The organism is Cupriavidus sp. WGlv3 (genome assembly GCF_023952475.1).
Classification (GTDB): Bacteria; Pseudomonadota; Gammaproteobacteria; order Burkholderiales; family Burkholderiaceae; genus Cupriavidus; species Cupriavidus phytorum.
Genome location: NZ_JALHRX010000011.1, coordinates 55537 through 169446 on the forward strand (window position 1 = coordinate 55537; position 113910 = coordinate 169446).

Sequence of the window (113910 nt, forward strand, 5' to 3'; positions counted from 1 at the left end):
CGTGCGCGAGCCGGTGAAGCCCACCGCCTTGATGCGCGGATCGCACACCAGCCCCTGGCCGATTTCCAGGCCGGCGTCGAACAGCAGCGAGAACGTGCCTGCGGGCAGGTCCATGCCGGCCACGGCCTGCTGGACGGCGCGGCCGACCAGCTCCGAGGTGCCGGGATGCGCCGGATGCGCCTTGACGATGACGGGGCAACCGGCGGCCAGCGCCGATGCGGTATCGCCGCCCGCCACCGAGAATGCCAGCGGAAAATTGCTGGCGCCGAACACCGCCACCGGGCCCAGCGGGATATGGCGCAGGCGCAGGTCCGGGCGCGGCAGCGGCTTGCGTTCGGGCTGGGCCGGGTCCACGCGCAGTTCAAGGAAATCGCCCCGGCGCAGCATGTTCGCGAACAGCCGCAGCTGGCCCACGGTGCGGCCGCGCTCGCCTTCGATGCGGGCGCGCGGCAGGCCGGATTCGGCCACGCAGCGGTCGACCAGCGCATCGCCGAGCGCGAGGATGTTGGCCGCGATGGCTTCAAGGAAATCGGCGCGGCGCTCGGGGGCGGTCTCGCGATAGGTATCGAACGCCTGCCAGGCGAGGGCGCAGGCGTGGTCGAGCTGCTGGGGCGTGGCGCCGCCGAAGGCGGGGTCCAGTTGAGTGCCGGTGGCGGCGTCGATGGCGTGGAGGGTGCCGTGGGTGCCGCGGGGGGATTCGCGGCCGATCAGGAGGTTGCCGGTGAGGGTCATGATGGGGTTTGGGAAGGCGTTGGCAGGCGTGCGTTCAGAACGGGAAGGGGGGCTGGCGTGCGCCGTGACTTCATGGCGGCGCCGGCATCGCAGAAATCCTCACCGCCCCCACCGCAACACCATCGGATCCAGCCGCCGCGCGATCCGCAGCAGCCCTTCGCGCGTGGCCGGGTGCATCGGCTGCAGCGGGTGGCGTACCGCGTCCGACGCGATCACGCCGCCTGCCTGCATCAGCACCTTGCTGGTGGCCAGCCAGCCCTGGCGGTTTTCGTAGTTGATCAGCGGCAGCCATTGCTGGTAGCGCTGCGCGGCCAGTTCCGCGTCGCCGGCCTGCCAGGCATCGAGGATCTGGCGGATGCCGTCGGGAAAGCCCGCGCCGGTCATGGCGCCGGTGGCGCCCGCTTCCAGGTCGGCCATCAGCGTGATGGCCTCTTCGCCATCCCACGGGCCGACGATGGCGTCGCCGCCCAGTTCGATCAGCTCGCGCAGCTTGGCCGCGGCCTGCGGCACCTCGATCTTGAAGTACGACACATTGCCGATCTCGCGCGCCATGCGCGCGAGGAACGGCGCGCTCAGCGTAGTGCCGCTGACCGGCGCGTCCTGGATCATGATGGGGATGTCGATCGCGTCCGAGACCGTGGCGAAGAATTCATAGATGCTGCGCTCGGGCATGCGGATGGTGGCGCCGTGATAGGGCGGCATCACCATCACCATGGCCGCGCCAGCGTCCTGCGCCGCGCGGCTGCGCTCGGCGCACAGGCGCGAACTGAAATGCGTGGTGGTAACGATCACCGGCACGCGGCCGTCGACGTGTTCGAGCACGGTCTTCATCAGCACGTTGCGCTCGTCGTCGCTCAGCACGAACTGCTCGGAGAAATTGGCCAGGATGCACAGGCCGTGCGAGCCGGCATCGATCATGAAGTCGATGCAGCGGCGCTGGCCGTCCAGGTCGAGACCGCCGTGCGCGTCGAAGATCGTGGGCGCCACCGGGAATACGCCGCGGTAGACGGTAGGGGTTGGGCTGCGGGTCATGGTCTCGCTCCGGCTGTCGATCAATGGTCGGGCCAATATACGAGCCGTCCGGCGGGCTGTATATTGAAACCTTTCCATCTGGTGATCGCTTTTGCGACTCACCGCCATATCATGAAATCCACCCTCGAGACCGTCATGGGCCGCCTGCGCGTGAAGCAACTGCAACTGCTGATCGCGCTGGACGAACACGCATCGCTGCACCAGGCGGCCGCGGCCATGGCGATGACCCAGTCCGCGGCGAGCAAGTCGCTGCAGGAGCTGGAAAGCATGCTGGAGGCGCCGTTGTTCGAGCGCTCGCGGCGCGGCATGCGCCCCAACGCCTTTGGCCACTGCGTGATCCGGCATGCGCGCCAGCTGGTGGCGGACCTGGGCGCGATGTGCGACGAGGTGGCCGGCATCCGCGCCGGCAGCGGCGGCCGTGTCGCCGTCGGCACCATCATGGGCGCGGTGCCCGAGGTGCTGGTGCCGGCGCTGGCGCAGTTGCGCCAGGCGCACCCCGACTTGGCGCTGGAAGTGATCGAGGACACCAGCCGCCGCCTGCTGGAACTGCTCGATGACGGCCACCTGGACCTGGTGATCGGCCGCTCGCTGGTCAGCGACGAGCCAGCCCGCTACCACTACCACCCGCTTGGCGACGAGCAGGTGGCGGTGGTGGTGGGACGTTCGCATCCGGCGCCGCGCGCGGCCGCGATGGGGTTTGCCGACCTCGCGGGATATCGCTGGATCACGTATGCCGGCCATATGCCGATGCATGCGCTGCTGCAGCGCGAACTGGACCTGGCCGGCATGAGCTTCCCGGCCAATGCGGTGTCGACCTCGTCGGCGTTCGTCACGGTGTCGATGCTGCAGGGCGATCCCCGGCTGGTATCGCTGCTGCCGGCGGGCGTGGCCGCCATGTTCGAGCGCCAGAAAATGCTGCGCATCCTGCCGGTGCGGCTGCAGTCGCGCCAGCAGACCTTCGGCATCGTCACGCGGCGCGGCGGCGGCCTGTCGGCGGCGGCGCGGCAACTGGTCGCTATCCTGAAAGCGGGACAGGCCACGTCCTCCGGGGCCGGCGCCAAGGTATAACGTCAGGTGATCGCCAGTTCAAAAAACGTCAGTAGTGGCGAATCGCTGATGCTCCTATAGTCTGGCCATCCGCGCCGCAGAGCCGGACAGCAAACGACGGAGACAGCAATGAAGACATGGATCGCCGGCACACTCGCCGGCCTCGCCACGGTGGCCGCTGTGGCCGCGACAGCAGGTGCGGCATGGGCCCAGGACACGCGGCCGGTGCGGCTGATGGTGGGCGCCGCCCCGGGCGGCGGCACCGACGTGATGGCGCGTATCGTCTCCGACAAGCTTGCCGCGCAGCTGAAGCAGCCGGTGGTGGTCGACAACCGCCCCGGCGCATCCAACACCATTGCCGCGGACATTACCGCCAAGGCGCCGGCGGACGGCAATACGCTGCTGATGGGCGTGGTCACCTCGCAGGCGATCGCGCCACACCTGCTCAAGCTGCAGTTCGATCCGCTCAAGGACCTGGCGCCGGTGGCGCTGGTGTCGACGGTGCCCAATGTGCTGGTGGTCAACAGCCAGGTGACGGCGCGCGACGTCAAGGCTCTGGTGGCGCAGATCCAGGCCAATCCGGACAAGTTCCGCTACAGCTCGTCGGGGGTCGGCAGCACCCAGCACCTGGCCGGCGCGGCCTTTGCGCGCCAGATCAAGGGCAAGCTGCTGCATGTGCCGTACAAGAGCAGCAGCAGCGCGCTGGTGGACCTGATGGGCGGGCAGGTCGATATGAGCTTCGAGACCATGCCCTCGGTCATCGGCCATATCAAGGCCGGCAAGCTGCGCGCGCTGGCCGTGACCGCCGACCAGCGCTCGGCCCTGCTGCCCAACGTGCCCACGCTGGCCGAAGCCGGCGTGCCCGGCATCCAGATGAGCGCGTGGTACGGTGTCTATGCCCCGGCCGGCACGCCGCCGGCGACGCTGCAGAAGCTGGGCGGCGCGCTCGCCACGGTGATCAAGGACCCCGACACGGTACGCCGGCTGGCCGACGTGGGCGCGGTGCCCGGTGCGCTGACCGCGGCGCAGTTCGATGCGTTCTCGCGCGCCGAATACGTGCGCTACGGCAAGCTGATCGCCGAACTGGGCGTCAAGCTCGACCAATAACCTCTACGGAAGCCTCATGCATCCCCGTCCAAGAATCGCCATGGTGCTGGGCGACCCCGCCGGCATCGGTCCCGAACTGATCGCCCGGCTGCTGGCCGATGCCGGCACCGCCGCGCAGGCCGAGATCCTGCTGATCGCCGACCGCGCCGAATGGCGCCACGGCATGCAGGTCGCCGGAGTCGAGCTGGCCCTGGCCGAGACCGATGTGCCCGCCTTCGCCACCGACGGCCAGCCGCGCCTGTACCACTGGCAGCTGCCCGACAGCGCGGCCTATGCGCGCGGCGTGGCCAGCGCCGAAGGCGGGCGCTACAGCCTGGGCACGCTGAAGCTGGCACTGGAGCTGGCGCAGGCCGGACAGGCCGATGCGATCCTGTTCGGACCGCTCAACAAGAGTTCGTTGCACGCCGCCGGCATGGCCCACAGCGACGAGCTGCACTGGTTCGCCGAACAGCTCGGCTACCACGGCGATTTCTGCGAGTTCAACGTGCTGGACGGGCTGTGGACCTCGCGCGTGACCTCGCACGTCGCGCTCAAGGACGTGCCGGCGCTGATCACGCCGGAGCGCGTGGGCGGTGCGATCGACCTGATCGACCAGGCGCTGCGCCGCGCCGGCATGGCCAGCCCGCGCATCGCGGTATGCGGCCTGAACCCGCACAACGGCGACAACGGCGCCTTCGGCCGCGAAGAGATCGACGTGATCGCCCCCGCCGTCGCCGCGGCGTGCGAGCGCGGCGTCGATGCGCAGGGCCCGTTCCCGGCCGACACCATCTTCCTGAAGGTGCAGGGCGGTCCGTCGCAGCGGCAGTTCGACGCCATCGTCACCATGTACCACGACCAGGGCCAGATCGGCATCAAGCTGATGGGCTTCTCGCGCGGCGTGACGGTGCAGGGCGGGCTGCCGGTGCCGATCACCACGCCCGCGCACGGCACCGCGTTCGACATCACGCAGCAGGGCCGCGCCGATCCCGGCGCCACGCTGCAGGCGTTCCAGATCGCCTGCCGCATGGGTGCGCAACGGCGCGCCGCCGCCCAAGCCTAGGCCGCCCGTCTCTCCCTAACCGAATCCGGCAGGACCGCCCCCGGCGCGGCCGGGGCGCGTTCGCGCCAACGCATTGCCATCAGGAGCTGAATATGAAGATCACCAACGTCCGCGCCCGCGTCTTTGAATGGAAGGGCAAGACCGTGCCGCCGCAGGCGCACTTCTGCACCAACGCCACCGACATCCTGTACGAGCGCGGCGATGCCATGGGCTCGTTCCGCTTCCACGGCTGGATGGTGGTCGAGATCGAGACCGATACCGGCCTGGTCGGCATCGGCAACTGCGCGCTGGCGCCGCGCGTGGCCAAGCAGATCGTCGACCAGTACCTGGCCCCGGTGGTGCTCGGCCAGGACCCGTTCGACAACGAATACCTGTGGCAGAAGATGTATCGCCGCACCCACGCCTGGGGCCGCAAGGGCATCGGCATGGCGGCGATCTCGGCGGTGGATATCGCGCTGTGGGACCTGATGGGCAAGGCGGTCGGCAAGCCGGTGTTCAAGCTGCTGGGCGGGCGCACCAAGGAAAAGATCTGGTGCTACGCCTCCAAGCTCTACAACAACGACGACCGCGATGCCTTCCTGGCCGAAGCGCAAAGCTACCTCGACCAGGGCTTTACCGCGATGAAGATGCGCTTCGGCTACGGTCCCAAGGACGGCCCCGCCGGCATGCAGAAGAACCTCGAGCAGGTGCGGCTGCTGCGCGAGCTGGTCGGCGACGGCGTCGACATCATGCTGGAGTGCTACATGGGCTGGACGCTCGAATACGCGCGCCGCATGCTGCCGCGCCTGGCCGAGTTCAATCCGCGCTGGCTCGAAGAGCCCGTGATCGCCGACGATATCGAGGGCTATGTCGAACTGAAGAAGGCCAGTCCGTTCCCGATCTCCGGCGGCGAGCACGAGTTCACCTCGTACGGCTTCAAGGACCTGCTGGAGCGCCGCGCGGTCGACGTGATCCAGTACGACACCAACCGCGTCGGCGGCATCACTGCGGCGCAGAAGATCAATGCCATGGCCGAGGCCTGGTCGGTGCCGGTGATCCCGCACGCCGGACAGATGCACAACTACCACCTGACCATGGCCTCGACCGCATCGCCGATGGCCGAGTACTTCCCGGTGCATGACGTCGAGGTCGGCAACGAGCTGTTCTACTACATCTTCAAGGGCGACCCGGCGCCGGACAATGGTTACCTGCAGCTCGACGACAACCTGCCGGGGCTGGGGCTGGAACTGAACGAGGCGTACTTCAGCCAGTTCAACATCATCGGCTGAAGGCCGGCTGACCTGGCCCGGCGCACTACAATCAAGAAGCGCAATGCCCTTGTCCTGGAGTTCGCCATGGCCAGATCCCGCCGTCTGCTGGCCGCCCGCGCGGCACCCATGGGCCTGATGTGTGCCATCGGTGCCCTCAGCGCCTTCGCCGCGCCGCCTGCCGGAACGCTGACAGTTTCCTTTACCCATCCCGAAACCTACACCGATGCCGCCTACCGCAGCGCGTACGGCAGTGACCGCGAGCGCGCGCAGGTGATGAACGATATCCGCCGCCACTTCGACGAACTGGCGGCGCGTTACCTGCCAGCGGGCTACGCGCTGAACATCGAGGTGCTGGATGTCGATCTCGCGGGACATTTCGAGCCATGGCGCGTGCGCGGCTATGACGTCCGCATCGTGCGCGATGTCACCTGGCCGCGCATGACCCTGCGCTATGCACTGCGCGGCAGCGACGGTGCCGTGATCGGCAGCGGCGAGCAGCGCATCTCCGACCAGAGCTTCAACATGGGCGTGAACGTCTACAGCCAGAGCGACAGGCTGCGCTATGAAAAGGCGATGATGGACCGCTGGTTCGACGAGTCCGTGCGGCGCCGGATCGCCACGCGCCAGACCGGACAGGGATGAGCCGGCGCTGGCATGACCGGTCCGGACACCACGCGCCGGATCAGGGCCGCCGCTTCTTCCACTCGTAGTCGGGCGGCGGATCGGCCGCGCCGGCGCGGCCGACCGAGTCGGGGTTTTCCGAGCACAGCGTGACAAAGCTGACCGCCTCGCCCGCGTGCTGGCGCTGGCGCAGCGCTTCGGTAAAGCGCAGCGCTTCGCGCATCGCGTCGCTGGGGAACGACTGCGCATGCGGCGTCAGGCCGGTGCCGAGGGCTTCGGACCAGTAGACCATGTACATAAGGCTTCCTTTTGCTTGCGCGGGTGGTGACCGGGTTGCTGCAACCTTCGTTCCTGCTGCCGCGGCGGCGCGCAAGGGAAGGCCGGGTGTGCCGGGGACCACGATTGCAAACCCTTCCTCCGCCTTTTGCAAGCTTTGGCATGGCGCGGGCACAATGGGCGCTTGCCGCATGCGCCTGGACCGCTGTGCCTTTCCCGTCTCGTCCCATGCCCGAACTTGCGCTGATACCCGCCACCGCCGCCGATGCCGACCGGCTCGCCGCCATGCACGCCGCCAGCTGGCAGCACACCTATCCCGGCATGCTGCCGGAGGCCTACCTGCGCGAGCAGGCCTACCCCGAACGCCTGGCCGCCTGGCGCGCGCGCATGCACGACGGCGCCGATGGCCCGGCCGAGGTCACGCTGGCGCTGGTCGACGGCGAGGCCGCCGGCTTTGCCTGCCTGTTGCCGCAGGCCGACCCGCGCTTCGGCATCTATCTGGACAACCTGCATGTCCTGCCTGCTTTCCATGGCCAGGGGCTGGGCAAGCGGCTGCTGGCGCATTGCGCGCAACGTGTCATGCAGGGTTGGCCAGGGCACCCGCTGTTCCTCTATGTACTCGAGGCCAATACGCAGGCGTGCGAGTTCTACCAGCGGCTGGGCGGCGAGGCCTCTGAGCCGTTCGAGGACGATTTCCATGGGCCCGACCTGCGCGTGATGGTGCGGCGCGTGACGTGGTCCGACGTCGCGGCGCTGGCCAGGCGGCTGGCGTAGGGCTGCATGGCGGCGCGGCAGGCGTTGCCATGCCCGGCGCCACTGCCCTACCATCGCCGGCATGCCAACCGGAGACCACCTGCCATGACGCCATCGATCGTCCGCCTGCCGCAGTCCGCCCGCTCGCATCTGGCGCGCGCCGTTGCTGCCGGCAGCCTCGCGGTATTGACGGGCTGCGTCGGCATGCCGGCCGTGCCGCCTGCCGCCGGCAACCCCGCCGGCCCCCCGGCTGCCGCGCCGCACTGGCAACGCGTGCATCTTGGCGCTGGCGCCGGCTATGACTTCCCGGTCTATGCCAGCCACCGGCTCGATGGCGACCTGTCGCGCATTCGCGAAGTCGTGCTGGTCCAGCATGGCCTGCAGCGCAACGGCGACGACTACTATGCCGCCGGCGCGGCACTGCTGAAGGCCAGCGGCCGCAACCCGGACGAGGTGCTGCTGGTAGCGCCGAATTTTCCCGGTACGCCCGACCGGAACAAGGGCTTTACCGGCATGCCGCACTGGTCGGTGCAGGGCTGGCTCAGCGGCGAGGACGCGCTCGAGGGTCCGGCTCGCGTCAGCTCATTGCAGGTGCTGGACGACCTGCTCGCGCTCTTCACCGACAAAGCGCGGCTGCCGCAGGTGCGCAAGGTGACGGTGGCCGGCCATTCCGGCGGCGGGCAGATCGTGCACCGCTACGCGGTGCTGAACCGTGTCGACGAACGCATCCGCGCGAGCGGCATCGACCTGCGCTACGTCGTGGCCAATCCGTCTTCGTATCTTTATTTCACGCCGGTGCGGCCGGCTGGCGCCGATGGCAAGTCGTTCGCACTGTATGACCCGGCGCGCTGCCCGGACTACGACAAGTACCGCTACGGCATCCAGGACATGGTGCCGTATGCCAAAGGCGCCGACGGCATGGCGCTGTTCCGTCGCTATGCCGGCCGCCAGGTGACCTATCTGGCCGGCACCGAGGACAACGATCCCAACCATCGCGTGCTCGACAAATCCTGCGGCGCCGAGGCCGAGGGCCCGACGCGGCTGCAGCGTGCGCGCGGCTACCTGCGCTACGAGCGCTACCTCGCCGGCCCGGGTTTGGTAATCCGCCACCAGGCTTATGAAGTGGTGGGCGTGGGGCACGACCAGGCCCGCATGTTCGGTTCGCAATGCGGGGCACAGGCCGTGTTTGGCATGCCGGAGGCGGCCAATGCTGGCGGCGCGGCCTGCCGCGCGCCGCAGCTCTAAGGCGCGCGCGCCGGGTACGGTCATGGCAAGAAAAAACCCGCGAAGCTCGCGGGTTCAAGTCCCTGCCCGCAGGATCGGGCTTGGAGGAGACAACCACAGGGAAAACGGTGGCGCGGGATCAGCGCAGGTTGTATTTGACGACCTGTTCCTCGACGCCGACAAAACGCACCAGCTGGCGCAGGCCGCTGGGATATTCCTTGATATGGTGCCCGTCAGGCGTATCGGGCAGGCGGTAATAAACTGGCGCCTTGTCGTGCACTGGCGCCAGCAGGCCGAGCGGACGCGCGTCGGCCTCCCAGGGCACGTCGCGGTCTTCGGCAAGCAAGATTCTCGTCATGGACACACTCCAAAGTTGCTGCATGGTGCGGCCGGGGGCGGATCGTTTTTGCTCGCACAGCTTCAATGTATGGAATGTATGGCACACCGGCCGGAAATGCCATTCAGCATTTTTTAATTCTGTCTGGTGGGAAATTTCTTAACTGACAAAATCGACGAATATGCCGTTTGCCGTCATGTTGCACGGCGCCCCGTCAGGTACCGACCCGGCATTGCGCTACCATAGCGCCAGTTTTTGAAAGTGCGGTGACCGGCGCGCCTGCCGGCACGCTGTGCTGCCTGAACCCACTCCGATAACCCCCGCGCCCAGCAGACGCATGTCGACCCAGCACGCCTTGTTGATCTCCCTGATCGAAAAGCCTTCGTCCGGCTACGACCTGGCGCGGCGCTTCGACCGCTCCATCGGTTATTTCTGGCATGCCACGCACCAGCAGATCTATCGCGAACTGGGCCGCATGGCGGACAGCGGCTGGATCGCCGCCGATGAAAGCGACGCGGCCGAAGGCGAGGGCAACGCCGACCGGCGCAACCGCAAGAAGGTCTACCGGGTGTTGGCCGCGGGCCATGAAGAACTGGCGCGCTGGGTGCTGGCCCCGGGCGCGGGGCTGGACCAGCGCGAGGAGATCCTGGTCAAGCTGCGCGCCGATGCGGTGATCGGCCCGCTTGGCCTGGGCGACGAGATGCGGCGGCTGATCGCGCTGCACCGCGCCCGCCTCGAGACTTACCTGGCGATCGAGCGGCGCGATTTCTCGGCGCCGGACATGGATCGCGCGCAACAACTGCGGTATGCGCTGCTGCAGCGCGGGATCCGCTTCGAGACCGACTGGGTGGCCTGGGGCGAGGCGCTGCTGCCGCTGCTGTAGCGGCAGCGGGGCCCCCGACCCCGCGCGCTCAGGCCAGGTCGACGGCGCGCGCGCCGGCCGGGCTGGCTTCGCCAAGTCCCAGGCGGCGGCGCGCCAGCGCGTACTCCTCGGCAAAGCGGCGCACCAGTTCGGCCGCCGGCACCACGCGCTTGATCGCGCCGACGCCCTGGCCGGCGCCCCAGATGTCCTTCCACGCCTTCACGCTGGTCGAGCCGAAATTCATCTTCGACGGGTCCGACTCCGGCAGCGCGCTCGGGTCCAGCCCGGCGCGCTCGATGCTGCCGCGCAGGTAGTTGCCGTGCACGCCCGTGAACAGGTTGGAATAGACGATGTCGTTGGCGGTGCTGTCGACGATCATCTGCTTGTAGCCGTCCTGCGCATTGGCCTCCTGCGTGGCGATAAAGGCCGAGCCGATATAGGCCAGGTCGGCGCCGGCGGCCTGCGCGGCCAGGATGGCGTCGCCGCTGGAGATCGCGCCGGACAGCAGCAGCGGGCCGTCGAACCATTCGCGGATCTCGTGCAGCAGCGCGAACGGCGACAGCGTGCCGGCATGGCCGCCGGCACCGGCCGCCACCGCCACCAGGCCATCCGCGCCTTTTTCGATGGCCTTGCGCGCGAAGGCATTGTTGATGACGTCATGCAGCACGATGCCGCCGTACGAGTGGACCGCGTCGTTGACTTCCTTGCGCGCGCCCAGCGAGGTGATCACGATCGGCACCTTGTAGCGCACGCACAGTTCCAGGTCATGCTCGAGCCGGTCGTTGGACTTGTGCACGATCTGGTTGACCGCGAACGGCGCCGACGGGCGCTCGGGGTGCTTCGCGTCGTGTTCCGCCAGTTCGGTGGTGATGCGGTCCAGCCATTCTTCCAGCTTGGGCGCGGGGCGCGCGTTCAGCGCCGGGAACGAGCCGACCACGCCGGCCTTGCACTGGGCGATGACCAGGTCGGGGTTGGAGATGATGAACAGCGGCGAGCAGACCACCGGCAGCGAAAGCCGGTTCTGCAGCTGGGCGGGAAGGGCCATGGGGAAGTCTCCTGGGTAATTCCGATAGATTCGGTGAAGCGTTACGGTGGCGCCGCGGGCCGGCGCGCGTCAGGCGGCGCCGGTTAGCACGTGTTTCTGGCTTGCCAGGCGCGCGGCCATGGCGGCGGCCAGCGCCTCCAGGCCGGAGCGCGGGCGCACCATGACCTCGAATTCGGCAATGCGGCCGGCGTCGTCGAAGCGGATCATGTCGATGCCCTTGAGCGCCTTGCCGTCCACGCTGGCGCTGAACTCCAGCACCACGCTGTGGCCGTCGTCGCTGATGAAGCTGCGGTGGTAGCGGAAGTCCTGGAACACCTGGTTCACCGTGGTCAGCACCAGCGTGATGGCGGCGCGGCCGGGATACGGCGTGTGCGCCACCGGCGAGCGGAACACCACGTCGTCGGCGACGATGGCATCGAGCCCGGCCATCGAATGGGTGGCGATCATCTGGTGCCAGGCGTCGAGCGAAGCCTGGGCGGCGGGAAGCAGGGCAGTGGTCACGGGAGGTCTCCTGGCGTGGCGCTGTAGGTTTGCTGCGATCTCTTTCCGGATTTATGCAACCAGTTGCATAGTGGATCGAAAGGTAGCACGCCGCGTGGCCCGCTGCAAGCTCGGCGCGTGGACCGCGGCGCGCAGTGACGCGTTGTCTACAATAGTCGGAATCGTCCGCCGGCCGCCGGCCTGATGCGGCAGAGCAGGAGAGTCCGTGACCACCAAGCCCAGCGCCGCCCAGCTCGAGCAGGCGGCCTTGTTCGATGCCGACCTGGCCGCCTGGCGCGACCACCCCGAACGCGCGTTCGACGGCTGGCTGGCGCAGCACGGTTTTCGCCACGGCACCAGCGTGGTCTACCGCGCCATGTGGGGCAAGCTGCTGCGCTGGTCGGCCGAACGCGGGCTGCCGCCGCTGAGCTGGTCCGCCGCGCAGATCGGCGAATTCCTGGATGCGCAGCAGCTGCACAAGTCGCACCGCTACCGTTATGCGCGGCTGATCGAACGTGTGTTCCATCACCTGTCCCGCTTGCGCGAGGGCATGCACAACCCCGGCAGCCAGGCGGTGCGCGCCCATCTGGCCGAGGGCGAGAACGACCCCACCGCCTTCCTGCTGCCCGGCGAGCGCGACCTGCTGGTGGCGCGCATTCTCGGCCCGGCCGGCGCGCCCGCTGGCGACACCGGTGCCGCGGCGTCGCCCACGCAATGGAAGCGCGCCCGCGACGCGGCGCTGCTGGCCGTGCTGCTAGGCGGCGGCCTGAAGGTGGCGGAGGCGCGCGCGCTGCGCACCGACGTGATCGCCGACATGTTCGCCGACAGCAGGCCCGGGCGGATGGCGCTGCGCATGGTGCGCCCGGACAACGGCCGCGCCTACACGGTGCCGCTGTTCCCGCTGGCGCATGCGCCGCTGCGCGCCTGGCTGGCGCTGCGCGAGGCCTCCGGCACGCTCGGCAGCCTGGTGTTTCCGGCCATGCCGACGGGGCGGCCGATGCATGCGGCGTCGGTCTACCGGCGCGTGGAAATCCTGCTGGACGAAGCCGGGGTGCTTGCGGGGCGCAGCGAGCGCGCGTCGCCGCAGACCTTGCGCAATACCTGCGCGGCCATGCATTTCGAGGCCGGCACGGCGCCGGCCGAGGTGGCCCAGTGCCTGGGCATGCGCGACCTGGAATCAGGCTGGCGGCTGCGGGCGGCGTACGAGGCCTGGCAGGCGCGGGCCGGGCTGGTGGCGCCGGCCTCCGCGGATTCTGACTGAAGCCGCGACCGGGGCGGCGGGCAGGGCGCCATGGCGCATCATGGATAATAGGTACCTTCCCGTGCCGGACGGGGCAGTCAGGTTATTTATCGTGCACACGGCGCGCCGGCTGCCCTCCGCAAAACGCTGAACCGAATCGATCGACGCCAATACCCATGCCTGAAACCTTGTTGCTGACCGGTGCCACCGGCTATATCGCCTCGCATACCTGGGTCGCCTTGCTCAACGCCGGCTACCGCGTAATCGGCCTGGATAATCTGTGCAACAGCAGCCCGGCCGTGATCGACCGGCTCACTACCATTACCGGCCAGGCCCCGCATTTCGTGCAGGGCGACGTGCGCGACCGCGCGCTGCTGGACCGGCTCTTTGCCGAGCACCGCATCAGCGCCGTGATTCATTTTGCCGCGCTCAAGGCGGTGGGCGAATCGGTCAGCCAGCCGCTGGCCTATTACAGCAACAACCTCGATGGCCTGCTGACGGTGTGTGCCGCCATGGGCGCGGCCGGGGTGAAACAACTGGTGTTCAGTTCCTCGGCCACGGTTTATGGCAATCCGCACACCGTGCCGATCCTGGAGGATTTCCCGCTGTCGGCAACCAACCCCTATGGCCAGACCAAGCTGATGGGCGAGCAAATCCTGCGCGACCTGGAAAAATCCGATCCGGCCTGGCGCATTGCCTACCTGCGCTATTTCAATCCGGTCGGCGCGCATGAAAGCGGCCTGATCGGCGAAGATCCGCGCGGCATTCCCAACAACCTGATGCCTTATGTGGCGCAGGTCGCGGGCGGGCGCCGCGACCAGCTGATGGTATTCGGCGGCGATTACCCCACCGTGGACGGCACCGGGGTGCGCGACTATATCCATGTCTGCGACCTCGCCGACGGCCATTTGGCGGCGCTCAATTATCTGCGCCGGCAGGGCCGCGGTATGACCGTGAACCTGGGCACCGGCCGTGGCTACAGCGTGCTGGAGGTGGTGCAGGCTTATCAGCGCGCCAGCGGCAAGCCGGTGCCGTACCAGATCGTGGACCGCCGCCCCGGCGATATTGCGGCCTGCTATGCCGACCCGGCGCTGGCCCATGAACTGCTGGGCTGGCGCGCCCAGCATGACCTGGACCGCATGTGCCAGGACTCGTGGCGCTGGCAGTCGATGAACCCGCACGGCTTCGACGCCTGACCCTGACCAGGTTTTCGGCCACGAAAACAAAAACGCCACGGAAGTCTCCGTGGCGTTTTGCCGTCTGCCGGATCGCGTGTTTCAGCGGATCAGGAAGTCCTCGACCGATTTGCCCTGGGCCAGGGCCTGGGTCAGCCAGCCCGGGCGCTTGCCGCGGCCGGTCCAGGTATTGCCGGCGTTGTCGCGATAACGCACCGGCACTTTGCGGTTGGCCGCCTTCTTGCCGGCCGGGGCCTTCGCGCCAAAACCCAGGTCTTCCGCGGTCAGGCCATATTGCTCGATTTTCTCGCGAATATCCGCGATCACGGCGGATTGTTCACGCGCCTTGATTTCCTCGGCTTGCTTCTGCAGTTCGCTGATTTTCTGAACGATTTCCTGATACGTCGCCATTGCGTCCTCGGTTTCCGGTGATTGAATTGCGCTGGGTGCGCTGGTGGGCGGGGAAAATGCTGAAAACAATTATAACGGGCCGGATGCCGGCTGCAAATCCTGGTGGCGTAATCCCGGACGGTTTTTGCGAAAATTCTTGCTGCTGATAATTGTGTGAACTTTCAGTGGCAGGGCGAGTCGCCGCGGATTTTTCCGCATCCCGGCGGTACTGCGATGGTGGACGGCACTGCTGAAATCCCCGCGGTATTCGCTTGCGGACCGGTCTGTCGTGGTGTGTGCGGATACCGCCCATGACATTAATCACGTCGGCATTTACGGACAGGCCCGCCCCGTTTCAGGTCATACCGGCCAGCCCAACCGCCTACGTGGCTGATATCCGACATGGCGTTTATCGCCGATTCACCATAACCGTGCGCGCCGGGCGGCGACTCAAGGATGATGGGGGCGCGCCGTTATCCGGGCAGGGCGGATCAATGCGGTAACGATCCTGCCGGACCGGGGCAAGGGGTGTGTCCCGCGGATTGCCTGAGTCTTATTTCATCATGTCCTTCCACAACAATATTCAGATCAAGACCCTGCTACGGGGCGCCATGGGAATCCTGTCGCTGCTGCTGTTGCTGGTCGGCGGCGCCGGCCTGTACGGCATCTCGCAGAGCAATGACGCGCTCAAGGATACCTATGCCAACCAGCTTGGCTCGACCATCGCGCTCAGCGATGCGATGCTGGCCACCACGCGCATGCGCCTGGCGCTGGACCGCAACGTGATGCAGGGCGAGCAGGACGATCCCAAGGTCAACGTGGATCGCTCGCGCGTGTTCGTGGAAGCGTCGGACGCGGCCTGGAAGCGCTATATGAGCCTGCCGCAGAATGCCGAGGAACAGGCCCTGGCGGCGGAACTGGGCAAGCAGCGCCAGGCGTTCATGGAGCAGGGCGTGCTGCCGCTGCAGGCGGCGTCGCTGGCGGGCAACCAGGAAGAGGCGGTGCGGCTGGCGAAGAAGGTGCTGCCCGACCTGCAGCGCAGCATGTCAAGCGCGCATGAAAAGCTGCAGAAGTTCCAGATGGCGGCGGGCGAGGCCAATTTCGGCGCGGCGCAGGCAAGTTTTGCCCGCATCCGCATGCTGTCGATCGTGATGATCGGGCTGGGCCTGGCGCTTGCCGCGCTGTGCGCGGTGACGCTGAACCGCGCCATCGTCGCGCCGGTGCAAGAGGCGCTGACGGTGTTCGAGCGCATCGCCCGCGGCGACCTGACCGCGCGCATCACCAGCATCTCTAGGAACGAGATCGGGCGCATGATGCAGGCGCTGGCCGCGATGCAGTCGAGCCTGTCGGGCATCGTCGCCGAGGTGCGCAGCGGCGCGGATTCGATGGCGTCGGCCACGCAGCAGATTTCCACCGGCAACCTGGACCTGTCGCAGCGCACCGAGGAACAGGCCTCGTCGCTGGAGGAGACCGCCGCGAGCATGGAAGAGCTGACCACGGTGGTGCGGCAGAACGCCGACAATGCGCGCCAGGCCGGCGTGCTGGCGGGCGAGGCCTCGCAGATCGCGCTCAAGGGCGGCGAGGTGGTGGGCCGCGTGGTCGACACCATGAACGAGATCAACGGCGCCTCGCGCAAGGTGGTGGAAATCATCAGCGTGATCGAGGGCATCGCCTTCCAGACCAATATCCTGGCGCTCAATGCCGCGGTGGAAGCCGCCCGCGCCGGCGAGCAGGGGCGCGGCTTTGCGGTGGTGGCGGGCGAGGTGCGCAGCCTGGCGCAGCGCTCGGCCTCGGCCGCCAAGGAGATCGAGGCGCTGATCAGCGAGTCGGGCCAGCGCGTGGAGAGCGGCACCCGGCTGGTGGCCGAAGCCGGCCAGACCATGGGCGAGATCGTGCAGGCCGTGCGCCGGGTCACGGACATCATGAACGAGATCGGCGCGGCATCGCAGGAGCAGACCAGCGGCATCGAGCAGGTCAGCCAGGCCGTGACCCAGATGGACCAGGTGACGCAGCAGAACGCCGCGCTGGTCGAAGAGGCCGCGGCGGCAGCGGGCGCGCTGGAAGAGCAGGCGCAGAAGCTGAAGAACGTGGTCTCGGTGTTCACGGTCAATACCGCAGCGGCACCGGCCATCGCGGCCCATGTCGGCGGAAGCGCCGCAGCAAAGACGTCGGCAAAGGCGGTGGCATCCCCTACGCCGGCGACCCCCGCCGTCGCCAGTGCCAGCCTGGCTACGCGCACCACGACGGTGCGTAAGGTGCCGGTTGCCGCGACGGTGCGGCCCGCGGCCAAGCCGGCGAGCACTCCGGCAGTCGGCCCCGCAGCGCGCCCCGCGGCGCGGCCGGCCATCGCCGCGGCCGGCGGCGATGATGACTGGAGCGCGTTCTGACCCCCTGCGTTGGAGTCATTGCCTTGTTCACACGGCGACTGCAAGATGACATGATGCGGGGTTTGCCCCGCGTCCTGACCGTCTTCGCGCATCTTCATCATCATCGCGCAGCCTAATGATTGCCCTGAGTTCCGTCCTGTTGCTGCTGGCCGCCCTGCTGGGTGTAGCCGCCGCCCTCGGCGTTCGCGCCGGGCGCGCGGACCAGCCGGCCGGCAGCCGGTCGCTGCGCGTGCTGACGTGGTCGGCGGCGCTGCTGTCGCAATTGAGCATCGGCATGCCCGTGCTGGTGGTGGGCCTGTCGGGCAGCGTGCCGGCCGTCAACGACACCGCGCAGCTGGCGGCCAGCTTCGCCGCCGCGGCGGCGGCCACCACGGCGGCCAAGCTGCTGGTGCAGTGGCTGCGCCAAGGCGCGCGCCTGTGGCGCGGCGCGGCGCTGATGGCGGTGGTGGCCGGGGCCGGGCTGGTCGCGGCCGCCGGCACGCACCTGGGCCGCTCGTGCGGCGCCGGCACCGTGACCGCGCGCGAGTGCATCGACGCCGCCGGCCTGCCGCACCCGGCCTGGCTGGCGGGCGGGCTGACCGCGCTGTGCGCGCTGCTGTTTGCCGTGCATCGGGCCCAGTCGCGCGGCTGGCTGCCGGCGCTGGCGCGCGCCGACGCCACGCTGGCCGACGAACTTGCCGATGACCTGCCGGTGCTGCATCGCGGCGCCGAGCCGCGGCTGGCGCGGCGTGGCGCGCGCGTCCCCGGGCGTCCGGGCCGGCTGACCGTGCGTGCCGCCGCGCGCGGCCAGGACACGGTGGGCGAATACAGCGTGGCGACGGTGATGCCGGACCGCGTGGCCTTTGGCCGCTGGCTGGACCAGGCCATCAGCCAGGCCCGGCTGGCCGAGACCGGCTGCGCCGTGCTGCTGATCCATATCGCCGATTACCGCGAAGTCGACGAAGTATTCGAAGTGCGCGCCGACGACATCCTGGCCCAGGACGCCGGCGCGCTGGCGCAGGCAGTGCTGGAGCCGCACGACTTCCTGGCGCGGCTGGCGCGCGACGAGTTTGCCGTGGGCGTGCCGGAGCTGGTCCACCATGGCCGCGCGCAGGAACTGGGCTCGCGCATGCTGGGCTCGCTGGCCGAGTTCATCGCCGCGCGCGGGCTGCAGATGCAGATCGGCGTCAATATCGGCATCGCCATCTATCCGCGTGACGCGCAGACTTCCGAAGCGTTGATGCAGGCCGCCCGCGTCAGCCTGGCCGAAGCCCGCCAGAGCGGCTCGAACCAGGTGCGCCTGTTCAACAGCGCCGCCGGCGAACGCGCGCGCCGCACCCGCGTGATCCGGCGCGACCTGTGGGTGGCGATCCAGGACGATGCGCTGTCGCTGCAGTTCCAGCCCAAGTACGACGCGCGCCGCCGCAGCGTGGTCGGCGCCGAGGCGCTGTGCCGCTGGCGCCATCCCGCGCTGGGCCAGGTCAGCCCGGCCGAGTTCATCGCCGTGGCCGAGCAGTCGGGCCAGATCGACAAGCTCGACGACTGGGTCCTGACCAGCGTGTGCCGCCAGGTGCGCCAGTGGCGCGACGCCGGCGTGCCGACCGTGCCGGTGGCGATCAATGTCTCGGGGCTGCGCTTTGCCAGCCGCAACTTCCCGCAATACCTGCTGGAACAGATCCACCAGCACGACATCCCGCCATCGGCGATCACGCTGGAAATCACCGAGACCGCGGCGATGAAGGACATCGGCAAGTCGCTGGAAACGCTGGCCGAGCTGCAGTCGCTCGGCATCCAGGTGGCGCTGGACGATTTCGGCAGCGGCTATTCCAGCCTGGGCTATCTCAAGCGGCTGCGCGTGGGCACGCTCAAGATCGACCGCACGCTGATCGGCGGGCTCGATACCGATGCGCAGGGCCGCGCCATCGTCGGCTCGATGGTGGCGCTGGCGCACGAACTGCGCATGAAGGTGGTGGCCGAAGGCGTGGAGTCGGCCTCGCAGCTGGAGATCCTGAACCAGATGGGTTGCGACGAGGTGCAGGGCTACCTGCTGTCGCTGCCGCTGGACGCCGCCGGCTTCAGCGAGGCCCTGCGCGCGCGGTCCCCGGCCTGACGTCGCCTGACACCTAAAGCCTGGCCGCCACGCCGCCGATAACTGGTCTGGCAGGCTGGCCCGCGTCGGCGCCAGCCCTGCGCCGGCTCGTCCGTCGCCGCCGCGTTGCCCGTGCCATCGATGTTCCTGGCGGACCCACCCGTTCCTGCACCTCCGGAGGCGCCCATGTCATTGCCCAGCATCCTCGTCGTCGACGATTCTCCCTCGCTCCGCCGCATGATCGGCGCCTGCCTGCGCGCCGGAGGGTTCGACGTGGCCGAGGCCGCTGACGGCGACCAGGCGCATGCGTTGGCGCTCGCGGGCAGCTTCGGCATGCTGGTCACCGACCAGGTCATGCCCGGCATGGACGGCCTCACGCTGATCCGCAGCCTGCGCGCCACGCCGCGCTACGCCCGCCTGCCGATCCTGATGCTGACCACCGAGCAGGACGGCAGCATCCGCGAACAGGCCCGCGCCGCGGGCGCATCGGGCTTCCTGCCCAAGCCGTTCGACCCCGACGGGCTGATGCAGGCCGTGGCCGCGCTGCTGGACGCGGCATCCCCTACCTCGGAAGGGTAAGGAAAGCGGCGGCGTCGCCCTTCAGTCACCCCGGATCCTGCCGTAAACACTGGTGGGCGAAGTCACGCCCCGGCGCAGCCAGCGGCCCTGGCCGTTGCGGCGCCAGACACCAGCATGAGCCAAATTGGGGGGCTAGACGATGCAGCACATCGACAAGGCAGACGGCGCGGGCGAGGAGTTCCTGGCCTTTACCCTGGGCCGCGAGGAATACGGCGTCGATATCCTGAAGGTGCAGGAGATCCGCGGCTACGAGTCGGTCACCCAGATCGCGAATGCGCCCGACTACATCAAGGGCGTGATCAACCTGCGCGGCATCATCGTGCCGATCATCGACCTGCGCATCAAGTTCCGCCAGCCCAACGTCAGCTACGACCAGTACACGGTCGTGATCATCGTCGACCTCAACGAACGCACCACCGGCATCGTGGTGGACGGCGTCTCCGACGTGCTGACGCTGAGCGCCGCGCAGATCAAGCCCACGCCGCACTTCTCCGGCGAACTGGCGACCGACTATATCCGCGGCCTGGGCTCGGTCGAGCAGCGCATGCTGATCCTGGTCGATATCGAGAAGCTGCTCAATACCGAAGAACTGGCCGCGCTGGAAGCGGTGTCCTGATCCTGCAGTAGCGCCCCCCGCCGTCCGGCACGCGCCATCCGCGCGCCGGACCGAACCCGCCCGCGATGCGCACCGCATGGACCCATGCGGCGCGCCCCAGGCAAGCAGTACAGACTTAGATGCGAAACAACCAACCCGTTACGCAGCGCGAGTACCCGCTGTCTCCGTCCGACTACCTGATCTCGCGCACCGACCTCAAGGGCCGTATCACCTTTGCCAACCGCACCTTTATCGAGGCCAGCGGCTTTACGGCGGAAGAACTGCTGGGCGCGCCGCATAACCTGGTGCGCCATCCCGACATGCCGCCCGAGGCGTTCGCCGACCTGTGGCAGGACCTGCAGGCCGGGCGCACATGGATGGGCGTGGTCAAGAACCGCCGCAAGAACGGCGACTTCTACTGGGTCAATGCGACCGTGACGCCGACGCGCGTCGACGGCCGCGTGGTTGGCTACACCTCGGTGCGCTCGATGGCGACGCGCGAGCAGGTGCAGGCCGCGGGCGCCGCCTATGCGCGCTTTCGCGCCGGGCGTGCCGACGGGCTGGCGATCCGCCACGGCGCGGTGGTGCGCACCGGCCTGCGCGGCCTGGTGCAGGGGCTGCTGCGGCTGAACCTGAAGCGCCGCATCCTGTGGGCCCAGGCCGGCGGGCTGGTGTGGTTCCTGGCCGCGCTCGTCGCGCTGGAAGCGCTGGGCGGCACCGCCGTGGCCAGCTTGCGCCCGTGGCTGTGGGGCGGCTTTGCGCTGGCGCTGGCGTCGTCCTTCGCCGCCGGCACCATGCTGCTGGCGCGCGTGAACCGGCCGGTGCGCGACATGCTGGACTTCGCGCTGCGCATGGGCGCGGGCGACCTGACCACGCGCTTCGAGCACCGCAGCGCCGACGAGATCGGCGCGCTGGCGCAGGCGATGCAGACCATGCAGCGCAGCCTGCTGTCGGTGGTGCATGAGATCCAGGAAGGCATGGCCAGCATCTCGACCGCGACGCGCCAGGTGGCCGCGGGCAACAACGACCTGTCGCAGCGCACCGAGCAGCAGGCGGCGTCGCTGGAGCAGACCGCGTCGAGCATGGAAGAGTTGACCAGCACGGTGCGTCAGAACGCCGACAACGCGCGCCAGGCCAGCGGGCTGGCGGCCAATGCCTCCGACACGGCGCTGCGCGGCGGCGAGGTGGTGGGCCGGGTGGTGCAGACCATGGACGAGATCAACGATGCCTCGAAGAAGATCGTCGACATCATCGGCGTGATCGAAGGCATTGCGTTCCAGACCAACATCCTGGCGCTGAACGCGGCGGTGGAAGCGGCGCGCGCAGGCGAACAGGGCCGCGGCTTCGCGGTGGTGGCGGGCGAGGTGCGCAGCCTGGCGCAGCGCAGCGCCAACGCGGCCAAGGAGATCAAGGGACTGATCGGCGATACCGTGGCGCGCGTCGACAACGGCTCGGCACTGGTCGGCCAGGCCGGCCAGACCATGGAAGAGATCGTGCAGGCGGTGAAGTCGGTCACCGACATCATGGCCGAGATCAGCGCGGCGTCGGCCGAGCAGAGCTCGGGCATCGAGCAGGTGAACCAGGCGGTGGCGCAGATGGACGAGGGCACGCAGCAGAACGCGGCGCTGGTCGAGGAAGCGGCCGCCGCGGCGGGCGCGCTGGAAGAGCAGGCGCTGCGGCTGCGCGATGCGGTGGCGACGTTCCGCGTCAGCATGCAGGCGGAGGTGCGGCCGCAGCGCCAGCCCGCTTCGGCGCGCGGCGATGCGGTGCTGGCCCGGGCCCAGGCCACGGCACCCGCACGATAGGGATCGAAGTGAAGGCAGGCGCGGCATGCCGCGCCGCCAGCGTACACAGGGCGCGGCAATCCGTGCCCGAGGCTTCAGTTACAAGGGGGAGTTGCTATGCATTGGTTCAATCAATTGCGCGTCACGACCAGGCTGGTTGCCGGATTCCTGGTGGTCGCCGTGATCGGCGCCGTGATGGGGCTGCTGGGTGTCATCAACATGGGCCGCATGGCCGACTGGACCGGCAAGATCTACAACGACGACCTGCGCGCGCTGAAGGCGGTGCAGGACGCCAACATCAACCTGGTCTACGCCAGCCGCTCGCAGATCGCGCTGCTGTCGGCATCGACCATGGGCGAGCGCTCGGTCGAGAAGGAGCAGATCGCCAAATCGCTGGCCGCGATGGATGAGCGCATCCGCCAGGTGACCGGCGCCTTCGAGAAGCCGGAGGGCAAGGCGCTGGTCAAGCAGTACCAGGACCTGTCGCCGGCGTTCCGCGCGCGCATGGAAAAGTATGTCGAGCTGGTCAGCAAGCAGCCGCTCGATACCTCGCAGTTCGAAAGCCAGGTGTTCTCCGAAAGCGCCGACCTGCTCAAGGACAGCCACGCGCTGGAAGCGGTGATGCTGCAGATGGTCAAGCGCCGCGACGACCGCGCCCGCAACAACATGGAAGAAGCACGCAGCGTCTACGACGAAACGCGCGTGTGGATGCTGGGCCTGGTGCTGGGCGGCCTGGCGCTGTCAGTGCTGCTGGGCGTGCTGCTGGCGCGCGCGCTGTCGCGCCAGCTGGGCGGCGAGCCGGCGTATGCCGCGGCCATCGCCGCGCGCATTGCCGAGGGCGATTTCTCGCAGCCGGTGACCACGCGCGCCGGTGACAAGAGCAGCCTGGTGTTCGCGATGCAGCAGATGCAGCAGCAGCTGTCGCGCATGGTGCGGGATTTCAAGGCCTCGGCCGAATCGATCGGCAGCGCCTCGCGCGAGATTGCCGCGGGCAACAACGACCTGTCGCAGCGCACCGAGCAGCAGGCGGCGTCGCTGGAGCAGACCGCATCGAGCATGGAAGAGCTGACCAGCACGGTGCGCCAGAACGCCGACAACGCGCGCCAGGCCAGCGGGCTGGCGGCCAATGCCTCCGACACGGCGCTGCGCGGCGGCGAGGTGGTGGGCCGGGTGGTGCAGACCATGGACGAGATCAACGATGCGTCGAAGAAGATCGTCGACATCATCGGCGTGATCGAAGGCATTGCGTTCCAGACCAACATCCTGGCGCTGAACGCCGCGGTGGAAGCCGCGCGCGCGGGCGAACAGGGGCGCGGTTTCGCGGTGGTGGCGGGCGAGGTGCGCAGCCTGGCGCAGCGCAGCGCCAACGCGGCCAAGGAAATCAAGGGCCTGATCGGCGATACGGTCGAGCGCGTCGACAACGGCTCGGCGCTGGTCGGCCAGGCCGGCAAGACCATGGATGAGATCGTGCAGGCGGTCAAGCGCGTGACCGACATCATGGGCGAGATCAGCGCGGCATCGGCCGAGCAGAGTTCGGGCATCGAGCAGGTGAACCAGGCGGTGGCGCAGATGGACGAGGTGACGCAGCAGAACGCGGCGCTGGTCGAGGAAGCCGCCGCCGCCGCCGGTGCGCTCGAAGAGCAGGCCGGCCACCTGCAATCCGCGGTGTCGACCTTCCGCCTGGCCGCGCAGGACGAGCGTGCGGAACGCTTCGAGGTGTTGCCGGCCGCCGCCGCGGTGCCCGCCAAGACTCAACGCGCGGGGGCGGTGCGTGCCATCGCCGCAAGCAAGCGTGCGGCCAAGCTGCCCATGGCCAAGGCGGAAGCCGCCAGCGCCGATGAAGCCCCGCACGACGCGGCCGAGCCGACGGCAGCCAAGGCGGCGCCGCGCGCTGCGGCGATGACGCCGCGGCCCGCGCTCGCCGCGGCCGACAATGGCGACTGGAGCGCGTTCTGAGTGTTGCCATGACGACCGATATCACCCTGGCCTTGCCGCAAGAAGACGCGGCCAGGCTGCGCAAGGAATTCGACCAGTTCATCGGGGTCTCGACCGGGCTCGACCGCGAGTTCCTGCCGCCAGAGTTCCATGACTTCCTGCGCGCGCGGCTGCTGCAGCATGACGGCCCGCTGACCGAGCGCGCGGTCTCGCGGCTGCTGTCCGGGGGTGAATACGGCTGGGCGCGCCGCGTGTTCGACAAGCAGTTGCCCAATGCGCTTGCGGCGCTGATGCGCGATGCCCAGCGCTTCGGCTTCGGCCTGGCGGTGCAGCCGGGTTGGAGCGGCGAGCAGCGCCTCGCGCATGCGCGCGAATGGGCGGCGCAGGTGCTGGCCGAGTGCGGCGCCGATAGCGCCTATACCGAAGCGCTGGCGACCCAGGTGGCGGCATCGGCCGAAGACCTGCGCGCGCTGGAAGAGCGCATGCGCACGCCCGCCTGGCGCCTGGCCGAAAGCCTGCGCCAGCGCGCCTATGACCTGATGTACGCACTGCAGACCGAAGACAACGAAGCCGCCGGCCGCGCGCGCGTGGGCGAGTTGCGCGGCATGCTGGGGCTGGCGCTGGAGTATGGATCGATCCAGCCCGACGAGGCCGCGCGCGTGCTGGAACAGGTGGAGCGCGTGCGCCCCGCATTGTTTCGCGTAGCGCCCGACGATGTGTTCGCACGGCTCGCGAACTGGCTGCGCCGATTGTTCGGACATTGACGCTGGCACTGCCGCGTCGCGCCGATTCGCGCCGGAGATTTTGGACAGTATTACGCACACCGTGCGCGGCGATACACTCCGCGCGGCCGTCGTCAATAGAGGAATCCAGCAGGCTACCAACGTCGTGCCCGCGCGTTTGATGCAGAGGGCTTTTGCTCGTGCCGTCTTGAGCCAAATCAAAAGTCAAACGTGTGACTTGTTACAAACTGTGCGGCGCCAATGTCTTTTTCATGCGACATTTGGTTCCCCCCCGCGTAAGTAGGGATTGGCATTGCGGGGCGATTGCCGATATAAACGTAACGGTCTTGCTTACACTCTGTAACACTTGTAACGGAGTTGATTACAGTTGGACTTGGGCGTAGTTCCTTAGTCGTACGTTGTACCCGCCCAGCCGCAAACAAACGATCTGGTCGCCGGGCCCGCCAGGGCAACGGTAAGCGCCGGACAAGCGGCCACGGTGGGTTTTTGGTAGCGGGGATAAATTGGAAAGCAGTGAAGTTCTCCAGGAGATCAGGGAGGTTAACCTCGCCTATCTGCTGCTCGCGCAACGCCTTGTGCGCGAAAACCAGGTCGAAGCCATGTTCAGGCTCGGGGTCAGCAAGGAAATCGCCGATATCCTTGCCAAGCTGACCTCAGCGCAACTCGTCAAGCTGGCGGCATCCAACATGGTGCTGTGCAGGTTCCGCTTCGACGACCATGCGCTTCTGTCCACTCTCACCCACACGGCCAAGAGCCATGACATGCAGCAGATCCACGCCGCGATCCTGCTCGCACGTCAGCCTGTGGAGTCGCTCAATTGACCGCGCTCCTGCAGGCCGAGCCAAACCGGAGTTACACGGCCACCTCCGTTCCCAGCCGCAAGAGCGTGCTCCAGGACGCCAACCAGACCCAGCTCGCGATCGAGCTGATCGGCCTGGGCGCGCGCCTGCAGGTGCTTGAAGCCGAGACCACGCTGTCGCGTGACCGGCTGATCCGCCTGTACAAGGAGCTGCGCGGTGTCTCGCCCCCCAAGGGCATGCTGCCGTTCTCGACGGACTGGTTCACCACCTGGCTGCCGAATATCCATTCGTCTCTGTTCTTCTCCGCCTACCAGTTCATGGTGCAGGAAGGCGAGACCGTGGGCATTCGCGCAGTGGTGGCTGCCTACCGCCTGTACCTCGAGCATGTTTCGCTGCTCGGCGGTGAAATTGTCTTAAGTTTCACGCGGGCCTGGACGTTAGTACGGTTCTTCGAGAGCAACATGCTGCAGCTGTCCCGGTGCACGTGTTGCGGCGGACAGTTTGTCACGCACGCGTATGAGCCGCACGCGAACTTCGTGTGCAGCCTGTGCCGTCCGCCGTCGCGCGCAGGGAAAGTGAAGAAGCTCTCGAAAGACGCCGCCGCCGTGCAGACCAACGCCTGATCCTGGTCAAGGTCCGCCGGCTGGCAAGCTTGCTGCGCTGGCGGACGGATTCTCTCCGTGCGCCCGTGCATCGGGCCAATGAGCGTGGCTGACGCGCGTTTTTAGACGGGGATCCGATCGTGCTAGTAGTTCTTGGCTATGTCGTCGTGGTGGCGTCGGTGCTTGGCGGTTATGCCATGACCGGCGGCCATATGGGCGCGCTGTATCAACCTGCGGAAGTGGTGATCATCGCGGGCGCCGCCATCGGCGCCTTCATCGCCACCAATACCGGCAAGGCCATCAAGGCCACCGCGCGCGCGCTGCCGGGCCTGTTCAAGAGTTCCAAGTACAAGAAAGAGCTGTACCTGGACGTCATGTCGCTGCTGTACGTGCTGCTGTCCAAGGCACGGCGCGAGGGCATCCTGTTCCTGGAAAAGGAAATCGCCGATCCCGCTGCCAGCAGCGTGTTCAGCCAGTACCCGCGCATCCTGTCGGATCCGGTGGTGATGGAATTCCTCACCGACTACCTGCGCATGATGGTCAACGGCAACATGAACGCGTTCGAGATCGAAGCCCTGATGGACCACGAGATCGAGACCTTCCGCCATGAAGCCGAGATCCCCGCCCATGCGCTGTCGCGCGTCGGCGATGGCCTGCCCGCGTTCGGCATCGTCGCCGCGGTGATGGGCGTGGTGCACGCGCTGGGTTCGGCCGACCTGCCGCCGGCCGAACTGGGCGCGCTGATCGCGCACGCCATGGTCGGCACCTTCCTCGGCATCCTGCTGGCCTACGGCTTTATCTCGCCGCTGGCCGCGCGCATCGAGCTGCAGGTGTCCGAGAACGTCAAGGTCTACGAGTGCATCAAGGTGGTGCTGCTGGCCTCCCTGAACGGCTACGCGCCGCTGGTGGCGGTGGAATTCGGCCGCAAGGTGCTGTACTCCACGGTGCGTCCGTCGTTCCTGGAGCTCGACGACCACGTGCGTGAAGTGAAGAGCCTGAACTAAGGCAGCCGGCAACGCACGCAGCAAGGGGCACCACATGAGCAGCGCACACGATATGCGTCCGATCATCGTCCGCCGGGCGAAGTCGCACGCCAGGCCGCACGGCAACCACAGCTGGAAGATTGCCTACGCCGACTTCATGACGGCGATGATGGCGCTGTTCCTGGTGCTGTGGCTGCTGTCCAGCGCCAACAAGAAGACGCTGGAAGGCATTGCCGAATACTTCCGCATGCCGCTCAAGGTCGCCATCGTCGGCGGCGAGAAGAGCAGCCAGTCGCCCAGCGTGATTCCCGGCGGCGGCATGGACGTGATGCGCAAGGACGGCGAGATCATGCGCGCGCACGACAACGACCCCAGCGACGAACAGCGCCGCAACGAACAGCAGGAAGCGCAGCGCCTGCGCGCGCTCAAGCAGCGCCTGGAACAGATCATCGAGAACAATCCGGTGCTGCGCCAGTTCCGCCCGCAGCTGCTGCTGGACATCACCAGCGAAGGCCTGCGCATCCAGATCCTGGACACGCAGAACCGCCCCATGTTCCGCACCGGCAGCGCCATGGTCGAAAGCTATATGCGCACCATCCTGCGCGAGATTGGCCCGGTGCTGAACGAGCTGCCCAACAAGGTCAGCCTGTCCGGCCATACCGACGCCGCCAACTATTCCAACGGCGAGCGCACCTACAGCAACTGGGAGTTGTCCGGCGACCGCGCCAACGCCTCGCGCCGCGAACTGATTGCGGGCGGCATGCAGGAGGGCAAGGTGCTGCGCGTGCTGGGCCTGGCCGCGACCATGCCGCTGGACAAGCAAGACCTGCTCGCGCCGATCAACCGCCGCATCAGCATCGTGGTGCTGAACCAGAAGGCGCAGGCGCGCTTCGAGGCCGAGAACGCCAGCGCCGCCGAGGTCACGGTGGCGGCGCAGGCCGGCAAGGCCGCGCAGGAGATGCAGGCGGGGCTGGCGGCGGCGTCGGCCCCTGCTGCGGCATCAGCCGCGCCGGCATCGGGCAGCAAACCATGACGCAGGGCCACTGCCGCAGCGTGCCCCGCGCCGTAACCAAGTGACTCAGGACGCCATGTCTGTCGATATCGATATCACTCAGTTTTACCAGACCTTCTTCGAGGAAGCGGAAGAGCTGCTCGTTGAAATGGAGCAGCTGCTGCTCGGCCTGGACATCGAGGCGCCCGATGCCGAGCACCTGAACGCGATCTTCCGCGCCGCGCATTCGATCAAGGGCGGCGCCGCCACCTTCGGCTTCGCCGCGCTGACCGAGACCACCCATATCTTCGAGAACCTGCTGGACCGCACGCGCCGGCAGGAACTGGCGTTGACCAGGACCATCATCGACACCTTTCTGGAAACCAAGGACGTGTTGCAAGACCAGCTCAACGCCTACCGCAACGGCACCGAACCCGATCCGGAAACGCTGGCGCGCATCTGCGCCGTGCTGCAGCAGCTGGCGCAGGAAGCCGGCGGCCATGAACCCGCCCCGGCTCCCGCCGCGGCGCCCGCACCTGTCGCGGCCGCAGCGCCAGCAGCCGCACCCGCCGGCGGCGGCCTGAAGATCCGCCTGATCAAGGTCTCGGCCTCCGACCAGGCGCTGCTGCGCGAAGAACTCGCCAACCTGGGCGAGATCACCGGCCAGCAGGAAACCAATGGCGAACTGGTGGTGTGGCTCAACACCCAATGCAGCGCCGACGACATCATCGCGGTGTGCTGCTTCGTGATCGACATGGACCAGATCGTGATCGAGGCGGCCGATGCGCCGGTGGCGGCGCCGGCTCAGGCCGAAGCTGCTGCTCCGGCGCCAGCGCCAGTGGTTGCCGCGCCCGTGCCGGTCCCGGCTGCGCCCGCCGCGCGTGAAAAAGCCAAGGCCGCACCGGCGCCCGCGCCTTCGCACGGCGAAGGCTCGATCCGCGTGCCCACCGAGAAGGTCGACCAGATCATCAACCTGGTGGGCGAGCTGGTGATCACGCAGTCGATGCTGGCGCAGACCGCCTCGTCGCTGGACCCGGTGCTGTTCGACCGCCTGTTCTCCGGCATGGGCCAGCTCGAGCGCAACGCGCGCGACCTGCAGGAAGCGGTGATGTCGATCCGCATGATGCCGATGGACTATGTGTTCTCGCGCTTCCCCCGGCTGGTGCGCGACCTGGCCAGCAAGCTCGGCAAGCAGATCGACCTGGTCACGTTCGGCAAGGCCACCGAGCTCGACAAGAGCCTGATCGAACGCATCATCGATCCGCTGACGCACCTGGTGCGCAACAGCCTGGACCACGGCATCGAAACCCCCGACAAGCGCGTGGCCGCTGGCAAGGACCCGACTGGCCAGCTGATCCTGTCCGCGCAGCACCATGGCGGCAATATCGTCATCGAAGTCAGCGACGACGGCGGCGGCCTGAACCGCGAGCGCATCCTGGCCAAGGCCATCCAGAACGGCCTGCCGGTGTCCGAGACCATCACCGATGAAGAAGTCTGGCAGCTGATCTTCGCGCCGGGCTTCTCCACCGCCGAGGTCATCACCGATGTGTCTGGCCGCGGCGTCGGCATGGACGTGGTCAAGCGCAACATCCAGGAGATGGGCGGGCACGTGCAGATCAGCTCGCGCCCGGGCCTGGGCACCACCATCCGCATCGTGCTGCCGCTGACGCTGGCGATCCTGGACGGCATGTCGGTCAAGGTGGGCGAGGAAACCTTCATCCTGCCGCTGAACTGCGTGATGGAGTCGCTGCAGCCCAAGGCCGAGGACGTGCATACCGCCGCCAACTCGGACCGCGTCATGCACGTGCGCGGCGAATACCTGCCGCTGCTGGAAATGCACCGCGTGTTCAACGTCGCCGACGCGCTGCAGGAACCGACGCAGGGCATCGCCGTGATCCTGCAGGCCGAAGGCAAGCGCTTCGCGCTGCTGGTGGACCAGCTGATCGGCCAGCACCAGGTGGTGCTGAAGAACCTGGAAACCAACTACCGCAAGGTGCCGTGCATTTCGGCGGCGACCATCCTTGGCGACGGCAGCGTGGCGCTGATCGTCGATGTCGGCGCGCTGCAGCGCACCGGCGTGCGCCGGCAGGAACCGGCGCTGCAGCAGTAATCGATCACAGGAGAACAAGAGATCATGGCCGGCATCGGACACATCGATACCCCCGGAAGCGACGCTTCGGGCCAGGAGTTCCTGGTCTTCACGCTGGGGTCGGAGGAATACGGCATCGACATCCTCAAGGTGCAGGAGATCCGCAGCTACGAGACCGTCACGCGCATCTCCAGCGCGCCCGACTTCATCAAGGGCGTGACCAACCTGCGCGGCGTGATCGTGCCCATCGTCGACCTGCGCCTGAAGTTCCGCCTCGGCAACGTGCGCTACGACCACCAGACCGTGGTCATCATCCTCAACGTGGCCGGCCGCGTGGTCGGCATCGTGGTCGATGGCGTGTCGGACGTTCTGACGCTGACCGGCGACGCGATCAAGCCCGCGCCGGAGTTCGGCGTGTCGATCTCGACCGAGCACCTGACCGGCCTGGGCACCATCGACGGACGCATGCTGGTGCTGATCGACATCGAGAAGCTGATGACCAGCCCCGAGATGGCGCTGGTCGAAGCCGATTACGCCTGACCCCGCATTACCGAAGCAACCGCCCATGACGCCGTTCCGCAACGCCGCCCCCGCGCACACCGGCCTGGTCGCCGCGCCGGCCGCCCTGCTGCGGCGCGACGACGCGCGCGACTTCCTGCTGACCGAGCGCGACTTCGAGCAGATCCGCACGCTGATCCACCGGCGCGCCGGCATCTCGCTGGGCAGCCACAAGCGCGAGATGGTCTACAGCCGGCTCGCGCGCCGGCTGCGCACGCTGCAGCTGACCGACTTTGCCTCGTACCTGGCACTGCTGGAAGCGGACGACCGCTCGCCGGAGTGGGAGTTCTTCACCAACGCCCTGACCACCAACCTGACCTCGTTCTTCCGCGAGGCGCACCACTTCCCGCTGCTGGCGGAGCATGCCAAGCAGATTGGCCGGCCGTACAGCGTCTGGTGCTCGGCCGCATCCACCGGCGAAGAACCGTACTCGATCGCCATCACCCTGGCCGAGGCACTGGGCGATCGCGCCGGCACCGTGCTGGCCACCGACATCGACACCCAGGTACTGGCCAAGGCCCGCAGCGGCGTCTATTCGGCCGAGCAGGTGGCGCGGCTGTCGCCGGAACGGCTCAAGCGCTTCTTCCTGAAGGGCACCGGCCCGCGCACCGGATCGGTCAAGGTCAAGCCGGAACTGGCCGCCACCATCGCGTTCGAGCCGCTGAACCTGCTCGCGCCCGACTGGGGCATTCGCGAGCAGTTCGATGCCATCTTCTGCCGCAACGTGATGATCTACTTCGACAAGCCGACCCAGGGCCGCATCCTGGAGCGCTTCGTGCCGCTGCTCAAGCCGCACGGGCTGCTGTTCGCCGGCCATTCGGAGAACTTCTCCTACGTCACGCGCGCGTTCCAGCTGCGCGGGCAGACCGTCTATGAACTGGCACCGGGCGCGCTGTCCGCGGCCGGTCGGGGCAGGCCGTAATGCGCACGCCCCACCTGCCCGAGGCGCTGGCCACGCGCACCTACTTCGACCGCGAGTTCGGCAAGCAGGCCATCAAGCTGCTGCCCAACGAGTACTACGTGACCCGCGACGACGTGGTGCTGACCACCGTGCTGGGCTCTTGCGTGGCCGCCTGCATCCGCGACGAGGTCGCCGGCGTCGGCGGCATGAACCACTTCATGCTGCCGGACGACGACGGCAGCGCCGACCGCATGCTGTCGGCATCGATGCGCTACGGCAGCTACGCGCTGGAAGTGCTGATCAACGAACTGCTCAAGATGGGCGCGCGCCGCGAGCGGTTGGAGGCCAAGGTCTTCGGCGGCGGCGCGGTGCTGGCCAACATGACCACGCTGAATATCGGCGACCGCAACGCAGACTTCGTGCTGCGCTATCTGAAAGCGGAAGAGGTGCGCGTGGCGGCGCAGGACCTGCGCGGCCCGCATGCGCGCCGCGTCAGCTATTTCCCGATCGGCGGGCTGGCGCTGGTGCGCCGCCTGACGCGGCAGGACGACCAGGTTTCGGTGGCGCGCGACGAACGCGCGCTGGCGCGGGCCATTGCCACCTCGGCGCGCGAACCGTCGCGCTCGCCGGAACTGTTTGCGCGGCAGACGTACTCGCGCCAGCTTCCCTGAACCCCTACAAGCACGACCAATCATGACTGCCGCCAAGATCAAGGTGCTGTGCGTGGATGACTCCGCGCTGATCCGCAGCCTGATGACGGAGATCATCAACAGCCAGCCCGACATGGAAGTGGTCGGCACCGCGCCCGACCCGCTGGTCGCGCGCGACCTGATCAAGCGCCTGAACCCCGACGTGCTGACGCTCGACGTCGAAATGCCGCGCATGGACGGCCTCGACTTTCTGGAGCGGCTGATGCGGCTGCGGCCGATGCCGGTGCTGATGGTGTCGTCGCTGACCGAGCGCGGCTCCGAAATCACCATGCGCGCGCTGGAGCTGGGCGCGGTGGACTTCGTCACCAAGCCCAAGCTGGGCATCCGCGACGGGCTGCTCGAATACACCGACACCATTGCCGACAAGCTGCGCGCCGCATCGCGCGCGCGGGTACGTGCAGCCGCGCAACCGGCCACGCCCTCCGCCAGCGGACCCGCACCGGTGCCGATGCTGCGCAGCCCGCTGCTGTCGACCGAAAAGCTGATCATCCTGGGCGCCTCCACCGGCGGCACCGAGGCCATCAAGGAATTCCTGATGCCGCTGCCGCCCGACAGCCCCGCAGTGATGATCGTGCAGCATATGCCGGCCGGCTTCACGCGCTCGTTCGCGCAGCGGCTGGACGGCCTGTGCCGCATCACCGTGAAGGAAGCCGAGCACGGCGAGCGCGTGCTGCCGGGCCATGCCTATATCGCGCCCGGCGACTCGCACCTGCTGCTGGCGCGCAGCGGCGCCAACTACGTCGCGCACCTGTCGCAGGAGGCGCCGGTCAACCGCCATCGCCCGTCCGTGGACGTGCTGTTCGATTCGGCCGCGCAGCACGGCGGCAAGAACGTGATCGGCGTGATCCTGACCGGCATGGGCCGCGACGGCGCGCGCGGCATGCTGCGCATGCGCGACGCCGGCGCCTACAACCTGGCGCAGGACGAGCAAACCTGCATCGTGTTTGGCATGCCGAAGGAGGCGATCGCCGCCGGCGGCGTGCATGAAGTCGTGCCCTTGCCGGCGATGACCCAGCGCGTCATGGCGCGCCTGGCCACCTACGGCACGCGCGCGCAACGGGTCTAAGCGAGCCGGCAAGCCGAAACAACAAAGCCGGACCCACCAGCCATCACTGCATTTACTGGAGTCTTTAAAGTGGACAAGAACATCAAGATCCTGGTCGTGGACGATTTCCCGACCATGCGCCGGATCATCCGCAACCTGCTCAAGGAGCTGGGTTTCGTCAACGTCGAGGAAGCCGAGGACGGCGCCGCCGGCCTGGAAAAAGCCAAGGACGGCAGCTTCCAGTTCGTGATCTCGGACTGGAACATGCCCAACATGGACGGCCTGTCGATGCTGCAGGCCATCCGCGCCGACGCCAACATCGGCAAGATCCCGGTGCTGATGGTCACCGCCGAGGCCAAGAAGGAAAACATCATCGCCGCGGCCCAGGCCGGCGCCAACGGCTACGTGGTCAAGCCGTTCACGGCCGCCACGCTGGACGAGAAGATCACCAAGATCTTCGAAAAGCTCGGCGGCTGAGGCGGAGGCGCGTTTGTCATGACCCCCACCCTGAGCAACGATTCCGCCGAACAACTGATCCTGCGCATCGGCAACCTGACGCGCATGCTGCGCGACAACATGCGCGAGCTCGGCCTGGACAAGGAAATCGAGCGCGCCGCGCAAGCCATCCCCGACGCGCGCGACCGCCTGAACTACATCGCCGCGATGACCGAGCAGGCCGCCGAACGCACGCTCAACGCGGTCGAACTGGCGCAGCCGATCCAGTCTGACATCGAACAGCAGGCCGAAACGCTGGACAAGCGCTGGGCCGCCTGGTTTGAAAAGCCGGTGGAACTGGCCGACGCCCGCTCGCTGGTACTGGACACCCGCGCCTTCCTGTCCGAGGTGCCCGGCCAGGCCCGCGCCACCAACAGCCACCTGCTCGACATCATGATGGCGCAGGACTTCCAGGACCTGACCGGCCAGGTCATCAAGAAGATGATGGACATGATCCGCGCGCTGGAGCAGGAACTGCTGCAGGTGCTGATCGACAACGTGCCGTCAGAGCGGCGGGTGGAAGTGCAGGCGCCGTCGACGCTGATGAATGGGCCGCAGGTGAATCCGGAAGGGAAGCCGGATGTGGTGTCGGACCAGGCGCAGGTGGATGATTTGTTGGCTAGTTTGGGGTTTTGAGGTTTGAATAGCCTGTGGCATTTCGCGGTGCCGCGTGTTTTTCTCCCCTCTCCCGCTTGCGGGAGAGGGGCGGGGGAGAGGGCCGGGGCTAGCAATAGCGAAAGCCTTCACTTCGTCGATGCTCCGGCCCTCACCCCAACCCTCTCCCGCAAGCGGGAGAGGGAGCACCCAATCGGCATTTGAAAAGCCTGCGGCATCTCGCGGTGCCGCGTGTCTTCTCCCCTCTCCCGCCTGCGGGAGAGGGGCCGGGGGTGAGGGCCAGCGTATCCACGAAGTCAACCACTGAACTGCGCGCCCCCTTCATCCCGGCAATCCGGCGATGAACGCTTTTTAAGAGTTTGCCCATACTCGCGCTTGCTGCCTCTCTTCATACTGGGTTCGTCGCTGCGTCGTGGCGATCGGGTTTAGCAGCCTGAGTGAGATTTTCAGCCGACCGCCTTCTGGCGGTATCCTTACATCCGCCGTGTTCTCGCACGCCTCTTCCATGGGCGGGCCATGGCGGGGGAGCCCTCGGGCTCGCCGGCTCCTTCTCACCGGTCTGCTAACCCTGCCTTGCGCCCGCCCACCCCGATTAGCAGCGGGGTAGCGGGACTGAACCTGTATGAGGAGGTAGTTCCATGTATCAGTCTTTGCTCGCCCATTCGGGGCGATTGGTTATCCCCCGCGCCTTCACGCTGCATCAGCGCCCGCAGACCTCGCATGCGGAGGTGCGTCATGTATAGCCATAGTCATCACGGTATTACGGCGGAACACAATGGTGTCGATATGCTCGTCACCGCCCACAGCCCGGGGGAGAATCCGTTGAGTCTTGCGGTGCAGCGGGCGGCGCAGCTTCATGGGCTATTGCTTATGGCTAGTGAGCACGGGGCTGTAAGTTTGGAGGCGGTGGATTTGGAACAAGGGGTCTGGGAGAGCTTGCTTTCCCTAGCCGCCACGCTGGCGCATGAGACGCAGGTGTTGAGTGAGTTGGCTGTGGTGGAGGGGCAGGGGTTGGAGGTTGCCTGACGCTACGCGAGGCGCGCAGTCGTGAAGTTGGCTGCCGCCTCGTCTTGGAAGCGCTGGTTCACCTTGGAAGCGGCGCTGAAGGTCGCAAAAAGACCCTAAGCGGCCGTGGACTGCGCGGAAAGCGGACGTTTGACATCGGTTAGCCTTCACTGCCCCACTTCCTGGAAAGAACTCCGCCCTCATATTTTCCGGAGATCGCCTGAAACGCCTCTTCCTCCTCTTTTGCGGGCTCCATTTCACCCTGAACCTTCCACGAGTAGAGGAGGCCCATGAACAACGTTCGAATCTCCTCCGAATCCGCAAGCAGTTCATTCAGTTGTCGATCTATCACTAGAAGGCCTTCCCCCGTTTTTAGGGTCCAGCCGTCTGGCTTCGAAATGTCGTGGATAAAGACGTTACGCCTCAGCAGGAAACGCCTAAGAAGTTCGTCGACTTGACCGTGCAAATTCGCGCGCTTCCGAAGCTCCGTCAAGAACGCGCCCAATGGACGATCCATGTCTTTCGAAGCGAGACGCTCAGTTAGCGATATGAAGAGATCGCTTTCGCGAGGTACAGCAATTTGCATCACGCGCTTTATTACTCGCTCAGTTGACTGCACGTTGAGCAAAACGTAGCCGATCTTTGCAAGGACCTTTGTAACGAGCTTGGCGTTCATAGTGATGCCTAACGCTAGAGTTGACCGCTATGCGGTGGCATTGTGCCGCGAGGTATACTCCGCCCGCGCGAGACGCGACATGAGGGCACCGCTTATCCATGTCGAACGTGTTAGATCGCATTCTCATCACGCCTCCCCTTGCGGATTTCCTACGTTGATGTTGTTCCCGGTGGGTGAGTTATTAAACTTGATATGAAGATCGCCAACTTCTGATGAGGCGCCACACCGCCTAACGTTCGACATGGGTGGGAGCTTCTGGCTTGTCATAAGCTAACCGCTGAATGTAGAGGTTACGCGTTGCCTTCAGCATTTGGACCAATTCCAAGTATCTTGGCCTACGGCCGACGTTCGGCTTGAGTGCCCGAGGTAAAGGCCTTCCATGACTTCACCACTGACGATGCGAAGTTCAAATACTCCGAAATAGGCGCTCTTATCTCTGACGTCGTACCACTCACCCATCAAATAGTTGTTCTTGATCTTTCCAAAGAGCCGGTACTGACGCCCCTTTGCGGCGAACTCAGCGTAGCAATACCTACCAAATTGCTTAATGATGGTGTGGCCGTGGCGATCCGTTTCGCCCTGAAAGTTTGGGCTGCCAGCGGAACCCCATGTCTGTTCCCACATGCCAGAAAGGTCGTGTGGTTGATCCCGAAAAATACCTCGCACTGGGATCCAAGAAAACCAATTCACTAGGTAGTGCGAGATGCTAAAGTCAAGAATTGTTTTGATAATCAGAACTGCAGCAGGCGCGGCGAGGCCGGTTGCGATAACGTTGAGATCGAGGTTCATTCTTTTGTGCGAAGGCGCGGTTTTTTGTGGCGCCTACTTGTTATGAATAGGAAAAAACCAGATTAACATGGCTTGCGGTAGTTTGATAAAAGGCTCACAAACTCAGGGCGGGCTGCGCGAGTGATAGGTTTCAGCTCTTTCACTGTCCAAGACAACAAATTTAACAGGATCGGCAAACCACGCGGGGCTTAGGAAGTGCCAATGTTGCTTAACTTCCAATATATAAACTCGAGCCGTGCCAAACTCTTTCGACCGAGGGAGGGCTGGCAGTGATCGTCGCTCCCTACGCCTACCATTCGTGCCTCTCCAGTTCCGTTTCGACTTCATCTCCAAGCGCCACGTCGCAGAGGAACAACGGAGTGGAGGAAACAACAAAACGATGGAGACAATCTCTGCGCGCCATAGCAGTGTGCAACCACGTTTTGGGTCGTTTGTCCACTAGACCTTCGTTGGTGTCATCGCAAAAGTCGACCGAGCATGTTTCATCTTAAACAGCGGTATAAAATTTTTTTGGCAGATTGTGGTCAACAATGATTGGTTCTCTTTCGATATATGCGATCCGAGATAGACCGCGGTTGGTTTTGGCATTCTCCACGTTTGTTCGTTCTCTAAAGTGCCATTGGCGAAAATCAATCTCCATTCCCTCTCATAGGCCCAGTCAACGGATTTGATCAGTGCGGCAAGATTCAAGTAGAGGTTGTTGAAGCCTGGCATGTCGACGCGACTAATGTTTTCCGTTGCCTCAAATGGCGTATCCTTGTAGATCACCGGATACATGAAGCGCGAGGTAAATTCAGCCGGATTTACGGCAGAAATGTCATATTCAATGCAAAATCCAGTGTGGTATTTTGCGTAGTGCGCCCACATCAACGTAGAATCATTTCGCTCGGAGAAAGAGCACACCTTAAAGCCACCCTTCATGGCTTCTGCTGTGCGATCGAGATTCTTCTGCATAACACTGTCAAACGCTGCGAGTACAGATTTCTTTGCATCATTAATCACCGCCGTGTTCGGCTCAGCGCTAAACACTACATCTAACAGCACCTCATAGGGCGAGTGTGACGAATCTGCGATTCTCCTTTCAAACTCTTCGATTATTGCGCTCGGCAACTTATTTCGAAGTGGCTGGGGGAGTGTCCTAATTAGGCAATCCGTTAGCGACATATGATCTACGAAATGACTGCAATCATATGGATCGTTGAATGTTCGAGGGTCTGCGAGCCAAATGGTGTTGCTTTTTAAGTTGTTAATAGAATGTTCGTTCACCTCTCGATATTTGTACAGATTTTTCGGAAGGTTCTGAAGTTTTAGGAGAAATGCGGCTTCTATTCTCATCTGATTGGCGTCCAGTGGGAATAGCCATTTAACAAAGTTTTCTTTCCAGTTCATATTTATCTTTTTTGTTATGTTTGCTGCCATTGGCGAGCCTAAACGAGATATTCTCCCTTCGTCTTGAGGTTAAATACTCCTTAGAGTGTGTAACGGTAATCGCTATATCGGTTCGAATTTGTCGTAAACTCATCCCTCGGAAGAAGGGAGGGTCTAGTGGTAGTCAGTTCGGTGGGGCTTAAACGATGGGCTACAAGGTTCTCGAGCTGCTTGCGAGAGAGGAAAGCGAACCCACCGACTGCATTGGTGGCAACAACGCTTTGGTCATCCAATGCTTCAACCGGAATGGCCGCAGCTGATATCTGATCCTCCTGACTTCTCAGAAGCTGGCCGGGCTCCGATCACCATCCCTTGGGTACGAAGTTCTCGTCCAGCCCCTCCGGTCTCCGGATCGACCCGAGCGGCACAGGCGATTAAATCTTAGTGGTGGCACGCAGACAGCACAGATCTGATAGAGGCTACCACCAAATGGTGGGGTAAGCCCTAGGTTATCAACCACATAAGCAACGGTTCCGATATGATGTCACATTTGGATACACTTGTATGAGTGGGTCGCTGGGATAGGAGAATCAATGGATTGGGGCCAAGTCGGAAAATGGTTGACTGGGATAATCGCAGCAGCGCTTGCCGGTGGAATCGTCTTCAAAATCGTTGTTAACCGTCGCACATCGCATCGATCATCGACTCGTATAGTCTCACAGAAAAATAATACTGCGGGAGGTGACATCGTTGCTGGTGATAGTGTAAAAAAGCACAATAAATAGAGCAGATGTTTACTTCTCAGTCGGGGAACACCGCTGGGGGCGACGTTGTTGGTGGCAACCAGAATAAAACGGTCAATAATTTTTACGTCCCACCATCGCCGCTTACGCGGTTGTATGAGCGTTTCAGAATTTCCAGCGAAGAGCAGCCATACGTCGCTCAAATTTCAGAGCAGTTGAAACACTATTGCTCCCTGGATACTGACGGCGATATTCGCCAGCTTGATGAAAAGCTGACGGCTGCAAAACGCGAAGACCTAATCAAGAAGGCTGAGCGACTAAAGCAGTCCGCCACAATGCTCATCATGAGATGGCAAACGTCTGGTGTCGCGCAGGATATTCTCACGTTCATCCTCGGGCACATTTATTCGGCGTTTCTTTTGCATGTTACTCCTGCCATTGAGGCTGAAGCTACAAGGCAGGAAGTTGATGCGCTGATTAACGAAAAGGTCATCAGGCCTACAGCAGAAATGCTGGGGGACAATGATTTGATGTTGACATCTGCAGACCTTCTTGCGCTTCTGTTTTATTTAGGTGGAAACTGTCATGTGAGGTGGGACAAATGCTGATCTACCATCCCGCCTATGATGCATATCACTGTGTGTTTCGTGCGCTACTGATCACCGACTCCGTGCGGGTTTTGGAGGTGGCGAAGTTGCGGATTCTGGATTTCTTCTTGTGCTTCCCCGCAGAGTTGAGACGGATCAGGCTTCCAAAAGAACATTCGCATGCACGCAATATGGCCCAGGGTCTCAGGAACCAATATCATGGCCCAGTCAGCATGAAGCAAACGTTTCGTGATATGGAACATATTCAGCTAGCCGCGTTTCGCACACTCGCGGCATCGAGATTGGTCGACACGGCCGAGTTGTCATCAGGCCTGGTGAGACGAACATCCACAGCCATGCCGCAAGACGTGGCTCAGCGGCTCGCGGAGGCAATGGCGAACAATGAACAGGTTGTTTCATATCTAACGAAGAAACTGGCAGAAGTGCCGCTACTCGGAATCGATGGTTTGAAGCATCGCACTGGCCTTATGGAACATCGCTATGACATTGCTTAAACCTACGATTGCACTACGCCGCCTGTCCGTGTTTAAGGACAATCGCGTTATCTTCGACGCTCCTTTTCACTATGGTGTCAACATTATTCGTGGACACAATAGTTCGGGTAAGACCACAGTTCTCGATTTCATCGCATACACGCTTGGTGCTGAGAATATTCCTTGGAAACAGGAGGCGCTGCTGTGTGATTGGTCTGTGGCGGAGATCCTACTGAATGGAAAGCCCGTTACTCTTCGACGGTTCGTCGACGAGCGACCATTGAATCCACTCTACATTTTTTGGGGGGAGTACGATTCAGCCATGCGAGCAGGACCCGCCGAATGGGAGGTGTTTGGCTTTCGTCGTAGTGAATCGAAGCTGAGCTTTACTCAAGCCCTGTTGACAGCTCTCGATTTACCCGAAGCACAGGGCGACGGGGCCTCCAACCTCACCATGCATCAGTTGCTGCGGGTTCTTTATGCAGATCAGCCATCGCTGCATAGCCCAATTTTCAGAACTGACGCCTTCGACAGTGCGCTAACTAGGGAAACCGTTGGTGGCTATTTGAGCGGCGTGTTCGACGACAAACTTTATACGGCGCAGCTCGAAAAACGTTCACAGGAGAAGGATTTGCAGCGGCTGGATGCTGAGTTAAAGAGCATCTATACCGTTTTAGCGAAGTCTCATCAGAATGCGAACTTTGAGATCATCGGGCAAGAGATCATGAATCTGGAGCGCGAGAAAGAGCGAGCAGTGGTCGAGCTCACCAGACTTCGTCACGAACGTACGGTAAGTAAGGATGAGAAGAAGGCGAACAGCGATGCCGCCTTGCGGGGACAACTTGACGCCGCCAAGAAAACAGTGTTCGAGGCTCAAGATCAAGTCACCCGGAACGAAGTTGACATAGCCGACTCAGCAAAGTTTGTTGAGGAGCTTCAGCTTCGTCTACGTGCCTTAGACGAATCCACGACAACAAGGAATTATTTTGGAAGCTTGGCATTTGCGTTCTGTCCGTGCTGCCTAGCAGAGGTCAAGCAAAGGGAAGGCGAAAGAAATGCATGCGCCCTTTGTAAAACGGACATCGAATCGTCTGCCGCGGATTCTCAAGTACTGCGAATGAAAAATGAGCTGCGTATCCAACTAAACGAGTCGCGGTCGCTGATCGCCGAGAAGGAGGAGGAGCTGACCCAGCTTAAAGTGAAGCTGCCGATGTTGAGGCAGGAGCTTAAAGAGCTTGAGCGCAAATATGAACGCACAGCTCAAACATGGTCGTCCGAAATTGAGCTGGCGATGGAGGCGATAGCGCGCAAGATTGGCGCGATGGAGCAGGAGATTAAAGGATTGTATGAAAGCCAGAGACTCGCTGAAACGATTCGCCTTCTGCAGCAGCAGCGCGATTCGGTAAAAGATCGTATTACCGAACTCGAAACGAGAATTGAATCGTTGCTGTACACGCAAGAAGGCAGAAAAATTCAGGTGCAGTCGGAAGTTGCGACTACCTTAGGCCGCTTGCTGCGCGAGGATTTAGTTCGTCAACGGGAATTCCAACGAGCTGAGAATGTTCAGTTCAGCTTCACTGACAACAGTGTCTCAGTAGAGGGTGCGACGCAGTTTTCCGAAAGTTCTACGGTAGTCCTTCGCCATTTATTTCATCTAGCTTTGCTCAGTGCCTCGACTAGAATTCCGGCGATGCGGCTGCCGAGATTCCTCATGCTCGATGGGATCGAAGATGGCGGGATGGAATTGGAGCGCTCCTATCGGTTGCAAGAGATCATCGTGACAGAATGCAGCAAGTTCACATGTGACTATCAACTGATTTTTGCCACCTCGCAGATCGCCCCTCAGTTAGAAGACGACAAATTCGTGGTCGCACGTCAGTTCTCGAAAGACAGCAGATCTCTCGCGATTCATTAGTGTAGCCAACGAGAGGCGGACTTTGGTCTGCCTTAAGGACACAGCAAAAATTGAACAAGCTCGGTAGACGCCTGTTTGAGAAAATCGACTGTTCCGACCATCGCATCTGCTGTGATGGTCCATCAATCCAACCTAGGTTCCATCCTTAGACTTTGCCCGTATCGGTCGAGACATAGGCGCCGTGCTTCAACGGCGCCCAGAGCAAACAAATTCGAGAGCGATGGCAAACTCGTCGTATTTGACTGCAGCCATATCATGCTCCCAGGGATTGCGAGTTGAACGATCCCAGAAGAAATATGCGGCGACGGCCGGCATTGGTCTTGTCATAACGTCAACGCATCACATTAGCTCTTACCGCGGTCCGACAGCGTGAAAGAAGGGTATCGCGAGCAATCGCGATCCATAAAAGCAAAACGCCAGCCCATCCGGACTGGCGTTCTCCTTGAGGCAACTACCAGAATCAGAACTGATTCATGGTGTTGTCCTTACCCGCCGCCTTCAGCGCCGCTTCGCCGCTGAAATACTCCTTGTGGTCGTCGCCGATATCCGAGCCCGACATATTCTGGTGCTTCACACAGGCGATGCCCTGACGAATTTCCTTCCGCTGCACCCCAGCCACATAACCCAGCATCCCCTGGTCACCAAAGTATTCCTTAGCCAGGTTGTCCGTCGACAGCGCAGCAGTGTGGTACGTCGGCAGCGTAATCAGGTGATGGAAGATCCCAGCTTCACGCGAAGCATCAGCCTGGAACGTACGAATCTTCTCGTCGGCCAGCTTGGCCAGTTCGCTATCGTCGTATTCCACGCTCATCAGCTGGGCGCGGTCGTAGGCGGAAACGTCCTTGCCCTCGGCCTTCATCGCGTCATACGCTTGCTGGCGGAAGTTCAGGGTCCAGTTGAACGACGGGCTGTTGTTGTACACCAGCTTGGCATTCGGGATGACCTTGCGGATCTCGCTGACCATGCCGCCGATCTGCGCGATATGCGGCTTTTCGGTTTCGATCCACAGCAGGTCGGCGCCGTTTTGCAGCGCGGTCACGCAATCCAGCACGCAGCGTGCTTCGCCCGTGCCGGCGCGGAACTGGAACAGGTTGCTGGGCAGGCGCTTGGGACGCAGCAGCTTGCCGTCGCGCTTGATGATGACGTCGCCATTGCCCAGCTGGTCGGCCGACAGTTCTTCGCAATCCAGGAACGAGTTGTACTGGTCGCCCAGGTCGCCCGGCTGGCGGGTCACGGCGATCTGCTTGGTCAGGCCGGCGCCCAGCGAGTCGGTGCGGGCGACGATGATGCCGTCGTCGACGCCCAGTTCCAGGAAGGCGTAGCGGATGGCGCGGATCTTGGCCAGGAAGTCTTCGTGCGGCACGGTGACCTTGCCGTCCTGGTGGCCGCATTGCTTCTCGTCGGAGACCTGGTTTTCGATCTGGATGCAGCAGGCGCCGGCTTCGATGAATTGCTTGGCCAGCAGGTAGGTCGCTTCGGCGTTGCCGAAACCGGCGTCGATGTCGGCGATGATAGGCACCACGTGGGTGACGTGGTTGTCGATCTTCTGCTGGATCGCGGCCTTTTCGGCGCCGGTGGCGGCGTCGAGCTGGCGGAACAGGCCGCCCAGTTCACGGGCGTCGGCCTGGCGCAGGAAGGTGTACAGCTCGCGGATCAGCGCGCTGACCGAGGTCTTCTCGTGCATCGACTGGTCCGGCAGCGGGCCGAACTCGGAGCGCAGCGCGGCGACCATCCAGCCGGACAGGTACAGGTAGCGGCGCTCGGTGCTGTTGAAGTGCTTCTTGATGGAAATCATCTTCTGCTGGCCGATAAAGCCGTGCCAGCAGCCCAGCGACTGGGTGTACTTGGACGGGTCCGCGTCATAGGCGGCCATGTCGGCGCGCATGATCTTGGCGGTGTACTTGGCGATGTCCAGGCCCGTCTTGAACTTGTTCTGCGCGCGCATGCGGGCAGCGTACTCGGGGTTGATGGCATTCCAGGCGCTGCCCTGGGTTTCTTTCAAAGCAGCCACTGCCTTGATGTCGTCTTGATACTGGGCCATGTCAGTTTCCTAAGATAAGGCGCGTTTGAGAAAAATCGTTTGGCGTGCCGACCGTGGGTCGAAGCAAACAGCGTGAACTCATTGTAGGGGGATCCGGCTCCGTTGCGGCTATGTCTTATATAAGACATAAGACTTTGTTTTTCCTTTGTTTTCAATGAGATAAGTGTGCTTTTTCACAATACGGAACGTTTTTTCGCAAAACGAAAGCGGGCGCGGCGCAGCGCAACATCAAAATCCCACGATGTGAAACGCGCTTTCAGTGAGCGGGCAAAGGCGGGTTCAGCGCACCGCAAGCCGGCGGCTTCGTCACTTCTCCGCTAAAGCCTCCTGACCCGTCCGCCGTTAACCCTGACAGTCCCTCATTTCCTAAACAGCACCCAATTCCCCCGCCTTTTCGCGCGAATGGGAATCCCACCCCGCTTCGATAATCCCCGCTGACGAATAGCGGCCTGCCGCTTCGCACGGAGCGTGGATGTCCGAAGAAAGCGATCTCGAGAAAACCGAACCCGCCTCACCCCGGCGCCTGGAAAAGGCGCGCGAGGAGGGGCAGGTGGTGCGTTCGCGCGAGCTGGCCACGTTCGTGATGCTGATTGCCGGCGTGACCGGCCTGTGGACGCTGGGCGGCCACCTCGGCCGCAGCCTGAACCAGGTGATGCAGGGCGCGTTGCGCTTTGAGCCGGCCACGGCGTTCGATCCGTCGCGCATGCTGTCGCGCTTTGCGCTGATGGTGTGGGACAGCCTGCTGGCCTTCCTGCCGTTGCTGCTGCTGTTCGGCGTGGCCGCGCTGTCCGCGCCGCTGCTGCTGGGCGGCTGGGTGTTCTCGGCCAAGTCGTTCGCGCCGCAGTTGTCGCGGCTGTCGCCGATTGCGGGGCTGGGGCGGATGTTCTCCGCGCATTCACTGGTGGAGCTGCTCAAGGCCGTGGCCAAGTCGCTGTTGGTGGGCGCGGTCGGCGCCTGGGTGCTGTGGCGCCGCTTGCCCGAGGCCATCGCGCTGATGAATGCGCCGGTGCAGGAGGCGCTGCTGCACATGGTGGACCTGGTGATGTACTGCTGCCTGGTGGTGTCGCTGTCGCTGCTGGTGGTGGCGGCCATCGACGTGCCGTGGCAGTACTGGGAGTTCTTCAAGAAGCTGCGCATGACCAAGGAAGAGGTCAAGCAGGAATTCAAGGAGAGCGAGGGCGACCCCCATATCAAGAACCGCATCCGCCAGCAGCAGCGCGCCATGGCGCGCCGCCGCATGATGACGGAGGTGCCCAAGGCCGATGTGGTGGTGACCAACCCCACCCACTTTGCGGTGGCGCTGCGCTATGAGGAAGGGCGCATGGGCGCGCCGCGCGTGGTGGCCAAGGGCACGGGCGACGTGGCCGCGCGCATCCGCGCGCTGGCGGCGGAGCACCGCGTGCCGCTGATGTCGGCGCCGCCGCTGGCGCGCGCGCTGCATCGTCATGTGGAACTGGGCCAGGAAATCCCGGCCGGCCTCTATACCGCCGTGGCCGAAGTGCTGGCCTGGGTCTATCAACTGAAGCACTGGCACTACTCGCAGGGCCCGCAGCCGCAGGCGCCGGCGGAGCTGCACGTGCCCGATGAACTCGCCGTACCGGAAATGCGCGAATGAATGCTCTGAGCAACCTGTTCAACCTGCCCGGCCTGCGCTCCGCCGGCCAGCTCAAGGCCATGACGGGGCCGCTGCTGATCATCATGATCCTGGGGATGATGATCCTGCCGCTGCCGGCCCTTGTGCTGGACCTGCTGTTCACCTTCAATATCGCGCTGGCGATCATGGTGCTGCTGGTCAGCATGTACACGCAGAAGCCGCTGGATTTCGCGGCGTTCCCGGCGGTGCTGCTGTTCACCACGCTGCTGCGGCTGTCGCTGAACGTGGCGTCCACGCGCATAGTGCTGCTGGAAGGCCATACCGGCCCGGACGCGGCCGGCAAGGTGGTGGAGGCCTTCGGCCACTTCCTGGTGGGCGGCAACTTTGCCGTGGGTATCGTGGTGTTCGCCATCCTGGTGGTGATCAACTTCATGGTGATCACCAAGGGCGCGGGGCGGATTGCGGAGGTCGGCGCGCGCTTCATGCTGGATTCGATGCCGGGCAAGCAGATGTCGATCGACGCCGACCTGAACGCCGGCCTGATCGACGAAGCTGCCGCCAAGAAGCGCCGCGCCGAGGTGGCGCAGGAATCCGACTTCTATGGCGCCATGGACGGTGCCAGCAAGTTCGTGCGCGGCGATGCGGTGGCGGGGCTGTTGATCATGTTTATCAACGTGGCCGCGGGCATGGTGGTGGGCATGGTCCAGCACGACCTGGACTTCGGCACCGCCGTGCACAACTACACGCTGCTGACCATCGGCGATGGCCTGGTGGCGCAGATTCCGGCGCTGGTGATCTCCACCGCGGCCGGCGTGATCGTGTCGCGCGTGTCGAACGAGCAGGACGTCGGCGAGCAGCTCACCGGCCAGCTCTTCGCCAACCCGCGCGTGCTGTACCTGACCGCGGGCATCATCGGCCTGATGGGCATCATCCCGGGCATGCCGCACTTTGCCTTCCTGCTGCTGGCGGGCGCGCTGGTGTGGATGGGCCGCTACGTCGCGCGCCGCGCGGCCACGCAGGCGCAGACCAAACAGCGCGAAGAGCGCACCCCGGCGGTGGCGCAGGAATCGACCGAAGCCAGCTGGGACGACGTCACGCTGGTGGACCCGCTCGGCATGGAGGTGGGCTACCGCCTGATCACGCTGGTGGACCGCGCGCAGGACGGCGAGCTGCTGGGCCGCATCAAGAGCATCCGCAAGAAGGTGGCGCAGGAGATCGGCTTCCTGGTGCCGGTGGTGCATATCCGCGACAACCTGGAACTGAAGCCCAACGCCTACCGCATCACGCTCAAGGGCGTGGAGATCGGCCGCGGCGAGGCCATGCCGGGCCAGTGGATGGCGATCAACCCGGGCCAGGTCAGCGGCACGCTGCCCGGCGCGGCCACGCGCGATCCCGCCTTCGGCCTGCCGGCGGTGTGGATCGACGCCGGCATCAAGGAACAGGCGCAGGCGTACGGCTACACCGTGGTCGATGCCAGCACCGTGGTGGCCACGCACCTGAACCACCTGATCCACATGCACGCGGCCGAACTGCTGGGCCGCCAGGAAGTGCAGGCGCTGCTGGATCGCATCGCCAAGGATTCGCCCAAGCTGACCGAAGACCTGGTGCCGAAGACGATTTCGCTCACGGCGCTGCAGAAGATCCTGCAGAACCTGCTGGACGAAGGCGTGCCGATCCGCGACATGCGCACCATCCTCGATGTGGTGGCCGAGCACGCGCCCAAGATCAGCGACCCCAACGAGCTGACCGCGATGGTCCGCGTGGCGCTGGGCCGCGCCATCACGCAGCAGCTGTTCCCGAACAATGCCGACCTGCAGGTGATCGGCCTCGACGCCGGCCTGGAGCGCGTGCTGTCGCAGGCGCTGACCAACGGCGGCGGCATCGAGCCGGGCCTGGCCGACGCGCTGCTGCAGCAGACCCAGGGCGCGGTCACGCGCCAGGAGCAGCTGGGCATGGATCCGGTGCTGCTGGTGCCGTCGCAGCTGCGTCCGCTGATGGCGCGCTTCCTGCGCCGGACCATGCCGCAGCTGCGGGTGCTGTCGCACGCCGAGGTGCCGGACAACCGCAATATCCGCATCACCGCCATGATCGGCGCGTGAGGAGTCAACGATGAGCGTAGCCAAGTTTGTCGCGGCCAACGGCCGCGAAGCCATGCGCCAGGTGCGCGAAGCCATGGGCCCTGACGCCGTGGTGCTGTCGAACCGCACCGTCGAGGGCGGGGTCGAGATCGTTGCCATGCGCGATACCGATCTGGGCAGCGTGTCGGCCGGCGCGCAGGTGTATGTGCCGCCCGCACCGGCGCAGGTACCGGCACCTGAGCCCGCCGCCATCGGCGACCTGCGCGGCGAGCTGCAATCGATGCGCGCGATGCTGGAGCGGCAGCTGGCCGGCATCGGCGCGGCGCCCGGTGTGGCCCCGAGCGCGGCGGCCCACGGCGTGGCCGCGAGCGACCCGCTGCGCGAATCGCTGTTCGAATGGATGGTCGGCGCGGGCTTCTCCGGGCAACTGGCGCGTACGCTGCTGGCGCGGCTGCCGCTGGGCTACGACCGGCCCGCGGCCATGGGCTGGATTCGCGGCGAGCTGGCCAGCAAGCTGCCGGTGCTGGCCGACGAGGACCACCTGTTCGCGCAGGGCGGCGTGCTGGCGCTGGTGGGCCCCACCGGCGTAGGCAAGACCACCACCACGGCAAAGCTGGCAGCGCGCTACGTGCTGCGCCACGGCGCCGACAAGCTGGCGCTGCTGACCACCGACAGCTTCCGCATCGGCGCCCATGAGCAGCTGCGCATCTATGGCGACATCCTCGGCGTGCCGGTGCATGCCGTGAAAGACGCCGCCGACCTGCGCTTCGCGCTGGCGGCGATGAAAGACAAGCACCTGGTCATCATCGACACCGTCGGCATGAGCCAGCGCGACCGCAGCCTGTCGGAACAGATCGCGATGCTGGCCGGCGTGCCCGCGCCGGTGCAGCGCGTGCTGCTGCTCAACGGCGCCAGCCACGGCGATACCCTCAATGAAGTGGTGCACGCCTACCGCCATGACGCCGCGCCGGATGGCGGCGGCATCGACGGCTGCATCATCAGCAAGCTGGATGAAGCCACGCATCTGGGATCGGTGCTGGACGTGGTGATCCGCCACCGGCTGCCGGTGTTCTATGCCTCCACCGGGCAGCGCGTGCCCGAGCACCTGGAGTTGGCCAACAGCACCGCGCTGGTCGAGCGCGCCTTCCTGACGCCGCGCCGCGGTTCGGTGTTTGCCGACGCCGATGCAGCGCGCCGTGCCGCCGCTGGCGCGTGGGACGAGACCACCGCGCGCGGTGGCGCCACCGACGTGCTGCGCTCGCTGACCGATAGCGCCGACGCGCTCGGCCAGTGCGTGGCCGAACTCAACGGCGCGGGGCTGGGCTTCGACCTGGCCCGCTCGCTGTGGCAGCAGCGCGGCGCCGGCGCGCCGGCCCTGCGCGCGATGTCGCAGCAGGTGCGCGAAGCGGTGTGCCGTGACGTGACGCGCCAGTGCGACCAGTACGTGCTTGCGGTCGCCGCCACGCTGCAGGTGGCCGTGCCGGGGCGCCGCTCGCCCCAGCCGATCCAGCACACGCTGTGGCTGGCCGACCGCAACGGCATGCCACTGGCCGCCGCCGTCACGCCCACGGGCCGTGCCGGCCAGCCGCTAGGCGAAGCCGAAGCCGATGCCGCCAACCTGCGCGCCGCGATGAGCGCCGCGCGCAAGGTCGTCAACCTGGCAGAGGCGCTGCCGTCTGCCGCCACGCTGGCGCGCTGGCAGCTGGCCGGCGAGCGCTGGGTGTCCAGCGCGCGCAAGACCGCGCGCGTGGTCAGCGCCGGCACCGCGTGGAAGCTGGATGCGCTGGCGGATACGCTGACCTTCCATGCCGTCGGCGAAGACACCGTGCGCGAGCGCGATGCCGTGCGCTGGCTGGCGACTGCCGACGTGCGCGTGCCGGACAGCCCGGTGCGCGGCAAGGGCACGCCCGAAGGCGGCATCGACGCCTGCCTGGTGGTGGCCCGCCTGGCCGACCGCGCCACCGGCGAGCTGCTCGATACGCGCTATCTGCTGTGCGATCCGGCGCTGGCGCAGGATGCCGCGCAGGTGACGCGCTGGGCCTTGTGGACCGATGCGGCCGAGGCGGGCCTGCGCACGCTGCGCCACGCCATCGACCATTTCGCGCAGGACGCACGGGATGCGCACGATGCCGCCGCCGTGGCTGCGCTGCAGCTGGGCTTGTCGGTGCTGCGCCTGGAACACGCGCCCACCGCGGCCGCGCCCGCGTTCCTGGCGCGCCTGGCCGGCCGTGCGGTGCGCCCGGGCGTGCCGGTGCCGGGCACCGTGCTCAATGAAGGCATGGGCCGCATGCTGGCGTTGCTCGACGTGCTGGAAAACTATCCGGGCCGCGGCAACGCCGCGCCCGCTGCCGCCGCGGAGGCCCTGCAGTGAGCGCCCTCGCCATGGACCAGGCCGCGAGCCTGCGCCGCATGCTGGCGCCGCGCACCACGCGCCGCATCGCCGTGCTCGCCAGCGAACGCGGCGCGGGTGCCACGACCGTCGCGCTGGGTTTGTCGCATGCGCTGGCGCTGCAGGGCGAGCGCGTGCTGCTGGTCGACGAAGACACCAACGCCCGTGCCACGCGCTGGTCCGGCGCCAGGCCGGCGGGCACGCTGGCTGACGTCCACGCGGGCCGGCTGTCGCTGGAGGCCGCGGCGGGCGTGAGCCCGCAAGGCGTGCTGTCGGTGCTGCCGGCGGGCCGGCCGGTGCCGGGCGCTGCCTTGCCGCCGGCCGCGACGAACGATTTCCGCAGCGTGCTGGTCGATGCCGGCCTCGACGCCGACGGCGCGCTGTCACCGCTGGCGGGCGATGCGCATAACGTGCTGGTGGTGATGCGCCCGGAGCTGGCGTCGATCACCGCCGCCTACGCCTGCATCAAGCGGCTGCACCACCTGTATGCGTGGCGCCAGTTCCACCTGATCGTCAACCTGGCGGCCAGCGAAGCCACGGTGCAGGCCATCCTGCGCAACCTGGCGCGCACCGCCAGCCAGTACCTCGGCGTCGAAGTGCTGTGCGCGGGCTGGCTGCCGGCGGATCCGCTGGTGGCGCGCGCCGCGCAGCTGGGCCGCTGCGTGGTCGATGCCTTCCCGGCCGCGCCGGCCACCGCGGCCCTGCGCCGCAGCGCCGGCGGTATCGGCGCCTGGCCGTTGCGCGCGGATGCCGCCGCGCCAGCAGCCGCGCCCGCCATGGCCTGAGCCTGCCAGCCATGCCACCAGAAACCACCACACCCTGAGCCAGCCGGCACGCAACAGCGTGCCGGTCCAGCCATCCAGCAGTCACGAGAATTGCACCATGTACACGATCCAGGGAAAGCTCGAACAGGCCGATGTGGTCAAGGCGCACGCCCAGCTGGTGCGCCGCATCGCGCTGCAGCTTGCCGCGCGGCTGCCCGCCAGCGTGCAGATCGACGACCTGATCCAGGCCGGCATGATCGGCCTGCTCGACGCCGCCAAGCGCTATGAAGACACCCACGGCGCGCGCTTCGAGACCTACGCCAGCCAGCGCATCCGCGGCGCCATGCTCGACGAGGTGCGCGCCAACGACTGGCAATCGCGCAGCCTGCGCCAGTTCACCCGCCGCATCGAACGCACCCAGCGCAACCTGGAACAGAAGCTCGGCCGCACGCCGATCGACTCCGAAGTGGCCGAGGCCATGGAAATGCCGCTGGACGAATACCAGCTGCTGCTCAACGAGGTCTATGGCTGCCAGTTGCTGCACTATGAAGACTTCGAGCGTTCCGGCGAAGAAGACTTCCTCGACCGCCACCTCGGCGGCAGCGACGACGGCAACCCGCTGACCGTGCTGATGGAAAGCGGCATGCGCCAGGCACTGGTCCGCGCCATCGAGCGCCTGCCCGAGCGCGAAAAGCTGGTGCTGTCGCTGTGCTACGACCAGGAACTGAACCTGCGCGAAATCGGCGCGGTGCTCGACGTGACCGAATCGCGCGTATGCCAGATCCGCGGCCAGGCCATCAACCGGCTGCGCAGCCAGTTGCGCGGCTTGCTGTGATGCCAGCCAAGGCGCGCGCCGCGCGTGGCGCTTGCTGGCTGCTGGCTGCCGTATCGGCATGCGCATGGGCCGCCTTCGATGCCGGCACCCGCCACGCATGGACCGGCTCGGTCAACGGCCCGGCCCTGCACGGCCGCGGCCAGCGCGCGGTATCGCCGCCGATCTTGCCCACCGGCGTATTGCCGCAATCGGAAGGGGTCATTACCTCCGTGCGCTGGCGCTACAGCTTCGCCAAGACGCCGCCGGCGGAACTGCAGGCCTATCTTTGCAATGCGCAACGCTGCGTGCTGCTGACGCAGGCCGAGGGCAAGACCGATGCGTTCTTCGGCGACGATGCCACCAAGGGTTTTGTGTTTGCGTTCCGGGTGCCGGGGCAGGGGAGCCTGGTGCCGGTGTTGCAGGGGCGGAGTAATGAGGTGGTGGTGGGGTTTCGGTAGGACCTTGCTGCTTTGGGCCCAGGCAATACCCATCGAGCTTCCCAATTCCCGCTTGTGTACTCCCTCTCCCGCTTGCGGGAGAGGGGAGCAAACAGAGCGCCCGTGGAAAGCCTCCGGGTCAGGCTTGCTGACCTGCGAGCACGCAGGCGCGAATCAGGACCGGCTCCAGGGCCGTTCGCAACGCTGCAACGGTGTCTGGCAGCGTTTCCCATGTGAGCGAGTTCTTCTTCAGAAACGCTTGCCACAGCGCCTGCCGCGACGGATCCGTGGAGAATTCTCCGGTCAGTCCAAGCGGCAGCGCACCGGGAACCGGCATGCCGCGTCTGGTGAAAGTCGCTGCCACCGCGCGTGCGAGGATCTCTGCATCGAGTGTCTCGCGACCCAGCAGGATGGCCAGGTCGAAATAGTCCTTTAGCCTGCTGTTCGCCATGCCAAGCAATGCAATGGCATGCAGTTTTTCGGAAACGACCGTGTAGACCGGATACGTGCGTAGCCGCGGCGCCGGCAGATCGTCGAGCAGGACCGGATAGGCCGCGTCGACCGGCCCCGGTGTGATGGCATCACCGAACCCGATATCGACTTGCACCCGGCATCGTGCCCGCGCCAGTTCCCCGGTAAGCAAGACGCGCGCGCCGGCGTAGCCCGCATCCTTGCGAATTTCCTCCGTGGTCACCGATGCCGGATCGAAGGTCATGCCATCGTCGGCGCTGACAGTCGCGATGTCCCGGAACGTTTTGGCGATCGATGCCAGATCGCTCGCTCCGAAACCAAGGAAGTCGGCATCGCGGGTAGCGCGATGCGGCATGTCGTACCAGAGCGTGAACAGCAAGGCGCCCTTGAGCACAAAGCGCTCGCCATGCGGCGACTGGCTTAGCCGATAGAGCATGCGTTCCAGCGCATAACGCACCAGCACCTGGTTGAAATCCGCCCTTTGCGCTTTGGCGATGTTCAGCAATCGCGCGCGCACCGATTCGGCAAGGTCGCTGATCATTCGACAGCCTCAAGGTACGGGCGCATGACGTTGGCGACACGGCAAATCTTGGCATAGCGCCAGAGGTCGTCCGCCGATGCCTTCTGCTGTGCCCGCGCATCCCTGAGGGCTTCCAGTGCCACGTCGAGGCCTACCTTGTTGCGGTGCTTGAAGCAATCTGCCACCGTTCGGGCAGCGCTATAGACCCGCAGTGGGATCCCGCCGTGTTCGACCACGTCGATGCCTGCCGAGAAGACATCGTCGGCAACCTGGATCATCTTGATCGGTGGAAAATCGATTCTTGGCGCATGGCTGCCTCGCGGCATCGCAATCCAGACTTCGCGCGGAAGTTGCGTGGTCAGGCCATGGAACTGGAGCGCTGTCAGCAGGCAGAAGACAGCTTGCGGCACCCGGGTGGCAATGGCGGCAAGCCCCTCGTGCTCCGAGCGTGGATCATTCGACAGCCGGTAGATGCCCCGATCGATTCTTTCGAGCAGCCCGGCGCCGACCATGCGGCTTAGGATGACCCGCGGGACTTCGATGTTGTCGAGATCGGCGGGGCGCAGCATGCCTTTCCTGGAGGCCAGGTCAAGGACGCGTTGGGTTTGGCGGTTGTGCGGCATGACGGCCACAGTATGTTCCGTTTTTTCGTTGGTTTCAAGCAAGTGACGAAAAAATGGAACATTTTGTGACCGCAGGCGAACCCCTGCGGATGTGAGACGTGCTTACCCGGCCGCCAGACTAACCCCACCCACGCCCGCCGCCGCCTTCCCATCCTTCCCATACAACCCCGCATCCCCGCCACTATGCTGGCGCAGCGCCTGGATGGCCTCGCGGGTGAAGTCGAGATGGGCGTCAACCACCGCCCCGTTGAGCGCATTGGTGTCACGCGCGGTGCGGGCGGCGAAGATCAGTCCGCGCCAGGCATCGGCCACCGCCGGTTCGACCTGGCGCCCCAGCAGTTGCCCTTCCGGGCCCGCGCGCAGGCCCAGCGCGCCCATCTGGGCTTCGCGGGCCTTGAGTTGGCGGGACAAAGCCTGGCCCAGTTCGACCTTGCGCGTCAGCAGTCCGCTCAGGGACTGGAAGTCGCCCCGCTTGAGGGCGTCGCGCTCTTCGGCGAGGAGTTGGCCGAAGGCCTGGATGCCTTCGGTTTCGCGCTGCAGGGACTGGATCAGGCTCTGGCTCATGATGGCTATTTGGCGTCGGCCTGGCCGAGCTCGCGCAGGGTGGCGAGCAGGCCATCGGCAATCTTGCCCGGGTCGATGCGGATCCGGCCTTCGGCGATGGCCTGGCGGATTTCTTCGACCTTGGCGGTATCGATATCGTCGTCAGTCGGCTGGGCCAGGCGGGCGCTGATGTCGCGCACCTGGGCGGCCAGCGGGCTGACGCTCAGGCCGGCGGACGGCGCGGCCGCATCGGCGGCGGCGGCCGGGGCGGCCTGGGGCCGGGCGGCGTCGCCAGCGGCGGCGTCGGCCGGACGGGACGAGGTGGAGTGGTTGATCTTCACGGGGCGATCCTTGCTGGTTTCCTATGGCATTACGGACGCGCCGGCGAATTCTTTAGGGCGCCTGGCCCGGATTCGCTGCGCGGCGGCTGCGGCGGCATTTTCGCACGCCGCCCGCCCCGGAAACCCAGTCATTCCAGCCACGGTTACAGCACTTGCCGCGATGTCATTGCAGCACCACGGTGTCGCCGCTGCGGACCAGGCCATTGACCACCTGGCCGCTGCGCAGGCGCACCTGCACGGTGTTGCCGGTGGCCGCGTCGGCCAGCACCTTGCCTTCGCTGGTGATCTGGAAGGCCTCACCCTCGACCGCCACGGTGACGGTCTGGCCCTGGCGCACGGCGATGGCCTTGCGCAGCAGGTCGGTGCGCAGCGGCGAGCCAGCGGCGATGCGGTTGGCGGTGACGGCGCCTGCAAGCTGGGCCGGGTCGGTGATCACCGCGCGCGGCAGCGCGCCCAGGTCGCCCTGGCGGATTTCGACATCGGCCTGGCCGACCGGCTCGCCCGCGCCCAGCGCGCGCGCGGCCACGTAATAGTCGGTCAGCACCGAGACGCGCGCCTGCATGTAGCGCACCCAGGGCCGCTCGCCGCCGCAGCGCACGCCTACCGAAACGCGTCCCCACGGCGAGGCGCCGGCGGGCAGGAACGGATCGGGCGCGATGCATTCGGGCGCGCGCCCGCCTGACGGCGGTGCCACCTGCACGCTGACCTTGCCCGGCAGGCCGGCGGTTTGCTGCTGCAGGAAGCGCTCGACGGCGACCCGCGCGGGGTCTTCGGTGAAGGGGCTGGCAGCGGCGTGCGCGGCCGGCGCCTGCATGGCCACCGGCGTGACCTGCGCCGGCGCGGCGCCGGCAGCGCCAGGCAGGCAAGCGCCCAGCAGGCAGGCGCCAAGAGCGGCTTGCGCCAGGCGGCGGGCGTTGCGGCAAAGGGGTTTCATCTGGACTTCCCGGCAAGGACGGCGCGCGGCCCCGTGACTGACTGCGCGCGCCGTATACATCTGTCATCGGGGCCCATTGTAGGCAGCGCCCCGCGCGCGGGCGGGCCGAAATGCGCGGATTTCCCGTCCTTATTCATCCGATTGGCGTGACAGCTCCCCGCCTAAGATGCCAACCCTGAAGAAGCCACGTGCGCTCCGATTGCGGGAGCGCTTGCCCAGCAGGGAGATGCAGATGATTGACAGACTTGATGCGGCGCTACGTTTCCAGCAGGAAGCGCTGAGCCTGCGCAACCAGCGGCAGTCGGTGATTGCCTCGAACATCGCGCACGCGGACACGCCCGGCTACAAGGCGCGCGACTTTGATTTCTCCAGCACTCTGGCGCAGACCGTCGAGCGCGGCCACCGCAACGAGGGCATGTCGCTGTCGACCACCTCGGTGCGCCACCTGCCCGCGCAGGCGCCGGGCCGCGAGGAATTCGACCTGGCCTACCGCATCCCGCTGCAGTCCAGTGTGGATGGCAATACCGTGGAAATGGACACCGAACGCGTGGCCTTCGCAGACAACGCCGTGCACTTCGAGTCTGGCCTGACGGTGATGAATTCCAAGATCAAGACCATGCTGGCGGCAATCCAGCAGTAACGCAGGAGCGAACCCATGCCGGCAATGAACATCTTCGACGTCGCGGGCTCGGCCATGGCCGCGCAGTCGCAGCGCATGAACGTGACCGCGTCCAACCTGGCCAACGCCGACAGCGTGGTCAGCCCCGACGGGCAGGCCTACCGCGCCAAGCAGGTGGTGTTCGGCATGGCGCCCACGCCGGGACAGACCGATATCGGCGGCGTGCAGGTGCAGGGCGTGAGCGAGGATCCGTCGCCCCCGCGCATGGTGCACAACCCCACGCATCCGATGGCCAATGCGCAGGGCTATGTGGTGATGCCCAACGTCAACCCGGTGGAGGAGATGGTCAACATGATCTCGGCCTCGCGTTCCTACCAGGCCAACGTGGAAGTGCTCAACACCGCCAAGAACATGATGCTGAAGACGCTGACGATCGGCCAGTAAAACGCCCCGGCCCATCACGGCAACGGCTCCATCCGCATCTCGCACACAATCAACTGACATGACCACCACCCCACCGGTAGGCAGCAACACGCAAGGCATCAACGACGCACTCAAGAGCGGCAGCGCCAGCGCGTCCGAGCTGCAGAACAACTTCCTGACCATGCTCGTCACGCAGATGAACAACCAGGATCCGCTCAACCCGATGGACAACGCGCAGCTGACGTCGCAGCTGGCGCAGATCAGCACGGTCAGCGGCATGCAGACCATGAACGCGACGCTGTCGCAGTTGCTTGGGCAGGTCAGCGCCAGCCGCGCGATGGATTCGGCCGCGCTGATCGGCCGTACCGTGATGGTGCCGGGCAAGCAGGTATCGGTGGAAGGCGGCGTGCCGGGCAAGATCGGCGTGGACCTGCCGTCGACCGCGGACGCGGTCACCGTCGACGTGCTCGACAAGGACGGCAACGTGGTGCGCACCATCGACATGAAGGGCCAGACCGCGGGCGTGCACAACATCGCGTGGGACGGCAAGAACAACGCCGGCGTGGCGGTGGCCGACGGCGACTACACCTTCAAGGTGACCGCCACCGCCAACGGCACCTCGGTGCAGCCGGTGGCGCTGGTGTACGGCAAGGTCGAGAGCATCAGCGGCGACGCCAGCGGCGTGCTGGTGGACCTGGGCGACGGCCAGACCGCCAACGTCGACGACGTGCGCCGGATTCTCTGATACGCAGGTGCCGGCAGCGCGCGGGCGCCGGCCGGCTTCAATGACAGCCTAGTGGGCCAATCAAAAAGGAAGCAATCATGGGTTTCGGTCAAGGGGTAAGCGGCCTGAACGCCGCCGCGTCCAACCTGGACGTGATCGGCAACAACATCGCCAACGCCAACACGGTTGGCTACAAGCAATCGGCCGCGCAGTTCGCCGACGTCTACGCGGGCACCAAGATCGGCCTGGGCGTGCGCGTGAACTCGGTGGTGCAGTCGTTCAACCAGGGCAATATCGAGGCCTCGGGCCGGTCCCTGGACGTGGCCATCACCAACGGCAACGGCTTCTTCCGCATGACCAGCCCGGAAGGCGCGGTCTACTACTCGCGCAACGGCCAGTTCCAGCGCCAGGAAGACGGCCGCATCACCAATATGCAGGGCTTGCAGGTGACGGGCTATCCGGCCGGCGTGGCCGGCGGCGCGGGCGTGCAGCCGCAGCCGCTGGTGATCAGCAATGCGCAGATGGAGCCGCGCGCCACCAGCAGCATCACCGCCAAGTTCCAGCTCGATTCGCGCGCCACCGTGCCGGCGCAGGCGTTTGCCAGCGCGCCCGGCGTGCCGCCGACCAGCAACATGTTCAACTACAGCACGGCGATCAACGTCTATGACTCGCTGGGCAACAAGCAGCAGCTGATGGCGTACTTCGCCAAGTCGGGCGCTGCGCCCACCGTGCCGGGCGGCACCGACTGGCAGATGTACGTCACCGACGTCAACGGCAACACCGTGGGCGGCGCTCCGGTCACGCTGTCGTTCGACAACGCCGGCGCGCTGCAGGCGCCGGGCGCGGGCGCGGTCACGCTGACCCAGCCGGCGGCCAATGGCGCCCAGGCCATGGCCATGCGCCTGGACCTGACCGGCACCACCCAGTTCGGCGCCGACAACGACGTCAAGCAGCTAAGCCAGAACGGCTATACCTCGGGCAGCCTGCTGGGCTTCTCGGTCAACGGCGACGGCACCATCACCGGCAACTATTCCAACGAGCAGACCAAGCCGCTGGGCCAGATCGTGATGGCCGCGTTCGGCAACGTCGAAGGCCTGAAGCCCGAGGGCGACAACGTGTGGTCCGCCACCGGCGCGTCCGGCCAGCCGCTGCTCGGCGTGGCCGGCGGCAGCCTGGGCACGCTGCGCTCGAACGCGGTGGAAGCCTCCAACGTGGACCTGTCCGGCCAGCTGGTCAACCTGATCGTGGCCCAGCGCAACTACCAGGCCAACGCGCAGACCATCAAGGCGCAGGACACGGTCATGCAGACCCTGGTGAACCTGTGATCGCCACGCTGAGCTGAGCCGCCGCCATGGACCGCATGATCTACACCGCCCTGTCGGGCGCCAAGCAGATACTCGACCAGCAAGCCGCGGTATCGAACAACCTTGCCAACGTCTCGACGCCGGCGTTCCGCGCCCAGGTCAACCTGTACCGCGCGGTGCCGGTGGTCGGGGCGGAGGCCGGCACGCGCGCCTTCACGCTGGCGTCCACGCCGGGCGCCGACATGCGCGCCGGGCCGCTGACCTACACCGGCCGCGCGCTCGACGTGGCGCTGCAGGGCAACGGCTGGCTGGTGGTGCAGGCGCCGGACGGCAGCGAGGCCTATACCCGCGCCGGCGCGCTGCAGGTGGCGCAGGACGGCCAGGTGCAGACCCTCTCCGGCCTGCCGGTGATGGGCGACGGCGGTCCGCTGGCGGTGCCGCCGGGCTCGCAGGTGACGATCGGCACCGACGGCACCATCACCGCGCGCGGCCCCGGCGAAGCCTCGGCCGGGCTGGCGCAGGTGGGCCGGCTGCGCGTGGTCAATCCGCCCAACGACGCCATCGCCCGCGGCGATGACGGCCTGTTCCGCCTGCGCCCCGGCGCGCAGCCGCTCGAGGCCGATCCCACCGTGCGCGTAATTTCTGGCGCGCTCGAAGGCAGCAACGTCAACCCGACCGAAGCCATGGTCGAGATGATCGCCAATGCGCGCCGCTTCGAGATGCAGATGAAGATGATCCAGGGCGCCGACGGCAACGAGCAGCGCGCCAACCAGCTGCTCTCGACCAACTGAACTGATTACTGACTGGCACGGTGTACCGCGCAAGTCCCCAGCACTCAAGCAAGGACCCACATGATCCGCTCTCTCTGGATTGCCAAGACCGGCCTCGATGCGCAGCAGACGCAGATGGACGTGATCTCGAACAACCTGGCCAACGTGTCGACCAACGGCTTCAAGCGCGGCCGCGCGGTGTTCGAGGAACTGATGTACCAGACCATCCGCCAGCCCGGTGCGCTGTCGTCGGACCAGACCACGCTGCCCTCGGGCATGCAGCTGGGCACCGGCGTGCGCCCGGTGGCGACCGAGCGCATCCACACCCAGGGCAATCCGCAGCAGACCGGCAATGCCAAGGACGTGGCCATCCTGGGCCAGGGCTTCTTCCAGGTGGCGCTGCCCGACGGCACCACCGCCTATACCCGCGACGGCTCGTTCCAGGTGGACCAGAACGGCCAGCTGGTGACCTCCAGCGGCTTCGTGATCCAGCCCGCCATCACCATCCCGGCCAACACGCTGTCGATGACCGTCGGCCGCGACGGCACGGTGTCGGTGACGCAGCCGGGCTCCAGCGCCAACGTGCAGGTGGGGCAGTTGCAGCTCGCCACCTTCATGAACCCGGCCGGCCTGGAAAGCATGGGCGAGAACCTGTACGTGCAGACCGACGCCTCGGGCGCGCCCAACACCACCGTGCCGGGCCTGAACGGCGCTGGGGTGGTGCAGCAGAACTATGTCGAGGCGTCCAACGTCAACGTGGTCGAGGAACTGGTCAGCATGATCCAGACGCAGCGTGCGTACGAGATCAACAGCAAGGCGGTGCAGGCCTCCGACCAGATGCTGCAGCGCCTGTCGCAACTGGGTTGATTGGTGTGAACATGGCCACCTTGCTTTCCCGCCTGGGCGCGCGTGCGCTGGTTTGCCTGGCCGGCGTGGCAATGCTGGCCACCAGCGGCTGCGCGCTGATGCCGCGCGAGCCGCTCGTGCAGATGCCGACCACCGCGCGCGCCGAGCCGCGCCCGATGGGGCCGGCCTCGGGCTCGATCTACCAGTCGTCGTACGCCGGCAATCCGCTGTTCGAGGACCGCCGCCCGCGCAACGTGGGCGACATCCTGACCATCCTGATCACCGAGAACGTCAACGCCAGCAAGAACTCCGGCACCAACACCAGCCGCACCGGCAACGCCGCGCTGGCGTTCGACGCGGTGCCGCGCGCGCTGGGCGGACTGTTCGGCACCAGCCAGAACGCCAACATCAACGGCGCCAACACCATGAAGGCAAGCGGCGGCGCCAGCGCGGCCAACACCTTCAACGGCACCATCACCGTGACCGTACTTGAGGTGCTGGCCAATGGCAACCTGGTGGTCTCCGGCGAAAAGCAAATGGCCATCAACCAGGGCGCCGAGTTCATTCGCTTCTCGGGCGTGGTCAATCCCCGCACCATCACCGGCGACAACGCCGTGCTGTCGACGCAGGTCGCCGATGCGCGCATCGAATACACCGCCAAGGGCGTGATCGACGAAGCGCAGAACATGGGCTGGCTGCAGCGCTTCTTCCTCAATGTTTCTCCGTTCTGACCGCGCCATGTCTGCCCAGATGCTCGCTCGTTTCCTGTCCCGCCTGCTGCGGCTGACCATGGTCAGCCTGGCGCTGGGCGTGGCCTTCGGCGCCTTTGCCTCCAGTGCCAAGGCCGAGCGCCTGAAGAACCTGGCCACCTTCCAGGGCGTGCGCGACAACCCGCTGGTGGGATACGGCCTGGTGGTGGGGCTGGACAACACCGGCGACCAGACCATGCAGACGCCGTTCACCACGCAGAGCCTGACCAACATGCTCTCGCAGCTGGGGATCACGCTGCCGGCCGGCAAGAACATGCAGCTCAAGAACGTCGCGGCGGTGATGGTCACGGCCACGCTGCCCGCGTTCGCGCAGCCCGGCAGCCAGCTCGACATCGTGGTGTCGTCGATGGGCAATGCCAAGAGCCTGCGTGGCGGCACGCTGCTGATGACGCCGCTCAAGGGCGCCGACGGCCAGGTCTACGCGATCGCGCAGGGCAACATGCTGGTGGGCGGCGCGGGCGCGTCGGCCAACGGCAGCAAGGTCCAGATCAACCAGCTGGCGGTGGGGCGCATCGCCAACGGCGCCATCGTCGAGCGCGCGGTCGCGCCGTTCCAGCCCGATGGCGGCGTGCTCAACCTGGAACTGAAGGATACGGATTTCGGCACCGCCGAGCGCGTGGTCGAAGCCATCAACCGCAACCTGGGCGGCGGCGTGGCCGCGGCGCTGGACGGGCGCGTGGTGCAGGTGCGTGCGCCGGCGTCGCCGGCGGCGCGCGTGAGCCTGCTGGCCCGCATCGAGAATATCGACGTCACGCCGGCGAAGGCCGCGGCCAAGGTAATCCTGAACGCCCGCACCGGCTCCATCGTGATGAACCAGGCGGTGACGGTGGAAGACTGCGCGGTGGCGCACGGCAGCCTGTCGGTGGTCATCAACACGCAGCCGGTGATCAGCCAGCCCGCGCCGTTCAGCGACGGGCAGACCGTGGTGGCGCCGGTGTCGCAGATCGACATGAGGCAGCAGGGCGGCTCGCTGCAGATCGTCAAGGCGGGCGCCTCGCTGGCCGCGGTGGTCAAGGGGCTGAATGCGCTGGGCGCGACCCCGGCCGACCTGCAGACCATCCTGGAAGCGATGCGCGCGGCCGGTGCGCTGCGCGCCGAGCTGGAAGTGATCTGAGCATGAACAGCGGCCTCAACGGTGGCGCAGTGCCTGCGGCGGGCGCCGACCTGAGCCAGCGCTTCGCGCTGGACACGCAGGGTTTCGAAGCGCTCAAGCACAGCGCGCGCGGCGGCGCCGACGCCAGTACGCTGCAGGCCGTGGCGAAGCAGTTCGAGGCGGTGTTCACGCAGATGGTGCTCAAGAGCATGCGCGACGCCACGCCGCAGGACGGCCTGTTCGACAACGAGCAGAGCAAGCTCTACCTGTCGATGATGGACCAGCAGCTGGCGCAGCAGATGTCGTCGCGCGGCATCGGCCTGGCCGACGTGATGGTGCGCCAGCTGGCGCGCGCCACCGGCACCGCGATGCCCGCCGGCATGAACGCGCTGACGACGGCCGAGGCCGGCAAGGCCGCCGATGCCGAGATGGCCCGGCTGCTCGATAGCCGCGGCGCCGGCGCCATGCCCGCCGACGCGGGCGAGCAGGCGGACCTGCCCGCCATCGGCACCATGGTCGCGGGCCAGCAATGGAATCCCACTGCCGGCCTGCGCCAGTACCAGCCGCAGTCCTACGCCGACCGCGGCCAGGGCGAAGACCGGCTCGGCCGGCTGCCCGACGATGCACCGGCCCACGTCAGCGCCTTCGTCGCCCGCATGGCCGGCCCCGCCGAAGCCGCGTCCCGCGCCAGCGGCGTGCCGGCACGCCTGATCGTCGGCCAGGCCGCGCTGGAATCCGGCTGGGGCCAGCGCGAGATCACGCACGCCGACGGCTCGACCACGTTCAACGTGTTCGGCATCAAGGCCGGCCCCAGCTGGAAAGGCCGCGTCGCGGAAATCACCACCACCGAATACATCGACGGCCAGCCGCAGAAGGTGCGTGCCAAGTTCCGCGCCTATGGGTCCTACGACGAGGCCTGCGCCGACTACGCGCGCCTGCTGACCAGCAACCCGCGCTACGCGGGCGTGGTCAGCGCGGCCAGCGCCGAGGACGCGGCGCATGGTTTGCAGAGGGCCGGGTATGCCACGGATCCGGCGTATGGGCACAAGCTGGTGAAGATCATGAAGAAGGTGGCGGCGTAGGGCGCAGGGCTTCAGTTGCAATACAGCGGCTAACCGCAGCCGACACCGCACGAACCAGGCTCCCCTCTCCCGTCTGCGGGAGAGGGGAGAAAACCAGCGGGACCCGGCGAAGATCACTGCCATAACTAAAGTCCCGCCCCCACCGAGCCGATAACTCCCACATACCACCCCGCCGCCCCTCACCGCGGCAGTCCCACCAATCCCGGACCAGAGCACCATGTCTCTCTTCAGTATTGGCCTCTCCGGCCTGAACACCGCGCAGAACGCGCTGACGACGACGGGCCACAACTTTGCCAATTCGGCAACCGAAGGCTACTCGCGCCAGAACACCATCGTCGCGTCCGCCGGCGGCCAGTACACCAGCCAGGGCTTCTACGGCTTCGGCTCGAACACCACCACGGTGATCCGCGTCTATGACGAGTTCCTGACCGGCCAGCTGCGCGGCGCCACCTCGGCCAGCGCCTCGCTGGCGATGTACTCGGACCAGATCAGCCAGATCGACAATCTGCTGGCCGACCAGAAGGGCGGCCTGGCACCGCTGATGCAGAAGTTCTTCGCCGCGGTGCAGGCGGTGGCCGATACCCCGGCCGATCCGGCCGCGCGCCAGGGCATGCTGTCGGCGGGCCAGGCGCTGGTGGGCCAGGTGCGCTCGGCCAGCAACTACTTCAAGCAGCTGCAGGCCGGCGTCAACGAACAGGTCGGCACCGCGGTCACGCAGGTCAACGCGTATACCAAGCAGATCGCCAACCTGAACCAGGAAATCACGCGCCTGAAGGCGGCCTCCGGCGGCCAGCCGCCCAACGACCTGCTCGACCAGCGCGACCAGGCCGTGGCCGAGCTGACCAAGCTGGTCGGCGCCAAGGTGGTGGTGCAGGACACCGGCACCTACAACGTCTTCGTCGGCAACGGCCAGCCGCTGGTGATGGGCAACGACGCCTATGAACTGAAGGCCGTAGCCTCCGCCGCCGACCCCAACCGCACCGTGGTGGCCTACACGCTGCCCTCCGGCGCCATGATCGAGAGCGAGCCGGGCGCGCTCACCGGCGGCTCGCTGGGCGGCCTGCTGCAGTTCCGCACCGAAACCCTGGACCCGGCGCAAAGCGCGATCGGCCGCCTGTCGCTGGCGATCGGCGCGAGTTTCAACGCGCAGCACCAGCTCGGCATCGACCTGAACGGCGCCGCCGGCACCGACATGTTCAAGCTGGGCGGCGCCACCACCATCCCCAACGCCAACAACACCGTCAAGACCACGGTAGCCACCGCCACCATCGACAATGCATCGGCGCTGACCACCAGCGACTACAAGCTCCACTTCGACGGCACCAACTACACGCTGACGCGCCTGTCCGACAACCAGCAGGTGGTCACGCCCGTGCCCGCCGGCGGCGCCACCTACCCGCTGCAATTCAGCGCCGACGGCTTTACCGTCGAGATCAACGCGCCGATGGGCACCAACGATTCGTTCACGGTGCAGCCCACCCGCAACGCCGCCACCGGCTTTGACATGGCGATCAACGATCCCGCCAAGATTGCCGCGGCATCGCCCGCCTACATCGAGGCGACCGCCGGCAACAAGGGCAACGCTACCGCGGCGCTGAGCAAGGTCGCACCCGGGTTCTCGCTGCCGGCCGGCAAGATCACCGCCGAGTTCGACGGCACCAGCTACATCTTCAAGGTCGGCGGCGTGGCCATGGCGCCGCAGCCGGTGGGCGTGCCCAACGGCAGCAACACCGACTTCACCCTCAACGGCCTGACCTTCAGCTTCGGCGGCACCCCCGCCGCCGGCGACAGCTTCACGCTGGGCAGCAACGCCGGCGCGGTCAAGGACAACGGCAACATGCTGGTGCTGGCCAAGCTGCAGAACGCCAAGACCATCGGTGGCGTGTCCAGCTTCAGCGAAGCCTACGCGCAGCTGGTCAACGACGTCGGCACGCGCGCCAAGTCGGTCAAGATCGCCTCGGCCTCGCAGGACAGCATCACCACGCAGATCAAGACCGCGCAGCAATCGGTCTCCGGCGTCAACATGGACGAGGAAACCGTGTCGATGCTGCGCTTCCAGCAGCTCTACCAGGCCAATGCGCGCGTGATCCAGACCGCCGGCACGCTGTTCGACACCATCATCGGCATCGGCCGCTAAGCGCCGCGCCACCCCGCGTCAGAAGAGGTAACCCAATATGCGCGTTGCAAGCTCCACCCTGTACCAGCAAGGCCTGGCGTCGATGAACTACCAGCAGGGCGCGCTGATGCATATCCAGCAGCAGCTCGGCACCGGCCGCTCGATCCTGACGCCGTCGGACGATCCCGTCGGCGCCACGCGCGCGCTGGGCGTCAGCCAGGCGCAGGCCGTCAACGGCCAGTACGCCACCTCCCGCAACCAGGCCAATATTGCACTGGCGGCGGAAGAAAACGCGCTGCAGTCCGTCACCACCATCACGCAGAACATCCAGACCATGCTGGTGCAGGCCGGCAACGGCACCATGAGCGATGCCGACCGCGGCTCGCTCGCGACCGCGCTGGAAGGCCTGTACAACCAGCTGCTGAGCCTGGCCAATTCCGACGACGGCAACGGCCAGTTCCTGTTCGGCGGCACCCGCTCGGGCAGCGCCCCGTTCACGCAGAGCGCCGGCGCCGGCAACTACATCGGCGACAACGGCCAGCAACTGCTGCAGGTCGACGTCGCTCGCCAGATGCCCGCCGGCAACACCGGCCGCGAAGTCTTCATGAGCGTCACCGGCGGCGCCGGCTATGTGGTCAAGGGCAACCCCGCCAATACCGGCACCGCCACCTTTGGCACGGTGTCCACCACGGACCCGAGCCACCCGCTGTTCGGCCACGCGCTGCAGATGTCGTTCACGGCCAACGCCACCGGCCAGATCGAATACACCATCACCGACACCTCGACCGGCGCCACCCCCGCCCCGGTGGTGACTGGCCCGCTGCCCTACACCTCGCCGGCGCAGATCGAAGTCGCGGGCTTCACCTTCAACGTCTCCGGCGCGCCCAAGGCCGGCGACACCCTGACCATGCAGCCGGCCAGCGAAGCCGGCACCGACATGTTCGCCAACCTGCAGACCGTGATCGACACGCTGCGCCAGCCCGCCGCATCCGAGAACGACCGCGCCAACCTGGGCAACGTGCTGTCGACCGCCGTGCGCCAGTTCTCCAACTCGCTCGACAACGTGCTGACCGTGCGTGCCTCGGTGGGCTCGCGCATGAACGAGCTGGATGCACTGGATGACGTGGGCGCCAACCGGGACCTGACGTATTCGCAGACGCTGTCGGGGCTGCAGGACCTGGATTACGCCAAGGCGATTACCGAGTATTACCAGCGGCAGGTGGCGCTGCAGGGGGCGCAGCAGTCGTTTATGCAGATTCAGGGGATGAATCTGTTCAAGTATTTGTAAGCGGGACAAAGTCAGACGCCGGTCGCCCGGTACGGGCCCGGCGTTGACGAGATTGCTGCGAAGAGCCGTCGCGACCGCAGCCGGCAGTGGTGCCGGTGCCAAACGTGGACCACTGCCACCCAAAAAAATCAAAAAAGTCGCCAGAACGGCCGCGTCCTCCATGAACCGGTGCCGCATCCTTGACGAAGGGCTGCTGCGGCGCTCCGGTAGACCCCCGCCAAATCCACGTTTGCTGACAAAAGGCTGAGCAACTTGTTGCTCGCGGTCTGCGTGCGAACTGCTACGCGAACGGACGGGATGATCCCTGCGGAAGTTTGCAATGGTGTTCCGACAAACAGCCTCAGCCCTGCATGACGGCGCGAAACACGCCGGTCTGGCGAAGGTTCGTCTCCAAGGCCATTAATGCGATGTTAAGGGTTACCGACAAAAAAGCATAAGTCGGTTAATGGGCCTGTGTCTACACTGTCTCCCATGGTTTCAGTGACCGCCGCGCCTTGCGGCACCCGTCGATGCGAAGGACGACAACTTCCGCACAGGAGACGATATGGAAAGCCGTTTGCGGCGGCCCCGTAGCGCCATACGTGCGTTGGGCCATCCACAGCCGTAACGCCGCGCCACTGCTGTCCTGATTCCTTTCTTGTATTAACAGAATCGCTGCCGCGCTCCGCGGCACGGTAATGCCCGCCCTTTGTCCAAAAATTATTGAGCCAGCCATGAAACGCAATCCATTGGTGTTCCGTAGCAATCAAGTTTTCGCATTCGGTCGTGCTCTGGGCCTTGCCGCATTTGCGGCCTGCATGGCATTGCCCGCCCTCGCCGAGGTGGAGCTCGATGGCCGCAACGCTACGCCGGAATCCATCGTCCGCATTGCCCACGGCGAGCCTGTGCGCATTGCGCCGGGGGCACGTCAGCGCGTTCGCGAAGCGCATGCGGTGTTGCTGGATGCCGCCCGCGCAGGCAAACAGATTTATGGATTGACGGTCGGTGTCGGACTCAACAAGGACCGGTCCATGGTCGATGCCAGGGGGGAGTTGACCAACGAGATCGTGGAAGCGTCGCGGCGCTTCAATATCGCGTTGCTGCGTGCGCATAGTGGTGGCGCCGGACCCGACGCGCCGGTTGCCGATGTCCGTGCCGCGATGGCTGCGCGCCTGAATGCGTTGCTCTCCGGCGGCGGGGGCGTGCAAGAGAGTATCGTTGACGCGTACGTTCGCTTCCTGAACGAGGGCATTACGCCTGCGATCCCTTCGGTCGGCTCCATCGGCGAGGCGGACATCACCATCCTCAGCCATGTCGGCGTGGCCATGCTCGGTGAAGGAGACGTCTACTATCAAGGCCGTCGGCAGCCGGCGTCCGGCGCGCTTGCGGCCGCCGGTGTTGCACCGATACAGCCGTTCGGCAAGGACGGCCTGTCGATTCTCAGCTCCAATTCCTATGCCTCTGGCCTGGCATCGCTCGCGCTGGTGGATCTTGCGAATTTGGGCCGGCACTCCAAGCTTGTCTACGCGTTGAGCTTGCAAGCGCTCAACGGCAATGTCTCTCCGTTCCTGGAGGACTCCCTCGCCTTGCGGCCATTTCCGGAAACGGTCAAAGCCGGAGCGGAATTGCGCCGCCTGCTGAGTGGCTCCAGTCTGTGGAACCAGGACGCGTCGCGCCGCCTGCAAGACCCGCTCAGTTTCCGCACCGGTGTTTTCCTGATTGGCGAACTCGATCGTACGCAGTCGGAATTGCGCGCGCTTCTGAACGTGCAGTACAACGCGTCGGATGACAACCCGGGCGTGGCGATTGGTGTGAAGCCAAGATCGAGCCGGTGGCAAGAGCAGCAAAGCTATCTGGCAAAGGGCGGGGCAGTGCTTCCCACCGCGAATTTCGTGCCCTTGCCCTGGGTACTCGCGTTCGAGCAGACCGCCATCGCGCTTGGGCATCATTCCCTGGCTTCTGCGCAACGCATCGGTCGGCTGAACGATCCCAACTTCACCAGCCTGTCGCGCTCCCTCGGCACGGAGCATACGGTCCATGCGTTCGGTGCGATGGAGAAACCAGCCATCGCGCTCGCCGCGGAAAACAAGTCGCTGGCGCAGCCGGTTTCCATGGATTTTTCTCCCTCGTCCGGAAATATCGAAGATGTTGCCACCAACGCGCCAGCAGTGGTGCAACGCGTGCGCAAGCAGATCGACAACACCTATGCACTGCTTGCCATTGAACTCGTCCATGCCGTCCAGGCGGCCGAATTGCGTCGCCGCAAGGATCCGGCGTTCACGCTGTCGCCCGCCACGCAGGCACTGGCCGATGCACTGCGCAAGCGCGTGGCGTTTCTTGAGCAGGACCGCCCGCTGACCGGCGACTACCGGGCCGCAGCCGAAGTATTGAGGGCCTACAGGCCCTGAGCCGGCTTCCGCCAAAACAAGGCGACACGGCGGGCGCTTCCTCAAGTGCTGCGTTGAACTCAGCCAGGGCGCTACGGCGGTCTGGCCCGCCAACGCACGCGTAGTTCCCATCCATGGAAGGCATTCAAATAATGAAGACGCTCATGAAAAGAGAGTTGTGTGCCGGCATGCTGCTGGCGTTGGCTTCTCAGCTTGCTGCGGCACAGTCGACTGTCACGCTCTACGGCGTTGGCGACATCGGCTTCGAGTACCTGACCAAGGCCGATGCAGCCGGGAATAAACAGCTTCGGATGACCAGCGGCAACGTATCGGGCTCGCGCTGGGGCCTGCGCGGCGTTGAAGACCTTGGCAGCGGCAGCAAGGCCGTGTACGTGCTCGAGAGCGGCTTTGATCTCGATACCGGGATGGGCCAGGGTGGCCGGCTTTTTGGCAGGCAGGCTTATGTGGGGCTGGAAAACCAGTGGGGGCGTATTACGCTGGGTCGTCAGCAGAATGCGTTCTTCGACCTGCTGATCAATTACGATCCGACGGGATTCGCAACGCGGTACTCCGCGTTCATGCTGGACCCCGTTCTGGTCGGTCGTTACGACAATACCGCAAAGTACACCGGCAAGTTCGGGCCCGTCACTGCCGTGGCCCTGTACAGCCTGGCGCGGGGCTCGGTCGTGACGAGCGGCGCCGGCAGCGCATTGGCCGGCGAATTGCCCGGGGACGTGAGGAGCGACCGGGCCTTCGGCGGCGGCCTGGAGTATTCAGCCGGCTCATTGGGCGCGACGGTGGCCTATGACCAGCAACAGGGAACAACGGGTATCTCCGGGCAGAGTTCAGGCCAGACCGACCGACGCCTTGGCCTGGGGGCCAGCTACGTGCTGGGGCAGGGCACGATATCGGTGGGCTACCGCTGGTTCAGAGGGAATATCGGCGTTGTCCCGGGCGGCCAGGCGCGCCGCAACGACATCTATTGGATCGGTTACCGCCTGCAACTGTCGCCGGCAGTGGGTATGACAGCGGCTGGCTATTACTTCAATAACCGAAACTCTGGGCAGGATCCGTGGAGCCTGGCGGCGTCGGTCAACTATGCGCTATCCAAACGGACCGACGCCTTCCTGACGGTAGGCTATGCACACAACAAGGACAATTCAGCCCTGGGGTTGAATGGCTTTGGCACGGCGACCCCGGGGCAAAACCAGACGGGGATCACGGTCAATCTCCGGCACAAGTTTTAAACGGTCCAAGACGGGCTTATCTGGACCGATCCAGCTTCCGATACTGGTTGAAATGCCGGAGCGCCTTCTGGATATGCCCCAGTTCCTGATGCAGGCGCGCGGCATTGTAGTGCGCGTCGGCATCGCCGGGCGCCAGCTCAATGCTGCGCTCATAGGCAGCCAGGGCGGCCTGCGTGGCCCCGGTATCCTCAAGCGCCACGCCCAGATTGAAATGCAGCTCCGGCTCGTCAGGCAGCGCGGTGAGCGCGGATTCATAGAGCGAAATGACTTCGTCCAGCCGTTGCTGGTCGGCAAGCAGGCAGCCTAGATTGAGGTACGCGTCCAACATCGCCGGATAATGACCCACCGCGCGCCGGTAGGCCGCTTCAGCGCCGCGGACATCGACCGGCTCCAGCCTGAGGCCCTCGGCCAGCGCTTCATCCGCGGCGGCGTAGGCGGAAGCTTCCCGCGTCAGCGCCATGACGCGGACACCGTCGTCGTCCTGCGTGCCGAAGTCCATCACCCGCTGGCCCGTCTCCACGATCCAGTCGCCGTGTCGGTCCCGGGCCGACACCTTGCCGCTGCACGCCGAGATACGTACCGCGGACAAGTGCCGGTCTGGCTTGAGCCGTTCCAGATGGCGCAGCGCGCGCAGGATTCGCGCCGGCCCGATATGCGCGCGGTGCAGGGAGTCGGCGGTGCGGATCAGCACCACGTCCTGGAAGGAAAAGACGTGTTCGCCGCGCGGGCCGCGCGTGGGCTGCACCAGCCCTGCCGCGACCAGGCTGCCGATCAGACGCCTGGACACGCCCAGGCGCGCCTCGAGGTCGCGCGTGCTGAGCCCGCCGTTGCGCTTCACGCTGATTTCTTGGTGGTCCGTCGGATCGGCGTGGGTTCTGCCGTCGCGCCGCGGCGGGCGGCCTTGCGCGCGGGTGGGGCGGCTGCGGCCGCCTTGCCCTTGGCGGCGGCGGTGCCCTTCTTCGACAAGCTGGCGCGCAGCGCGTCCATCAGGTCGATCACCTGTCCGCCCTCGCCGGCCTCCACCGGCTCGGGCGCGACGATGTGCTTGCCGGCGATCTTGGCATCGATGGCGGCCAGGATCCTGGCCTTTTCCTCGTCCTTGTACTGGGTCGGATCGTAGGCGTCTTCGGAGGCCTGCTCGATCAGCTGGATTGCCAGCTTGAGCTCGGCATCGGACACCTTTACCTCTTCGATATTCAGTTCGGCGATATTGCGGACCTCGTCGGCAAACAACAGCTGCTGGAACACCAGCCCGCCTTCCACCGGGCGGATCTGGACCACGTGCGACTTGCCCTTGGATGCCCATTTGGCGATGGCGCAGCGGCCGGTCCGCGACATGGCCTCGCGCAGCAGGCTGTAGGGCTTGCCGCCACGCTTGTCGGGCGCGATGAAATACGCCTTGTCGTAGTAAAGCGGATCCACGCTTTGCTCGGGGATGAACGCGACGATATCGACCATATGGCTGGCGCTTTCTTCCAGTGCCTTGAGCTCGTCGGGCGCGAACGTGACAAAGCGGCCTTTCTCGAATTCGTAGCCCTTGATCATGTCGGCACGCTCGACGACCTTCTGGGTCTGTTCGGAAATGTACTGCTGCCTGACGCGCGAGCCATCCTTGCTCAACAGGTTGAAGCGCACGGCGGAACTGCTTTCGGTGGCGGTATAGAGCTTGACCGGGATCGACACCAGGCCAAACGACAGCGACAGGGAAGCGAGCGATCGGGCAGCCATTGGATACTCCACATTGGGTTGCGCCTGGATTCAGCTTAAGCGTTCGATGGCCTCCGTCAAAGTCTGGCGTGTGTCCCAGTACGACTGCCAGGGGTCGGCCAGCTGGAAGCTCAGGTACTCGCGCGCATCGCGGATGGTCCACTGCGCGCCGCTTTTCAGCCTGGAAAGTTGTTCCCACGACACCGGCATCGACACGCCCAGGCCAGGCCGCGCGCGTGCCGAGAACGCGGCGGCGGTGGTCTGAGAAAAGCCGTTGCGCAGATAATCCACAAAGATGCGCCCCTTGCGGTTGGCGGCGCCGGAGCGGGCGGTGAAACGCTGCGGCAGCGTGGTGGCCAGGTGCCTGACAGCCGCATGTGAAAACGCCTTCACTTCATCGTAGGTCCGCCGCGGTGCCAGCGGCACCACCACATGCAGGCCCTTGCCGCCGCTGGTCTTGAGCCAGCACTGCAGGCCCAGCTCGTCCAGCAGCGTGCGCACCAGCATGGCGGCTTCCTGCATGGTCTCCCACGCCACGCCTTCGCCGGGATCCAGGTCGAAGATGACCCGGTCCGGATGGTCAATATCGCGCGCGATGGAATTCCAGGTGTGGAACTCCACCACGTTCATCTGGGCGGCCGCGACAATGGCTTCGGGCGAGTCGGCGGTCAGCAACGCCGCGTGGCCGGGCCACAGCGAAACTGGCTGCTCAGTCAGGCCAGGCATCGCGGTCTCGGCATGCTTCTGGAAGAACGTGGGCGCGTCGATGCCCTCCGGCGCGCGCACCAGCGAGAGCGGACGGCCCGCCAGGTGCGGCAGCATCACCGCGGCGACGCTCTCGTAGTAGCGCACCAGTTCCACTTTGGTGATGCCTCTGGACTGGTCGATGACCCGTTCCGGATTGGTGACCTTGATGGCGGCAACGCCATGGGGCGTGACCGCGGTCTGCACGGCTTCTCGCCGGATCGACTTGACGACATGGTCCGTGCGCAGCCCTTTGAATGACGCGTGGCGAACCTGTCCGTCCGGTGTCCACTCGGTGAACTCGACCTCCGCGACCAGCTTTGGTTTGACCCAGCGCACCACGGCAGGCCGCCGGCCGCCCCAGCGCCCGCTGCCGCGGGCCTCCGTCGAGAAAGGACTGTCCTTGACTTCCAGTGCCGCCAGGCGCTTGCGCAAGTCCGTGGCGGTGGCACTGTCCCAACCGGTGCCGACGCCGCCCGCATAAACCAGCGCCCCATCCGCGTAGACGCCCAGATACAGCCTGCCCACCTCGGCAGAGGCGCCTTCGCGGTCGGAGAAGCCGCCGATGACGAACTCCTGGCGCAGCTTGCATTTGGCCTTCAGCCAGCTCGGCGTCCGTGCCGAGACATAGGGGGCATCGGCGCGCTTGAAGATCAGCCCCTCCAGGCCGAGCCGGCATGCCGCCTGGAACATCTGCGCCGGCGGCGCGTCGAAGGCTTCGCTGAAGCGCACCCGCTCCGAGCGGTCGGCAACCAGCGCGGCCAGCTTCGCCCGACGCTGCGCCAGCGGCAGCTCGCGCAGGTCGCGGCCTTCCCAGTAGGGCAGGTCGAAGGCGAAGTAGACGATCGCCTCGTGGCGATGCCCGTCGATGGCGTTCTGCAAGGCGTTGAAATCCGGCATGTCGTCGCGCAGCACCACGATCTCGCCATCCAGCCAGCCTTGCGAGATATCGAGCTTCTCGATTTCCGCCGCCAGCGAGCTCAGCCTGCGCGTCCAGTCATGCCCGTTGCGGGTGAACAGCGTTACCCGGGCATCGTCCATCCTCGCCAGGATCCGGTACCCGTCGAACTTGGTTTCGATGATCCAGCCGGCGCCGGAAGGGAGGGTGGGCGACAGCGTGGCAAGCTGGGGCCGCAGCTTCGCCGGCAATGGCGCGCGTGGCGCGTGCTGGATGGCCTGTGTCGGATCGTCATCGTCGGCGACGGCCGGTGCCTCGCGCAATGCGCCCAGCGGCTTCGCGATGACGCTGTCCGGCAATGCGGCCAGCACATCGAACTCCGCCAGCGGCCGCGCCCAGGCGTCGCGCTTCTTGAAGAGGATCCACTGCTCGGACTTGTCGCCCGGCTTGGCGATGCGCACCAGTTCCCAGCGGCCTGCCAGCTTCTCGCCGTGCAGATCGAAGACGAGCTTGCCGGCGGCCATGCCGTCATGCGGGTCGCCCACCGGCGTCCAGGTGCCGCGGTCCCAGACGATCACCGACCCGGCGCCATACTGGTTTGGCGGGATCTCGCCTTCGAAGCCGGCATAGTCGAGCGGGTGATCTTCGACATGGACGGCGATGCGCTTCTCGGCCGGGTCGTAGCACGGTCCCTTGGGCACGGCCCAGCTGAGCAGCACGCCGTCGAGCTCGAGCCGGAAGTCATAATGCAGGCGCCTGGCCCAGTGCTTCTGCACGACGAAGCGCAGGCACTGCGGATTTCTGCGATACCTCGTTTGTCCCGACGGCTCTGGAGTGATGCTGAAATCCCTTTTTTGCGCGTAGGGTTTGAGAACTGGCCTCCTGCTCAGCTTGGGCCTGCTTTTACCCTTTGACGTCTCTCGGGTCATTTCCGTAGGAGTTTCGCATGCGAATTGCTCCGTCCGAGTCGTGCACTATCAGCTCGCTCTGGAGCTTCTTTGCCAGAGCTGTCCCGGCAACAATTGCTGCATCCTGGCTGTCGTAGGTCGACGAATCTTGTGTGCCACGCTCCACTTCGACTTTCCCTTTGTTCCCGCTCGATACCACGTGAATGTTAGGCAGGATTGCCGCCTTTGCGGCTACATGCCTGCAGTCTAGTTCGCGACTTCTTCGTGCTGTATAAGGCTGCGTCGGACAGCCCTAGTGAAATAGTCGAAGTCGCTGTGGACAACCGCGATAGGGAACAGCATCCGGCAGAATTGCTGCGATAGCGATTTGTCGTCCCCCGACGGACGTAAGCTGATCGCACCCAGCAAACAGATGACGCGAGACGCGTAGTAATACGCCAGCCCATCAAAAAAAAGCGGGAATCAGGTCAGGATGAGATCCCGGCTCCCACGCGCGGATCGACCCGGGAACGGTGACGGCATGCACGCTCTCCGCGGGGATGGGGCTCATGCCGACGTCTCGCAGTCCTTACTGGCAATCTTCACCAGCCTCACGAACCAGGTCTGGCGTTCCGGCCTCTTGAAGCAGTACTTCCAGAAAGGAGCCAATCTCACGGTCTCTTCGCAAGCCAAGCTCAACGCCATTGCCAGGCGGCTCAACGAACGCCCGCGCAAGACGTTAAAATGGCATGGCCTCCAGGGAGTCGCACGCTGGCGTAGCGTTGCACTACGCCATCGGCAATTGGCAAAGCCAGGGGTTGGTCGGGCAGCATCGAGGGAGCGCGACGGACGCCCAGCCTGATTTAGGCATCGACATTAGCTGGTCGAGTTCGCGTCAAGTTGCTTTCTCACTTCGTCGTCGGCATTGCAAATTCGGCGCCGCGTGACGTATCAGCAGGCCATCGCTGCATCACGCTCTTCTGGCGCGTGTAGAAGCGCACGCCTTCCTCGCCGTACGCGTGCATGTCACCGAACAGCGAACGCTTCCATCCGCCAAAACCGTGCCAGGCCATCGGCACCGGGATCGGCACGTTGATGCCTACCATGCCGACCTCGATTCGGCGTGCGAACTCGCGGGCCACCTGGCCGTCGCGCGTGTAGCAGGCGACGCCATTGCCGAATTCATGCGCATTGACCAGCTTGACCGCCTGGGCGAAGTCGTCCACGCGCACGCATGACAGCACCGGGCCGAAGATCTCTTCCTTGTAGATTCGCATGTCGGGGGACACGTTATCGAACAAGGTGCCGCCTGTGAAGAAGCCTTGCTCGTGTCCCGTCACCTTGCAGTTGCGGCCATCGACTACCAGCCGGGCCCCTTCATCGACCCCGAGCGCGACGTAGTTCTCGATGCGCTCGAGCGCCTGGCCCGTGATCACCGGACCCATCTCGGCATCAGGATCCATGCCGTTCCTGATGACCAGCTCGCGCGTACGTGCCGCGAGCTTCGGCATGATCTTGTCGGCGATGTCACCCACCAGGACAGCGACGGAAATTGCCATGCAGCGCTCGCCGGCCGATCCAAAGGCGGCGCCGATCAGGCCATCCACGGCTTGATCGAGGTCCGCATCGGGCATCACCACCATATGGTTCTTGGCGCCGCCCAGCGCCTGTACGCGCTTGCCGAGCTTGGCGCCGGTCTCGTAGATATAGTTGGCGATCGGCGTCGAGCCGACGAAGCTGACGGCCCTGACGTCGGCGTGATGCAGCAGGGCGTCGACCACGACCTTGTCGCCCTGGATCACGTTGAACACGCCATCGGGTAGCCCCGCCTGCTGCAGCAGCCTGGCCATGAATAGCGATGCCGACGGATCGCGTTCGCTGGGCTTGAGCACGAAGCAGTTGCCCGCCGCGATGGCCACCGGAAACATCCAGCACGGCACCATGCATGGGAAGTTAAACGGCGTGATTCCCGCGACGACGCCGAGCGGCTGGCGCAGCGTCCAGTTGTCCATGCCGGTCGAGACCTGATCCGTGTAATCGCCTTTGAGTAGCTGCGGGATGCCGCAGGCAAACTCGATGATGTCGATGCCACGGCTGACTTCACCCTGGGCATCACTGAAGACCTTGCCGTGCTCGGCGGTGATGATGGCGGCCAGTTCGTCCTTGTGACGGTTCATGAGCTCCAGGAACTTCAGCATTACGCGGGCGCGGCGGATCGGCGGCGTGTCAGCCCACTTCGAGAACGCGGCAAGCGCGCTGGCGACGGCGGCATCTACGTCCCCAGGGCTGCCCAGTCGAACGCTGCGCGCGACCGCGCCAGTGGCGGGATTGAACACCGGCTGCGAGCGCGTGCCGGAACCGGCATACGGCGCTCCGGCCACAAAGTGGATAACTTCCGCGGACGAGTTGTAGGGAGCGGTCACAATGATCTCCTGGCGTCGTGGGTGGGTCGAAATCCACCGCATTGAAGGATGACCGCAGTGTACGGAGCGCGATCTGGTCCGGGTAGCGGCCCTGGCCCAAACTCACTGTTCAGGAAAATTGCCTACAGCCATGTTATAGCTGTGAAATATGAGGCCGGGATGGCCTGGACAGGGAGCAACTATGCGGCAGGGTGATGTAGAGGGCCTTTGGGAACACCTGCATTGGCTCATGGTGTTGCATCAACAAGGTAGTTTCAGCAAGGCGGCGGCCCGCCTTGGTGTGAGCAAGGCGTCCATGAGCCAGCATATTGCTGACCTGGAAAGGTCGGCGGGCATCATGCTGGTTCAGCGCACGACACGCAGCGCCACGCTGACCGATGCAGGCAGGCAACTGGTGGATTCGATGCGCGGTGCGTTCGAGCAGATCTCCGCTGGCTTTGCCAACGTGCGAGACCTCGCCGGAGCTCCGCGCGGACTTCTGAGAGTGACCGCGCCGGTTGCGTTTTCCAGGCAACAATTGGTGCCGCGGCTACCGGAATTTCTGCGGCAGTATCCGCAAATCCAGATCGAACTGGATATGTCGGACCGCCTGCGTTCGCTGGCTCAGGAAGGTTATGACATCGCGGTGCGACACACGACCGCGCCACCGGAAACCCACGTCGCCTGGACCCTGTCTGCCACGCGTATCGTGCTGGTGGCGAGCCGATCCTATCTGCGCGCCAACGGTACGCCAGAAATCCCCGAGGCACTCGTTGACCATGCCTGCCTGCATTACCCCCGGCAGCATGGCACCGCGACCTGGACCTTCGTACGGACCGGCCCGGATGAACCCTCCCCCCATGCCGATCCGGTGACCGTGGCGGTCAACGGACCGCTGGCGGTCAACAACAGCGAGGCCTTGCGTGACGCCGCCATCGAAGGGCTTGGCATTGCGCTGCTGCCGGATTTCAGTGCCCAGTCGGCACTCGACACTGGCCGGCTTATCGAGGTGCTGCCCGAGTGGCGTGCAACGGGGGCCTTCGGTGATTGGCTCTATGCGATCCGGCCATACTCCGCCCATGCATCGAGGGTCTCGCAAGTCTTCGTCGACTATCTACGCGAGAGCTTTTCGAAGGGATTCACCTCAACGCCGCCTGCCCTGGTCTGACCCTGTGGAAAACAGGTCTGGTTTTATCCACTTTTTGCGATTTACTTCAAAAAATATCAAGATAAATATTATTGCTTCATAAATATCGATTACTTAGACTTCTCTCAACCCATCCATCAGAGCAACGGCCAGGCGCGGTCGAAACGGGAGAGAGGCATGGAGGCAACAACAGCCACGAAACGCACGCTGACGGTACGCATTGCGCGTGGCACCGACGAGAGCAGTCTCACCACCTATGAGGTGCCATGGCGCGAGAACCAGACCGTGCTCGACGTGGTCACCGAGGTTCAGCGCCACATGGATCCGACGCTGTCGTACCGCTTCGCTTGCCGGGTCGGTGTGTGCGGATCGTGCGCGATGACGGTGAACGGGCGGCCACGCTGGACCTGCCGAACCCATGTGAGCCGCGTGGAGGAGGACGGCGTGATCGTGATCGAGCCGCTGCGCAACATGCCTCGCATCAAGGACCTGGTGGTGGACATGTCCGAGTTCTTCGACAAGTGGAAGAAAGCGGGCAACACCTTTGTCGGGACCGCCACGCGCAACGATCCCCCAGCCGCGGTTTCGCCCGCCAGCCGCAAGCGCAAGATGGCCGATGCTGCCATTGAATGCATCAATTGCGGTGTCTGCTATGCCGCCTGCGACGTGGTGTCGTGGGATAAGGATTACCTGGGCCCTGCGGCACTGAACCGGGCATGGACACTGTTCAACGACGAGCGCCATGCCGACCCGAAGGGCGTGCTCAAGCAAGCGACTTCGGGCAGCGGTTGCCATTCCTGCCACACGCAAGGCAACTGCATGACGCACTGTCCGGTCAGCCTGAGCCCGACCGGCAGCATCGCCGGGCTCAAGAAGAACGCGCTGCTGCAGTTTCTGAAGGGAGGGGACTGACCATGGAGTCGCGCCTGTTTGCATTGCAGCGCCTGACGGCCATGATCATGGCGCCGTTCGTGCTCGTGCATCTGGCGGTCATTCTCTATGCCGTACGGGGAGGACTGACCGCCGCCGAGATCCTGTCACGCACGCAAGGAAGCTGGATCTGGATTCCTTTCTATTCGCTGTTCGTGCTGAGCGTCGCGGTTCACGTGCCGATCGGCATGCGCAACATCCTGATCGAATGGGGGCGGCTCAGTCGCGGCGCAGCGTCCTCGCTTGGGCTGCTGTTCGGACTGTTGCTGCTGTGGATGGGGCTGCGTGCCGTGGCGGCGGTGGGAGGCTTGCTGTCATGAAATCACCGCGCAATCACCGCGCCTACTGGGCCTTTCTGGGGCATCGCCTGTCCGGACTCGCTCTGGGCATCTTTTTACCGGCGCACTTCTACGTTCTGGGCCTTGCCCTCGATCAGCGTGCTCGCATGGACGCCTTCCTGAAGTTTGCCGACATGGGCGCGGTGAAGTTCGGCGAATGGGGGCTGGTGCTGCTGCTGTCCGTGCACATGAGCTTTGGCCTGCGGCTGCTGGCACTGGAACTACTGCCATGGAGCTCGACCCGTGACGCTCGCCTGTCCTGGATCAGCTGGGGTGGTGCGCTGTCCCTGCTGGTCGGCGTGATCTTTGCCCTGGGGGTAATCTGAATGCAAATCGAACACCACAAGACGGACATCCTGATCCTCGGTACTGGCGGAGCAGGCCTGTTTGCCGCGTTGCACGCGAAGAAGGCGAATCCGGCGCTCAAGGTATCCGTGGCCGTAAAGGGTCTGTTAGGCAAGTGCGGGTGCACGCGCATGGTCCAAGGTGGCTACAACGTGGCGCTTTCCGCCGGGGACTCGGTCGAGCGCCATTTCATGGATACCATCGAAGGCGGCAAGTGGCTGCCCCGCCAGGATCTTGCCTGGCGGCTGGTCGAAGGGGCGGTCGAGCGGGTGCGCGAACTCGAGAACGAGATCGGCTGCTTCTTTGACCGCAATCCGGACGGCACCCTGCACCAGAAGGCTTTCGCCGGGCAGAGCTTCGACCGCACCGTGCACAAGGCCGACCTGACCGGCATCGAGATTATCAACCGCCTGATGGAACAGGTGCGTGCGCTCGATGTGGAAGAGATGGAGGAGCACCGGGCCATTGAGCTGATACCCGCCGCGGATGGGTCGGGCATCGCCGGCGTGCTGTTCATCGATATGCGAAGCGGCAGCTACCGCTTCGTACAGGCCAAGGCAGTGTTGCTGGCCACGGGCGCCGGCCCGACCATGTACCGCTATCACACCCCGTCCGGCGACAAGACCTGTGATGGCCTGGCGATGGCAATGCGCTACGGCCTGAGCCTGCGCGACATGGAAATGGTGCAATTTCACCCCACCGGCTTGCTGGGCGGACCGGACACCCGCATGACCGGCACGGTGCTGGAGGAGGGCTTGCGTGGTGCGGGGGGGTGGCTGCTCAACGGCGATGGCGACCGCTTCATGACTCGCTATGATGCGCGCGGCGAGCGTGCCACTCGCGATGTGGTGAGTCGCGGCATCTATGCCGAAATGCGTGCCGGCAGGACTGGACCGATGGGCGGCGTATATATCCAGATGAGCCACCTTGGCGCCGAGAAGGTCGCCACGACATTCCCCGGGATGGTCAATCGCTGCAAGGATTGTGGTTTCGATCTGGCCGGCGGCCGGGTCGAGGTCGTTCCGACCGCCCACTACCTGATGGGCGGCGTGGAATTCAATGTCGATGGCAGCACGGCATCGCCAGGCCTGTTTGCCGCGGGCGAGGATTGTGGCGGCGTCCACGGCGCCAACCGGCTGGGCGGCAACGGCGTGGCGAATTCGACGGTCTTCGGCGGTATCGCCGGCGATTCTATGGCCGCCTATGCTTCGGGCGTGCAGCACTGGAAAGAACCGGACCAGCGCGTCATTGCCAGCGGCATCGAGCGGGCGGAGTACCCGTTCGCCAGATCGCCCGGAGCAATTCACGAACTGCGCGACGCGCTGGCGCAGACCATGTGGGACGACGTCGGGGTCTTGCGCAACGAAGCGGCCATGCGCCGCGGCCTGGATTCGTTGGCATCGCACGGCGAGGCATTGATGGCCATGGGGGTTGCCGATGGCGACCGCCGCTACAACGTGACCTGGCATGACTGGATGAACCTGCAAAGCCTGGTGGACATCTCCCGCGTGATCACGGTGTCCGCGCTGGCGCGCGAGAACAGTCGTGGCGCGCATTTCCGCGAGGATTTCCCCGAGCCGGGCGACCTGCATAGCAGCCGCTATACCCGGGTGACGGCCGACGGCGATGGCCTTCGCCTGGATATGGTCCCTGTGAAGTTCGACATCGTCCGGCCCGGCACCTCCCTGATTGCCGGTGAGGCCGGTCAACCCCCCAAAGTTGCAGCATAGAGGACCGCTACGATGACCATTTCCATCGACCGGGTCGAGGAAGCCGCGTTCGAGATCATGAAGCGCGCCGCGATCGAGATCCCCCAGGACTACAAGCAAGGCATCAAGGCCTTGCAGCAGACGGAAACCGGAAAGCTGCCGCGCTTTGTCATTCACGCGATGCAGGACAACTGGGAAGCCGCGGACCAGGACCGGCGGCCCATGTGCGCTGACACCGGACTGCCGCGCTACTACGTCAAGGTCGGCAACAACGCTACCGTGGAGCGTGGCTTCGTGGCGGTCGAGCGTGCCCTGCGCAAGGCCACGGCGGACGCGACGCAGGCCGTACCGCTGCGCCCGAATCGCGTACACCCGCTATGGCGCACAGATAACAACAACAACGTCGGCATCAACGCGCCCGAGATCGAATGGTCCTTCGAGCCGGATGCCGACTGGGTCGATATCACGACAGTGCACAAGGGCGGTCTGTTCGGTACCGACTACCGGATGCTCTTCCCCGGCGATGGAATCGACGGCATCAAGCGCTTCGTGCTCGATACCCTGATCGCTTTCGGCAAACGCGGCTTGGCATGCCAGCCGGCCATCGTTGGTATCGGGCTGGGCGGGTCCAAGGACACCTGCATGCAGCTCGGCAAGCAGGCGGCATGCCTGCGCGTGGTCGGAAATCGCAATCCGGATCCGAAAATCGCCGAACTGGAGCTGGAGCTGATGAAGCTTGGCAATTCAATCGGCATGGGTGCCATGGGCTTTGTCGGCTCTTCGATGGTGGTCGATTGCCATATCGAGGTCGGCCACACCCATACCGGCGGCATGCCGATCAGCCTGCACACCTTCTGTCTGTCGTCGCGCCGTGCGACGGCACGGATCCATGCCAACGGCGACATCGCATATCGCACGGACCCCCAGTGGTTCACCCCATACCTGCGCAGGGAGACGGTCGAATGGTAAGCCCCAAGGACGATGAACTGAAAGTCTTCCACATCAACTTGCCGGCCACGACGGCGGATATCGCCAGGCTTGAACTGGGAGCGGCCGTCTATTTGAGCGGCCTGGTCTATACCGCGCGAGAGGGCGTCTACAAGAAGGTCCTGGATGAAGGCCTTGACCTGCCGGTTGAGCTCAGGGGCCTGAGCAATGTCAATTTCCATTGCTCTCCGGCCGCGGCCTCGGCCGGTGACGGCGGCTACAACGTCGGGGCAGTGACGGCGACAGCCAGTTTCCGGTTTTCTAAGTGGATTCCGAAATGGCTGGAGAAGACCGACTGCCGGATCTTTATCGGCAAGGGCGGCATGCCCGCCGAGGATTACAAGCGGGTCATGGCACCCGGCGGGGCGATCTATCTGACGACAGTGGGATATGGCACCGGCGCGCTGCTGGGACGGGGCATCAAGCGGGTGAAGGATGTGTTCTGGCTCGACGAGCTGGGCATTGCCCAGGCAATGTGGATGTTCGAAGTCGAGAACTTTGGCCCGTTTATCGTGGAAAGCGACCTGGAGGGTAACTCGCTGTTTGCGCAGCATGCCGAAGTGATCAATGCCGGCATCGAGAAGCTATACGCCGGCCTCAAGCCCCCGGCATTGCACCGCTATGGCGAGACCGACGACCGCAAGAACGAAGTGATGTAACGCAAGCTCTCCACCAGTCAACGAGGAACAGAACATGATTATCGATTTCCGTCTCCGCCCGCCGCTCGGTGGCTTCCTTGACACCCTGATGTACTCGGCAGGAGAGCGCCGCGATGGCTTTACCCGGACCGTCGGCTTCGAGCCGTCGCCCGCCGCGCAGCAGCAGTCGATGGACCTGCTGATGCAGGAGATGGACGGCGCCGGCGTCGACAAGGGCGTCGTGGTGGGGCGCCTTGCCGGCACCTTGGGGAGCGTGTCGAATGCCGATGTGGAGCAGATCGTGCGGGAATACCCGGGGCGCTTCATCGGGGCGGCGTCCATCGACCCGACCCAGCGCGTGGCGGCGTGCCAGACCATCTCCGATGCCATTGCCGCAGGCTTCAAGGCCATCAACATCGAACCAGGCGCCTATCCCATACCGATGTACGCGGATGACAGACGGCTGTATCCGATCTACGCCCACTGCGAAGATCTGGATGTGCCGGTCATCTTGATGGTGGGCGGCACGGCCGGGCCGGACCTGAGTTATTCGGACCCTGTGCGGACCGATCGTGTGCTGTCTGACTTTCCGCGGCTGAGCGTGGTGGTGGTCCACGGTGGCTGGCCTTGGGTCACGGAGATTTTGCACATTGCGTTCCGACGTCCGAACCTGTACTTGTCCCCGGACATGTACTTCTCGCGGATGCCGGGGTGGGAGGAATACGTGAAGGCCGCCGATACCTTCCTGTCAGACCGGATGCTGTATGCAAGCTCGTTCCCGTTCTGCCCGGTGCGCGATTACAAGCAGTGGTTCGAAACGCTGCCGATCCGCCCCGGCAATCTGGAAAAAATCATGGGCGCAAACGCCCGTCGTCTGTTGAAGCTGTAGGCACGCGGCGCACGTCCATGCGGCAGAATGACGTCGCCACCGCGCCAGCGGGTCAACCAACTATCGATTTGTCAGACATGGACGTTAAGACACTCTATACGCTTGTAGCGATCGCAGACCGAGGCAGCTTTGCGGAAGCAGGCAACGCGATCGGCCTGTCACTGTCGGCCGTGAGCATGCAAATGCGCTCGCTCGAAGAGGAGCTTGGCATGACCATCTTCGATCGTAGCCGGCGGCCGCCGGTGCTGACGGACGCCGGGCTTGCGTTCACGAACCGGGCCCGCGACCTGCTGACACACTGGGAGAGCATGAGCGCGGCGCTCAAGCGCGAAGCAGCGGGCGGCGTGCTCAAGCTCGGTTCGGTTCATACGTGCGTGTCGGGCGTACTGCCGCTCGCGCTCAAGCGGCTCCAGCAGCAAGGGCATCGCATTGACATCCACCTGACCACCGGCCTCACGCACGATCTTGAACGGGCGGTGTACCGGCGCCAGCTCGATGTCGCAGTCGTCACGGAACCCGAAGTGCCGCGCCTGGACCTTCAGTTCATGCCGTTCTTCAATGAGGAGTTCGTCGTCATCACCCATGCCACGACGCGTGGCGACTCGGACAAAGGCGTGCTTGAAACCACGCCCTATGTCCGGTTCAACCGTACCGCGCGGGTCGGTCTACTGGTCCAGGAAGAAATGGTGCGCCGGCAGATTGCGGTCCGGTCGACCATGGAGATCGACACGCTCGAAGGCGTTATCGCCATGGTTGCCAACGGCCTGGGTTCTTCCGTGGTGCCGGCGCGTGGCGTCGAGAACGAGTTCCCGGCGTCGATTCGCACCATCCCGTTCGGATCGCCGCCGCTGACCCGCCGGCTTGGCATTCTGGTGCCCCGTGACAATCCGCGTGCGCACCTGTCGAAGCTGTTGCTGGACGCGCTGACCGAGGTCACGACGCCGGCTGGCACGCCCGACAACGGCAGGCCGAAACTGGTCAGGAAGGGCTAGCCATGGCAGCGCTGCGATTCTCGCTGCGGCAACTGGAACTGTTCTCGGCCGTGGCCAGAACAGGCTCGACCGCGGCGGCGGGCGAGACCACGGCGCTGTCGCAGTCGGCGGTCAGCTCCGCCGTGAACGAGCTTGAGCAGATGCTGGGCGTGACGCTGGAATAGCCTAAAAAACAAAAACTCATCAGGGCCAATTGCGGATTCGCATTCTTGAAAATGCGAGGGGGGACGTATTTCCGAAAATAACAATAACAAATTTAACTGATAAGGCTGATTGCAATAATCCGTTTCGTATCGATGAGGTTCGAAATTAGGATGGATCGAAACCGCAGCATTCAAATGCGATCGTCGAAGCCGTGACGGCGCCACAAAAGGAGACAGCGATGCAAGCATCAGGTACTGAACAGGCGTTTGGGCAATGGATCGGTCAGGCCAAGCAATGGCTGCGCCGCATGCGTCGGAATCGCCTTCCAACAGCGGGATTTGGCCACGCCCGCGCCAAACGGCACGGCACTTCGGTGGCAATGACCATGTTCGCGTTTGCCATCGCTCCCCTGTACATGGCGGGAGCGCATGCCGAGGAATGGCCGGCGAAGCCGGTGCGCCTGGTGGTGCCGTTTGCCTCCGGTGGCGCCACTGACCTGCTGGCGCGTGCCGTGGCTCTCGAACTGGGCAAGCAGTGGAAGCAGCCGGTGGTGGTGGACAACCGGCCCGGCGCCGGCGGGGCCGTCGGCGCGGAGATGGTAGCCAAGGCAAGCCCTGATGGCTATACGCTGCTGCTGGCTTCCGGCAGCATGTTCACGGTCAACCCGTTCATCTATCAGAAGCTACCGTATTCCGCCGAGAGCTTCGAGATGATCAGCAAGGTAGCCAGCGGGCCAATGGTTGTGACCGTCAATACGCAAGTGCCGGCAAAAACCATGACCGAGCTGATTGCCTATGCCAAGGCCAACCCCGGAAAGCTCACGTTCGCCTCGGCCGGTAATGGCAGCCAGGTACACATGGCCAGCGAGGCCTTCGCAGAGGCTGCCGGCATCGATGTGGTCCATGTGCCGTACAAGGGCGAGGGGCCGGCCTACGCGGACCTGATGGCCGGTACGGTCAACATGACCGTGGGCAATATCAACGCGATCTCGCCGCTGCTCAAGGGCGGCCGCTTGCGCGCACTTGCCGTGACCGGCAAAGAACGCTCAACGCTGCTGCCCGATGTGCCGACGGCCGCCGAAGCCGGCTTGCAGGGGTTCACGTTCTACGGCTGGTTTGCGCTAATGGCACCGGCCGGTACGCCAAGAGCGTTGACTGCGAAGATGTATGCCGACTTGGAGAAGGCGGTGTCGGAACCCGGCATGCAACGCTACCTGGCGTCCCAGGGCATGGCCAGGACGCTGACGCCGAAGGGCCGACTCCCCGAAGAGATCGCCCAGGAAGCCGGGCGCTGGAAGCTCCTGGTGGCGAAGCGGAAGATTGCTGCCAACTAGTGGTTGCAATGACGGGCGGACCAGCGCGCTGTGGCCAGGCGGATGACCTCGGCATCTATCCATCCGCCGCCCACCGCGCCCGGACCAGGATATAGCCAGGCATGGCAGCAACACTTTCGACAAGGCGACCGGCGACCATGGCGGCAGAACATTACGCAATCCTGGCTGCGACCATTGCGGCCGCCTACACGGTGTTCGGCCTGACAGGCTTTGGCGCGGCGATGGTCGCGGTACCCGTGCTGGTGCAATTCCTTCCGCTGCAGTTCGTGGTGCCGATGCTGCTGCTGCTCGATCTGGTGGCGACCGCCGTGGTGGGTGTGCGGAACCGGAGTTCGGTGTCGCACACCGAATTGTTTCGATTGCTTCCGTTCATGATGATCGGCGTGGCGCTGGGCACCACCGTGCTGGCAAAGCTCGAATCCCGCTGGCTGCTGGTGGGGCTCGGCCTGTTTGTGCTGGCCATGACGGCGCGCGCATTGATGGGTTCCTCCGGGCGCATGGCTGCCGCCGCAAAGGGGTGGTCAGTGCCGGCCGGTGTCATTGGTGGCGTATTCAGCGCCTTGTTTGGCACGGGCGGGCCGATCTACACGATGTATCTGGCGAGCCGTCTTCCTGAGATCGACGTGTTCCGGTCCACCATTGCGTCCGTGATCCTGTCCAGTGCGGTAGCCAGGCTGCTGGCGTTTGCCGGCGGCGGTCTCCTGCAACAAGACGAGCTATGGCGCAGTGCCGCGTTTGCCATGCCATTCAGTCTGGCCGGGTTGGCCGTGGGCTCCTGCCTGCGCCGGCGCATCGCGGCAGATGCCGTACGCCGTGCGCTGCTGGTGTTCCTCGGTGCCAGTGGCGCTTCGGTGCTGGTCCGCGGCCTGCTGATGCGATGACATCCTGTCTGCACAGCGCTCACCATAGCGGCGCACGCAGCGGTTGCAACGGAGTATCCCATTCGCCATTGAGTTTTATTTCAATTGAGCATGGTTTCCCGGCGCGATAGCCTTGCGCGGGCGTATCACCATGAGAACGAGGAAGAGACTATGGCAGCAAGTGTCAAGGACATCATCTCCGGGATAAAAGGCCCGGCTTCGACCTATGTGCAGGCATTTGAGACGCACCGGTCCCACTTGCATGCGGCCGAAGATGGAGAAGCGGGATTGACCCCTCGCCAGCGGGCGCTGGTCCGGATCGCCATTGCCGTCGCAATTCCCTGCGCGGAAATGTTGCGGACCTGCAGGAACGAAGCAGGGGGGATCGTTGCGCGAGAGGAGATCGAGCAGGCAGTCAGCGTTGCCACAGCCTTGCGGGCGGGTGCCGCGGTGGCTTACGGCAGGCTGGCGTACAAGTACCTCAATGGCGAGGAAGACGGCGCCGCCGTCTCTTCGGCTGTTTCCGAAATCAAGAAAGATCGTGAGCTGATGACCCAATTTCGCAGGTCATCGCCAGCGGATTTCGAGCGGCTGACGAAGATGCTCGGCGAGATGCACAAGGACGGGCTGCCTCTGTCCAGGCTCGACTATGAATTGCTTGCTATCGGCTGCGCTACTATTACCCAGTGTGTGTATTGCATGGAGCGTCATGTTGATGCGGCGCGCGCGCTAGGTATCGTGCCAGCGCAGGTTGCGCAGGTGGTTCACCTGGCTGTGTCGGCCCGGATCGAAGCGTCGTTCCTCGCAGCCGGAGAGATACTGTAAAAACGGCCGCGAAGTGCAAGCTGGCTTATGGCATGGCTTGGCTTCGCGTGGCTCGGCATCCGTAGCAGGTCATTTTTTCGCTCGCGCATACCCGAATGATGAGTATCCTCCCCCAGTTTCGCGTAGCAGCCTTGGTCTTCATTGGCGCCATGATGGCCTCCTCGGCGTTCGCCCAGTCATGGCCGACGAAGCCCGTCAGGCTTGTTGTGCCTTTCGCAGCAGGCGGCGCGACGGATGTCATTGCCCGATCTCTGGCGCAAAAGCTTGGCGACATATGGAAGCAGAGCGTCGTAGTGGATAACAGGCCTGGCGCAGGGGGCGGTGTCGCGGCGTCGCTCGTGGCAAAGTCTCCTGCAGACGGGTATACGATGATCCTGGTCGGCGGAAGTCAGCTGACGGTGAACCCGCACATCTATCGGCAATTGCCGTATAGCCCCTCAGACTTCACCATCATTGCCAATATAGCCAGAGGCCCCATGGTGATTGCTGTAGGGTCCGCTGTCCCCGCCCAGACTCTGAAGGACCTTGTGGCGCTTGCCAGATCAACACCGGGCCAGCTGAATTTTGGATCTGCTGGCAATGGCACCCAGGTCCACATGGCGGGAGAAGCGTTTGCCGATGCCGCCAGGATCGATCTCAAGCACGTGCCCTATAAGGGCGAGGCTCCCGCGTTGAATGACCTGATGGGGGGGCAAGTGCAGGTTGTGGTTGGAAACATCGCAGCCGTATCTCCATTTGTGAACGCTGGCCGCATCAAGGCGCTGGCGATTACCGATAAAAGCCGCTCTCCCATGTTGCCGGAAGTGCCTACTGCAACCGAAGCTGGTGTTCCGGGCCTGGAAGATATTTCGGCATGGTTTGCGCTGCTAGTTCCAGCGGGTACGCCAGCAGACATTGAGCGCAAAATCCGGGCCGACACTGTCAAGGCGCTGCAAGACAACGAACTCAAGGCGAGACTGATGTCGCAGGGTATGCGTGCGGGGGGTGAAGATGCGTCGCAGATGAAGGCAATCATTGCAGCCGAATCGCAGAAGTGGGCCCGAATCGTCAAGCTGAAACAGCTCAGCGCAGACTGACCTGGCCCACGGCTAGGAACTGAGTGCGCGATCCCAGACGGGCACCTCGCCAATATCGGCAACCAGGAAGTCGATGAAGCTGCGAATGACAGCGCGCGCATAACGCGAGCGGTAGTACATCGCGTACAGCGAATGTGAGATCGCCGCCCGGTATTCCGGGACCACAAGCTTCAGGTGCCCCGACAGGATATCGTGGGAGACCAGATAGGTGGGCAGGCAAGCGACACCGTAGCCCTGCAACGCAGCCTCGCGCAGCGCCAGGCTGGAATTCGAGGTCAGCCTGGATGCGATGCCGATGTGCTGCACCATCGTTTCTCGCTGGAACGTCCATGCGCCATTCATGGTCATTTCCGGATAAACCAGGCATTGATGCCGCATCAGGTCGGAAGGTTCCAGAATCGCTTCATGCCTGGCCAGGTACGCTGGCGCAGCGCAATATACCCAGTGTATGGGTGCCAGCTTGCGAGCGGCGTAGCCCGAGTCGGTGTCGCCCGTGATGCGCACCGCGACATCAAAGTTCTCTTCAGCGAGATTTACCAGCCGGTCGTCAAGTGTTACGCGCGCGTCCACATCCGGATATGCGCCGAGGTACCTGCCCACTATAGGGGTGAGTTGCTTGCTGCCGAACGCAATGGAGCAAGTCACCCTCAGTGTCCCTTCAAGGCGCTGGGACTGTCTGGTTGCATCAAGCGTGCTCTCTACGTCGGAGAGAATTCCGTTCGCCCGCTCCAGCATGATGCGACCACTATCCGTCAGCGTCATGCTGCGGGTCGTGCGCTTGACCAGCAATACGCCAAGTCGGTCTTCGAGCTGCGAAAGGCTCTTGCTCACGGCTGAAGGCGACAAATTGAGTTCTCTCGCAGCTGCGCTCAAGCTGCCCAGTTCGGCCACCCTGACAAACACAGTGATCTGTGTGAACGTTGCGAAGCTTTTAGACATATTTTCGGAGGCGCCGGCCTGGCAGCGTATGCGCGTCCCCTGTAGTGCTGAGGGCAGCATCATTCTATTCCGAAGCGTGACGCATCGCATCTACCTGGTTCGCGCCACCTACCCGGCGACGCCGGCATCTTTGACTTTCCATCAAAGATGGTTTGAAGGGAATTCGCTAACTGAATCGTCGAAAGTCCCTGAGAATGGATCGGGGTCGAAGGCGAAAGGAAGTGAGGACCACCAATCCGTATGCAAGCGTCGGTGTGCTGAAAAGCAAAGAAGGCCCGACTGCCGAACTGCTTTAAAAAATAGCTTGAGAAATTATGGAGGAGAAATGAGACAACTGACCATTTCTGCTGAGGAGATGCGCGTGCCGTTTACGCGCTACGACCTCGGCTGGGTCATCCTGTGTATCGGGATGGCCATTGGTGCCGGCGTGGTGTTTTTGCCGGTCCAGGTCGGGATCATGGGAGTGTGGGTATTCATCGCATCCGTCATCCTGGCCTATCCCGCGCTCTACATGATGCAGAACCTTTATTTGAGGACGCTGTCGGAGAGCGCGGACTGCGATAGCTATGTCAGCATCATTACCCATTACCTGGGTAAGAACTGGGGCTTCTTTCTAAGTATTGCTTATCTCCTCATGCTGCTGAAGGGGATGTTGACGTACTCGTTGGCCGTGACCTTCGATAGCGCCAAGTATTTGCAGACCTTCGGTATCACCACCCAGCTGCTGTCGGATAGTCCGCTGTACTCTCTGACGATTCTGGTTGTGCTGGTGCTGATCGCGGCGCAAGGTGAGCGGTTGCTGTTCAAGGTCTCCGGGCCATTGGTGATCGTGAAGCTCGCTATTGTCCTGCTTTTGGGCTTCGTCATGATCCCGCATTGGGACATCATGGGGAATCTTCCTTCGTTCCCCGAGTTGAAGAAGCTGGCGATCGACACCGTGCTGACTTTGCCGTTCACCGTGTTCTCGATTCTCTTCGTTCAGATACTGAGTCCGATGAACATTGCGTTCCGCAAGCAAGATTCAGATCCGCGCATCGCGACATACCGCGCGATCCGCGCGCACCGGGTGGCATACGTCGTGTTGGTGGTATCGGTGTTGTTCTTCGCCACTTCGTTCACGTTCTCGCTATCGCACGAACAGGCATTGTCTGCCAAGGCACAGAACATCTCCGCACTGGCCCTGGCAGGTAGTGTGATTCCTGGGGCTGACGTGTTGCTGATGACGACCGCGCTGAACGTGTTTGCCATCGTGACTGCATTCTTTGGCCTGTACCTGGGGATCGACGAGGCTGTTTCCGGCATCGCGATCAATGTGCTGTCCCGGTTCATTCCCAGGGAGAACATCAACAGAAAGGTGGTTTCAATCGGCACATCGGTCCTGATCGTGGGAGCGCTCTGGCTTTGGGTGCAATCAAAGTTCTCGATCCTTTTGCTACAGCAAATCGCCGCGCCCATCTACGGCGTCACCTCCTTCATTATCCCGTGCCTGCTTGTCTACAAGGTTCCTGCGCTACACGCCTACAAGTCCAAGTCGGTCTACTTCGTATTCTTCGTGGGTGTGGTCGTATGCATGACGCCCGTATTGAAGGCATTGGGGTACTGAAAACGCATGATGGATGTTTGAGGGAATGATGTGATGGTAAAGGTTTCAGAGTTCGAATTTGACGACATCGTTGATCGCAGCGACTCCAGTTCGATGAAGTGGTGTTTTCCGGCCAGCTTTCTCACACCGCATCAGGTGCGAGCCGAGCCGATTCCGATGTGGCTGGCGGATATGGACTTCCGCTCCCCCAGCGTCGTCGTCGAGGCAATTCAGGGGATGGTGGCCAAGGGTGTGTTCGGATACTCCTCGGTTCCGGCGAGTTACTTCAAGGCGGTAGCGGACTGGCAGCGCCGGCGCTTTGGCTGGCCCGTCGACGAGGAATGGATCGTGCCGGTTGCGAGCGTCATTGCCGCGCTCAAGACCCTTATCCATGCCTTTTCCCGGCCAGGGGATTCGGTGTTGATCCAGCCGCCGGTATACGTGCACTTCCACCATGACGTCCTGATCAACGGGCGCCAGCTGGCGATGGCGCCGCTCAGGTTCGATGGCGAGCGCTACCGCTTTGACCCGGAGGTCTTCGAGCGCGCCATTCAAGCGGATACCAAGCTCTTCATTCTCTGCAATCCTCACAATCCCACCGGGAACGTCTGGAGCCCGGACGAGCTGCGCGCCATGGGCGACATCTGCCGTCGCCATGGTGTGCTCGTCATATCCGATGAAATCCATGGGGACTTCGTCTTCGGTGGTGGCAAGAGGCACACGCCCTTCGCCTCGCTGGGGGACGACTATGCCGACAACAGTGTCACCTGCATCTCGGCAAGCAAGACCTTCAACCTGGCGGGCCTGCAGTGCGCGAATATCGTCGTCTCTGACAAAGGTAAGCGGGACGAGATCAAGCGAACGATCGAGCGGAACATGAATGCGCACGTCAACATGGTGGGCGCATTGGCAACGGAGGCAGCCTACACGTCAGGGGACCAATGGGTAGACGCGCTAGTAGGAAAGGTGGCCGCCAACCATGAATACTTCCGCACCGAGGTGAACAGCCGTGTCGACGGGATCCGCGTTCTGGACTCGGACTCTCTGTACCTGGCCTGGATTGACTGCCGGGATCTGCAACTGCCTCCCGCAGACCTCGAGAACTTCCTGCTAACCAAGGCCCGCGTCTGGTTTGATCGTGGACCGAAGTTTGGCAAGGAGGGCCACGGCTTCATGCGTGCCAATCTGGCGTGCCCACGCCAGACGCTGGATCGCGCGATCTCGCAGTTGACTTTAGCGCTGCCGCGCAAGTGAGCAATGCCTCGCTCGAGGCGTGTCTTCGGGCATCTGGCTTATCGGAAGCCATCGTCGTACGTTCGCAATTGATGTTCAGCGCTTTATCCAGTGGGTCTGATTCCCCACGAAAATTTCTGCCATGTCACAAGATGTCACAGCTACGGAAGCAAGTGCTGGCTTGCCCCATGCAAGCGGGCTGATCGACCGGCGTGCGTTGCATGCCGCCTTCGCCGGCTTGAGTGCAAGTCTGGTCGCGATCGGACTCGCCCGTTTCGCCTACACGCCTTTGATACCGGCGTTGATTCAGGCCCACTGGTTCAGCGCTGCCGACGCTGTCTCGCTTGGCGCGGCGAACTTTGCCGGATACCTGGTGGGCGCACTGTCAGGCCGCTTGCTTGCCGCTCGCATGTCGAACCGGAACGTCATGCGCTGGATGATGCTGACCGCCACCGCGGCGTTCTTCGCGTGTGCGCTTCCGGTCTCCCTGAGTTGGTTCTTCATCTGGCGCTTCCTGTCCGGGCTTTCCGGCGGCGCCATCATGGTGCTGGTGGCAACGACAATCCTTCCTCATATCCCATCGGCCCGCCGGGCACTGGTGAGCGGCATGATATTTCTGGGTGTGGGTCTGGGCATTGCTGCGTCCGGCACCTTGGTACCCGGATTGCTGTCGATGGGCCTTCGTGCGGCATGGCTCGGCCTTGGGGCGGTGTCACTGCTGCTCACCGTGCTGAGTTGGGACGGGTGGCCACCCGCGGACAAGCCCGCTGGCAGACCTGCGCCAGGATCGGTGAATGAATGTGCTGCAGCCAGCCGTCCCACCCTTGCTCGCATGCTCAGAATCATCTGTATGCAGTACGCCGCTAATGCATTGGGACTGGTGCCAGCCATGGTTCTGCTGGTCGACTATGTCGCACGTGGACTGGGACAAGGCGCGACAGTAGGCGCACGCTACTGGGTGCTCTATGGCGTCGCGGCGACTGCGGGACCGCTGTTCAGCGGATGGGCCGGGGGGAGGGTAGGCTTCGGCAATGCCTATCGGATTGCCCTGTTGCTGCAGGCGATCGCAGTTGGCCTGTTGGCAATCTCACAGCATACCGCTGTGCTAATGGTGTCAACCATCATATTGGGCGCTTTCACGCCCGGCATCGTGCCATTGGTGCTGGGACGCATCCAGGAGTTGCTACCGCATGATGCCATCCACCAACGAGCCGCCTGGAGTCGCGCGACGGCATCGTTCGCGCTGTTCCAGGCGTTGGGCGGCTACGGCTATGCCTGGCTATTCTCGCGCACAGACGGAAATTACGGGCTCATCTTTGCCAGCAGCGCGGTTGCGTTGTTCCTGGCCTTAGCCATGGAATTGACTGCCAGGAGGCGAGACTGACTTTTAAGCCAGTCAAGGCCAGAGCTTTTCGCTGGCGCACGTGCTCAGTCCGGCGCCATTGACACGTCTAACTAATGAGGCTACTTTCAACGATCCGCGGCTAGGGGTGAAATCCATCTCAACGCCACCTGTTCTGCCTTTGGATCGTCGATGCCCAAGTCTGAAAGAGCTCAGCACCCTACCCTGCGGCAACTAGAACTACTCCTCGCACTGGTCTCTTCCGATGGCATAGCAGGCGCCGGCGCCAAGCTTGGCATGACGCCATCCGCCACCAGCCACGCGTTGCGGGCGCTGGAGGATGCGCTCGGTGTCCAGCTGGTGGAGCGCAACCAGACCGGGCTGTCGCTGACCTACGCTGGCGAACAGGTGCTGCCGCATGTGCGAGACGTGTTCGCCTCCTTGCAGCTGGTGACTGCCACGGCGCGTGCCGGCGCGGAACTGAAGACCGGGCTGATCCGCGTCGGCTCGTTCGGCGCAAGCGCGTCGCTGCATGCGCTGCCCAAGCTGCTGCAGCAGTTCCGGGCCAGGTATCCGGGCGTCAGCGTGGTCGTCACCGAACGGCCGGACGAGGAAACCAGCCAGGACCTGATCGAGCGCCGCATCGAGCTGGCCGCGGTCACTTTGCCCAAGCCCGACTTCGAGACCATTACGCTGGCGGTCGACGAGTTAGTTGCGGTGCTGCCCGCTGACCATGAGCTGGCCGCGCAGGCCGAAGTCCAGCTCGCCGAAATCACCCGCTTTCCGTTCATCATGACGCGCGCGGGTTCGCAGAAATTGATCCAGAGACTATTCGCGCGCCATGGTTGTCGTCCCACGATCGCGCATGAGCTGCTGCAGATCATGTCGATCCTGGAGTACGTGTCCCGTGGCGAAGGCGTCTCGATCCTGGCCCGGCTTGCGGTCCCGGATACGTATCCGGGCGTGCGCTATGTTCCGCTGCTGCCCCAGACCCGCCGCAGCATCGGGCTGGCTTGCCTGAGCGAGAACAAGCTGTCGCCCGCAGCCAAGGCGCTGTGGCAGGAGGCGAAGCGGTTCAGCGTGGCCAGGTACTAAGGTGGTGGTCTTCGGCTCGCATTGAAATCCGATTCAATTGCACATGAGCGAGGCCACTCTTAGGCTCGGGGCATTTGCCGGAACCCGCCCGCTGCACGCTGCGGCGTTACGGGGACTAGCCACTATTGCCTCTTGACCATGAGTGATATCGACCGCGCCGACGTCTGGATCCAGAAAGAATATTCCCCCGAGAACAGCCACTGCTATGGGTGCGGCGTCGCCAACCCTCATGGCAACGGACTCAGAACCTACCTGAACGGCACAGAAACAGTTTCCCGTTTCACGCCGGACCCGATGTACAGCGGTGGCGTGCCTGGCAACGTCTACGGCGGCATGATCGCATCGCTGTTCGATTGCCACGGCACGGCTTCCGCTGCCGCCTTTCACAGGCAGCAGTCGGACGACCCCTCCGGACCCTTGGGCCGGTTCGTTACCGCTTCACTCCAGGTCAACTTCCTTGCACCCACGCCGCAGGCGCAGGTACTGACGGTGTCGGGAAAACTGAAAGCCATCGACGGCCGCAAGGTGTGGGTCGAGATGATGCTCACGGCGGGCGAGACTCTCTGTGCCACCGCCGAGATGCTTGCCATCGCCCTGCGCAAATGACAACGCTGGCGGCTGCCTAGGGGTTTCTCCTCTCCTTGCGCCGCAATTCAATTGAGCTTGTCGGACACCGATTCTTAGAATCGATCGCATGACCTGCAAGGAGATCTTGTCATGCGATGCAGTAGAACGCCGAACCGCAGCGTGGCCGTACCAGGCCAGTGCCCAGCGGCCCAATGCTTGCGAGGTGCGAAATGAACGTGCCTCCTGACCGCCTGGCGCTGGCCGGCATCAAGGTTCTCGACCTCTCGCGGATCCTTGCCGGGCCGAGCGCGACGCAGCTGCTTGGCGACCTTGGCGCCGATGTCGTCAAGGTCGAGCGCCCCGGGGAGGGTGACGATACCCGCAAATGGGGTCCCCCATACATCGAGGACGCCGCCGGTAACCCGACGCAGGAAAGCGCGTACTACCTCAGCGCCAATCGCAACAAGCGCTCGATTGCCATCGATCTGGCGTCGGAGGCAGGGCGCGCGCTGATCCATGACCTGCTGCAGCACGCCGACGTGCTGGTGGAGAACTACAAGGTCGGTGGGCTGGCGCGCTATGGCCTGTCATACGAGCAGCTCAAGGCACAGTACCCCAGGCTGATCTACTGCTCGATCACGGGGTTCGGCCAGACCGGCCCTTACGCGCAGCGACCGGGCTACGACTTCCTGATCCAGGGCATGGGCGGCATCATGAGCCTCACCGGCGAGCCCGACGGCCAGCCGATGAAGGTCGGCGTCGGCATCGCCGATGTCATGACTGGCATGTATGCCGCGGTGGGCATCCTCGCCGCGCTGCAGTACCGCGCCGCGCATGGCCGCGGCCAGCATATCGATGTGTCGCTGCTCGATTCGCAGATTGCGTGGCTGGTGAACGGCGCCACCAACTACCTTGCCGACGGTGTGCTGCCGCAACGGCTCGGCAACGGGCATCCCAATATCGTGCCCTATCAGGTGTTCGATACCGCTGACGCACCGATGATCCTCGCGGTCGGCAACGATGGCCAGTTCGAGCGGTTCTGCGAGGTCGCCGACCTGATGCACGTCGCCGCGGATGCGCGGTTCCGCACCAACCCGGCGCGGGTTGCCAATCGCAAAGCGGTGTGCGAGCTGGTCGCCGCGGCACTACGCCAGCGTGGCCGGTCCGAATGGCTCGCCGCGCTGGAAGACGCGGGGGTGCCATGCGGCCCGGTGAACAACCTCGAAGACGTTTTCAACGACCCGCATGTCAAGGCACGGGGCGCTGAGATCCGCATGCCCTGTGAATGGGCAAAGAACGGCCAACTGCGGCTGCTCGCCAATCCGCTCAAGCTGTCAGAGACGCCCGCGACCTATCGAAAACCCCCGCCCCGGCTGGACGAGCATCGCGACGCGATCCTGAAAGACTGGCTCGGCAACTCATAAACCAATGGAGAGACGCATGTTCGAACTGACCGCTGAACAAAGAGAACTGCAACTGGCCGCGCGCGACCTGGCGCAGAACGCATTCGCACCGACCGCTGCCGACACCGACCTGACCGAGGCCTATCCCTGGCAGAACGTGGACCGGCTGCTTGCCGCAGGCTTCATGGGGATGACGATCCCGAAGGAGCTGGGCGGACAAGGTCGCAGCTACCACGATACCGTGATCGTGATCGAGGAGATGGCGAAGGCGTGCGCCACCATGGGCCGCATTACCGTCGAAGCTAACATGGGTGCGATCGGCGCCATTCTGCGCTATGGCACCGACGAGCAGCGCAAGCTCGCCGCGGCGGCCGTGCTCAGCGGCGACAAGCCCGCCATCTGCATCTCCGAGCCCAACGCCGGCAGCGCCGCCAGCGAGATGACCACCCGCGCGGACCGGGTCGGCGACGACTACATCCTGAACGGCGAAAAGTACTGGATCACCGGCGGCGGTGTCTCGCGCCTGCACTTGATCTTCGCCCGCGTGTTCGACGATGGTGTCGACCAGGGCATCGGCGCGTTCATCTGCGTGCGCGATGGCAATGCTCCCGACGGCCTGGTGATCGGCCGCCGCCTCTACGCGATGGGCGTGCGCGGCATCCCCGAGACGCATATCGAGTTCCGCGACCTGAAGATCCACAAATCCATGCTGGTGGTACCGCCGGGCGGGCTGCAGCGCGGCTTCGCGGCGCTGATGAACGCGTACAACGCGCAGCGAGTCGGTGCCGGCACGGTGGCGCTGGGCATCGCGCAGGGCGCCTTCGAGGAAGGCGTGCGCTATGCGAAGTCGCGCCAGCAGTTCGGCCGCCCCATCGCCGAATTCCAGGGCCTGCAGTGGATGATCAGCGATATGTCGGTGCAACTGGAGGCCGCGCGCTTGCTGTTGCACTCGGCCGCGTGCAGTGGCAAGGAATTTCCCGACATGGCCCGCGCCGCCCGCGCCAAGATCTTCGCCGCCGAGACGGCCAACAAGGTCACCAACGATGCGCTGCAGCTCTATGGGTCGTCTGGCTATGGCCGCCACAACCCGATGGAGCGGCACGTCCGCGATGCCCGGATGTTCACCATTGCCGGCGGCACCGCGCAGATCCTGAGAACGCAGGTCGCGGCGAGCGTGCTCGAGATGAAGCTGCCGCAGACGCGCCACGGCTACCTCGCGAAATAAGGCCGGTCGCAAAAATAACGGAGGAGACAAAGATATGAAGCGCAGAGACTTCATAAAAGCCCTGTCGTATATCGGCGCGGGGTCCATGGCGCCGCTTGTGGGTGTGCGCGCTGCGAGCGGGGCCTATCCCGCTGCGCCGGTGCGGCTGGTCGCGCCGTTCCCGCCAGGCGGCACCGTCGATATCCTGGCACGGCTGGTTTCGTCGCAACTTGCGCGCGAGCTATCCCAATCGGTGATCGTCGAGAATCGCGCCGGCGCGGGAGGCACTATCGGTGCGGATGCGGTGGCGCGCGCCAGGCCGGATGGCTACACCGTGCTGTTTGGCGCTGCGCATCACGCCATCGCCCAGACCGTCTACCCGGCGCTGCCCTATGACATCCGCAACATGGTGCCGGTCAGCTTCCTGGGGCGGGTGGACCATGTGCTGCTGGTGACCAACAAGCTGCCGGTAAAGAACGTCGCTGAACTGATCGCCTACCTGAAGGCGAATCCCGACAAGCTGGCCTACGGCTCGCCCGGCACCGGCACGCTGCACCACCTGATGGCGGAGCAGTTCAAGGCCGTCACCGGAACCCGGATGATGCATGTCCCCTACAAGGGCTCCAGCCCCGCGCTGGTCGACCTGATCTCCGGGACCATCCAGGTCTACTTCGAAACCATGCCGTCGGCGCTGCAGTATGTCCGCAGCGGAAGCGTGCGGGCGCTTGCGGTGACTTCCAGGCAGCGCTCGCGCACGCTGGCGGACCTTCCCACCATCGCCGAGTCCGGCGTGCCCAACTATGACGCGGCCAGTTGGTACGGCTTGTTCGCGCCACGCGGCACGCCGGTGCAGGTCGTTACCGCGCTGAACGGCGCCACGGCCCGGGCGTTTGCCCACGATGCCTTTGTCGAGCAATGGCGGCGCCAGGGTGCCGAGCCCGGCGGGGGCAATCCAGAGGTGCTGCGCAAGCTGCTGCTGAGCGAAGTCGACCGCTGGAGCGCCGTGGCGCGGGACGCCAACATCCGGGTCGAGTAGCACGAACTGCCCTCGTCGGGGCTGTCATCACGGCATGGGAGTGCTGTGCATCCTCTCATGCCACATCTCGCAATGGTCGGCTGCCACCTGGCGCGCCGGCCATCCAACCCAAACTGCCTGGGGGAGACCATCATGAAAATTACCAAGATCGAAGTGCTCGAGGCCGAACTGTCCGGCCAGGGCGGCATTGCCTCGTGGCATCACGTATTTGTCCGGGTTCACACCGAAGAAGGCGTCAGCGGACTGGGCGAGGTCGGCATGGCGTACGGGACCGGCGCGCAGGCCGCGGGGCCGATGGTGCTGGCGCTGGGCCAGCGCTTCGTGCTGGGCCACAACGCTTTTTCGACCGAATCCATTTGGGAGCGGATGCTGCGCAAGTCCTTCTGGGCCGAAGGGGGCGGGCCCGTGGTGTTCGGCGCCATGAGCGCGCTCGACGCGGCGCTCTGGGACATCAAAGGCAAGGCGCTTGGCTTGCCGGTGCATCGGCTGCTGGGCGCCGACACGCCGGCGCCGCTGCGCTGCTATGCCAGCCAGCTTCAGTTCGACTGGGCCGGGGAAACGGTGAACCTTGTCGACCCGGCGCGGTATCGCGAAGCCGCGGTCCGTGCGCGCGAGGAAGGCTACGACTGCGTCAAGGTCGATCCGCTGATGATCGCGCCGGACGGCAGCCGCGCTGCCAAGCTGCGCGGCATCCTGACACCCGAGCAGCGCAAGATGCTGCGCGCGCGCATGGAGGCGGTGCGGGACGGCATTGGCCCCGACGCCGACATCATCCTCGAGTTGCACTCCTTCACCTCCACGGCAGGCGCGCTGCAGGCGGCGGAAACCTTGAAGGACCTGGGGATTCTTTTTATGGAGGAGCCGACTCATTACAACGGCGCGCATGCGCACAACCGTGCCGCGCGCAAGTCGCCGGTGCCGGTAGCCGCCGGCGAGCGGCTCTATACCCGTTGGGGCTTCCTGCCGTACCTGGAGGCCGGGTCGATCGACATGATCCAGCCGGACGTGGGCCTGGTCGGTGGCATCAGCGAGGCCTGCAAGATTGCACACCTCGCGCACACCTTCGATGTGGGGGTGCAGGCCCATGTGTGCGGATCGCCGTTGGCCACAGCGATTGCGCTGCAGTTCGAAGCGGCCATCCCCAATTTCGAGATTCATGAGCACCACACGTATGCGCTGAAGGCGTGTAACAGGGATCTGTTTATCGAGGATCTGCAGCCGCAGGGCGGCCGCTTCCACGTGCCGACGGCACCGGGCCTGGGCATGACGCTCGCGCCCGAAGCAGAGCGGCGCATGGTTACCACCTTCGTCGAGCTCGGCGATTAAGCAGCAGGCAGGGCGCTGACCCGCATATCCCCAGCAAAACATAAGATCGATTGGAGACAAAGCATGCGAGCACTACTTTCCCTGTTTCTCTTAAGCGCCGTCGTATCCCCCGCGATGGCGCAGGACGGCTACCCGAGCCGACCGGTCACCGCCTTGGTCGGGTATCTTCCGGGCGGTGCCGCGGACCTTGTCACGCGCAAGCTGGCAGCGGTCATGGCGCCCAGGTTCCCCTCGGGCATCGTGGTCGAAAACAAGCCGGGTGTCGGTGGCAGCCTGGCGGTGTCGACGCTCGCGATGGCCAAGCCAGACGGGTATCAGTTCGCATTCGTACCCAACTCGAACCTGGCGCTGTCGCCGCAGGTCAATTCGTTGTCCTATAAATCGCCGGACGATGTCACGCCAGTCATCAACATCGTCAACTTCGCCCCGGTGATGCTGGTGCCGAGCAGTTCGCCTTACCAGACGCTGCAGGACTTGCTCAATGCGGCCAAGAAGGCCCCGGAAAGCCTTAGCGTGGGTTTTCCGGGCGTGACGACTCTGAGCCATCTCAACCTGCTCCAGTTCGAGCGCCTGGCCGGTGTGCAGCTGATCGACGTGGCCCAGAAGGGTTGGGGAGAAGGGGGTCCCCAATTGCTGGGCGGGCACATCACCGCCGCGATCGCGCAGCCCATCGAGGCGGTGCCGTACCTGAAGTCAGGAAAGATGCGTGCGCTCGGCTCCTTCAGCGAAACGCGGCAGTCACGATTGCCGGACGTGCCAACGATGAAGGAGCAGGGCGTCGCGGCGGATTTCGGCGTGCGCTACCTCATCGTCGTTCCCAAAGGAACGCCGGCACCCGTGGTGAAGTACATCCATGATGCCGCCAAGGCGGCCATGGAAACGCCGGAATTCAGGAAATTTGCCGCGGACAACGCGCTGGATATCGCCTACCAGGATGGTGCCACCGCGCGCGAGGCGGCCTGGGCGGACTACCGCAAGTACACGCCGGTGCTCAAGCAAAGCGGGCTGCTGAAGTAGACCTGGCATCGATGATCGAGACCGACGTCGACGGCGTAACCGAGCGCCCGGAACCACGAGAGCCAACATGAAGATCCTGATCCCCGAGTTGATTCACCCCCGGTCCCTGGAGCGCCTGCGCAAGGAGCACGAGGTCGTGTTCGACCCTACCCTCTTCGCGCGCCAGGGGGCGCTGCTGGATGCCGCGCGCGATGCCCAGGCCCTGATCGTCCGAAACCGTACGCAGGTGCGTGGCGAGCTGCTCGATGCCCTCGGCCAGTGCCGGGCCGTTGGTCGCCTTGGGGTCGGCCTTGACAATATCGACGTTCCCGCCTGCCAGGAGCGCGGTATCGAAGTGATCCCGGCCCTCGGAGCCAACGCCCGCTCCGTGGCGGAGTATGTCGTGACCTGCGCCATGCTGCTGCTCAGGTTTTCCCACTACAGCGTCAGCGACACGCTGGCCGATGGCTGCTGGACCCGTCCGGCAACGCCGGAAGGCCATGAGGTCTGTGGTCGGACGCTGGGCCTGGTGGGATTCGGCTCGATCGGCCAGTTGACCGGCCGCCTGGCCAGCCGGCTGGACATGCGCGTGGTGGCGCATGACGCCGCGCTTCGGCCGGGGACGTCGCCCGACTTCCCATGCGAAATGCTTCCCCTGAACGAATTGCTGGCCGTCAGTGACGTTGTCAGTCTGCACGTTCCGCTGATGCCGGAGACACGTAGCCTCATCAATGCGGACCGGCTCGCCATGATGCGGCCTGAAGCGGTGCTGATCAATGCCGCGCGAGGGGGCATCGTCGACGAGGCAGCTCTGGCGCGCGCCCTGACGGAAAAAAAGCTCCGGGCGGCCGCACTGGATGTATTCGACGACGAACCGCTGCCTGGCGGGTCGGTGCTGGCGGGGGTGCCGAACCTGCTGCTGACACCGCACGTAGCCGGCGTGACCGCCGATTCGGAGCTGCGAGTTTGTGAACTGGTGGCGCAGCGGGTCCTGGGTGTGCTGGCCAGGACGTCCGGGGACGCGACAGTGCTGCGACAAGCGCCGAAGTGAGCGGCAGGAGGAAATCCATGGCAGTCCAGAAATTTAGCCATTGCAGCCATTGGGGCGCCTATACCCTGCTGGTGGAGAACAACCGGATCGTCGGGGTCGAGCCGTTCGCAGGAGATCCGTCGCCGTCACCAGTCATCCACTCGGTGAAGTACTGGGCCGAGTCCGCCAACCGGATTGCTCAGCCCATGGTCCGGAAGAGCTGGCTCGCCAAGCGCGGGCCGGGCGAGCGAAAGGCCAACGAAGCGTTCGTGCCGGTGTCCTGGGAGCAGGTCAACCAGATCGTCGCCAGCGAGATCGATCGCGTGCGCCACGAGTACGGCAATGCGTCGATCTTCGCGGGCTCCTATGGCTGGACCAGCTGCGGGCGGTTCCATCATGCCCCCTCGCAGATCAAGCGGATGCTGAACCTGGTCGGCGGCTATACCGGCCATGTCGATACCTACAGCATTGCCGCCGGCCCGGTCATGTTGCGCCACGTCCTCGGCGACAGCGAGGCCTGCAATGGTGGCGCCACCACGCTCGATGCCGTGGCCAGGCATGCGCAAACCGTTGTTGTCTTCGGCGGGCTGTCGCCCCGCACGGCCCAGAGCGAGGCCGGCGGTGTTGCACGCCACCAGCTCGAATCCCATTTGCGGGCCATGGTCGATAACGGCGTCAGGTTCTTCCTGGTCTCGCCGATGCGTGACGATTTGCCGGAGTGGGTGCCGGCCGAATGGCTGCCCGTGCGCCCGAACACCGATGCCGCGGTCATGTTGGGGCTGGCCGGAGAAATCGTCTCGGCGAACCGGCACGACCAGGCGTTCCTGAACCGTTATTGCAGCGGCTCCGATCGCTTCCTGGCCTATCTGGCCGGACAGCATGACGGCGTGCGGAAAGACGCGGAGTGGGCCTCGCGGATATCGAGCCTTGACGTTGGTTGTCTCAACGCGCTCGCCCGCCGCCTGGTCGATACGCGTTCGATGATCACCGTGAGCTGGAGCCTGCAGCGGGCAGACCATGGCGAGCAGCCATACTGGGCGGCCCTGGCGCTGGCGTCGGTGATCGGCCAGATCGGACTGCCCGGCACTGGCGTCGGCTTTGGCTATGGTTCCCTTGGCGGTGTCGGATCGCCGCTTTCCCAGGCGCAATCTCCGGCGTTCCCGCAGGGCGCAAAACCCAATGCAGACTTTATCCCGTGCGCACGCATCGCCGACCTGCTGCTGAAGCCGGGGCGAGAGTTCACGTACGAGGGCATGACGCACACCTACCCTGACATACGGCTGGTGTACTGGGCGGGCGGAAATCCGTTTCACCACCATCAGGATCTGAATCGGCTGCGCAAGGCGTGGTCTCGTCCCGATACCATTATCGTGCAGGAGCCGATGTGGACAGCAACGGCCCGCCGCGCCGACATTGTGCTGCCCGCGACCACCTCCATCGAGCGCAACGATATTGCGGGCAACCGCCGTTCCGACCACCTGATCGCCATGCATCAGGCCATCCGTCCCGTGGGCATGGCGCGCAACGACTACGACATCGTCCTTGGTATCGCCGCGTGTCTCGGTGTGGAATGCGCCTTCAGCGAAGGGCGGGATGAGATGCAGTGGATCCGCATGATGTACGAACGCTCGGCGCGGCACAGCCGGGAAAGGCTGGGCGTCGAGCTGCCGGAGTTCGAGACATTCTGGGAACGTGGCTCGGCGCCCGTGCCGACCAGTCCCATGTTCACCTATCTCGACGCTTTCCGGCGTGATCCCGACGGGCATCGCCTCAACACGGAAAGCGGGCGCATCGTGTTGGGTAGCGACAAGCTAGCCAAGCTTGGCCTTGACGACTGTCCGCCGTGCCCGTCCTGGATCCCGCCCGCCGAGTGGCTGGGCTGCGCCGGCCCGGAAGAATTTCACCTGGTGTCCCGCCAGCCGGCCGGCAAGCTGCATAGCCAGCTGGACGAGGCGCCGGTCAGCATGGCGACCAAGCATAACGGCCGTGAGCGGGTGTGGATCCATCCGGGCGATGCGGCACGGCTGTCGATATCCGATGGCGACGCGGTGCGGCTATGGAATGACCGGGGACAGTGCCTGGCATCGGCATCCGTTACCGATGCGGTTCGGCCAGGCGTGCTGATGCTGCCGACGGGCGCGTGGTATGCGCCGGAAGACGAGGGGCCGAACGCCCTGGATGTCGCCGGCAATCCGAACGTGCTGACCCTGGACAAGGGCAGCTCCGGCTTCTCGCAAGGCTGTGCGGCTCACACCTGCCTTGTCAGGATGGAAACGTACCAACCAGGGCGGCCTGGCAGTGACCTGGGCCGCGCGACGACGTAAGGCTTTGACCCCAGAAAGGAGACATGCAATGAATCTGCCCAAGGTTTTTACCGACTTTATCGCCGGAATGACCCGGATCGTCGATACCGCTGAAGGCAACGAGCGCCGCATCCTCGATGCGGGCGAGAAGCTGCTTGGCGAGCTGATTGCCGTGGATAACTGGTTGCCGGAGGCGTACGCGCAGCCGCATCCGCAGTACTACGGCCAATACCTTCTCTATGCCGACCCGGGCGATCGGTTCTCGGTGGTCAGCTTTGTCTGGGGCCCGGGCCAGAAGACCCCGGTGCATGACCACACGGTCTGGGCCCTCATCGGCATGCTACGCGGTGCCGAGACGTCCGAACGATTCGAAGTCGCGGCGCCTGGCAAGCCGATGCGTTCCCTCGGCAAAGACATTCTCAAGCCCGGTCACGTCGATCGGGTGTCGCCGTCGATCGGAGATATTCACCGCGTGGCGAATGCGCATGACGACAGCGTGTCGATCAGCATCCATGTGTATGGGGGCGACATCGGAAAGATCTCACGTCATGTCTATGACGAGCACACCGGGGAGCAGAAGACCTTTATCTCCGGTTACACCAACGCCTAACTGGCACGCGGAAGAGAGCTACCTGGTCGGAGAGGGCAGGTAGCCACTGTATACCGAGGGTTCGCAATCTCGTTCTAACGCCTCACATCGCAGGCGTGACGGTCGAATCGGAAAAGCGCGTTGACGAGATCCTTGTCGCCGGCGTGCTCGAATCGTTTGGAGTCATGATGCTGGCTGGTGATGAGAAGGTTCACTTGCTGTTCCTGCTGTTTGTCGCGCTAGCGGTCTATACCTCGAATGTGACCGGATTTGCGCTGGCCCTTGTGCTGCTGGGGCTGGTCGGACTTACCGACATTGTTCCGCTGCCGGATGCGGTGAATGCGGTGACGGTCATCATCATCGTGAACGCCGGCCTTTTCCTCTACAAACGCCGTCCGTTACGCATTGAGCCGGCGATCAAACCTGCCATCACCGCGAGTCTGGCGGGTTCGCTTATCGGAATGGCTTTCCTTACCTACCTGGCCAATAACTCGTTCCACACCTTGCGTACCTTGCTGGGAATCTGCGTGATCGCGTGTGCCCTGGTTCTATGGAAGGTGGCGGAACCGTATCCGGAGCCCTCAGGCGCCAAGACGTTTGCGCTGGTCGGGGCGCTGTCTGGCGTGCTCGGCGGCATGTTTGCGACGGCTGCGCCGCCACTGGTGTATGCCGTCTACCGGTAGCCGTGGCCGGTGCAGGTCATCCAGGAGTCGTTGATGTTCAGTTTTGGCGTTGGCGCAGTACTGAGACTGGTGGTGATGGGTGTATCCGGCCAGATCAGCCCACTTGCTATCCAGCTTGCCGCAGAGGCGCTGCCAGTCGCTGTGGCGGTCACTGCTTTTGCCGCGAACCGTCAGCCACCAGTATCCAGGGCAACGCTCAAGCACCTCGTTTGCGTGCTATTGGTGTTCACCGGTCTTGGCATCTTGCTATAAGGCAGCTCGCCGATGCGAGGCCGGAACGTATTTGGATCTGAAAAAAGAGAACCGGGTATTCCCGTCGCGGCAATCGCCGTCGCATGAAGCGACGCTCGAAAAGCGTTCAGAGCCACAGCTCTGAACGCCCTTGTCTTTCCAGGTCAAACAGACTGTGCCGCTGCCGCCTTATTGCAGTTGAATATTCGCCTGCTTCACCACCGCCCGCCATTTGCTCAGGTCAGCTGACAGCGTGCTGGCGAGCCTGGCTGGATCGCCCCCTAGCGGGATCGCTCCCATCTCGGCCAGGGCTTTGGCTACGTCAGGACTCGTCAGCGTTCTGTTGATCGCCGCGTTCATGCGCTGAACGATCGGATCGGGTGTCCCCTTGGGCGCCAACACGGCAAACCACGTTGACGAGACGAGCAAGGGGTGTCCCAGCTCCGTCGTCGTGGGAACGTCGGGCAAGGCAGGAGACCGCTTTGCCGACAGGATGGCCAGCGCCTTGACCTTGTGCGCCTTGACCTGGCCAATGATGCCCGGTACCAGTTGGAACATCACCTGGATGTCGTTGGCGAGGAGGTTGGTTGTGGCTGTCCCCGGCGCGCTATAAGGAACATGGGTCATGCTGATGCCGGTCTCCCGGTTGAACAATTCTCCCGCCAGGTGCATCGAGCTTCCATTGCCTGAGCTGCCATAGTTGAGTTCTCCATGGTGCGATCTGGCGTATGAGATAAAGTCTGCCAACGCGTTCACCGGCAAGGTGTTGTTGACCACCAGAACGTTTGGCACCTCGGCAACCATGGAAACCGGCGTGAAGCTTGATTGGGGATCGAAGGGCAGTTTGCGGTACAGGCTGGGGTTGACGGCCAGCGTGCCAGCCCAGGACAGCAGAAATGTGTAGCCGTTCGGCTTTGCGGCGGCCGCCAGTCCGGCGCCAATGTTCCCGTTGGCCCCACCGCGATTATCGACGACAACGGTCGCATTCAGTTCCCGCTTGAGATTTTGCGCCAGCAGCCGGGCGATGGTGTCGCCGGTGCCGCCGCCAGCCGGCGCGGGAACGATCAGGCTGATTGGCTTGGACGGCTCCGGCCATGCATTGGCATAGCCCGCTTGCGCTGCTGCCAGCAGCGCGGCTGCAATGCTTACCTTGAAAACATGCTTGAACATGGTGTCTCCTGTTGTTGTACGTGTGCTGACCTTTGCGCTGCATTATCGCTACAACGCTACCGTGTTGTGGTCGCGCGCTGCTTCCACAACGGCTTGGATGGCGCTATCGGCGGTCGCGACCGGCAGCACGCATCCGGGTCCGATGATCAGGCGCCGGCCGTCGGTCTGCTCGATGGCGTCTATGACCTCGCCGGCAATATCCTGGGGGGTGCCGCGGACGAGCGTGTTGTGCTCGTTCAGCCCGCCCACCAGCACTTGCGAGAATTTCTGTCGAGCGCGCCGCAGATCCGGATCGGTCAGTCGATCATGCCAGTTGAACAACTGTACGGGGTAGCTGGAAAGCAGATCAAACATGATGTCATCGCCGTGGGCGTGAAGCATGTTGAACTGACAGCGGCCGCGCAAGGCTTCGAGTATTTCAATGTCGTACTTCGCACCGAAGCGCTCATATTCGGTAACGGTAAGAAGCCGGTGCGATGCAAGTTGGGTGGCCAGGAATATCCCATGCGCGCCCGCACGAATCGCGTCGAGACAGAAGTCGATGGTGACGTCGGTGATCACGCGCAGCGCGGCTTCGAGGGCATCCGGGTTGCAGCGGATGTCGGCAAACATGCCTTCCGTGGCGAGCTTGCGGGCTGTCGTCAGCGGGCTGAAAACCGTTTGCAGAATCGGTACCGAACCATTGAGCCCGCCCGCGGCTTGCGCCAGCGCAACGTTTTGCTGTCCCCACGACCCGGCTCGCGCGTTGAGGTGCCGGATTTTCTTCCAGTCTTCCGTGCGTTTGGCGGCGGCATTGGTCACGACCCGGGCGCCGTTCGTCGCGCCCGTATACGCGGTAGCTGCGCCCCAGTCTTCCACACTGAAAGTGCCGGGAGGCATGAACTTCACGAAGTCGAACCGCCACTTTTCCTGCCACGCTATCGTATGCCGGGCCAGCCTGCCGGGGTCCATATCTTCGACGGGGAAATGCCGCCAAAGCGAGATGGGAATCTGCTCCATGGCATCGCCGCGCAATACAGCGTCCATGCGTTTCCAGTGATCGATGTTCTTCACGATGGCAACTCCCTTCAAATTGTGGTCGGTTCCAGAAGCGGCAGGACGTTGTTGACGCCGTGACGCAGTTCCGTTGCGGGAACGCCGTATACGTGTACCGAGATGGCCGTTTCGCTGCGGCGATTGCGAATGCGATGAATCTGGTCCAGGCCTGCACGGCCACAGCCGCCGTCGCCCGGTCCTTTTAAGCCACTGTTAGCGGCGACCGCGCCGTGGCACGCGGCGTCGTATGAGAACCGCTCTTCGAAGAGTTCTCCCGAAACCACAGAGTAGGCGCACCAGGAGTGATGGGCATGTACCGGGCTGGCCTGGCCTTCCTTCCAAACCAGGGCAAGAACGGTGTAGCGGCGGTCCGGATCGCTATGCAGGACATGGCGCGCATAGCTTTCTTCGCCTGGTGTGCGTTGCGCCTCCGGGAGCCAGACCCCTGAGCGGAAGGCCTGCTGGATGGCCGCGCGGACGGCGCTGACATCGGTATCCCGGGCGTTGTCGAGAATCCCGTCTATGGCGTTAGTGAGGACCGCCAAGGCGGCCGAGGGAGACTGCGTTGATTTGCACATTTGCGATTTCCAAAAGGTCGAGCACAATGCCGGCAGGGCAAAGTCTGTCTGCGCAGACGCCTTTGGACAAACGAGTTGTGGCAAGACGAGAGTTTGAGAAATGCAAAGACTGATGCATTGCAGCATCATGGATTTGAAGCTTGTGGTGGCGATCGCGGATGCGGGAAACATGACGAAGGGGGGCGCGGCCTGCTTCCTGGCGCCTTCGACGGCAAGCCTGCGCGTCAAGCACCTGGAGCAGGTAATTGGCACAAAGCTGTTCAAGCGGGAGGCGCGCGGGGTTTCGCCGACGAGAGCCGGCCAAATCATGGTGGACCACTGCAGGCGGTGCCTCGGCGAACTGGAGGAGATGCACGTTAGCCTTGTGCCGTTCTCCGAAGATGTCCATGCACAGGTCGCCATCTACGCCAACAGCAGCGCGATCGCCAGCTTTTTGCCCGGCGACCTGCAAGGCTTCCTGAAAGCCCATCCCAAGGCGCGCATAACGCTTGAAGAGCACGTTAGCCGGGACATCCTCGTCGCGGTGGTCGAAGGGCGTGCCGATATCGGTATCCTCACGCAGGCCGAGCCCCATCCCGACCTTGTGTACTTTCCCTATCGGGAGGATGAAATCGTGCTGTTGCTGGCAGCGTCCGAACCATGGGAAGAGCGCGAACCCGTGTCATTCCTGGAGTGTCTGCGCTTCCCGTTTGTCAGCCAGCAGAACGGCTCGGCCATTCACTCCTTCTTGCTCGCCAAGGCGTCGGAACTCGGAAAACGCGTCGATGTGCGCATCCAGGTGGCCGGCTTCGCGGCGGTGGCGTCCATGGTTCGCTCCGGCGCCGGGGTGGCCATCGTTCCGCGTTCCGCCTTGGCGACCGTCAATTGCGAGGGGCTTCGCGTGGTGGCACTCAGGGATTCCTGGGCGAAGAGAACACTGAATCTCTGCGCACGCAAGGACGTGCTGGGTCCAAGAAGCTACGTCAGTGCGTTGCTGAACCTGCTGCGGCAAGGTTATGGCCAGGGCCAAGACGGATAACCGGTGGGGCGCACAGCGCGGTGAGCGTCAGCGCGCCATAGGTTTATTTTTTGCACGGCTCAGTTTTATCTCGGTTGACTTGCAACTTCTGCTTGCGTCCAACGAGCCGCGACAATGACTGTCGCGGCTCATGCCTGTGACGCTATGGAGGAGTTTGCCTCTGCGTTATTGCATACTGAGTCCAAGGCGCTTGACCAGCGCCTTTTCCTTGGTCTGCTCCTGCAGCATGAACTTGCGGAAGTCTTCGGCGTTCTTGTAGTCCGGTTGCATCAGATAGTCGTCCATGATCTTTTGCACTTCGGGATCACCCATTGCCGCATGAAATGCATCCTGAAGCTTCTTGACGATCTTCGGATCCATGCCGCGGGGCCCCGCCAGACCAATCGGCGAGGTGATGACGAGAGGGTAGCCGAGTTCCTTCAGGGTTGGTGCGTCAGGAAACAGCTTGCTGCGCTTCTCGGTCCAGACGGCAAGCAGTCTTGCCTTGCCGCTTTTCACCAATGGGATCCACGTGCCGCCTTCCACCTGTAGCTGCGTGTGTCCGCCCAGCAGGGCGACGCTCGTTTCAGAGCCCGACTTGAACGGCACGTGCGCGAGGTTGATGCCGGCCATGGCGCTGATCTGTTCCATGCCAAGGTGCGGGGTGGAGCTCTGGCCAGAGGTGCCGTACGTAATGGTGCCGGGATGCTTCTTCGCCGCGCTGACGACGTCGGCCCAGCTCTTGTAGGGGGACTGCGCCGCCGCCGTGATGGCAAAGGTGTAACCCATCAGGCCAACGATGTACGTGAAGTCCTTCTCGGGGTCCCAGTTGCTTTTCTGGATAAGCGGCAGGCGGAACAACGGTACCGATACCTGGGCGACGGTATATCCGTCTGGCTTCGCCGTCTTCGACATGGTCACGGCGCCCAGTGTCCCGCCTACTCCGGGCTTGTTCTCGACCACGAAAGGTTGGCCAAGCCGCCTGGCCGCAGCGTTCGCCAGTGTGCGAAAGACCACGTCGGTGGATCCGCCCGCCGCCCAGGGAATGACAAGCGTAATCGGGCGATTCGGATAGTCGTCTGCCCAGGCCGCGGTGGTGACGGCAAACGATGAAAGGGCAATGATGCCGGCGAGCCTTGCGCTGTACTTCATGACTGTCTCCCCTGTCTTGAGATCGTATGGATTCATGCACCAGTGAGGCGCGCTGTCGTGTCCGCAGGCAGGTCATACGGCCAGTCAGCGCGCTTGCATCCTTGGTGCGGCCGAGTCTAGGTTTCGCATGCCGGCAGCGTCAATTGACCCCTACCGAAGCTGACATTTCAGGTCCGGCGTTTCCTCCTATTGACAATCCGGTGACGTCGTCAGCGGTCTGTTTCGTCAGCTGGTCGCACTGCGTCAGCGCGCAGCGCGCGCCCGTAAGGACGTCAGCGCGAAGCCGGCCAGTCCCAGGATCGGGCCCGGAACAAGGAGCCATGTGGCGTCCAGGCCGACGCGTTCGATCAGGGCCGTTGTTGCTGCGATGGACACGACGGTGATGGCGAAGCCGATGGAGTTCTGGATCGCGAGGGCGCTGCCCACTAGTTCCGGCGGGCACGCTTTCGATGCAAGCGCGGAAAACTGTGGGGAGTCGGCCACGACGGAGGCTCCCCACAGCAGTAGCAAACCGAACAGGGGGATAGGCGACAGGACCTGCCAGCCTAGGGCGAATGCTATGGCGCACAGCCCGGAAATGCTCAGCGCGGTCAATGCCACCCTGGCGCTACCGACGCGCTGCGAGAAGACGCCACCGATCAGAGAGCCAAGCCCGCCGATCCCGATCACAATAAAGGCCAGTCCCGAGACACCGATGTCCGGGAACAGCGTCGGCAATGATGTGCGCGCGACAAGAACGGGTACCACGGTCCAGAAGGCGTAGAGCTCCCACATATGTCCGAAGTATCCCAGTGTTGCGGCTCGGAATGCATCAATACGGAAGACCTGGAGCACCGAGCGCGGCGCAGCGTCGGCCTTCTGTGCGTGCTGCGCTTGCCGAGGCTTTATGACCGAGTGGGGACCATCCCCAAGCGCCGCGATCACGCAGGCGCCGAGCAGGGCAAGTACCGAGGAAGCGGTAATGACAAGCTGCCATGGCAGACCAGCGCCCACCACGCGCATGGCATGCGGTAGCGCGGTGCCGAGGGTCAGCATCGCGACCAGTTGAGCCAGTGCTTGACCGGTTCGGTGCGGTGCCCAGCCAACAATGAGTTTCATCCCCATTGGATAGATGCCCGCCAGGCAGACCCCCACGCAGAAGCGAAGCGCCGCACCGCTGGCGAAACCCATCGACAACCAGGCAAAGGCGAGATTGAAGAGCGCCCCCGCAATCGCGCTTCCGACGAAGATCGAACTCGCGCGGAAGCGGTCCGCGCCTCCGCTCAGGGATATGCCGAGCGTGCCGAGGATGAATCCAAGCTGTACGGCGCTGGTAAGCCAGCCGATGTCGGACTCCGATGCATGCCAGACGCGCATCAGGTCGGCTGCGGCACTGTTCGCGCTGAACCACAAGGCGGTGCCGAAAAGCTGCGCGATGGCGATCGCCGCGACGGGCCCAATGCCGTGAACCAATAGCCGTCGAAGCCCCGTGGCTTCCGTAGTTGCGATGGAGGTCATTTGGAGTGATTGGCCGGGCAGGCCGATGCCTGCCGAGCGGCCGGGGAGGGACGTTGTTCCGGGAACAGGCAGGCGCCGCCTTGGCCCTGGCTGGACGCGGCGATCCTGGCATGCGCGGGAGCGAAGCAGGCCGGAGGAACGGCGAGAATCGACGGCCCCCCTTTGCGCTGTCGCTCAGTGGAGTCGTCCGTGGTGCGGCGTCAGGCCGCGGCGAGACCTTCCAGCCAGCTTGCGTCGCGGGGCGAGGGGCGGCGATGCAGCCGCTTGCTGAGCAGCGCCCGCGCCTTGGCCGCGTTATCGCTGCGCATCCATGCAACCAGCAGGGTGTCTTCCACGACCTCCCGCTGCGCCGCGCTGCCACCGATACGCACAACTTCGTGCGCCATGGGTTCCAGGAGGCTGGCGCAACCCAGGTAGTCTTGTTCGGCGAATGCCAGCGCAGCGCGGCAGATGGTCGGCACCACGGGACCGGCGGGAAGCTTTGCCGCCTCGATGAGTGCGTTCAGCGCCTCGACGCGCGCCTCGAGCGCAGCCCTGTCGCCACTGGCTGCCGCCACCAGCGCCATGTGAACGTCCGCGAACGGGAAGCCGGGCTGCTGGAAGTACCGCGAAGCATAGGCCGATGCATCCTGCCAGAGTCCCGCTGGCACCGGATGCCCGTAAGCCTGGAAGCGCCACAAGAACGAGGCCGTATCGCTCACAACATTGATCGGCACGCCAAGGGTGTTAGAGGGCGCGACGTACTGGTCATAAATCCCGAGCGCCTGCTCTGTGTCGCCCCGCTCCAGCGCAACCAGCGCGGCGTGC

109 protein-coding genes and 1 pseudogene (2 of these 110 cut by a window edge) are annotated in these 113910 nt (G+C 64.6%); 82 read left to right on the forward strand and 28 right to left on the reverse strand.

Annotation, left to right across the window (positions count from 1 at the left end; genetic code table 11):
* Together MKD38_RS18580 and MKD38_RS18585 are read right to left on the reverse strand one after the other, a co-directional pair.
* Window positions 1-732, reverse strand: partial view of an aldehyde dehydrogenase (NADP(+)) gene (locus MKD38_RS18580; RefSeq protein WP_252678839.1) — the beginning only. Its footprint begins 852 nt before the window's first position; the window shows 732 of its 1584 coding nt (coding positions 1-732); it begins with the start codon at window positions 730-732; its stop codon lies off the left edge, out of view.
* A gap of 99 nt (window positions 733-831) precedes the next feature.
* A complete protein-coding gene (locus MKD38_RS18585) occupies window positions 832-1764 on the reverse strand; it encodes a dihydrodipicolinate synthase family protein (RefSeq protein WP_252678841.1) in 933 nt (310 codons plus the stop codon).
* Window positions 1765-1875: 111 nt separating this feature from the next.
* Between MKD38_RS18585 and MKD38_RS18590 the strand changes: the two genes are divergently transcribed.
* The 5 genes from MKD38_RS18590 (at window position 1876) to MKD38_RS18610 (ending at window position 6849) form a co-directional block, all read left to right on the forward strand.
* Window positions 1876-2832: a LysR substrate-binding domain-containing protein gene (locus MKD38_RS18590; protein WP_252678843.1), complete on the forward strand. Its 957-nt coding sequence runs from the start codon at window positions 1876-1878 to the stop codon at window positions 2830-2832.
* Between the two features lie 108 nt (window positions 2833-2940).
* Window positions 2941-3918 carry a Bug family tripartite tricarboxylate transporter substrate binding protein gene (locus tag MKD38_RS18595; protein ID WP_252678845.1) on the forward strand — a complete coding sequence of 326 codons (978 nt, stop codon included), beginning with the start codon at window positions 2941-2943 and terminating at the stop codon, window positions 3916-3918.
* Window positions 3919-3934: 16 nt separating this feature from the next.
* The gene (locus MKD38_RS18600) at window positions 3935-4957 is read left to right on the forward strand and encodes a 4-hydroxythreonine-4-phosphate dehydrogenase PdxA (RefSeq protein ID WP_252678847.1); all 1023 of its coding nucleotides are present in this window, start codon (window positions 3935-3937) and stop codon (window positions 4955-4957) included.
* A 92-nt stretch (window positions 4958-5049) separates the two neighbouring features.
* On the forward strand, window positions 5050-6225 hold the full coding sequence (locus tag MKD38_RS18605; protein WP_252678849.1) for an L-rhamnonate dehydratase: 1176 nt from the start codon (window positions 5050-5052) through the stop codon (window positions 6223-6225).
* Window positions 6226-6291: 66 nt separating this feature from the next.
* Window positions 6292-6849, forward strand: coding sequence for a DUF3016 domain-containing protein (locus MKD38_RS18610; RefSeq protein WP_252678851.1), 558 nt, complete (start codon window positions 6292-6294; stop codon window positions 6847-6849).
* 40 nt (window positions 6850-6889) lie between these two features.
* Here MKD38_RS18610 and MKD38_RS18615 read toward each other — a convergent pair whose 3' ends face one another.
* The gene (locus MKD38_RS18615; protein ID WP_018004736.1) at window positions 6890-7126 is read right to left on the reverse strand and encodes a hypothetical protein; all 237 of its coding nucleotides are present in this window, start codon (window positions 7124-7126) and stop codon (window positions 6890-6892) included.
* A gap of 206 nt (window positions 7127-7332) precedes the next feature.
* Between MKD38_RS18615 and MKD38_RS18620 the strand changes: the two genes are divergently transcribed.
* Window positions 7333-7878 (forward strand): GNAT family N-acetyltransferase, encoded by a 546-nt coding sequence (locus MKD38_RS18620; RefSeq protein WP_252678854.1) that lies wholly within the window; start codon window positions 7333-7335, stop codon window positions 7876-7878.
* Between the two features lie 84 nt (window positions 7879-7962).
* Window positions 7963-9102, forward strand: a complete 1140-nt coding sequence (locus MKD38_RS18625) for a hypothetical protein (RefSeq protein WP_252678856.1) — start codon at window positions 7963-7965, stop codon at window positions 9100-9102.
* 118 nt (window positions 9103-9220) lie between these two features.
* Here the strand turns inward: MKD38_RS18625 and MKD38_RS18630 are convergent, their stop codons facing one another.
* Complete coding sequence (locus MKD38_RS18630; RefSeq protein WP_252678858.1) at window positions 9221-9439, reverse strand: hypothetical protein; 219 nt, start codon at window positions 9437-9439, stop codon at window positions 9221-9223.
* Between the two features lie 316 nt (window positions 9440-9755).
* Between MKD38_RS18630 and MKD38_RS18635 the strand changes: the two genes are divergently transcribed.
* Complete coding sequence (locus MKD38_RS18635) at window positions 9756-10301, forward strand: PadR family transcriptional regulator (protein ID WP_252678865.1); 546 nt, start codon at window positions 9756-9758, stop codon at window positions 10299-10301.
* A gap of 28 nt (window positions 10302-10329) precedes the next feature.
* On the opposite strand, the gene MKD38_RS18640 is transcribed toward MKD38_RS18635, so the two are convergent.
* Together MKD38_RS18640 and MKD38_RS18645 are read right to left on the reverse strand one after the other, a co-directional pair.
* Window positions 10330-11325 carry an NAD(P)H-dependent flavin oxidoreductase gene (locus MKD38_RS18640; RefSeq protein ID WP_252678866.1) on the reverse strand — a complete coding sequence of 332 codons (996 nt, stop codon included), beginning with the start codon at window positions 11323-11325 and terminating at the stop codon, window positions 10330-10332.
* Between the two features lie 69 nt (window positions 11326-11394).
* Window positions 11395-11826 (reverse strand): nuclear transport factor 2 family protein, encoded by a 432-nt coding sequence (locus MKD38_RS18645; protein ID WP_252678868.1) that lies wholly within the window; start codon window positions 11824-11826, stop codon window positions 11395-11397.
* A 205-nt stretch (window positions 11827-12031) separates the two neighbouring features.
* Here MKD38_RS18645 and MKD38_RS18650 point away from each other — a divergent pair, with 205 nt between their 5' ends.
* The gene (locus MKD38_RS18650) at window positions 12032-13066 is read left to right on the forward strand and encodes a tyrosine-type recombinase/integrase (RefSeq protein WP_252678870.1); all 1035 of its coding nucleotides are present in this window, start codon (window positions 12032-12034) and stop codon (window positions 13064-13066) included.
* 155 nt (window positions 13067-13221) lie between these two features.
* Complete coding sequence (gene galE, locus MKD38_RS18655; protein ID WP_252678872.1) at window positions 13222-14241, forward strand: UDP-glucose 4-epimerase GalE; 1020 nt, start codon at window positions 13222-13224, stop codon at window positions 14239-14241.
* 81 nt (window positions 14242-14322) lie between these two features.
* Here the strand turns inward: galE and MKD38_RS18660 are convergent, their stop codons facing one another.
* On the reverse strand, window positions 14323-14631 hold the full coding sequence (locus tag MKD38_RS18660; protein WP_062802319.1) for an H-NS histone family protein: 309 nt from the start codon (window positions 14629-14631) through the stop codon (window positions 14323-14325).
* Between the two features lie 542 nt (window positions 14632-15173).
* On the opposite strand from MKD38_RS18660, the gene MKD38_RS18665 reads away from it, so the two are divergent.
* The 19 genes from MKD38_RS18665 (at window position 15174) to MKD38_RS18755 (ending at window position 35516) form a co-directional block, all read left to right on the forward strand.
* Window positions 15174-16997 carry a methyl-accepting chemotaxis protein gene (locus MKD38_RS18665; RefSeq protein ID WP_252678874.1) on the forward strand — a complete coding sequence of 608 codons (1824 nt, stop codon included), beginning with the start codon at window positions 15174-15176 and terminating at the stop codon, window positions 16995-16997.
* A gap of 115 nt (window positions 16998-17112) precedes the next feature.
* Window positions 17113-19086 (forward strand): putative bifunctional diguanylate cyclase/phosphodiesterase, encoded by a 1974-nt coding sequence (locus tag MKD38_RS18670; protein ID WP_252678876.1) that lies wholly within the window; start codon window positions 17113-17115, stop codon window positions 19084-19086.
* Between the two features lie 165 nt (window positions 19087-19251).
* Window positions 19252-19644, forward strand: a complete 393-nt coding sequence (locus MKD38_RS18675) for a response regulator (protein ID WP_252678877.1) — start codon at window positions 19252-19254, stop codon at window positions 19642-19644.
* A gap of 139 nt (window positions 19645-19783) precedes the next feature.
* Window positions 19784-20260 (forward strand): chemotaxis protein CheW, encoded by a 477-nt coding sequence (locus tag MKD38_RS18680; RefSeq protein ID WP_112777275.1) that lies wholly within the window; start codon window positions 19784-19786, stop codon window positions 20258-20260.
* A 119-nt stretch (window positions 20261-20379) separates the two neighbouring features.
* Window positions 20380-22044, forward strand: a complete 1665-nt coding sequence (locus MKD38_RS18685) for a methyl-accepting chemotaxis protein (RefSeq protein ID WP_252678878.1) — start codon at window positions 20380-20382, stop codon at window positions 22042-22044.
* A 96-nt stretch (window positions 22045-22140) separates the two neighbouring features.
* Window positions 22141-23979 (forward strand): methyl-accepting chemotaxis protein, encoded by a 1839-nt coding sequence (locus MKD38_RS18690; RefSeq protein ID WP_252678879.1) that lies wholly within the window; start codon window positions 22141-22143, stop codon window positions 23977-23979.
* An 8-nt stretch (window positions 23980-23987) separates the two neighbouring features.
* Complete coding sequence (locus MKD38_RS18695; RefSeq protein ID WP_252678880.1) at window positions 23988-24722, forward strand: DUF4088 family protein; 735 nt, start codon at window positions 23988-23990, stop codon at window positions 24720-24722.
* Window positions 24723-25204: 482 nt separating this feature from the next.
* A complete protein-coding gene (flhD, locus tag MKD38_RS18700) occupies window positions 25205-25522 on the forward strand; it encodes a flagellar transcriptional regulator FlhD (protein ID WP_010812713.1) in 318 nt (105 codons plus the stop codon).
* Complete coding sequence (gene flhC, locus MKD38_RS18705) at window positions 25519-26124, forward strand: flagellar transcriptional regulator FlhC (RefSeq protein WP_018004719.1); 606 nt, start codon at window positions 25519-25521, stop codon at window positions 26122-26124. Before flhD ends, flhC begins: the two co-directional genes overlap by 4 nt.
* 119 nt (window positions 26125-26243) lie before the next feature.
* Window positions 26244-27107: a flagellar motor stator protein MotA gene (gene motA / locus MKD38_RS18710; RefSeq protein ID WP_252678881.1), complete on the forward strand. Its 864-nt coding sequence runs from the start codon at window positions 26244-26246 to the stop codon at window positions 27105-27107.
* Between the two features lie 34 nt (window positions 27108-27141).
* Complete coding sequence (gene motB, locus MKD38_RS18715) at window positions 27142-28119, forward strand: flagellar motor protein MotB (protein ID WP_111521527.1); 978 nt, start codon at window positions 27142-27144, stop codon at window positions 28117-28119.
* A 55-nt stretch (window positions 28120-28174) separates the two neighbouring features.
* Window positions 28175-30187, forward strand: a complete 2013-nt coding sequence (cheA, locus tag MKD38_RS18720) for a chemotaxis protein CheA (RefSeq protein WP_252678882.1) — start codon at window positions 28175-28177, stop codon at window positions 30185-30187.
* Window positions 30188-30211: 24 nt separating this feature from the next.
* A complete protein-coding gene (locus tag MKD38_RS18725; RefSeq protein ID WP_252678884.1) occupies window positions 30212-30706 on the forward strand; it encodes a chemotaxis protein CheW in 495 nt (164 codons plus the stop codon).
* Between the two features lie 25 nt (window positions 30707-30731).
* Window positions 30732-31646, forward strand: coding sequence for a CheR family methyltransferase (locus MKD38_RS18730; RefSeq protein ID WP_252678886.1), 915 nt, complete (start codon window positions 30732-30734; stop codon window positions 31644-31646).
* On the forward strand, window positions 31646-32296 hold the full coding sequence (gene cheD / locus MKD38_RS18735) for a chemoreceptor glutamine deamidase CheD (protein ID WP_062802333.1): 651 nt from the start codon (window positions 31646-31648) through the stop codon (window positions 32294-32296). The genes MKD38_RS18730 and cheD overlap by 1 nt, the downstream gene beginning before the upstream one ends.
* Window positions 32297-32318: 22 nt before the next feature.
* Complete coding sequence (locus MKD38_RS18740; protein WP_252678888.1) at window positions 32319-33401, forward strand: protein-glutamate methylesterase/protein-glutamine glutaminase; 1083 nt, start codon at window positions 32319-32321, stop codon at window positions 33399-33401.
* A gap of 69 nt (window positions 33402-33470) precedes the next feature.
* Window positions 33471-33857, forward strand: coding sequence for a chemotaxis response regulator CheY (cheY, locus tag MKD38_RS18745; RefSeq protein WP_018004712.1), 387 nt, complete (start codon window positions 33471-33473; stop codon window positions 33855-33857).
* A gap of 18 nt (window positions 33858-33875) precedes the next feature.
* The gene (gene cheZ, locus MKD38_RS18750) at window positions 33876-34511 is read left to right on the forward strand and encodes a protein phosphatase CheZ (RefSeq protein ID WP_012355109.1); all 636 of its coding nucleotides are present in this window, start codon (window positions 33876-33878) and stop codon (window positions 34509-34511) included.
* A gap of 714 nt (window positions 34512-35225) precedes the next feature.
* Complete coding sequence (locus MKD38_RS18755; RefSeq protein ID WP_252678890.1) at window positions 35226-35516, forward strand: hypothetical protein; 291 nt, start codon at window positions 35226-35228, stop codon at window positions 35514-35516.
* 139 nt (window positions 35517-35655) lie between these two features.
* Here the strand turns inward: MKD38_RS18755 and MKD38_RS18760 are convergent, their stop codons facing one another.
* The 3 genes from MKD38_RS18760 to MKD38_RS18770 all read right to left on the reverse strand — a co-directional run bounded on the left by MKD38_RS18760 (window position 35656) and on the right by MKD38_RS18770 (window position 38349).
* Entirely contained in the window at window positions 35656-36171 is a 516-nt protein-coding gene (locus MKD38_RS18760; protein WP_252678892.1) for a hypothetical protein, read from the reverse strand.
* 303 nt (window positions 36172-36474) lie between these two features.
* Window positions 36475-36960, reverse strand: a complete 486-nt coding sequence (locus MKD38_RS18765; protein ID WP_252678894.1) for a hypothetical protein — start codon at window positions 36958-36960, stop codon at window positions 36475-36477.
* Between the two features lie 438 nt (window positions 36961-37398).
* Entirely contained in the window at window positions 37399-38349 is a 951-nt protein-coding gene (locus MKD38_RS18770) for a DUF2971 domain-containing protein (protein ID WP_252678896.1), read from the reverse strand.
* A 769-nt stretch (window positions 38350-39118) separates the two neighbouring features.
* Here MKD38_RS18770 and MKD38_RS18775 point away from each other — a divergent pair.
* Genes MKD38_RS18775 through MKD38_RS18785 form a run of 3 tightly spaced genes read left to right on the forward strand, consistent with a single transcriptional unit; the run spans window position 39119 to window position 42067 of the window.
* Complete coding sequence (locus MKD38_RS18775) at window positions 39119-39679, forward strand: ABC-three component system protein (RefSeq protein WP_252678898.1); 561 nt, start codon at window positions 39119-39121, stop codon at window positions 39677-39679.
* Complete coding sequence (locus MKD38_RS18780) at window positions 39673-40173, forward strand: ABC-three component system middle component 5 (RefSeq protein ID WP_252678900.1); 501 nt, start codon at window positions 39673-39675, stop codon at window positions 40171-40173. Before MKD38_RS18775 ends, MKD38_RS18780 begins: the two co-directional genes overlap by 7 nt.
* A complete protein-coding gene (locus tag MKD38_RS18785; RefSeq protein ID WP_252678902.1) occupies window positions 40160-42067 on the forward strand; it encodes an AAA family ATPase in 1908 nt (635 codons plus the stop codon). The genes MKD38_RS18780 and MKD38_RS18785 overlap by 14 nt, the downstream gene beginning before the upstream one ends.
* Window positions 42068-42527: 460 nt before the next feature.
* Here the strand turns inward: MKD38_RS18785 and MKD38_RS18790 are convergent, their stop codons facing one another.
* A complete protein-coding gene (locus tag MKD38_RS18790; RefSeq protein ID WP_252678903.1) occupies window positions 42528-44108 on the reverse strand; it encodes an isocitrate lyase in 1581 nt (526 codons plus the stop codon).
* A gap of 472 nt (window positions 44109-44580) precedes the next feature.
* Between MKD38_RS18790 and flhB the strand changes: the two genes are divergently transcribed.
* The 6 genes from flhB (at window position 44581) to MKD38_RS18820 (ending at window position 52205) form a co-directional block, all read left to right on the forward strand.
* Window positions 44581-45723, forward strand: coding sequence for a flagellar biosynthesis protein FlhB (flhB, locus tag MKD38_RS18795; protein WP_252678904.1), 1143 nt, complete (start codon window positions 44581-44583; stop codon window positions 45721-45723).
* Window positions 45720-47801 (forward strand): flagellar biosynthesis protein FlhA, encoded by a 2082-nt coding sequence (gene flhA / locus MKD38_RS18800; RefSeq protein ID WP_252678905.1) that lies wholly within the window; start codon window positions 45720-45722, stop codon window positions 47799-47801. Before flhB ends, flhA begins: the two co-directional genes overlap by 4 nt.
* 10 nt (window positions 47802-47811) lie before the next feature.
* Window positions 47812-50151: a flagellar biosynthesis GTPase FlhF gene (flhF, locus tag MKD38_RS18805; protein ID WP_252678906.1), complete on the forward strand. Its 2340-nt coding sequence runs from the start codon at window positions 47812-47814 to the stop codon at window positions 50149-50151.
* Between the two features lie 11 nt (window positions 50152-50162).
* Entirely contained in the window at window positions 50163-50954 is a 792-nt protein-coding gene (locus MKD38_RS18810) for a MinD/ParA family ATP-binding protein (protein ID WP_252679061.1), read from the forward strand.
* A gap of 97 nt (window positions 50955-51051) precedes the next feature.
* Complete coding sequence (locus MKD38_RS18815) at window positions 51052-51768, forward strand: RNA polymerase sigma factor FliA (protein WP_111521543.1); 717 nt, start codon at window positions 51052-51054, stop codon at window positions 51766-51768.
* Window positions 51768-52205, forward strand: a complete 438-nt coding sequence (locus MKD38_RS18820) for a flagellar protein FlhE (protein WP_252678907.1) — start codon at window positions 51768-51770, stop codon at window positions 52203-52205. The genes MKD38_RS18815 and MKD38_RS18820 overlap by 1 nt, the downstream gene beginning before the upstream one ends.
* 118 nt (window positions 52206-52323) lie before the next feature.
* Here MKD38_RS18820 and MKD38_RS18825 read toward each other — a convergent pair whose 3' ends face one another.
* The 5 genes from MKD38_RS18825 to flgA form a co-directional block, all read right to left on the reverse strand.
* A complete protein-coding gene (locus MKD38_RS18825; protein WP_252678908.1) occupies window positions 52324-53196 on the reverse strand; it encodes a nucleotidyl transferase AbiEii/AbiGii toxin family protein in 873 nt (290 codons plus the stop codon).
* On the reverse strand, window positions 53193-53798 hold the full coding sequence (locus MKD38_RS18830; protein WP_256505465.1) for a type IV toxin-antitoxin system AbiEi family antitoxin domain-containing protein: 606 nt from the start codon (window positions 53796-53798) through the stop codon (window positions 53193-53195). The genes MKD38_RS18825 and MKD38_RS18830 overlap by 4 nt, the downstream gene beginning before the upstream one ends.
* Window positions 53799-53900: 102 nt before the next feature.
* Window positions 53901-54362, reverse strand: a complete 462-nt coding sequence (locus MKD38_RS18835; protein ID WP_252678911.1) for a flagellar protein FlgN — start codon at window positions 54360-54362, stop codon at window positions 53901-53903.
* A 5-nt stretch (window positions 54363-54367) separates the two neighbouring features.
* A complete protein-coding gene (gene flgM, locus MKD38_RS18840) occupies window positions 54368-54682 on the reverse strand; it encodes a flagellar biosynthesis anti-sigma factor FlgM (protein ID WP_252678914.1) in 315 nt (104 codons plus the stop codon).
* A 163-nt stretch (window positions 54683-54845) separates the two neighbouring features.
* Window positions 54846-55616, reverse strand: coding sequence for a flagellar basal body P-ring formation chaperone FlgA (gene flgA, locus MKD38_RS18845; RefSeq protein WP_252678915.1), 771 nt, complete (start codon window positions 55614-55616; stop codon window positions 54846-54848).
* A gap of 232 nt (window positions 55617-55848) precedes the next feature.
* Here flgA and flgB point away from each other — a divergent pair, with 232 nt between their 5' ends.
* The 13 genes from flgB to MKD38_RS18910 all read left to right on the forward strand — a co-directional run bounded on the left by flgB (window position 55849) and on the right by MKD38_RS18910 (window position 70264).
* Window positions 55849-56256: a flagellar basal body rod protein FlgB gene (gene flgB / locus MKD38_RS18850; RefSeq protein WP_012355129.1), complete on the forward strand. Its 408-nt coding sequence runs from the start codon at window positions 55849-55851 to the stop codon at window positions 56254-56256.
* Between the two features lie 15 nt (window positions 56257-56271).
* Window positions 56272-56679: a flagellar basal body rod protein FlgC gene (flgC, locus tag MKD38_RS18855; protein ID WP_018006607.1), complete on the forward strand. Its 408-nt coding sequence runs from the start codon at window positions 56272-56274 to the stop codon at window positions 56677-56679.
* A 58-nt stretch (window positions 56680-56737) separates the two neighbouring features.
* Entirely contained in the window at window positions 56738-57403 is a 666-nt protein-coding gene (gene flgD, locus MKD38_RS18860; RefSeq protein ID WP_062802351.1) for a flagellar hook assembly protein FlgD, read from the forward strand.
* A 77-nt stretch (window positions 57404-57480) separates the two neighbouring features.
* The gene (flgE, locus tag MKD38_RS18865; protein ID WP_115699520.1) at window positions 57481-58707 is read left to right on the forward strand and encodes a flagellar hook protein FlgE; all 1227 of its coding nucleotides are present in this window, start codon (window positions 57481-57483) and stop codon (window positions 58705-58707) included.
* 26 nt (window positions 58708-58733) lie between these two features.
* On the forward strand, window positions 58734-59477 hold the full coding sequence (gene flgF, locus MKD38_RS18870; protein WP_115682272.1) for a flagellar basal-body rod protein FlgF: 744 nt from the start codon (window positions 58734-58736) through the stop codon (window positions 59475-59477).
* A 60-nt stretch (window positions 59478-59537) separates the two neighbouring features.
* Window positions 59538-60323: a flagellar basal-body rod protein FlgG gene (gene flgG, locus MKD38_RS18875; RefSeq protein ID WP_252678916.1), complete on the forward strand. Its 786-nt coding sequence runs from the start codon at window positions 59538-59540 to the stop codon at window positions 60321-60323.
* A gap of 11 nt (window positions 60324-60334) precedes the next feature.
* Window positions 60335-61033 (forward strand): flagellar basal body L-ring protein FlgH, encoded by a 699-nt coding sequence (flgH, locus tag MKD38_RS18880; protein ID WP_092316041.1) that lies wholly within the window; start codon window positions 60335-60337, stop codon window positions 61031-61033.
* Between the two features lie 7 nt (window positions 61034-61040).
* Window positions 61041-62186 (forward strand): flagellar basal body P-ring protein FlgI, encoded by a 1146-nt coding sequence (locus MKD38_RS18885; protein ID WP_305882527.1) that lies wholly within the window; start codon window positions 61041-61043, stop codon window positions 62184-62186.
* Between the two features lie 2 nt (window positions 62187-62188).
* On the forward strand, window positions 62189-63247 hold the full coding sequence (flgJ, locus tag MKD38_RS18890; protein ID WP_252678917.1) for a flagellar assembly peptidoglycan hydrolase FlgJ: 1059 nt from the start codon (window positions 62189-62191) through the stop codon (window positions 63245-63247).
* A gap of 217 nt (window positions 63248-63464) precedes the next feature.
* Window positions 63465-65384 (forward strand): flagellar hook-associated protein FlgK, encoded by a 1920-nt coding sequence (flgK, locus tag MKD38_RS18895; protein WP_252678918.1) that lies wholly within the window; start codon window positions 63465-63467, stop codon window positions 65382-65384.
* A gap of 37 nt (window positions 65385-65421) precedes the next feature.
* A complete protein-coding gene (gene flgL / locus MKD38_RS18900) occupies window positions 65422-66651 on the forward strand; it encodes a flagellar hook-associated protein FlgL (RefSeq protein WP_252678919.1) in 1230 nt (409 codons plus the stop codon).
* Window positions 66652-67364: 713 nt separating this feature from the next.
* Window positions 67365-69038, forward strand: coding sequence for an HAL/PAL/TAL family ammonia-lyase (locus tag MKD38_RS18905; protein WP_252678921.1), 1674 nt, complete (start codon window positions 67365-67367; stop codon window positions 69036-69038).
* Between the two features lie 143 nt (window positions 69039-69181).
* Complete coding sequence (locus MKD38_RS18910; RefSeq protein ID WP_501985977.1) at window positions 69182-70264, forward strand: porin; 1083 nt, start codon at window positions 69182-69184, stop codon at window positions 70262-70264.
* Window positions 70265-70280: 16 nt separating this feature from the next.
* Here MKD38_RS18910 and MKD38_RS18915 read toward each other — a convergent pair whose 3' ends face one another.
* From MKD38_RS18915 to MKD38_RS18930, 4 genes are read right to left on the reverse strand one after another with little or no spacing between them, the layout of a single operon-like run.
* A complete protein-coding gene (locus MKD38_RS18915) occupies window positions 70281-71102 on the reverse strand; it encodes a tetratricopeptide repeat protein (RefSeq protein WP_252678925.1) in 822 nt (273 codons plus the stop codon).
* On the reverse strand, window positions 71099-71992 hold the full coding sequence (ku, locus tag MKD38_RS18920; protein WP_252678927.1) for a non-homologous end joining protein Ku: 894 nt from the start codon (window positions 71990-71992) through the stop codon (window positions 71099-71101). Before ku ends, MKD38_RS18915 begins: the two co-directional genes overlap by 4 nt.
* 30 nt (window positions 71993-72022) lie before the next feature.
* Complete coding sequence (gene ligD, locus MKD38_RS18925) at window positions 72023-74542, reverse strand: DNA ligase D (RefSeq protein ID WP_252678929.1); 2520 nt, start codon at window positions 74540-74542, stop codon at window positions 72023-72025.
* A complete protein-coding gene (locus tag MKD38_RS18930) occupies window positions 74517-74720 on the reverse strand; it encodes a DUF2188 domain-containing protein (protein WP_371925715.1) in 204 nt (67 codons plus the stop codon). The genes ligD and MKD38_RS18930 overlap by 26 nt, the downstream gene beginning before the upstream one ends.
* Window positions 74721-75131: 411 nt before the next feature.
* Here MKD38_RS18930 and MKD38_RS31145 point away from each other — a divergent pair.
* Window positions 75132-75248, forward strand: a pseudogene (locus MKD38_RS31145) (IS30 family transposase); the annotation flags it as partial.
* A 160-nt stretch (window positions 75249-75408) separates the two neighbouring features.
* Here MKD38_RS31145 and MKD38_RS18940 read toward each other — a convergent pair.
* On the reverse strand, window positions 75409-76965 hold the full coding sequence (locus tag MKD38_RS18940; RefSeq protein ID WP_252678933.1) for a CoA-acylating methylmalonate-semialdehyde dehydrogenase: 1557 nt from the start codon (window positions 76963-76965) through the stop codon (window positions 75409-75411).
* Between the two features lie 139 nt (window positions 76966-77104).
* Between MKD38_RS18940 and MKD38_RS18945 the strand changes: the two genes are divergently transcribed.
* From MKD38_RS18945 to MKD38_RS19010, 14 genes are all read left to right on the forward strand, one after another.
* A complete protein-coding gene (locus tag MKD38_RS18945) occupies window positions 77105-78070 on the forward strand; it encodes a LysR family transcriptional regulator (RefSeq protein WP_018006561.1) in 966 nt (321 codons plus the stop codon).
* A 156-nt stretch (window positions 78071-78226) separates the two neighbouring features.
* Complete coding sequence (locus MKD38_RS18950) at window positions 78227-78961, forward strand: succinate dehydrogenase/fumarate reductase iron-sulfur subunit (protein ID WP_252678935.1); 735 nt, start codon at window positions 78227-78229, stop codon at window positions 78959-78961.
* 2 nt (window positions 78962-78963) lie between these two features.
* Window positions 78964-79299 carry a succinate dehydrogenase gene (locus MKD38_RS18955; protein ID WP_025583057.1) on the forward strand — a complete coding sequence of 112 codons (336 nt, stop codon included), beginning with the start codon at window positions 78964-78966 and terminating at the stop codon, window positions 79297-79299.
* Window positions 79296-79643, forward strand: coding sequence for a succinate dehydrogenase/fumarate reductase transmembrane subunit (locus MKD38_RS18960; RefSeq protein WP_115699547.1), 348 nt, complete (start codon window positions 79296-79298; stop codon window positions 79641-79643). The genes MKD38_RS18955 and MKD38_RS18960 overlap by 4 nt, the downstream gene beginning before the upstream one ends.
* Window positions 79644-81392, forward strand: a complete 1749-nt coding sequence (locus MKD38_RS18965; protein WP_252678937.1) for an L-aspartate oxidase — start codon at window positions 79644-79646, stop codon at window positions 81390-81392. It abuts the gene before it with no gap.
* Window positions 81393-81404: 12 nt separating this feature from the next.
* Window positions 81405-82340 (forward strand): fumarate hydratase, encoded by a 936-nt coding sequence (locus MKD38_RS18970; protein WP_018006556.1) that lies wholly within the window; start codon window positions 81405-81407, stop codon window positions 82338-82340.
* The gene (locus MKD38_RS18975) at window positions 82334-83017 is read left to right on the forward strand and encodes a fumarate hydratase C-terminal domain-containing protein (protein ID WP_252678939.1); all 684 of its coding nucleotides are present in this window, start codon (window positions 82334-82336) and stop codon (window positions 83015-83017) included. The genes MKD38_RS18970 and MKD38_RS18975 overlap by 7 nt, the downstream gene beginning before the upstream one ends.
* A gap of 34 nt (window positions 83018-83051) precedes the next feature.
* Window positions 83052-83885, forward strand: coding sequence for an amidohydrolase family protein (locus tag MKD38_RS18980; RefSeq protein ID WP_252678941.1), 834 nt, complete (start codon window positions 83052-83054; stop codon window positions 83883-83885).
* A gap of 17 nt (window positions 83886-83902) precedes the next feature.
* Window positions 83903-84877: a LysR family transcriptional regulator gene (locus MKD38_RS18985; RefSeq protein WP_240987723.1), complete on the forward strand. Its 975-nt coding sequence runs from the start codon at window positions 83903-83905 to the stop codon at window positions 84875-84877.
* A 2-nt stretch (window positions 84878-84879) separates the two neighbouring features.
* Window positions 84880-85041: a LysR family transcriptional regulator gene (locus tag MKD38_RS18990; RefSeq protein ID WP_115712089.1), complete on the forward strand. Its 162-nt coding sequence runs from the start codon at window positions 84880-84882 to the stop codon at window positions 85039-85041.
* 365 nt (window positions 85042-85406) lie between these two features.
* A complete protein-coding gene (locus tag MKD38_RS18995) occupies window positions 85407-86354 on the forward strand; it encodes a tripartite tricarboxylate transporter substrate binding protein (RefSeq protein ID WP_018006551.1) in 948 nt (315 codons plus the stop codon).
* A 101-nt stretch (window positions 86355-86455) separates the two neighbouring features.
* On the forward strand, window positions 86456-87235 hold the full coding sequence (locus MKD38_RS19000) for a sulfite exporter TauE/SafE family protein (protein WP_240071515.1): 780 nt from the start codon (window positions 86456-86458) through the stop codon (window positions 87233-87235).
* A gap of 150 nt (window positions 87236-87385) precedes the next feature.
* Complete coding sequence (locus tag MKD38_RS19005; RefSeq protein ID WP_252678942.1) at window positions 87386-88039, forward strand: carboxymuconolactone decarboxylase family protein; 654 nt, start codon at window positions 87386-87388, stop codon at window positions 88037-88039.
* 95 nt (window positions 88040-88134) lie between these two features.
* Complete coding sequence (locus MKD38_RS19010) at window positions 88135-89115, forward strand: Bug family tripartite tricarboxylate transporter substrate binding protein (RefSeq protein WP_252678944.1); 981 nt, start codon at window positions 88135-88137, stop codon at window positions 89113-89115.
* 12 nt (window positions 89116-89127) lie between these two features.
* Here the strand turns inward: MKD38_RS19010 and MKD38_RS19015 are convergent, their stop codons facing one another.
* A complete protein-coding gene (locus MKD38_RS19015; protein WP_051373359.1) occupies window positions 89128-90117 on the reverse strand; it encodes a LysR family transcriptional regulator in 990 nt (329 codons plus the stop codon).
* Between the two features lie 262 nt (window positions 90118-90379).
* Between MKD38_RS19015 and MKD38_RS19020 the strand changes: the two genes are divergently transcribed.
* The 15 genes from MKD38_RS19020 to MKD38_RS19090 all read left to right on the forward strand — a co-directional run bounded on the left by MKD38_RS19020 (window position 90380) and on the right by MKD38_RS19090 (window position 106695).
* Window positions 90380-91657, forward strand: a complete 1278-nt coding sequence (locus MKD38_RS19020) for an SLC5/6 family protein (RefSeq protein WP_116313377.1) — start codon at window positions 90380-90382, stop codon at window positions 91655-91657.
* Between the two features lie 33 nt (window positions 91658-91690).
* Complete coding sequence (locus MKD38_RS19025) at window positions 91691-92890, forward strand: MalY/PatB family protein (protein WP_252678946.1); 1200 nt, start codon at window positions 91691-91693, stop codon at window positions 92888-92890.
* A 121-nt stretch (window positions 92891-93011) separates the two neighbouring features.
* Window positions 93012-94253, forward strand: a complete 1242-nt coding sequence (locus tag MKD38_RS19030; RefSeq protein WP_051073534.1) for a YbfB/YjiJ family MFS transporter — start codon at window positions 93012-93014, stop codon at window positions 94251-94253.
* Between the two features lie 150 nt (window positions 94254-94403).
* The gene (locus MKD38_RS19035) at window positions 94404-95306 is read left to right on the forward strand and encodes a LysR family transcriptional regulator (protein ID WP_020384466.1); all 903 of its coding nucleotides are present in this window, start codon (window positions 94404-94406) and stop codon (window positions 95304-95306) included.
* A gap of 138 nt (window positions 95307-95444) precedes the next feature.
* Complete coding sequence (locus MKD38_RS19040; RefSeq protein ID WP_115712096.1) at window positions 95445-95912, forward strand: PaaI family thioesterase; 468 nt, start codon at window positions 95445-95447, stop codon at window positions 95910-95912.
* A gap of 191 nt (window positions 95913-96103) precedes the next feature.
* Entirely contained in the window at window positions 96104-97297 is a 1194-nt protein-coding gene (locus tag MKD38_RS19045; protein WP_025583076.1) for a CaiB/BaiF CoA transferase family protein, read from the forward strand.
* Window positions 97298-97313: 16 nt separating this feature from the next.
* On the forward strand, window positions 97314-98501 hold the full coding sequence (gene acdA, locus MKD38_RS19050) for a 3-sulfinopropanoyl-CoA desulfinase (protein ID WP_025583077.1): 1188 nt from the start codon (window positions 97314-97316) through the stop codon (window positions 98499-98501).
* A gap of 34 nt (window positions 98502-98535) precedes the next feature.
* Entirely contained in the window at window positions 98536-99516 is a 981-nt protein-coding gene (locus MKD38_RS19055) for a Bug family tripartite tricarboxylate transporter substrate binding protein (protein ID WP_252678948.1), read from the forward strand.
* Between the two features lie 153 nt (window positions 99517-99669).
* A complete protein-coding gene (locus MKD38_RS19060; RefSeq protein WP_240987436.1) occupies window positions 99670-100842 on the forward strand; it encodes a mandelate racemase/muconate lactonizing enzyme family protein in 1173 nt (390 codons plus the stop codon).
* A gap of 63 nt (window positions 100843-100905) precedes the next feature.
* Entirely contained in the window at window positions 100906-101859 is a 954-nt protein-coding gene (locus MKD38_RS19065; RefSeq protein ID WP_240987726.1) for a tripartite tricarboxylate transporter substrate binding protein, read from the forward strand.
* A 67-nt stretch (window positions 101860-101926) separates the two neighbouring features.
* Complete coding sequence (locus MKD38_RS19070; RefSeq protein WP_111519933.1) at window positions 101927-102889, forward strand: hydroxyacid dehydrogenase; 963 nt, start codon at window positions 101927-101929, stop codon at window positions 102887-102889.
* A gap of 17 nt (window positions 102890-102906) precedes the next feature.
* Window positions 102907-105192: a molybdopterin-dependent oxidoreductase gene (locus tag MKD38_RS19075; RefSeq protein WP_252678950.1), complete on the forward strand. Its 2286-nt coding sequence runs from the start codon at window positions 102907-102909 to the stop codon at window positions 105190-105192.
* Window positions 105193-105220: 28 nt separating this feature from the next.
* A complete protein-coding gene (locus MKD38_RS19080) occupies window positions 105221-105781 on the forward strand; it encodes a cysteine dioxygenase family protein (protein ID WP_252678951.1) in 561 nt (186 codons plus the stop codon).
* Window positions 105782-105876: 95 nt separating this feature from the next.
* On the forward strand, window positions 105877-106443 hold the full coding sequence (locus MKD38_RS19085) for a TSUP family transporter (protein ID WP_252678952.1): 567 nt from the start codon (window positions 105877-105879) through the stop codon (window positions 106441-106443).
* A gap of 33 nt (window positions 106444-106476) precedes the next feature.
* The gene (locus MKD38_RS19090; protein WP_252678953.1) at window positions 106477-106695 is read left to right on the forward strand and encodes a hypothetical protein; all 219 of its coding nucleotides are present in this window, start codon (window positions 106477-106479) and stop codon (window positions 106693-106695) included.
* Between the two features lie 168 nt (window positions 106696-106863).
* On the opposite strand, the gene MKD38_RS19095 is transcribed toward MKD38_RS19090, so the two are convergent.
* Genes MKD38_RS19095 through MKD38_RS19105 form a run of 3 tightly spaced genes read right to left on the reverse strand, consistent with a single transcriptional unit; the run spans window position 106864 to window position 109586 of the window.
* On the reverse strand, window positions 106864-107844 hold the full coding sequence (locus tag MKD38_RS19095) for a Bug family tripartite tricarboxylate transporter substrate binding protein (RefSeq protein ID WP_252678954.1): 981 nt from the start codon (window positions 107842-107844) through the stop codon (window positions 106864-106866).
* A 48-nt stretch (window positions 107845-107892) separates the two neighbouring features.
* Window positions 107893-108897 (reverse strand): uroporphyrinogen decarboxylase family protein, encoded by a 1005-nt coding sequence (locus tag MKD38_RS19100; RefSeq protein WP_252678955.1) that lies wholly within the window; start codon window positions 108895-108897, stop codon window positions 107893-107895.
* A gap of 14 nt (window positions 108898-108911) precedes the next feature.
* A complete protein-coding gene (locus MKD38_RS19105; RefSeq protein WP_252678956.1) occupies window positions 108912-109586 on the reverse strand; it encodes a cysteine dioxygenase family protein in 675 nt (224 codons plus the stop codon).
* Here MKD38_RS19105 and MKD38_RS19110 point away from each other — a divergent pair.
* Window positions 109585-110475, forward strand: coding sequence for a LysR family transcriptional regulator (locus MKD38_RS19110; RefSeq protein WP_252678957.1), 891 nt, complete (start codon window positions 109585-109587; stop codon window positions 110473-110475). The two genes, MKD38_RS19105 and MKD38_RS19110, sit on opposite strands and share 2 nt — an antisense overlap.
* 165 nt (window positions 110476-110640) lie before the next feature.
* Here the strand turns inward: MKD38_RS19110 and MKD38_RS19115 are convergent, their stop codons facing one another.
* The 3 genes from MKD38_RS19115 to MKD38_RS19125 form a co-directional block, all read right to left on the reverse strand.
* Window positions 110641-111606 carry a tripartite tricarboxylate transporter substrate binding protein gene (locus tag MKD38_RS19115; RefSeq protein WP_252678959.1) on the reverse strand — a complete coding sequence of 322 codons (966 nt, stop codon included), beginning with the start codon at window positions 111604-111606 and terminating at the stop codon, window positions 110641-110643.
* Between the two features lie 243 nt (window positions 111607-111849).
* A complete protein-coding gene (locus MKD38_RS19120) occupies window positions 111850-113103 on the reverse strand; it encodes an MFS transporter (RefSeq protein WP_252678961.1) in 1254 nt (417 codons plus the stop codon).
* Between the two features lie 200 nt (window positions 113104-113303).
* Window positions 113304-113910 carry the 3' end of a tetratricopeptide repeat protein gene (locus MKD38_RS19125; protein ID WP_252678963.1) on the reverse strand. The gene runs 719 nt beyond the window's last position, so the window shows 607 of its 1326 coding nt (coding positions 720-1326); its start codon lies beyond the right edge, outside the window — the gene reads right to left on this strand; the stop codon is at window positions 113304-113306.

Bases quoted from the DNA above. Each gene is read 5' to 3' on its own strand.
- MKD38_RS18585 (WP_252678841.1), bottom strand. From the start codon at position 1,764: ATGACCCGCAGCCCAACCCCTACCGTCTACCGCGGCGTATTCCCGGTG.
- MKD38_RS18590 (WP_252678843.1), top strand. From the start codon at position 1,876: ATGAAATCCACCCTCGAGACCGTCATGGGCCGCCTGCGCGTGAAGCAA.
- MKD38_RS18595 (WP_252678845.1), top strand. From the start codon at position 2,941: ATGAAGACATGGATCGCCGGCACACTCGCCGGCCTCGCCACGGTGGCC.
- MKD38_RS18600 (WP_252678847.1), top strand. From the start codon at position 3,935: ATGCATCCCCGTCCAAGAATCGCCATGGTGCTGGGCGACCCCGCCGGC.
- MKD38_RS18605 (WP_252678849.1), top strand. From the start codon at position 5,050: ATGAAGATCACCAACGTCCGCGCCCGCGTCTTTGAATGGAAGGGCAAG.
- MKD38_RS18610 (WP_252678851.1), top strand. From the start codon at position 6,292: ATGGCCAGATCCCGCCGTCTGCTGGCCGCCCGCGCGGCACCCATGGGC.
- MKD38_RS18615 (WP_018004736.1), bottom strand. From the start codon at position 7,126: ATGTACATGGTCTACTGGTCCGAAGCCCTCGGCACCGGCCTGACGCCG.
- MKD38_RS18620 (WP_252678854.1), top strand. From the start codon at position 7,333: ATGCCCGAACTTGCGCTGATACCCGCCACCGCCGCCGATGCCGACCGG.
- MKD38_RS18625 (WP_252678856.1), top strand. From the start codon at position 7,963: ATGACGCCATCGATCGTCCGCCTGCCGCAGTCCGCCCGCTCGCATCTG.
- MKD38_RS18630 (WP_252678858.1), bottom strand. From the start codon at position 9,439: ATGACGAGAATCTTGCTTGCCGAAGACCGCGACGTGCCCTGGGAGGCC.
- MKD38_RS18635 (WP_252678865.1), top strand. From the start codon at position 9,756: ATGTCGACCCAGCACGCCTTGTTGATCTCCCTGATCGAAAAGCCTTCG.
- MKD38_RS18640 (WP_252678866.1), bottom strand. From the start codon at position 11,325: ATGGCCCTTCCCGCCCAGCTGCAGAACCGGCTTTCGCTGCCGGTGGTC.
- galE (WP_252678872.1), top strand. From the start codon at position 13,222: ATGCCTGAAACCTTGTTGCTGACCGGTGCCACCGGCTATATCGCCTCG.
- MKD38_RS18660 (WP_062802319.1), bottom strand. From the start codon at position 14,631: ATGGCGACGTATCAGGAAATCGTTCAGAAAATCAGCGAACTGCAGAAG.
- MKD38_RS18665 (WP_252678874.1), top strand. From the start codon at position 15,174: ATGTCCTTCCACAACAATATTCAGATCAAGACCCTGCTACGGGGCGCC.
- MKD38_RS18670 (WP_252678876.1), top strand. From the start codon at position 17,113: ATGATTGCCCTGAGTTCCGTCCTGTTGCTGCTGGCCGCCCTGCTGGGT.
- MKD38_RS18675 (WP_252678877.1), top strand. From the start codon at position 19,252: ATGTCATTGCCCAGCATCCTCGTCGTCGACGATTCTCCCTCGCTCCGC.
- MKD38_RS18680 (WP_112777275.1), top strand. From the start codon at position 19,784: ATGCAGCACATCGACAAGGCAGACGGCGCGGGCGAGGAGTTCCTGGCC.
- MKD38_RS18685 (WP_252678878.1), top strand. From the start codon at position 20,380: ATGCGAAACAACCAACCCGTTACGCAGCGCGAGTACCCGCTGTCTCCG.
- MKD38_RS18690 (WP_252678879.1), top strand. From the start codon at position 22,141: ATGCATTGGTTCAATCAATTGCGCGTCACGACCAGGCTGGTTGCCGGA.
- MKD38_RS18695 (WP_252678880.1), top strand. From the start codon at position 23,988: ATGACGACCGATATCACCCTGGCCTTGCCGCAAGAAGACGCGGCCAGG.
- motB (WP_111521527.1), top strand. From the start codon at position 27,142: ATGAGCAGCGCACACGATATGCGTCCGATCATCGTCCGCCGGGCGAAG.
- cheA (WP_252678882.1), top strand. From the start codon at position 28,175: ATGTCTGTCGATATCGATATCACTCAGTTTTACCAGACCTTCTTCGAG.
- MKD38_RS18725 (WP_252678884.1), top strand. From the start codon at position 30,212: ATGGCCGGCATCGGACACATCGATACCCCCGGAAGCGACGCTTCGGGC.
- MKD38_RS18730 (WP_252678886.1), top strand. From the start codon at position 30,732: ATGACGCCGTTCCGCAACGCCGCCCCCGCGCACACCGGCCTGGTCGCC.
- cheD (WP_062802333.1), top strand. From the start codon at position 31,646: ATGCGCACGCCCCACCTGCCCGAGGCGCTGGCCACGCGCACCTACTTC.
- MKD38_RS18740 (WP_252678888.1), top strand. From the start codon at position 32,319: ATGACTGCCGCCAAGATCAAGGTGCTGTGCGTGGATGACTCCGCGCTG.
- cheZ (WP_012355109.1), top strand. From the start codon at position 33,876: ATGACCCCCACCCTGAGCAACGATTCCGCCGAACAACTGATCCTGCGC.
- MKD38_RS18755 (WP_252678890.1), top strand. From the start codon at position 35,226: ATGTATAGCCATAGTCATCACGGTATTACGGCGGAACACAATGGTGTC.
- MKD38_RS18760 (WP_252678892.1), bottom strand. From the start codon at position 36,171: ATGAACGCCAAGCTCGTTACAAAGGTCCTTGCAAAGATCGGCTACGTT.
- MKD38_RS18765 (WP_252678894.1), bottom strand. From the start codon at position 36,960: ATGAACCTCGATCTCAACGTTATCGCAACCGGCCTCGCCGCGCCTGCT.
- MKD38_RS18770 (WP_252678896.1), bottom strand. From the start codon at position 38,349: ATGAACTGGAAAGAAAACTTTGTTAAATGGCTATTCCCACTGGACGCC.
- MKD38_RS18775 (WP_252678898.1), top strand. From the start codon at position 39,119: ATGTTTACTTCTCAGTCGGGGAACACCGCTGGGGGCGACGTTGTTGGT.
- MKD38_RS18780 (WP_252678900.1), top strand. From the start codon at position 39,673: ATGCTGATCTACCATCCCGCCTATGATGCATATCACTGTGTGTTTCGT.
- MKD38_RS18785 (WP_252678902.1), top strand. From the start codon at position 40,160: ATGACATTGCTTAAACCTACGATTGCACTACGCCGCCTGTCCGTGTTT.
- MKD38_RS18790 (WP_252678903.1), bottom strand. From the start codon at position 44,108: ATGGCCCAGTATCAAGACGACATCAAGGCAGTGGCTGCTTTGAAAGAA.
- flhB (WP_252678904.1), top strand. From the start codon at position 44,581: ATGTCCGAAGAAAGCGATCTCGAGAAAACCGAACCCGCCTCACCCCGG.
- flhA (WP_252678905.1), top strand. From the start codon at position 45,720: ATGAATGCTCTGAGCAACCTGTTCAACCTGCCCGGCCTGCGCTCCGCC.
- flhF (WP_252678906.1), top strand. From the start codon at position 47,812: ATGAGCGTAGCCAAGTTTGTCGCGGCCAACGGCCGCGAAGCCATGCGC.
- MKD38_RS18810 (WP_252679061.1), top strand. From the start codon at position 50,163: ATGGACCAGGCCGCGAGCCTGCGCCGCATGCTGGCGCCGCGCACCACG.
- MKD38_RS18815 (WP_111521543.1), top strand. From the start codon at position 51,052: ATGTACACGATCCAGGGAAAGCTCGAACAGGCCGATGTGGTCAAGGCG.
- MKD38_RS18820 (WP_252678907.1), top strand. From the start codon at position 51,768: ATGCCAGCCAAGGCGCGCGCCGCGCGTGGCGCTTGCTGGCTGCTGGCT.
- MKD38_RS18825 (WP_252678908.1), bottom strand. From the start codon at position 53,196: ATGATCAGCGACCTTGCCGAATCGGTGCGCGCGCGATTGCTGAACATC.
- MKD38_RS18830 (WP_256505465.1), bottom strand. From the start codon at position 53,798: ATGCCGCACAACCGCCAAACCCAACGCGTCCTTGACCTGGCCTCCAGG.
- MKD38_RS18835 (WP_252678911.1), bottom strand. From the start codon at position 54,362: ATGAGCCAGAGCCTGATCCAGTCCCTGCAGCGCGAAACCGAAGGCATC.
- flgA (WP_252678915.1), bottom strand. From the start codon at position 55,616: ATGAAACCCCTTTGCCGCAACGCCCGCCGCCTGGCGCAAGCCGCTCTT.
- flgB (WP_012355129.1), top strand. From the start codon at position 55,849: ATGATTGACAGACTTGATGCGGCGCTACGTTTCCAGCAGGAAGCGCTG.
- flgC (WP_018006607.1), top strand. From the start codon at position 56,272: ATGCCGGCAATGAACATCTTCGACGTCGCGGGCTCGGCCATGGCCGCG.
- flgD (WP_062802351.1), top strand. From the start codon at position 56,738: ATGACCACCACCCCACCGGTAGGCAGCAACACGCAAGGCATCAACGAC.
- flgE (WP_115699520.1), top strand. From the start codon at position 57,481: ATGGGTTTCGGTCAAGGGGTAAGCGGCCTGAACGCCGCCGCGTCCAAC.
- flgF (WP_115682272.1), top strand. From the start codon at position 58,734: ATGGACCGCATGATCTACACCGCCCTGTCGGGCGCCAAGCAGATACTC.
- flgG (WP_252678916.1), top strand. From the start codon at position 59,538: ATGATCCGCTCTCTCTGGATTGCCAAGACCGGCCTCGATGCGCAGCAG.
- flgH (WP_092316041.1), top strand. From the start codon at position 60,335: ATGGCCACCTTGCTTTCCCGCCTGGGCGCGCGTGCGCTGGTTTGCCTG.
- MKD38_RS18885 (WP_305882527.1), top strand. From the start codon at position 61,041: ATGTCTGCCCAGATGCTCGCTCGTTTCCTGTCCCGCCTGCTGCGGCTG.
- flgJ (WP_252678917.1), top strand. From the start codon at position 62,189: ATGAACAGCGGCCTCAACGGTGGCGCAGTGCCTGCGGCGGGCGCCGAC.
- flgK (WP_252678918.1), top strand. From the start codon at position 63,465: ATGTCTCTCTTCAGTATTGGCCTCTCCGGCCTGAACACCGCGCAGAAC.
- flgL (WP_252678919.1), top strand. From the start codon at position 65,422: ATGCGCGTTGCAAGCTCCACCCTGTACCAGCAAGGCCTGGCGTCGATG.
- MKD38_RS18905 (WP_252678921.1), top strand. From the start codon at position 67,365: ATGAAACGCAATCCATTGGTGTTCCGTAGCAATCAAGTTTTCGCATTC.
- MKD38_RS18910 (WP_501985977.1), top strand. From the start codon at position 69,182: ATGAAAAGAGAGTTGTGTGCCGGCATGCTGCTGGCGTTGGCTTCTCAG.
- ku (WP_252678927.1), bottom strand. From the start codon at position 71,992: ATGGCTGCCCGATCGCTCGCTTCCCTGTCGCTGTCGTTTGGCCTGGTG.
- ligD (WP_252678929.1), bottom strand. From the start codon at position 74,542: ATGACCCGAGAGACGTCAAAGGGTAAAAGCAGGCCCAAGCTGAGCAGG.
- MKD38_RS18940 (WP_252678933.1), bottom strand. From the start codon at position 76,965: ATGCGGTGGATTTCGACCCACCCACGACGCCAGGAGATCATTGTGACC.
- MKD38_RS18945 (WP_018006561.1), top strand. From the start codon at position 77,105: ATGCGGCAGGGTGATGTAGAGGGCCTTTGGGAACACCTGCATTGGCTC.
- MKD38_RS18950 (WP_252678935.1), top strand. From the start codon at position 78,227: ATGGAGGCAACAACAGCCACGAAACGCACGCTGACGGTACGCATTGCG.
- MKD38_RS18955 (WP_025583057.1), top strand. From the start codon at position 78,964: ATGGAGTCGCGCCTGTTTGCATTGCAGCGCCTGACGGCCATGATCATG.
- MKD38_RS18960 (WP_115699547.1), top strand. From the start codon at position 79,296: ATGAAATCACCGCGCAATCACCGCGCCTACTGGGCCTTTCTGGGGCAT.
- MKD38_RS18965 (WP_252678937.1), top strand. From the start codon at position 79,644: ATGCAAATCGAACACCACAAGACGGACATCCTGATCCTCGGTACTGGC.
- MKD38_RS18970 (WP_018006556.1), top strand. From the start codon at position 81,405: ATGACCATTTCCATCGACCGGGTCGAGGAAGCCGCGTTCGAGATCATG.
- MKD38_RS18975 (WP_252678939.1), top strand. From the start codon at position 82,334: ATGGTAAGCCCCAAGGACGATGAACTGAAAGTCTTCCACATCAACTTG.
- MKD38_RS18980 (WP_252678941.1), top strand. From the start codon at position 83,052: ATGATTATCGATTTCCGTCTCCGCCCGCCGCTCGGTGGCTTCCTTGAC.
- MKD38_RS18985 (WP_240987723.1), top strand. From the start codon at position 83,903: ATGCGGCAGAATGACGTCGCCACCGCGCCAGCGGGTCAACCAACTATC.
- MKD38_RS18990 (WP_115712089.1), top strand. From the start codon at position 84,880: ATGGCAGCGCTGCGATTCTCGCTGCGGCAACTGGAACTGTTCTCGGCC.
- MKD38_RS18995 (WP_018006551.1), top strand. From the start codon at position 85,407: ATGTTCGCGTTTGCCATCGCTCCCCTGTACATGGCGGGAGCGCATGCC.
- MKD38_RS19000 (WP_240071515.1), top strand. From the start codon at position 86,456: ATGGCAGCAACACTTTCGACAAGGCGACCGGCGACCATGGCGGCAGAA.
- MKD38_RS19005 (WP_252678942.1), top strand. From the start codon at position 87,386: ATGGCAGCAAGTGTCAAGGACATCATCTCCGGGATAAAAGGCCCGGCT.
- MKD38_RS19010 (WP_252678944.1), top strand. From the start codon at position 88,135: ATGATGAGTATCCTCCCCCAGTTTCGCGTAGCAGCCTTGGTCTTCATT.
- MKD38_RS19015 (WP_051373359.1), bottom strand. From the start codon at position 90,117: ATGATGCTGCCCTCAGCACTACAGGGGACGCGCATACGCTGCCAGGCC.
- MKD38_RS19020 (WP_116313377.1), top strand. From the start codon at position 90,380: ATGAGACAACTGACCATTTCTGCTGAGGAGATGCGCGTGCCGTTTACG.
- MKD38_RS19025 (WP_252678946.1), top strand. From the start codon at position 91,691: ATGGTAAAGGTTTCAGAGTTCGAATTTGACGACATCGTTGATCGCAGC.
- MKD38_RS19030 (WP_051073534.1), top strand. From the start codon at position 93,012: ATGTCACAAGATGTCACAGCTACGGAAGCAAGTGCTGGCTTGCCCCAT.
- MKD38_RS19035 (WP_020384466.1), top strand. From the start codon at position 94,404: ATGCCCAAGTCTGAAAGAGCTCAGCACCCTACCCTGCGGCAACTAGAA.
- MKD38_RS19040 (WP_115712096.1), top strand. From the start codon at position 95,445: ATGAGTGATATCGACCGCGCCGACGTCTGGATCCAGAAAGAATATTCC.
- MKD38_RS19045 (WP_025583076.1), top strand. From the start codon at position 96,104: ATGAACGTGCCTCCTGACCGCCTGGCGCTGGCCGGCATCAAGGTTCTC.
- acdA (WP_025583077.1), top strand. From the start codon at position 97,314: ATGTTCGAACTGACCGCTGAACAAAGAGAACTGCAACTGGCCGCGCGC.
- MKD38_RS19055 (WP_252678948.1), top strand. From the start codon at position 98,536: ATGAAGCGCAGAGACTTCATAAAAGCCCTGTCGTATATCGGCGCGGGG.
- MKD38_RS19065 (WP_240987726.1), top strand. From the start codon at position 100,906: ATGCGAGCACTACTTTCCCTGTTTCTCTTAAGCGCCGTCGTATCCCCC.
- MKD38_RS19070 (WP_111519933.1), top strand. From the start codon at position 101,927: ATGAAGATCCTGATCCCCGAGTTGATTCACCCCCGGTCCCTGGAGCGC.
- MKD38_RS19075 (WP_252678950.1), top strand. From the start codon at position 102,907: ATGGCAGTCCAGAAATTTAGCCATTGCAGCCATTGGGGCGCCTATACC.
- MKD38_RS19080 (WP_252678951.1), top strand. From the start codon at position 105,221: ATGAATCTGCCCAAGGTTTTTACCGACTTTATCGCCGGAATGACCCGG.
- MKD38_RS19090 (WP_252678953.1), top strand. From the start codon at position 106,477: ATGTTCAGTTTTGGCGTTGGCGCAGTACTGAGACTGGTGGTGATGGGT.
- MKD38_RS19095 (WP_252678954.1), bottom strand. From the start codon at position 107,844: ATGTTCAAGCATGTTTTCAAGGTAAGCATTGCAGCCGCGCTGCTGGCA.
- MKD38_RS19110 (WP_252678957.1), top strand. From the start codon at position 109,585: ATGGATTTGAAGCTTGTGGTGGCGATCGCGGATGCGGGAAACATGACG.
- MKD38_RS19105 (WP_252678956.1), bottom strand. From the start codon at position 109,586: ATGATGCTGCAATGCATCAGTCTTTGCATTTCTCAAACTCTCGTCTTG.
- MKD38_RS19115 (WP_252678959.1), bottom strand. From the start codon at position 111,606: ATGAAGTACAGCGCAAGGCTCGCCGGCATCATTGCCCTTTCATCGTTT.
- MKD38_RS19120 (WP_252678961.1), bottom strand. From the start codon at position 113,103: ATGACCTCCATCGCAACTACGGAAGCCACGGGGCTTCGACGGCTATTG.